This is a genomic window from Azotobacter bryophylli, assembly GCF_042643485.1.
Classification (GTDB): Bacteria; Pseudomonadota; Gammaproteobacteria; order Pseudomonadales; family Pseudomonadaceae; genus Azotobacter; species Azotobacter bryophylli.
The window spans coordinates 398148-479029 of sequence record NZ_JBHRSJ010000001.1; the positions used below are offsets into that span (position 1 = coordinate 398148).

The 80882-nt window shown below is 64.1% G+C and carries 80 protein-coding genes and 1 tRNA gene; 58 read left to right on the forward strand and 23 right to left on the reverse strand.

The features are described from left to right. From ACFOJE_RS01940 to ACFOJE_RS02095, 32 genes are all read left to right on the forward strand, one after another. The coding region (locus ACFOJE_RS01940; protein ID WP_377812549.1) for an IclR family transcriptional regulator domain-containing protein at positions 1–272 on the forward strand (272 nt) is incomplete at its 5' end. A gap of 181 nt (positions 273–453) precedes the next feature. Next, complete coding sequence (locus tag ACFOJE_RS01945) at positions 454–1413, forward strand: AraC family transcriptional regulator (RefSeq protein ID WP_377812640.1); 960 nt, start codon at positions 454–456, stop codon at positions 1411–1413. 181 nt (positions 1414–1594) lie between these two features. Then, positions 1595–2959, forward strand: coding sequence for a benzoate 1,2-dioxygenase large subunit (gene benA, locus ACFOJE_RS01950; protein ID WP_377812550.1), 1365 nt, complete (start codon positions 1595–1597; stop codon positions 2957–2959). Next, positions 2956–3444, forward strand: a complete 489-nt coding sequence (benB, locus tag ACFOJE_RS01955; protein WP_377812551.1) for a benzoate 1,2-dioxygenase small subunit — start codon at positions 2956–2958, stop codon at positions 3442–3444. Before benA ends, benB begins: the two co-directional genes overlap by 4 nt. Before the next feature lie 12 nt (positions 3445–3456). Further along, positions 3457–4467, forward strand: coding sequence for a benzoate 1,2-dioxygenase electron transfer component BenC (gene benC, locus ACFOJE_RS01960; RefSeq protein ID WP_377812552.1), 1011 nt, complete (start codon positions 3457–3459; stop codon positions 4465–4467). Positions 4468–4516: 49 nt separating this feature from the next. Next, complete coding sequence (locus ACFOJE_RS01965) at positions 4517–5293, forward strand: 1,6-dihydroxycyclohexa-2,4-diene-1-carboxylate dehydrogenase (RefSeq protein ID WP_377812553.1); 777 nt, start codon at positions 4517–4519, stop codon at positions 5291–5293. Between the two features lie 166 nt (positions 5294–5459). After that, positions 5460–6794 carry an MFS transporter gene (locus tag ACFOJE_RS01970; protein WP_377812554.1) on the forward strand — a complete coding sequence of 445 codons (1335 nt, stop codon included), beginning with the start codon at positions 5460–5462 and terminating at the stop codon, positions 6792–6794. A gap of 90 nt (positions 6795–6884) precedes the next feature. Continuing rightward, positions 6885–7751, forward strand: a complete 867-nt coding sequence (locus tag ACFOJE_RS01975; protein WP_377812555.1) for a dioxygenase family protein — start codon at positions 6885–6887, stop codon at positions 7749–7751. Between the two features lie 135 nt (positions 7752–7886). After that, positions 7887–9164 carry an OprD family porin gene (locus ACFOJE_RS01980; RefSeq protein ID WP_377812556.1) on the forward strand — a complete coding sequence of 426 codons (1278 nt, stop codon included), beginning with the start codon at positions 7887–7889 and terminating at the stop codon, positions 9162–9164. A 157-nt stretch (positions 9165–9321) separates the two neighbouring features. Continuing rightward, positions 9322–10182 (forward strand): CoA transferase subunit A, encoded by an 861-nt coding sequence (locus tag ACFOJE_RS01985; RefSeq protein ID WP_377812557.1) that lies wholly within the window; start codon positions 9322–9324, stop codon positions 10180–10182. After that, positions 10179–10961: a CoA-transferase subunit beta gene (locus ACFOJE_RS01990; protein ID WP_377812558.1), complete on the forward strand. Its 783-nt coding sequence runs from the start codon at positions 10179–10181 to the stop codon at positions 10959–10961. The genes ACFOJE_RS01985 and ACFOJE_RS01990 overlap by 4 nt, the downstream gene beginning before the upstream one ends. Further along, a complete protein-coding gene (gene pcaF / locus ACFOJE_RS01995; protein ID WP_377812559.1) occupies positions 10958–12163 on the forward strand; it encodes a 3-oxoadipyl-CoA thiolase in 1206 nt (401 codons plus the stop codon). The genes ACFOJE_RS01990 and pcaF overlap by 4 nt, the downstream gene beginning before the upstream one ends. 245 nt (positions 12164–12408) lie before the next feature. After that, positions 12409–13782: a 3-carboxy-cis,cis-muconate cycloisomerase gene (locus ACFOJE_RS02000; protein ID WP_377812560.1), complete on the forward strand. Its 1374-nt coding sequence runs from the start codon at positions 12409–12411 to the stop codon at positions 13780–13782. Further along, positions 13770–14558: a 3-oxoadipate enol-lactonase gene (gene pcaD, locus ACFOJE_RS02005; protein ID WP_377812561.1), complete on the forward strand. Its 789-nt coding sequence runs from the start codon at positions 13770–13772 to the stop codon at positions 14556–14558. Before ACFOJE_RS02000 ends, pcaD begins: the two co-directional genes overlap by 13 nt. A gap of 69 nt (positions 14559–14627) precedes the next feature. Next, positions 14628–15020 (forward strand): 4-carboxymuconolactone decarboxylase, encoded by a 393-nt coding sequence (gene pcaC / locus ACFOJE_RS02010; RefSeq protein ID WP_377812562.1) that lies wholly within the window; start codon positions 14628–14630, stop codon positions 15018–15020. A 261-nt stretch (positions 15021–15281) separates the two neighbouring features. Continuing rightward, positions 15282–16238, forward strand: a complete 957-nt coding sequence (locus ACFOJE_RS02015) for a Gfo/Idh/MocA family oxidoreductase (RefSeq protein ID WP_377812563.1) — start codon at positions 15282–15284, stop codon at positions 16236–16238. Positions 16239–16406: 168 nt separating this feature from the next. Further along, entirely contained in the window at positions 16407–17183 is a 777-nt protein-coding gene (locus tag ACFOJE_RS02020; RefSeq protein WP_377812564.1) for an IclR family transcriptional regulator, read from the forward strand. Positions 17184–17299: 116 nt separating this feature from the next. Further along, a tRNA-Gly gene (locus ACFOJE_RS02025) sits at positions 17300–17373 on the forward strand. 160 nt (positions 17374–17533) lie between these two features. Further along, complete coding sequence (locus ACFOJE_RS02030; RefSeq protein WP_377812565.1) at positions 17534–18823, forward strand: tyrosine-type recombinase/integrase; 1290 nt, start codon at positions 17534–17536, stop codon at positions 18821–18823. A gap of 199 nt (positions 18824–19022) precedes the next feature. After that, positions 19023–19598 (forward strand): hypothetical protein, encoded by a 576-nt coding sequence (locus ACFOJE_RS02035; protein ID WP_377812566.1) that lies wholly within the window; start codon positions 19023–19025, stop codon positions 19596–19598. A 120-nt stretch (positions 19599–19718) separates the two neighbouring features. Continuing rightward, positions 19719–19970 (forward strand): transcriptional regulator, encoded by a 252-nt coding sequence (locus ACFOJE_RS02040; protein WP_377812567.1) that lies wholly within the window; start codon positions 19719–19721, stop codon positions 19968–19970. A gap of 1 nt (position 19971) precedes the next feature. Next, entirely contained in the window at positions 19972–20349 is a 378-nt protein-coding gene (locus tag ACFOJE_RS02045; protein ID WP_377812568.1) for a hypothetical protein, read from the forward strand. Further along, complete coding sequence (locus tag ACFOJE_RS02050) at positions 20346–21011, forward strand: Rha family transcriptional regulator (RefSeq protein WP_377812569.1); 666 nt, start codon at positions 20346–20348, stop codon at positions 21009–21011. Before ACFOJE_RS02045 ends, ACFOJE_RS02050 begins: the two co-directional genes overlap by 4 nt. A gap of 356 nt (positions 21012–21367) precedes the next feature. Next, the gene (locus tag ACFOJE_RS02055; RefSeq protein ID WP_377812570.1) at positions 21368–21685 is read left to right on the forward strand and encodes a hypothetical protein; all 318 of its coding nucleotides are present in this window, start codon (positions 21368–21370) and stop codon (positions 21683–21685) included. Beyond that, a complete protein-coding gene (locus ACFOJE_RS02060) occupies positions 21682–21960 on the forward strand; it encodes a hypothetical protein (protein ID WP_377812571.1) in 279 nt (92 codons plus the stop codon). The genes ACFOJE_RS02055 and ACFOJE_RS02060 overlap by 4 nt, the downstream gene beginning before the upstream one ends. After that, positions 21957–22331, forward strand: coding sequence for a hypothetical protein (locus ACFOJE_RS02065; protein WP_377812572.1), 375 nt, complete (start codon positions 21957–21959; stop codon positions 22329–22331). The genes ACFOJE_RS02060 and ACFOJE_RS02065 overlap by 4 nt, the downstream gene beginning before the upstream one ends. Positions 22332–22417: 86 nt before the next feature. Further along, positions 22418–22642 (forward strand): hypothetical protein, encoded by a 225-nt coding sequence (locus ACFOJE_RS02070; RefSeq protein ID WP_377812573.1) that lies wholly within the window; start codon positions 22418–22420, stop codon positions 22640–22642. After that, positions 22639–23532 (forward strand): toprim domain-containing protein, encoded by an 894-nt coding sequence (locus ACFOJE_RS02075; protein ID WP_377812574.1) that lies wholly within the window; start codon positions 22639–22641, stop codon positions 23530–23532. Before ACFOJE_RS02070 ends, ACFOJE_RS02075 begins: the two co-directional genes overlap by 4 nt. Further along, positions 23519–25366 (forward strand): DUF927 domain-containing protein, encoded by a 1848-nt coding sequence (locus ACFOJE_RS02080; RefSeq protein WP_377812575.1) that lies wholly within the window; start codon positions 23519–23521, stop codon positions 25364–25366. Before ACFOJE_RS02075 ends, ACFOJE_RS02080 begins: the two co-directional genes overlap by 14 nt. 307 nt (positions 25367–25673) lie before the next feature. Beyond that, on the forward strand, positions 25674–26066 hold the full coding sequence (locus ACFOJE_RS02085; protein WP_377812576.1) for a hypothetical protein: 393 nt from the start codon (positions 25674–25676) through the stop codon (positions 26064–26066). Positions 26067–26347: 281 nt separating this feature from the next. Next, a complete protein-coding gene (locus tag ACFOJE_RS02090; RefSeq protein WP_377812577.1) occupies positions 26348–27433 on the forward strand; it encodes a type IV toxin-antitoxin system AbiEi family antitoxin in 1086 nt (361 codons plus the stop codon). A 70-nt stretch (positions 27434–27503) separates the two neighbouring features. After that, entirely contained in the window at positions 27504–28352 is an 849-nt protein-coding gene (locus ACFOJE_RS02095; protein ID WP_377812578.1) for a hypothetical protein, read from the forward strand. Between the two features lie 43 nt (positions 28353–28395). On the opposite strand, the gene ACFOJE_RS02100 is transcribed toward ACFOJE_RS02095, so the two are convergent. Next, the gene (locus ACFOJE_RS02100) at positions 28396–28857 is read right to left on the reverse strand and encodes a restriction endonuclease (RefSeq protein ID WP_377812641.1); all 462 of its coding nucleotides are present in this window, start codon (positions 28855–28857) and stop codon (positions 28396–28398) included. Between the two features lie 377 nt (positions 28858–29234). Here ACFOJE_RS02100 and ACFOJE_RS02105 point away from each other — a divergent pair, with 377 nt between their 5' ends. After that, positions 29235–29459: a hypothetical protein gene (locus tag ACFOJE_RS02105; protein WP_377812579.1), complete on the forward strand. Its 225-nt coding sequence runs from the start codon at positions 29235–29237 to the stop codon at positions 29457–29459. Positions 29460–30407: 948 nt separating this feature from the next. Here the strand turns inward: ACFOJE_RS02105 and ACFOJE_RS02110 are convergent. Continuing rightward, positions 30408–30878 (reverse strand): HAD family hydrolase, encoded by a 471-nt coding sequence (locus tag ACFOJE_RS02110; RefSeq protein ID WP_377812580.1) that lies wholly within the window; start codon positions 30876–30878, stop codon positions 30408–30410. A 761-nt stretch (positions 30879–31639) separates the two neighbouring features. Between ACFOJE_RS02110 and ACFOJE_RS02115 the strand changes: the two genes are divergently transcribed. Then, complete coding sequence (locus ACFOJE_RS02115) at positions 31640–32008, forward strand: hypothetical protein (protein WP_377812581.1); 369 nt, start codon at positions 31640–31642, stop codon at positions 32006–32008. Positions 32009–32124: 116 nt separating this feature from the next. On the opposite strand, the gene ACFOJE_RS02120 is transcribed toward ACFOJE_RS02115, so the two are convergent. From ACFOJE_RS02120 to ACFOJE_RS02150, 7 genes are all read right to left on the reverse strand, one after another. Further along, positions 32125–32793: a polysaccharide lyase family 7 protein gene (locus ACFOJE_RS02120; protein ID WP_377812582.1), complete on the reverse strand. Its 669-nt coding sequence runs from the start codon at positions 32791–32793 to the stop codon at positions 32125–32127. Between the two features lie 211 nt (positions 32794–33004). Continuing rightward, positions 33005–33673: a polysaccharide lyase family 7 protein gene (locus ACFOJE_RS02125; protein ID WP_377812583.1), complete on the reverse strand. Its 669-nt coding sequence runs from the start codon at positions 33671–33673 to the stop codon at positions 33005–33007. Between the two features lie 434 nt (positions 33674–34107). Further along, complete coding sequence (locus ACFOJE_RS02130) at positions 34108–34803, reverse strand: pseudouridine synthase (RefSeq protein WP_377812584.1); 696 nt, start codon at positions 34801–34803, stop codon at positions 34108–34110. Further along, positions 34803–35027, reverse strand: coding sequence for a cysteine-rich CWC family protein (locus ACFOJE_RS02135; RefSeq protein ID WP_377812585.1), 225 nt, complete (start codon positions 35025–35027; stop codon positions 34803–34805). Before ACFOJE_RS02135 ends, ACFOJE_RS02130 begins: the two co-directional genes overlap by 1 nt. A gap of 210 nt (positions 35028–35237) precedes the next feature. Further along, a complete protein-coding gene (locus ACFOJE_RS02140; RefSeq protein ID WP_377812586.1) occupies positions 35238–35744 on the reverse strand; it encodes a hypothetical protein in 507 nt (168 codons plus the stop codon). A 36-nt stretch (positions 35745–35780) separates the two neighbouring features. Then, positions 35781–36884: an enoyl-CoA hydratase/isomerase family protein gene (locus tag ACFOJE_RS02145; protein WP_377812587.1), complete on the reverse strand. Its 1104-nt coding sequence runs from the start codon at positions 36882–36884 to the stop codon at positions 35781–35783. A gap of 47 nt (positions 36885–36931) precedes the next feature. Next, positions 36932–37750 carry an enoyl-CoA hydratase gene (locus tag ACFOJE_RS02150; protein WP_377812589.1) on the reverse strand — a complete coding sequence of 273 codons (819 nt, stop codon included), beginning with the start codon at positions 37748–37750 and terminating at the stop codon, positions 36932–36934. A gap of 264 nt (positions 37751–38014) precedes the next feature. Between ACFOJE_RS02150 and ung the strand changes: the two genes are divergently transcribed. Next, the gene (gene ung / locus ACFOJE_RS02155; protein ID WP_377812591.1) at positions 38015–38722 is read left to right on the forward strand and encodes a uracil-DNA glycosylase; all 708 of its coding nucleotides are present in this window, start codon (positions 38015–38017) and stop codon (positions 38720–38722) included. Positions 38723–38725: 3 nt separating this feature from the next. Here ung and ygfZ read toward each other — a convergent pair whose 3' ends face one another. Then, positions 38726–39667, reverse strand: coding sequence for a CAF17-like 4Fe-4S cluster assembly/insertion protein YgfZ (gene ygfZ / locus ACFOJE_RS02160; RefSeq protein WP_377812593.1), 942 nt, complete (start codon positions 39665–39667; stop codon positions 38726–38728). Positions 39668–39792: 125 nt separating this feature from the next. Between ygfZ and ACFOJE_RS02165 the strand changes: the two genes are divergently transcribed. Further along, positions 39793–40047: an FAD assembly factor SdhE gene (locus ACFOJE_RS02165; RefSeq protein ID WP_377812594.1), complete on the forward strand. Its 255-nt coding sequence runs from the start codon at positions 39793–39795 to the stop codon at positions 40045–40047. Then, on the forward strand, positions 40031–40483 hold the full coding sequence (locus ACFOJE_RS02170; protein ID WP_377812595.1) for a protein YgfX: 453 nt from the start codon (positions 40031–40033) through the stop codon (positions 40481–40483). The genes ACFOJE_RS02165 and ACFOJE_RS02170 overlap by 17 nt, the downstream gene beginning before the upstream one ends. Here the strand turns inward: ACFOJE_RS02170 and nadB are convergent. Beyond that, entirely contained in the window at positions 40452–42068 is a 1617-nt protein-coding gene (nadB, locus tag ACFOJE_RS02175) for an L-aspartate oxidase (RefSeq protein ID WP_377812596.1), read from the reverse strand. The two genes, ACFOJE_RS02170 and nadB, sit on opposite strands and share 32 nt — an antisense overlap. 353 nt (positions 42069–42421) lie before the next feature. Here nadB and rpoE point away from each other — a divergent pair, with 353 nt between their 5' ends. The 12 genes from rpoE to pdxJ all read left to right on the forward strand — a co-directional run bounded on the left by rpoE (position 42422) and on the right by pdxJ (position 52907). Next, entirely contained in the window at positions 42422–43003 is a 582-nt protein-coding gene (rpoE, locus tag ACFOJE_RS02180; RefSeq protein WP_377812597.1) for an RNA polymerase sigma factor RpoE, read from the forward strand. A gap of 31 nt (positions 43004–43034) precedes the next feature. Then, the gene (locus ACFOJE_RS02185) at positions 43035–43652 is read left to right on the forward strand and encodes a sigma-E factor negative regulatory protein (protein WP_377812598.1); all 618 of its coding nucleotides are present in this window, start codon (positions 43035–43037) and stop codon (positions 43650–43652) included. Positions 43653–43660: 8 nt separating this feature from the next. Further along, entirely contained in the window at positions 43661–44605 is a 945-nt protein-coding gene (locus tag ACFOJE_RS02190; RefSeq protein ID WP_377812599.1) for a MucB/RseB C-terminal domain-containing protein, read from the forward strand. After that, positions 44602–45057, forward strand: coding sequence for a SoxR reducing system RseC family protein (locus tag ACFOJE_RS02195; RefSeq protein WP_377812600.1), 456 nt, complete (start codon positions 44602–44604; stop codon positions 45055–45057). The genes ACFOJE_RS02190 and ACFOJE_RS02195 overlap by 4 nt, the downstream gene beginning before the upstream one ends. Before the next feature lie 28 nt (positions 45058–45085). Beyond that, positions 45086–46510 (forward strand): DegQ family serine endoprotease, encoded by a 1425-nt coding sequence (locus tag ACFOJE_RS02200; protein ID WP_377812601.1) that lies wholly within the window; start codon positions 45086–45088, stop codon positions 46508–46510. A 143-nt stretch (positions 46511–46653) separates the two neighbouring features. Then, positions 46654–48453, forward strand: a complete 1800-nt coding sequence (gene lepA / locus ACFOJE_RS02205; RefSeq protein ID WP_377812602.1) for a translation elongation factor 4 — start codon at positions 46654–46656, stop codon at positions 48451–48453. 4 nt (positions 48454–48457) lie between these two features. Then, on the forward strand, positions 48458–49312 hold the full coding sequence (gene lepB / locus ACFOJE_RS02210; protein ID WP_377812603.1) for a signal peptidase I: 855 nt from the start codon (positions 48458–48460) through the stop codon (positions 49310–49312). Positions 49313–49414: 102 nt separating this feature from the next. Continuing rightward, complete coding sequence (locus tag ACFOJE_RS02215) at positions 49415–49792, forward strand: DUF4845 domain-containing protein (RefSeq protein ID WP_377812604.1); 378 nt, start codon at positions 49415–49417, stop codon at positions 49790–49792. Further along, positions 49789–50478 carry a ribonuclease III gene (gene rnc, locus ACFOJE_RS02220; protein WP_377812605.1) on the forward strand — a complete coding sequence of 230 codons (690 nt, stop codon included), beginning with the start codon at positions 49789–49791 and terminating at the stop codon, positions 50476–50478. The genes ACFOJE_RS02215 and rnc overlap by 4 nt, the downstream gene beginning before the upstream one ends. After that, positions 50471–51373, forward strand: a complete 903-nt coding sequence (gene era, locus ACFOJE_RS02225) for a GTPase Era (protein WP_377812606.1) — start codon at positions 50471–50473, stop codon at positions 51371–51373. Before rnc ends, era begins: the two co-directional genes overlap by 8 nt. Positions 51374–51478: 105 nt before the next feature. Further along, positions 51479–52168 carry a DNA repair protein RecO gene (gene recO, locus ACFOJE_RS02230; protein ID WP_377812607.1) on the forward strand — a complete coding sequence of 230 codons (690 nt, stop codon included), beginning with the start codon at positions 51479–51481 and terminating at the stop codon, positions 52166–52168. Continuing rightward, entirely contained in the window at positions 52161–52907 is a 747-nt protein-coding gene (pdxJ, locus tag ACFOJE_RS02235; protein WP_377812608.1) for a pyridoxine 5'-phosphate synthase, read from the forward strand. Before recO ends, pdxJ begins: the two co-directional genes overlap by 8 nt. 7 nt (positions 52908–52914) lie before the next feature. Here pdxJ and ACFOJE_RS02240 read toward each other — a convergent pair whose 3' ends face one another. The 4 genes from ACFOJE_RS02240 to lon form a co-directional block, all read right to left on the reverse strand. Continuing rightward, entirely contained in the window at positions 52915–53121 is a 207-nt protein-coding gene (locus ACFOJE_RS02240) for a DUF2905 domain-containing protein (protein WP_377812609.1), read from the reverse strand. 50 nt (positions 53122–53171) lie between these two features. Next, positions 53172–54131, reverse strand: a complete 960-nt coding sequence (gene cmoB / locus ACFOJE_RS02245; RefSeq protein WP_377812610.1) for a tRNA 5-methoxyuridine(34)/uridine 5-oxyacetic acid(34) synthase CmoB — start codon at positions 54129–54131, stop codon at positions 53172–53174. Continuing rightward, positions 54128–54871 (reverse strand): carboxy-S-adenosyl-L-methionine synthase CmoA, encoded by a 744-nt coding sequence (gene cmoA / locus ACFOJE_RS02250; protein WP_377812611.1) that lies wholly within the window; start codon positions 54869–54871, stop codon positions 54128–54130. Before cmoA ends, cmoB begins: the two co-directional genes overlap by 4 nt. 162 nt (positions 54872–55033) lie before the next feature. After that, complete coding sequence (gene lon / locus ACFOJE_RS02255) at positions 55034–57421, reverse strand: endopeptidase La (protein WP_377812612.1); 2388 nt, start codon at positions 57419–57421, stop codon at positions 55034–55036. Positions 57422–57677: 256 nt separating this feature from the next. Here lon and ACFOJE_RS02260 point away from each other — a divergent pair, with 256 nt between their 5' ends. The 4 genes from ACFOJE_RS02260 to putP all read left to right on the forward strand — a co-directional run bounded on the left by ACFOJE_RS02260 (position 57678) and on the right by putP (position 65661). Beyond that, positions 57678–59618 (forward strand): TonB-dependent receptor, encoded by a 1941-nt coding sequence (locus ACFOJE_RS02260; protein ID WP_377812613.1) that lies wholly within the window; start codon positions 57678–57680, stop codon positions 59616–59618. 222 nt (positions 59619–59840) lie between these two features. Continuing rightward, positions 59841–60626 carry an AraC family transcriptional regulator gene (locus ACFOJE_RS02265; RefSeq protein ID WP_377812614.1) on the forward strand — a complete coding sequence of 262 codons (786 nt, stop codon included), beginning with the start codon at positions 59841–59843 and terminating at the stop codon, positions 60624–60626. 141 nt (positions 60627–60767) lie between these two features. After that, positions 60768–63935, forward strand: a complete 3168-nt coding sequence (gene putA / locus ACFOJE_RS02270; protein WP_377812615.1) for a bifunctional proline dehydrogenase/L-glutamate gamma-semialdehyde dehydrogenase PutA — start codon at positions 60768–60770, stop codon at positions 63933–63935. A 187-nt stretch (positions 63936–64122) separates the two neighbouring features. Continuing rightward, complete coding sequence (gene putP / locus ACFOJE_RS02275; protein WP_377812616.1) at positions 64123–65661, forward strand: sodium/proline symporter PutP; 1539 nt, start codon at positions 64123–64125, stop codon at positions 65659–65661. Position 65662: 1 nt separating this feature from the next. Here the strand turns inward: putP and ACFOJE_RS02280 are convergent, their stop codons facing one another. Both ACFOJE_RS02280 and metR read right to left on the reverse strand, forming a co-directional pair. Further along, positions 65663–68764: a transglycosylase domain-containing protein gene (locus tag ACFOJE_RS02280; RefSeq protein WP_377812617.1), complete on the reverse strand. Its 3102-nt coding sequence runs from the start codon at positions 68762–68764 to the stop codon at positions 65663–65665. A gap of 169 nt (positions 68765–68933) precedes the next feature. Beyond that, entirely contained in the window at positions 68934–69860 is a 927-nt protein-coding gene (gene metR, locus ACFOJE_RS02285) for a transcriptional regulator MetR (protein WP_377812618.1), read from the reverse strand. Between the two features lie 272 nt (positions 69861–70132). Between metR and ACFOJE_RS02290 the strand changes: the two genes are divergently transcribed. Then, positions 70133–71122, forward strand: a complete 990-nt coding sequence (locus tag ACFOJE_RS02290) for an alpha/beta fold hydrolase (protein ID WP_377812619.1) — start codon at positions 70133–70135, stop codon at positions 71120–71122. On the opposite strand, the gene glpD is transcribed toward ACFOJE_RS02290, so the two are convergent. After that, complete coding sequence (gene glpD, locus ACFOJE_RS02295) at positions 71046–72671, reverse strand: glycerol-3-phosphate dehydrogenase (RefSeq protein ID WP_377812620.1); 1626 nt, start codon at positions 72669–72671, stop codon at positions 71046–71048. The two genes, ACFOJE_RS02290 and glpD, sit on opposite strands and share 77 nt — an antisense overlap. Positions 72672–72729: 58 nt before the next feature. Here glpD and ybaK point away from each other — a divergent pair, with 58 nt between their 5' ends. Both ybaK and glpK read left to right on the forward strand, forming a co-directional pair. Next, complete coding sequence (ybaK, locus tag ACFOJE_RS02300; RefSeq protein ID WP_377812621.1) at positions 72730–73206, forward strand: Cys-tRNA(Pro) deacylase; 477 nt, start codon at positions 72730–72732, stop codon at positions 73204–73206. Between the two features lie 96 nt (positions 73207–73302). Continuing rightward, a complete protein-coding gene (gene glpK / locus ACFOJE_RS02305; protein WP_377812622.1) occupies positions 73303–74796 on the forward strand; it encodes a glycerol kinase GlpK in 1494 nt (497 codons plus the stop codon). A 59-nt stretch (positions 74797–74855) separates the two neighbouring features. Here the strand turns inward: glpK and argF are convergent, their stop codons facing one another. Then, a complete protein-coding gene (gene argF, locus ACFOJE_RS02310) occupies positions 74856–75779 on the reverse strand; it encodes an ornithine carbamoyltransferase (RefSeq protein WP_377812623.1) in 924 nt (307 codons plus the stop codon). 295 nt (positions 75780–76074) lie between these two features. Between argF and grxD the strand changes: the two genes are divergently transcribed. Beyond that, entirely contained in the window at positions 76075–76401 is a 327-nt protein-coding gene (gene grxD / locus ACFOJE_RS02315; protein ID WP_377812624.1) for a Grx4 family monothiol glutaredoxin, read from the forward strand. A 69-nt stretch (positions 76402–76470) separates the two neighbouring features. Here the strand turns inward: grxD and bfr are convergent, their stop codons facing one another. The 4 genes from bfr to pyrC form a co-directional block, all read right to left on the reverse strand. Further along, the gene (bfr, locus tag ACFOJE_RS02320; protein WP_377812625.1) at positions 76471–76941 is read right to left on the reverse strand and encodes a bacterioferritin; all 471 of its coding nucleotides are present in this window, start codon (positions 76939–76941) and stop codon (positions 76471–76473) included. 102 nt (positions 76942–77043) lie between these two features. Further along, positions 77044–77262 carry a bacterioferritin-associated ferredoxin gene (locus tag ACFOJE_RS02325; protein WP_377812626.1) on the reverse strand — a complete coding sequence of 73 codons (219 nt, stop codon included), beginning with the start codon at positions 77260–77262 and terminating at the stop codon, positions 77044–77046. A 164-nt stretch (positions 77263–77426) separates the two neighbouring features. Next, positions 77427–78101 (reverse strand): ribonuclease T, encoded by a 675-nt coding sequence (rnt, locus tag ACFOJE_RS02330; protein WP_377812627.1) that lies wholly within the window; start codon positions 78099–78101, stop codon positions 77427–77429. Then, the gene (pyrC, locus tag ACFOJE_RS02335; protein ID WP_377812628.1) at positions 78098–79144 is read right to left on the reverse strand and encodes a dihydroorotase; all 1047 of its coding nucleotides are present in this window, start codon (positions 79142–79144) and stop codon (positions 78098–78100) included. The genes rnt and pyrC overlap by 4 nt, the downstream gene beginning before the upstream one ends. 271 nt (positions 79145–79415) lie before the next feature. Between pyrC and ACFOJE_RS02340 the strand changes: the two genes are divergently transcribed. Then, entirely contained in the window at positions 79416–80633 is a 1218-nt protein-coding gene (locus tag ACFOJE_RS02340) for an argininosuccinate synthase (protein WP_377812629.1), read from the forward strand. Positions 80634–80882: the final 249 nt, after the last annotated feature.

Below are 80882 nucleotides of genomic sequence, written 5' to 3' on the forward strand. Positions count from 1 at the left end.
AGGCGAAGACCAGCCGCACCCTGCACACCCCGGAAGCCTTGTGGGAGTGTCTGATGCAGGTGCGCCAGCAGGGCTGGTGCATCGTCGACCAGGAGCTGGAGCAGGGGCTGCGCTCGCTGGCGGTGCCGGTCCGGGATTCGTCAGGGCGGGTGCTCGCGGCGATGAACGTCAGCACCCATGCCGGCCGGGCCACGATCGCCGACCTGGAAAAGCGTTTCCTGCCGCTCATGCTCGGCGCCAGCCGCGAGCTGAGCCAGCAGCTGTTCGCCTGACCGCCGGGGCGTTGCCGCGCTTGGCGGGCGTCAAACCGGTTTGCTAGTCTCTGCGCTCCATCCGCGGTGCGGCGAAACGCCGCACTGCGGATGGGGCCGCGATGCCTTGCAGTGCAACGAGCCACCTCAGCGGAACGAGGTGATGCCGTCCCATAAGAACAATATCGGGGGCCCCGAGATGATGGATCTACCCTTGCTCAAAGAGGGCAGCAGTCTGGTCTTCGACCGTGCCGACCCGTACGCCGTCTCCGGCTACGTCAATCAGCACGTCGGCCCGCACGGGATTCGTCTGGCCAGGCACGGCGCGCCCGCCGCCAGCCTCAGCCATCGCAAGTTCGGCACCCTGGACCTGTGCCGGATCAGCTACGGCGGCAGCGTGCGGGTCACCTCGCCGGCCCTGGAAACCCTCTACCACCTGCAGGTGCTGCTCAAGGGACACTGCCTCTGGCGCGGTCGCGGCCGCGAACACCACTTCGCCCCCGGCGAGCTGCTGCTGATCAACCCGGACGACCCGGTGGATCTGACCTATTCGGAAGATTGCGAGAAGTTCATCGTCAAGCTGCCCGAGTCGCTGCTCGACACAGCCTGCACGGAGAACCGCTGGCAGCGCCCCAGCGAGGGCATCCGCTTCAGCGCCGACCGCTACAGCCTGCGGGAGGCCGGCGGCTTGCTCAGCCTGCTCGGGCTGATCTGCGAGGAGGCCGAGGCGGAAGGGGGGCCGCCCCTGGCGCACGAGCACTACAGCCGCATCGTCGCCGGCAAGCTGCTCGCCCTGCTGCAGAACAACGTGCGGCGCGAACTGCCGAACGGTCCGGCGGGGACATTCGAGCGGATCGCCCAGTTCATCGAGGAGAACCTCAAGCAGGACATCGCCCCGGAAACCCTCGCCGAACTGGTGCGGGTCAGCCCGCGCAGCCTCTATGCGCTGTTCGAGCGGCACGCCGGAACCACCCCGAAGCACTACATCCGCCAGAAGAAGCTGGAGCGCATCCGCACCTGTCTGAGCGACCCCGCCGTGCCGGTGAGGAACGTCACCGAGGTCGCCCTGGACTACGGCTTCCTCCATCTCGGGCGCTTCTCCGAGAGCTACAAGAGCGCCTTCGGCGAACTGCCTTCCGACACCCTCAAGCGTCGCGGCTGAGCACCTGATCCCGCCTTCGTACCAGGCCGGGCGGCCTATCCGTCCGGCCCGGCCGCGCACGTTCGTCGGACGGGTCGCGCCCTGCAGGGAACGGATAAAGGTCCTGCAGAAAACGGATATTCCCGCCGCAATTCCCTACCTAGCATGCAGCTTCGCAAACAATAACAACGGAGCCGCGGCAATGACCTTGGGACTCGACTACATCGACGCCTTGCTGGAAGAAGACCGGGAAAAGGGGATTTATCGCTGCAAGCGGGACATGTTCACCGATCCCCGGCTGTTCGAGCTGGAGATGAGGCACATCTTCGAGGGCAACTGGATCTACCTCGCTCACGAGAGCCAGATCCCCGACGTCAACGACTACTACACCACCCAGATGGGGCGCCAGCCGATCTTCATCGCGCGCAACAAGGACGGCGAGCTGAACGCCTTCATCAACGCCTGCAGCCATCGCGGCGCGATGCTCTGCCGCTACAAGAGCGGCAACAAGGCCACCTACACCTGCCCGTTCCACGGCTGGACCTTCAACAATTCCGGCAAGCTGCTGAAGGTGAAGGACCCGAAGGACGCCGGCTACCCGGAGAGCTTCGACTGCGACGGTTCCCACGACCTGAAGAAGGTCGCCCGCTTCGAGTCCTACCGCGGCTTCCTGTTCGGCAGCCTCAACCCCGACGTGAAGCCCCTGGTCGAGTTCCTCGGCGAGTCGGCCAAGGTCATCGACATGATCGTCGACCAGTCCCCCGAGGGCCTGGAAGTGCTGCGCGGCTCCTCTACCTACATCTACGAAGGCAACTGGAAGCTGCAGGCCGAGAACGGCGCTGACGGCTACCACGTGACCGCCGTGCACTGGAACTACGCCGCCACCCAGAACCACCGCAAGGAGAAGGAAGCCGGCAACGAGATCCGCACCATGAGCGCCGGTGGCTGGGGCAAGCAGGGCGGCGGCTTCTACTCCTTCGAGAACGGCCACATGCTGCTCTGGACCCGCTGGGCCAACCCGGAGGACCGTCCCCTGTACGAGCGCCGCGACGAGCTGGCCCGGGAATTCGGCGCGGCCAGGGCCGACTGGATGATCGGGCACTCGCGCAACCTCTGCCTGTATCCCAACGTGTATCTGATGGACCAGTTCAGCTCGCAGATCCGCGTGGCCAAGCCGCTGTCCGTGGACAAGACCGAAGTCACCATCTACTGCATCGCGCCCAAGGGCGAGAGCGCCGAGGCGCGCGCCAGCCGCATCCGCCAGTACGAAGACTTCTTCAACGTCAGCGGCATGGCCACGCCGGACGACCTGGAAGAGTTCCGCGCCTGCCAGCAGGGCTTCCAGGGCCGCTCCATGCCGTGGAACGACATGTCCCGCGGTGCCAGGCACTGGGTCCAGGGCCCCGACGAAGCGGCCCGGCAAATCGACCTGCAGCCGGTGCTGAGCGGCGTGCGCTCGGAGGACGAGGGCCTGTACGTGATCCAGCACCGCTACTGGCAGGAAACCATGCGGCAGGCCGTCGAAGCCGAACAACGGGAACTGATCCACGTGGAGGCTGCGCAATGAGCATTTCCTACGACGCCGCACGCGACTTTCTCTACCGCGAAGCCCGTTACCTGGACGACAAGGACTGGGACAGCTGGCTGGAGATGTACGCCCCGGACGCCACCTTCTGGATGCCGTCCTGGGACGATCAGGACCGGCTGACCGAAGACCCGCAGAAGGAAATCTCGCTGATCTGGTACGGCAGCCGCAGCGGCCTGGAGGACCGCGTCTTCCGCATCCGCACCGAGCGTTCGAGCGCCACCGTCCCGGACACCCGCACCTCGCACAACGTCAACAACCTCGAGATCCTCGAACAGAGCGACGGCCTGTGCCGGCTGCGCTTCAACTGGCACACCCTGAGCTTCCGCTACAAGTCCGTGGACCACTTCTACGGCACCAGCTTCTACACCCTGGACGTGCGCGGCGAGAGCCCGCTGATCAAGGAGAAGAAGGTCGTGCTGAAGAACGACTACGTCCGTCAAGTGATCGACATCTACCAGATCTGAGGTGGCCGCAGCATGAGTTACAAGATCGCACTGAACTTCGAGGACGGGGTCACCCGCTTCATCGAGACCAAGGCCGACGAGACGGTGGCCGATGCGGCCTACCGCCAGGGCATCAACATCCCGCTGGACTGCCGCGACGGCGCCTGCGGCGCCTGCAAGTGCTTCGCCGAAGCCGGCAGGTACGACCTGGGCGAGGAGTACATCGAGGACGCGCTGAGCGAGGACGAAGCCGCCATGGGCTACGTGCTGACCTGCCAGATGCGCCCGCAGAGCGACTGCGTGATCCGCGTGCCGGCTTCCTCCGAGGTCTGCAAGACTGAACAGGCCAGCTACGAGGCGGCCATCAGCGCGGTGCGCCCGCTTTCCGACAGCACCATCGCCCTGTCGATCAAGGGCGAATCGCTGAGCCGGCTGGCGTTCCTGCCGGGGCAGTACGTGAACCTCGGGGTTCCGGGCACCGACCAGACCCGTGCCTACTCCTTCAGCTCCCTGCCGCGCGACGGCGAGGTCAGTTTCCTGATCCGCAACGTGCCGGGCGGCCTGATGAGCAGCTTCCTGTCGAACCTGGCCAAGGCCGGCGACCGCATGACCCTGACCGGTCCGCTGGGCAGCTTCTACCTGCGCGACATCAGGCGCCCGCTGCTGCTGCTGGCCGGCGGCACCGGCCTGGCGCCCTTCACCGCGATGCTGGAGAGGATCGCCGAGCAGGGCAGCGCCTACCCGGTGCACCTGGTCTACGGCGTCACCAACGACTTCGACCTGGTGGAGATGGACCGGCTCGAGGCCTTCGCTGCGCGCATTCCGGGCTTCACCTTCAGCGCCTGCGTGGCCAACCCGGAAAGCCGCTACCCGCAGAAGGGCTACGTGACCCAGCACATCGAACCCAAGCACCTGAACGAGGGCGAGGTGGACATCTACCTGTGCGGTCCGCCGCCCATGGTCGAGGCGGTCAGCCAGTTCATTCGCGAGCGCGGCATCCAGCCCGCCAACTTCTATTACGAGAAGTTCGCCGCCAGCGCCTGATCTCCCTGTCGCGAGCCCGCCCCGGCGGGCTCTTACCGGATAATTCGCCATGCACAAACGTTTTCAAGACAAGGTCGCGGTGATCACCGGCGCGGCCCAGGGCATCGGCCGGCGCGTCGCCGAGCGAATCGCGGCCGAAGGCGCTCGGCTAGTCGCCGTGGACCGCTCCGAGCTGGTCCACGAGCTGCAGGACGAGCTGGGTCAGAGCGTGGAAATCCTCACCCTGACCGCCGACCTCGAACGGTTCGCCGACTGCCAGCGGGTGATGGACGCGGCGGTCGAGCGCTTCGGCCGCCTCGACATCCTGATCAACAACGTCGGCGGGACCATCTGGGCCAAGCCGTTCGAGCATTACCAGAAGCAGGAGATCGAGGCCGAGGTGCGCCGCTCGCTGTTCCCCACGCTCTGGTGCTGCCGCGCCGCGCTGCCGCAGATGCTGGAGCAGGGCGGCGGCGCCATCGTCAACGTCTCCTCCATCGCCACCCGCAGCATCAACCGCGTGCCCTACGGCGCGGCCAAGGGTGGCGTCAACGCGCTGACCGCTTGCCTGGCGTTCGAGAACGCCCAGCGCGGTATCCGTGTCAACGCCACTGCCCCCGGCGGCACCGAGGCGCCGCCGCGGCGGATTCCGCGCAACGCGGCCGAGCAGAGCGCCGAGGAGCAGGTCTGGTACCGGCAGATCGTCGACCAGACCCTCGACAGCAGTCTGATGAAGCGCTACGGCAGTATCGACGAGCAGGTCGGCGCCATCCTCTTCCTGGCCTCGGACGAGGCCTCCTACATCACCGGGGTGACCCTGCCGGTCGGCGGAGGCGACCTGGGCTGATCCCGCGCCGCGCTACGCGGCCCTCACCTGTTCGCCGCCGATCCCCCGATCGGCGCCGGGGCCCGCTCGTCGGAGCGGCGGCGGTCCCGGCAACCGTCCGCGCGCAAGGCGGACGGGCCCAGCGATGGTTCTGCATTTCCATAACAACAACAAAGGAACTGATGCCATGCGGAAAATCGATGTCCACGATCTGATCGACCACGCGCGCTTCGGCCGCTTCCACTGGATGGTGATGGCCTGGTGCGCGCTCCTGCTGATCTTCGACGGCTACGACCTGTTCATCTACGGCGTGGTGCTGCCGGTGCTGATGAAGGACTGGGGCCTGACGCCACTGCAGGCCGGTGCCCTGGGCAGCTACGCGCTGTTCGGCATGATGTTCGGCGCACTGATCTTCGGCACCCTGGCCGACCGCTTCGGGCGCAAGAAGGGCATCGCCATCTGCTTCGTGCTGTTCAGCGGCTCGACCGTCCTCAACGGCTTCGCCGGCTCGCCGACCGAGTTCGGCATCTGCCGCTTCCTCGCCGGCCTCGGCTGCGGCGGCCTGATGCCCAACGTGGTGGCGCTGATGAACGAGTACGCGCCGAAGAAGCTGCGCAACACCCTGGTAGCCATCATGTTCAGCGGTTACTCGGTGGGCGGCATGCTCTCCGCCGGGCTCGGCATCTACCTGCTGCCGCGCTTCGGCTGGCAAACCATGTTCTTCGCCGCCCTCGTGCCGTTGCTGCTGCTGCCGCTCATCCTCTGGTTCCTGCCCGAGTCGGTCGGCTTCCTGCTGCGCCAGGAGCGGACCGGGCAGGCCCGCGCCATCCTCCGGCGCGTTGCGCCCGAGCACGACCTGCAGCCCGACGACCGGCTGGAAATGGCCGAAACCAAGGGCGCCGGCGCCTCGGTACTGGAGCTGTTCCGCGGCGGACGCGCGCTGCGCACCCTGATGCTGTGGACCGCCTTCTTCTGCTGTCTGCTGATGGTCTACGCGCTCAGCTCCTGGCTGCCGAAGCTGATGGCCAACGCCGGCTACAGCCTGGGCTCCAGCCTGTCCTTCCTGCTCGCCCTGAACGTCGGCGCGGTCGTCGGCGCCATCGCCGGCGGCTGGCTGGGGGACCGCATGAACCTGCCGCGGGTGCTGGCGACCTTCTTCCTCCTCGCCGCCGTCTCCATCGGTCTGCTCGGCATCAAGAGCCCGATGCCGGTGCTGTACCTGCTGATCGGCGTGGCCGGCGCCACCACCATCGGCTCGCAGATCCTGCTGTACGCCTGCGGCGCGCAGTTCTACGGCCTGTCGATCCGCTCCACCGGCCTCGGTTGGGCCTCGGGCATCGGCCGCAACGGTGCCATCGTCGGCCCGCTGCTGGGCGGCGCGCTGCTGGGCATCAACCTGCCGCTGCAGATGAACTTCCTCGCCTTCGCCGTTCCCGGCGTGATCGCCGCGCTGGCCATGACCCTCTTCAGCCTGCGCCGGCCGGACGCCGCGACCCCGGCGGTGGCACCGGAGCCGGCCTGAGGCGGACGCCGACGTTCCGGGCGGGATGAAGGCGCCGGCCGGATTCCCGCCCCGCCAACCGCCACCCATAACAACAAGAGGAGTTAGCCAATGGCAGAGTTTTCCCAGGCCGAGCTGCTGCACAAGGTGCTGAACACCGCCCAGCGCGAGGGCGACGAGCGGGTCAGGGCCATCGTCGGGCGCATCGTCGGCGATCTGTTCAGGGCCATCGACGATCTGGACATCCGCCCCGAGGAGTTCTGGGCGGCGGTGGGCTGGGCCAACAAGGCCGGCGCGGGCAACGAGTTCGGGCTGATCACCGCCGGCCTCGGGCTCGACCGTCTGCTCGACATCCGCCAGGACGAGGCCGAGCGCGCCCGGGGGATGGGGGGCGGTACCGAGCGCGCCATCGAGGGGCCGCTGTACGTCGCCGGCGCGCCGCTGAGCCAGGGCGAGGCGCGCCTGGATGGCGATCCGGAGCAGGGCCGGGTGCTGTTCATGGAGGGGCGGGTGACGGACGTAGGCGGCAGGCCGCTGGCCGGTGCCGTGGTCGACGTCTGGCACGCCAACACCCGGGGCGAGTATTCGCACTTCGACGGCGGCCGGCAGCGGCCGTACAACCTGCGCCGGCGCATCGTCACCGACGCGGACGGCGCCTACCGCTACCGCACCCTGATCCCCTCGGGCTACGGCGTGCCCGAGGGCTCCGCCACCGGCGACCTGCTCGGGCGGCTCGGCCGCCACGGCCGGCGTCCGGCGCACATCCACTACTTCGTCTCGGCCGAGGGTTTCCGGACGCTGACCACCCAGCTGAACATCCCCGGCGACACCTACCTCGACGACGACTACGCCTTCGCCACCCGCGACGGGCTGGTGATCGGGCTGGAGCAGCACAGCGATCCGGCGCAGATCGCCGCGCGGGGGCTGAGCGAGCCGTTCTTCACCTCGCGTTTCGACTTCGCGCTGCCCGGGGCCTGAGTCCGGCCCGCTCCGTAAGCCGGCCCGCCGCCGCGGAGCCGGAGCCCGGAAAAACCTTGCGTGCCCGCCGCCGCGGCCGGAACGACCGGCTGCGACGGCGGAAAATCTATCCATAACAATAAAAAGAGCGACTCCATGAAGCGGAATCTGCGCGTTTTGCCTCTCGTCGTATCCATTGCCGCGGCCTGCACCCTGCCGCCGGTTTCCGCCGCCGGCGGCGGCTTCATCAAGGACTCCAGCGCGACCCTGCAATTTCGCAACTACTACTTCAGCCGCGACTTCTCCGACATCGTCGGGCCGAACAAGCAATCGAAGGCGGAGGAGTGGGCGCAGGGTTTCATCCTCAACTTCGCCTCCGGCTACACCCCCGGACCGATCGGCTTCGGGCTCGATGTCGTCGGCCTGCTGGGCGTCAAGCTCGATAGCGATCGCCGGCACACCAACACCGGGCTGCTGCCCGTGCACGGCGACGGCGAGGCCGCCGACGAATACAGCCGGATCGGCCCCGCCCTGAAGGCCCGGGTGTCGAAGACCGAGCTGAAGGTCGGCGAACTGCAGCCGAACCTGCCGGTGCTGATCTTCAGCGACAACCGTCTGCTGCCGCCGACCTACCAGGGCGCCTCGCTGGTCTCCGGCGAGATCCCGGGGCTGACCCTGCAGGCCGGCCAGTTCCGCTCCACCAGCCTGCGCAACTCCACCAACGATCAGGAGATGTACGCGCTGATCAACGACCCGATCAACCCGCGGCGCATCGCCGGCGTCACCTCCGACCGCTTCAACTACGTGGGGGCCGACTACCGCTTCAACCGCGACCGCACCAGCGTGGGCGTCTGGCAGGCGCAGCTGAAGGACATCTACCGGCAGCGCTTCTACGGCCTCAAGCACTTCCAGACGCTGGGCAGCTGGGGGCTCGGCGCCAACCTCGGCTATTTCACCGCCGAGGACGACGGCAAGTCCCTGGGCGGCGACCTGGACAACCAGGCGCTGTTCGCCCTGCTCTCGGCCCGGCACGGCGGGCACACCTTCTACGTCGGCTACCAGGCGATGTACGGCAGGAACGGCTTCCTGCGCGTGGGCGACAACATCTCGCCGCTGGGCAACGAGGTGCCGACCTTCGAGTTCGCCGCGCCCCACGAGCGTTCCTGGCAGCTGCGCCACGACTTCGACTTCGCCGTCCTCGGCCTGCCCGGCCTGACCAGCACCCTGCGTTACATCCGCGGCGACAACGTGGAGAGCGGGCGCAGTTTCGAGGGCCGGGACTGGGAGCGCGACCTGGATCTGGCCTACACGGTGCAGAGCGGGCCGCTGAGGAACCTCAGCCTGCGCCTGCGCAACGTCACCGCCCGCTCCAACTACCGCACCGACATCGACGAGAACCGCCTGATCCTCAGCTACACCCTGAAGCTGCTCTAGGCAGCGGGGCGCCCAAGCTGGCCTCATGGCGTCAAAGTGTTCGATAAACGAACGAGTATTCGATTATCGAATTGTTCCGGCCCCGGCCAGCACGTAACGTAGCCGGGAAGCGCACCATCGCGGCGCGCGCAACCTCAACACAAGAGCAAACAAGAAGATGGCTGAGATCCTTTCCCTGAGCGAAGCAATCCGTCGCTTCGTCAACGACGGCGACACCGTCGCCCTCGAAGGCTTCACCCACCTGATTCCCACGGCCGCCGCCCACGAGATCATCCGCCAGGGCCGGAAGGACCTGACCCTGGTGCGCATGACCCCTGATCTGGTCTACGACCTGCTGATCGGCGCCGGCTGCGCCCGCAAGCTGATCTTCTCCTGGGGCGGCAACCCCGGGGTCGGCTCCCTGCATCGTCTGCGCGACGCGGTGGAGAAGGGCTGGCCGCACGCCCTGGAGATCGAGGAGCACAGCCACGCCGATCTGGCCAACGCCTACGTCGCCGGCGCCTCTGGCCTGCCGTTCGCGGTGCTGCGCGCCTATGCCGGCTCCGACCTGCCGAAGGTCAACCCGCTGATCAGGACCGTCAAATGTCCGTTCACCGGCGAGCAGCTCGCCGCCGTGCCCTCGGTGCGCCCGGACGTCACCGTGATCCACGCGCAGAAGGCCGACCGCAAGGGCAACGTGCTGATCCAGGGCATCCTCGGCGTGCAGAAGGAGGCCGCCCTGGCGGCCAGGCGCGCCATCGTCACGGTGGAGGAGGTCGTCGACAACCTGAACGCGCCGATGAACGCCTGCGTCCTGCCGTCCTGGGCGCTCGGCGCCGTCTGCCTGGTGCCGGGCGGCGCCCATCCGTCCTACGCCCACGGCTACTACGAGCGCGACAACCGCTTCTACCAGGACTGGGACCCGATCGCCCGCGACCGCGAGCGCTTCCTCGCCTGGGTCGACACCCACATCCGCGGCACCCGGGATTTCGCCGAGTTCAAAGCCAAGCTGGCCGCGCAGCAGGAGGCCGAACAATGACCGCTTACACCACCAGTGAAATGATGACCGTCGCCGCGGCCCGCCGGCTGGGCAATTCCGACGTGACCTTCGTCGGCATCGGCCTGCCGTCCAAGGCGGCCAACCTGGCCCGGCTGACCCACGCCCCCGACGTCACCCTGATCTACGAATCCGGCCCCATCGGCGCCAAGCCGAGCGTGCTGCCGCTGTCCATCGGCGACGGCGAGCTGGCCGAGACCGCCGACACCGTGGTGCCCACCGCCGAGATCTTCCGCTACTGGCTGCAGGGCGGGCGCATCGACGTGGGCTTCCTCGGCGCCGCCCAGGTCGACAAGTACGGCAACATCAACACCACCGTGATCGGCGACTACCGCCAGCCGAAGGTGCGCCTGCCCGGCGCCGGCGGCGCGCCGGAGATCGCCGGCTCGGCCAAGAAGGTGCTGATCATCCTCAAGCAGAGCCACCGCACCTTCGTCGACAGGCTGGCCTTCGTCACCTCCGTCGGCCACGGCGAAGGCGGCGACCACCGCCAGCGGCTGGGGCTGCCCGGTGCGGGTCCGGTGGCAATCATCACCGATCTGTGCATCATGGAGCCGGAAGCAGGCACCCACGAGTTCGTCGTCACCGCGCTGCACCCGGGCATCGCCCGCGAGCAGGTAATCGAGAACACCGGTTGGCCGATCCGTTTCGCCGATCAGGTCGACGTGACCAAGGAACCGAGCGAGGCCGAGCTGGTCGCCCTGCGCGACCTGGAAGCCCGCACTGCGGCTGCCCACGGGCAGCAGGGAGGAGAGGAATGAGCCGCGAAGTGTTCATCTGCGATGCCGTGCGTACGCCCATCGGCCGCTACGCCGGCGCGCTGGCCGGGGTGCGCGCCGACGATCTGGCCGCCGTGCCGATCCGGGCGCTGATCGAGCGCAACCCGCATGTCGATTGGAGCCAGGTGGACGACGTGTTCCTCGGCTGCGCCAATCAGGCCGGCGAGGACAACCGCAACGTGGCGCGCATGGCGCTGCTGCTGGCCGGTCTGCCGGAGAGCGTGCCGGGCGTGACCCTCAACCGCCTGTGCGCCTCGGGCATGGATGCGGTCGGCACGGCCGCCCGTGCCATCGCCAGCGGCGAGATCGAGCTGGCCATCGCCGGCGGCGTCGAGTCCATGTCCCGCGCGCCCTTCGTCATGGGCAAGTCCGACACCGCCTTTTCCCGCAGCATGAGCATCGAGGACACCACCATCGGCTGGCGCTTCGTCAACCCGCTGATGAAGGCGCAGTACGGCGTCGATTCCATGCCGCAGACCGCGGACAACGTGGCCGACGACTTCGGCATCTCCCGCGCCGATCAGGACGCCTTCGCCCTGCGCAGCCAGCAGCGCACCGCGGCGGCCATGGAAGCCGGCTACTTCGCCGAGGAAATCGTGCCGGTGATCATCAAGACCCGCAAGGGCGAGACCATCGTCCAGCACGACGAGCATCCGCGGCCGGAGACCACCGCCGAGGCCCTGGCCAAGCTGAAGCCGGTCAACGGCGAAGGCAAGACCGTCACCGCCGGCAACGCCTCGGGCGTGAACGACGGCGCGGCGGCGATGATCCTGGCCAGCGCCGAAGCGGTGAGGAAGTTCGGCCTCAGGCCGCGCGGCAAGGTGCTCGGCATGGCCAGCGCCGGCCTGGCGCCGCGCATCATGGGCTACGGCCCGGTGCCGGCGGTGCGCAAGCTGCTGCAGCGCCTGGATCTGCGGATCGGCGACTTCGACGTGATCGAGCTGAACGAAGCCTTCGCCAGCCAGGGCCTGGCCGTGCTGCGCGACCTGGACCTCGCCGACGACGCCCCGCAGGTCAACCCCAACGGTGGCGCCATCGCCCTCGGCCACCCGCTGGGCATGAGCGGCGCGCGTCTGGTCCTCACCGCCCTGCACCAGTTGGAGAAGAGCGGTGGTCGCAAGGGTTTGGCGACCATGTGCATCGGCGTCGGCCAGGGCATGGCGCTGGCCATCGAGCGCGTCTGATCCCGCTCGGGGCCCATCGTAGGGTGGGTAACCGCGTAGCGTTACCCACCAGGAAGCCAGCGGCAGAAAGCGCTGGCGTGGTTCTCCGCCCTGCGAAACGGCACCGGTGCAATGGGGTAGGGTGGACAACGGCGCAGCCTTGCCCACCATGACTGGCGGTGGAAAACGCTGACGCGGTTTTCCACCCTGCGGCTGGACCGCCCCGTGCCGTACTGCCATCGCTTTCTGTTTCGGGACGAATCGACGTGAGCAATCAACTCTTCGATGCCTATTTCACCAGCGCGCCGATGCGCGCGGTGTTTTCCGACCGCGGGCGCCTGCAGGGCATGCTCGACTTCGAGGCCGCGCTGGCGCGGGCCGAAGCCAGGGTCGGAGTGATTCCGCAGGCCGCCGTGGCGCCGATCGCCAGTGCCTGCGTGGCCGAGCGCTTCGATGTCGCCGCCCTGGCCCAGGCCATCGCCAGCGCCGGCAACTCGGCGATCCCGCTGATCAAGGCCCTCGGCCGGCAGATCGCCGCCGCGGATGCCGAGGCCGAACGCTACCTGCACCTGGGCGCCACCAGCCAGGACGCCATGGACAGCGGCCTGGTGCTGCAGCTGCGCGCTGCCGTCGCCCTGTTCGAAACCGGGCTGGCGCAGCTGGCCGAGGCCCTCGCCGAGCAGGCCGAACGCCATGCCGACAGCGTGCTGCCCGGGCGTACCTGGCTGCAGCATGCCACCCCGGTGACCCTCGGCATGAAGCTCGCCGGCCTGCTCGGCGCCGTCACCCGCCAGCGCCAGCGGCTGGCCGAGCTGAAGCCGCGCCTCCTGGTCCTGCAGTTCGGAGGCGCCGCCGGAACCCTGGCGGCGCTGGGCGAGCAGGCCCTACCGGTGGCCGAGGCGCTGGCCGGCGAGCTCGATCTGGCCCTGCCCGAGCAACCCTGGCATACCCAGCGCGACCGTCTGGCCGAGTTCGCTAGCTGGCTGGGCCTGCTCGCCGGCACCCTCGGCAAGCTCGGCCGCGACCTGTCCCTGCTGATGCAGACCGACGTGGGCGAGGCGTTCGAGCCCGCGGCGCCGGGCAAGGGCGGCTCCTCGACCATGCCGCACAAACGCAACCCGGTCGGCGCCGCCGTGCTGATCGGCGCCGCCACCCGCGCGCCGGGGCTGGTCGCCACCATGCTCGCCGCCATGCCCCAGGAGCACGAGCGCAGCCTCGGCCTCTGGCATGCCGAGTGGGAAACCCTGCCGGAGCTCTGCTGTCTGGTTTCCGGTGCGCTACAGCAGGCGTTGATCGTCGTGTCCGGTCTGGAGGTGGACGCCGCCCGGATGCGCGAGAACCTGGAGCTGACCCGCGGCCTGGTGCTGGCCGAGGCGGTGAGCATCGCCCTGGCCAAACGCATCGGCCGCGACGCCGCGCATCGGCTGGTCGAGCAGTGCTGTCACCGGGCGATCGCCGAACGGCGGCATCTGCGCGACGTGCTCGGCGACACCGCCGAGATCGTCGGCCAATTCTCCTGTGCCGAGCTGGACGAGCTGCTCGATCCGGCCGCTTATCTGGGCCAGGCGCGTTGCTGGATCGAGCGCGCCGTGGCCGAACATCGTGCCCTTTGCCGAGGAGTGATCCCGTGCCCGTACTGAAACTCGCCGATGGCGACCTGAACTACCGATTCGACGGCCCGGCCGACAAGCCGGTGCTGGTGCTGTCCAACTCCCTGGGCACCGACCTGGGCATGTGGGACGCGCAGATCCCGGCCTTCGCCGAGCACTTCCGCGTGCTGCGCTACGACACCCGCGGCCACGGCCAGTCTCTGGTCAGCCCGGGCCCCTACAGCATCGAACAGCTCGGCCGCGACGTGCTGGCGCTGCTCGATGGCCTGGGCATCCGCAAGGCTTCCTTCTGCGGCCTGTCCATGGGCGGCCTGATCGGCCAGTGGCTCGGCATCCATGCCGGCGAGCGCCTGGACAAGCTGGTGCTGTGCAACACCGCGGCGAAGATCGGCAGTGACGAGGTATGGAACTCGCGCATCGCCATCGTGCAGGAGGGGGGAAGCCAGGCCATGCGCGAGTTGCGCGACGCCTCCATCGTCCGCTGGTTCACGCCGGCCTTCGTCGAAGCCCAGCCGGCGCAGGTCCAGCGCATCACCGAGATGCTCGCCGCCACTTCGCCGGAGGGCTACGCGGCCAACTGCGCCGCGGTCCGCGACGCCGACTTCCGCGAGGAGATCGGGCGCATCGCGACGCCGACCCTGATCGTCGTCGGCAGCGAGGACCCGGTGACCACGCCGGAGCACGGGCGCTCCCTGCAGGAACGCATCCCGGGGGCCGAGCTGGCCGAGTTCCATGCCTCGCACCTGTCCAACGTCGAAGCCGGCGATCTCTTCACCAAGCGCGTCCTGGCTTTCCTGAGCAAGTAGGCGCAAAGAAGTCTGGCGGTATGCGTCGGGGCGAATGAGTTCGCCCCACCAGCACAAGGAAATCGAAGGATGGATGAGAAAGAACGCTACGAAGCCGGTCTGCAGGTGCGCCGCGCGGTGCTCGGGGACGAACACGTCGACCGCAGCCTGCGCAACCGGACCCCGTTCAACGAGGAGTTCCAGGAAATGATCACCCGCCACGCCTGGGGTGACATCTGGACCCGCCCGGGGCTCTCGCGCCACACCCGCAGCCTGATCACCATCGCCATGCTGATCGGCATGAACCGCGAGGGCGAGCTCAGACTGCACCTGCGCGCCGCCCGCAACAACGGCGTGACCCGCGACGAGATCAAGGAAGTGCTGATGCACAGCGCGATCTACTGCGGCATCCCCGCTGCCAACGCCACCTTCCACCTAGCCCAGGATGTCTGGGACGAGCTGGGCGCGGAATCCCTGGGCTGAGGCCTTCTCCCCGTTCCCCCGCGGGCCGGCGATTCCCCGGCATCCGGCCCGTTTCGCCGAACGCCACCGGTCCAGATGCCTTGCCGAGTGTCTGGCACTGGACTAATACCTAGGGCCTGGCATTCTGATGGGGTATGCGGTCATCCGCGACAGTTTCCCGAAGTTCAAACGGTACCCGATCGGTCTGCTGGGAAGGATTGTTTGCGCTCATTCCCACAATCACGGGTGGTTCGAATTTGCCCGACGAACATGGAGAGGGACATGTCTTCTGACAAGCCGATCAGAATCCTCCTGGCTGGGGAGGGCGCCATCGCCTCGATTCACATGCAGGCGTTGCAGGAACAGGCCGAGGCCCGGGTGGTCGCCCTGGCCGGCGGGGTAGCGGAGGATTGCGCCGCCTTCGCCCGACAGTGGGGGATCGCCGAGTATTCCCTGGATTTCGCCAGTTGCGTGCAGCGGGTGGACATCGACGCGGTTATCCTGGCCTCGCCGAGCCACCTGCATGCCGAGCAGGCCGCCCTGGCCATCGCCGCCGGCAAGCACGTGCTGGCGGAAATCCCCATGGCGCTCAGCCTGGCCGACGCCGAGACCCTCTGCGCGCGCGCCTCGGTGGCCGATCTGGTGTGCATGGTCGCCCACACGCGTCGCTTCAGTCCCGCCCATCACGAGCTGAAGCGACAGATCCGCAGCGGCGAATTCCATCTGCAGCACCTGGTCTGCGAAACCTATTTCTTCCGTCGCGACAACCGCAACCTGCTCGGCCGGTCGCGCGGCTGGAGCGACCATCTGCTCTGGCACCATGCCTGTCACAGCGTCGACCTGTTCGCCTGGCTGCTCGACGAGGAGGACTTCGATCTCTGGGGCTGCGCCGGACCGCTCCATCCCGAGCTGGGCAGCGCCATGGACATGAGCATCGGCATGCGCTCGGCCAGCGGGGCGATGGCGACCCTGCTGCTCTCGTTCAACCATCGCGGCCCCTTCGGCGGCTTCTACCGCTACATCGGCGAGGAGGCGACCTTCCAGGTGTGCCGCGACGAGCTGAAGAGCCACGAGGGCGAGGTGCGGGCGCTGCACGGGTGCGCCTATGCCCGGCAGGATCGGGAGTTCCTCGCCGCCATCCGCGAGGGGCGCGAGCCGGAGTCCTCGTTCGCCGACTGCCTGCGGTCCATGCGCTTGCTCGACCGGTTGGAAGGTCTGATGGCCTCGGGATGCCGTTGATCGGGGCGTCCCTTCAGGGGGCGGCTCCTCGGTTTTCTGCCGGATTTGCCGCAATCACGGTAACGCTCTGGCGCTTCGCGGCAACCGAAAGGCATGATGTCACATTGCCTCCAGACCGTCGGTTCGGTTGATAATACGCACACCATTCAACCGCCAACGGATGTAATCATGGCCGGTAGCCTCATCGAGCGCACCTTCAACATTCTCGAGGCCCTTGCCCGCGAGCCGGGCGGGGTCAACCTGCAAGCCCTGGCGGAGTCCCTGCGGATCCCGAAGAGCGGCACGCACCGCATGTTGTCCGAGATGATCCGCCTGGGCTACGTACGACAGGATGGCACCAGCAGTCGTTATCAGTTGACCAGCAGGCTGATCGCCCAGGGCTTTCGCTACCTTTCGGCCAGCGGGGCGGACATCGTCCAGCCGATTCTCGATCGTCTGGCCCGGACCACCGGCGAGCTGGTGCGCCTGGGCGTGGTCGAGGACGGCAACCAGACCTGGATCGCCAAGGCCCAGGGGACTAGCAGCGGTCTGCGCTACGAGCCGGAGATGGGCGTCGATGTCCCGCTGTTCTGTACCGCATCGGGGCATGCCATGCTCGCTTGTCTGAGCGACGCCCAAGCCCTCGAACTGGTCGAGCGACAGGGGCTGATGGACTTTTCCCAATACGGTCCGAAGGCGCCGCGCAGCAGTACCGAGCTGCTCGAACGGCTGCAGCTGGTCCGCCAGCGCGGCTATGCCTGGGTGGTGGAGAGCTCAGTGCCGGGTACATCGGCGCTGGCCGCTCCGGTGCGGCACTTCCGGGACGGCCGCGTGCTGGGGGTCGTCAGCATCACCGGGCCGAGCGTCAGGCTGCCCGAGGAGCGTCTGCACGAGATGGCCCCTCTGCTGCTGGGCACGGTGGCCGAAATCGCCGAAGCCAGCCCGGCATCGGAGCTCTTCGGTTAACCTTGGCCCATAGGTTGGAAAGTCGCATGGCCTTGGCTCATCCGCAGAAAAAATGCGGCGCTTGCGACTTGGGGCTTCACCTCACGGGCCACTTCTGGTAAAAAGAGCACCCCCAAGCGGGCGTCGTATAATGGCATTACCTGAGCTTCCCAAGCTCATGACGAGGGTTCGATTCCCTTCGCCCGCTCCAATATCGTGTTTCCGAGTTCTCCCAAGTTCCCCCGGAAACGCCGCAAACCCAGAGAAACCGGCCCCTGTAGCCGGTTTTTTTGTGTCTGGGTTCTCCCGGCTTCTCCCGTGTATGCCTCCTTGTATGCTTCCGTGTACCTCGAACTTAGGCATACAAGGGAATGAAGCGAAGCGAGATCAAGCGCCGTCCCCTGGCCGATACCACCTTGGCCAGTCTGGAACCGGAAGCCACTGCGTACAGGGAGCTGGACGGCGACGGCCTGTACTTCCGGGTGAAGCCAAACGGCACCAAGTCCTGGGAGCTGCGTTACAAGAAGCCGGACGGAAAATGGAGCTGGCACGGGCTGGGAGGCTATCCCGATATGTCCGGCGCCATGGCCCGTGAAAAGGCACGGGAAGCAAAGCGCCTGGTTTCCAGTGGCACCGATCCGGTACAGCACAAGATCGCCCAACGAGAGGCCAAGGAGGCGGCCAGTGCCAACACCTTTGCCGCCGCTGCCGAGTATTGGTTTCAGCGAAAGGCGCAGGATGGACGCGCTGCAAGCACCCTGCGCCTGATGCGCGGATATCTGGATAACGACGTGCTGCCCGCCCTGGGCGACAAGCTGCTGACCGAAATCACCCGCCGCGACTGCGCCGACCTACAGGAGCGCATCGAGGCCCGAGGCGCGCTAAACACCCGCGACAAGATTCGCGTGGCTCTGCGCCAGATATTCAGCCAGGCCATTGCCCGTGGCCTGTGCGAGAACAACCCGGCCAGTGAGCTGGGAGCCATCGCCGCGCCTACCCCGAAGGCCAAGCAATACCCGCATCTGCTGGAGCCTGAGCTGCCGGCTTTCCTGCAGGCCCTGCGCCGCAGCACCAGCCGCACCCCGGCCCGTGTCGCTACCTGGCTGGTGCTGTGGACGGCCAGCCGGCCCGGCGTGGTGCGCTATGCCGAGTGGACTGAAATCGACTTCGAGCGCGCCCTGTGGAGCATTCCCGCCGACAAGATGAAGGCGCGCCGGGATCACGTCACCCCGCTGTGCCGGCAAGCCCTGGAGGCCCTGCGCGAACTTCACCGCATGACCGGGCGCGGGCGTTACCTGTTCCCTGGCATCGGCGCCAAGAAGCCCGTCATCAGCGAAAACACGATCAACCTGACGCTGAACAAGGTCGGGTACAAGGGTCGGCTGGTAGGTCACGGCAGCCGCCACACGGCCAGCACCCTGCTACGGGAGCACGGCTGGGAAAAAGACTTCGTGGAGGCCCAACTGGCGCACAAGGAGCAAGGCGTGGCGGGCGTCTACAACCAAGCCGCCTACCTGGAGCAGCGCCGCGCCATGCTCCAGTGGTACGCCGACTATCTTGACGCACTGGAGGCCGGCATGACCCAGGCACAACGCGCCGACTTTGACGCCATGGTGAACACCACTAACTCCAACGTGGTGGCACTTAAGCGCAAGGTTTGACCCGGTAGAACTGGCAGATTCCCAACCTATCCCAACACGGCGCAGCCCATGCGAAAAAATGGGTATAATGCGCCGTTACTGTTGATTTATACAGGAAACGAGTTTCGGCCAGCCTAGCCCGACGGGGTGAAGAGCGGACCTCCCACCCGCCAGGCTGGCCGATCTATTCAGGTAGTGGGAGCGCCTGGGAGGGCATCGGATGCGATATAACGACACCCCAGAAGGAAAGCGGAGAGCTAAAATCCTTGCGTCACTGGGGTTTGCAGACTGTGCGATCGAGGAGCTTGAGGCAAATGAGCTTCTGCATTTGCTTGCCAAGATTGAAGCTGTTTCGCGCTGCCCTGATGCTGCGGCATTCGTCGATGAGGGGTTCAAACTATTCCAAGCCGCCCGCAATGCCGAAACTTCCGAGGGAGCAGTCAGTTATCTTTCTATGGCGTTTGGACAGCTGGCCTCAGCCATCGTGTGTATGAGAGTAAGCGACTTCCGAGCCATCGCCGAGCAACAGGCATCGCGCATGAGACCGCTGGCTAAAATTCATGAAGCCAAGTCCGCCACTATTGAGCGTGCGCAAGCTGTCGCCACCGAACTGTGGCAAGCAGACACCGCGCAGGAAATACGCCTTGGCGACATGGCCGACCGCGTTTACCGGGCCCTGGCCGCCGATGACTTCGCAGAGTCGCTGCCAGGCAGCGCCGAACGTATCAAGGAGTGGATCAAGCCTGCCGCCCCGGAGTACGCCCGCAAGGGTGGCCGCCGTCGCAAAACCCCCTAAGCGTATCGGATAACCACTTACCTGTAACGGATACCACCTTTTCCGTTACGGGCGTGGAGTTTTTCCGCGCCAGCCCGCCGCCTACCGTGCTCCCCACGGATCAACCGAGGAGAACACGGCATGAATCAGCCGAACACCGCCGCAACCCCATACAACACCCAAGCTGCCAGCCTGCCCGAGCTGTGGACCATGGCCGAAGTGGCGCAAGTGATGCGCCGCACCCGCTCCGGCGTGGACAAGCTGCGCGCTCGTGACCCGCAGTTTCCGAAGCCGCTCAAGGACGGCGACGACCGCCGCAGCCGTATCTACTTCGTGCGGCAGGAAATCGAGGCGTACCTGTCCGCCCGCCTGCAAGCCCGCGAGGCAGCCTGACATGAAAAAGGCGACCCGTCCCGAAGAACAAAGCCGCCTGCTGCAAGGCCAGTCTACCACCACCAGCCCTGACGAGCTGTTGGAGCAGGCCCCGTCCAAGATCGCCCGCGTGCTGGCTTACCTGCTGCCGGCCTGCAACTCGCTGAACCGCTTCGAGGCCGAACGCCTGGGCGACCACTGCCTGCCGAGCACCATTGCCAAACTGGCGAACGGCTACGGCCTAGAGTTCCAGCGTCAGCCGGAGAAGGTGCCGAACCACTGGGGCACGCCCTGCGACGTGACCCGCTACAGCCTGCCGGATAGCCAGCACCAGCGCGCCCGTGCTGTGCTGGCGCTGCTGAACAAGCCGGCCAATGGCCGCAAGGAGGCTGCCGCGTGAATATCACCCTGACCACCCACAAGGGCGAGGCGCGCGTCGATAGCCGGCTGATCGCCGAGCAGTTGGGCAACCAGCACAAGGCATCGATGTCGCTCGTGGATCGCTACGCCGCCAAGTTCAGGCGCTTTGGGGTTCTTCCATTTCAAATGGAGAAACCCGCCGCCGGCTCGGCAGGTGGTAGACCTGAGCGCTACGCCCTGTTGAACGAGGACCAGTGTTACTACCTGCTGTCGCTATCTCGGAACACCGAAACCGTGGTTGACCTGAAGGCGGACCTTATTGCCGCCTTCCGCGAGGCCCGCGACCGCGCCAGCGTCACCGATGCCCAGTACCTGCCGCTCTATCACGCTATGCACGCCGAGGTGGCCACCTTGGCCCAGCGCGCCAAGGAGTGCGGCAGCAGCACGCCGGAACAGATCTTCCACATCAACGCAAACAAGGCGCTGAACGTGGCCATGGGGATCGCCAGCGGCGAACGGGGGATGCTGACCATTGAGCAGCGCCTGCTGCTGACCAGCCTACAGGCGGTCTATCGCCGCCACCTGCATGACAGCCTGGAACGCGGCGACGATCACCGCGAGGCCGGGCGCCAGGCCAAGAACGCGGTACTGGCCTACGTGGCCACCGCTGGCGGTCTGCTGCTGGGAGGGAAGGCCGCATGAGCAGCACCACCAGCAAGGCCGACGCAATTCTCCGATTTGAAATCGGGAAACCCTACCGCCCGATCCGTACCCGCCCGAGTGTTGCCAAGCCTTCCCGCTGGCGCCATGGTACGTCCGTCCCGGCAAAATCCGGGGCCGGGTGTGCAAGCCCGATCAAGCAAAAGGCGCACAAGCGCCCCAAGACCGTTGCAGGCGCTCTTTTTATGCCTGTAATGTCGCTCTATGGTGGCCGTGCGTGGGAGGGCTTCGGCCCTGCCGGGTTCCTTTTGCCCCGGTCTTGCACACCCACGCACGGCTGCCACCCATCATGTGCAAGTGATGGCGGCAGCTCCTACCAAGCAAAAGGAGCTGTACCCATGAAGCAAGACCCCGCCCGCAATCCGTCCGCACTCCGCGAACGCGTATCTGCTCACCGCGCCCTGGCCCTGGCCGCCCTGCGCAGTGACTCCAGCCTGTCCGTCCGTCTGCGCCGCTACAACCATCACATGTCCAGCGCCCGCGCCCTGGAGGCCATCGCCGAGCGTCTGGAGGCAACCACCACCCGCGATCCGCGTACCGCCCTGTCCTGGCTCCAGTCTGGTCAGTCCGTGCACATCGACGCGGTGAACCTGGCCGACCAGCTGCGCCACATCCGCGCCCTCGCCACCCTGGAAGCCGTAGGGGGTGAAGCATGAGCAAGGCATCTACTCGCACCCATGAAGCCATCGCAGACGACGCTCTCGAGTTCGTCGAGTACGGGAAGAACTACTCCTGCTGGCTGGCTGCGCTGATGACCGCCATCGGTAACGAGCTGGACGGCTGCGCTGGGAAGGACAAGGCCGCGGCCCGGCTTAGCACGGCGAAAGACCTGGCCTCCCTTGGCGCCTTCCTCGCCCAGGACTGCGAGAACTACCTGGAGCACCATGCCGGGAACCTGCGCCGCGAGCTGAATAGGGGGAGCGCGCAATGAGTAGCCTTGCCCATGCCGTCCGCACCATCACTTGCCGCGACGACCTGAGCTTTACCTGCCGCACCGCCGATGAGCGACAGATCCTCATCAACTGGATGCCTGTCCGCGTATCGCCGCAGCCCAGCCAGTGGAACCTCGAATACCGACTCGGTGAAGCAATGGCCGATGAGGTGCGCACCCTGCACGCTGCCGACGAGGAGGCCGCCTTCGAGGCTATCCAGTTCGCCATCACGTCGCAGACCTGGAGCACGAGAGGATACGGCGCAGAGTCTGGCTTTGCCGCCGCCGTGGCCGCCCTGGCTGTGATCGGCATGCGTGCCCTGCAAGCGGGCGCCGCGCCCTTCGTCTCCGAAGGCATCATCGAGGACTGACCCATGACGCATTTTCAACGCTGCCAGCAGGCGGCGACGGGATCGGCTTGCCCGAAGAAAGTCACTCGCCCACCGGAGGCAGCCCGATGAACGTGGTTCCCCTGAAGCGCAAAGGCGGCGGCGAGCCGCCCCGCGAGACTCCGCATATCGACCACGACAGCCTGTGCCAGCTGATGGGCGTGTTCTTCAAGTTGTCCGGCTATATCGAGCGCGAGGACGACCCGCACAAGCGGCTGGCGCTGTACGGCATGGCCAACCAGTTGGGCGACGTGCTGACCCAGTTCACCCGCACGCCGAAGGGGGCCGCATGACCGATCCCATGACCCTGTTCCGCGACGAGCTGGTCGCCACCTTCGGCCCGCTGAACTGGCTGCCGGAGCCGGACGGCCAGATCCACCGCTTCCACGTCCCCGGCGACCGCACCGGCTCCCGCAATGGCTGGTACGTCCTGTACCTGGACGGCATCGCCTCGGGGGCCTTCGGCAGTTGGAAGGCCGGCAGCTCCCGCACCTGGAGCAGCCGGGAGCCTGCCGACTACCGCGAGGCCGAGCAGTTGCGCCAGCGTATCGAGCAGGCCCGCCAGCAGCGCGAGGCCGAGCGCCAGCGCCAGCAGCAGGCCGCCGCCGAGCGTGCCGGGCGCCTGTGGCGCGCTGCCGGCAGTGCCGACCCCGCTCACCCGTACCTGATCGCCAAGGGCGTGAAGGCCCACGGCCTGCGCCAGCGCGGTGACGAACTGCTGGTGCCGCTGATCCATGTCGGGCGGGTGGTGAACCTGCAACGCATCGCCCAGGACGGCGCCAAGCGCTTCCTGTTCGGCGGGCGGGTGGCCGGGTGCTACTCACCGATAGGAACCATCGAGCCGGGCGGCCTGCTGTACGTCTGCGAGGGCTGGGCGACCGGGGCGACGATCCGCGAGCACACGGGCGCCGCCGTGGCCTGCGCCATGAACGCCGGCAACCTGCTGGACGCTGGGCGACAGCTCCGGCGCCTATACCCGGATCCGCAACTGGTGTTCGCCGGAGACGACGACCGCCAGACCGCCGCCGAGGGCAAGGGCAATCCGGGCCGCACCGCCGCCAATGCCGCCGCCGTTGCGGCGGGCGGGCAGGTGGTATTCCCCGTCTGGCCTGCCGACGCGCCCCTCTCCCTGTCCGACTTCAATGATTTAGCCGCCTGGAGGGCCTCCCATGAGCCAGCCTGAAACCTCCCCCCTGGCGCTTGTCGTCAAGCCCGAGCCGCCCACGGTGACTCCGGAGCGTCCCGGCTGGGGCGTCTATGACCGCTGGATGCAGAACGAGAAAGGCGCCCGGCTCAAGCCGGGGGTGTACTGGCACAGCTATCGGCGCACGAAAGAGGACGACGAGGACGAGCCGAGCGGAGACGGCGAGCGTCCCCTGCTCGACGACTGGATCGCCTCGCCGGTGTTCGTCGAGGCCCGCACCCTCAACAGCGACGACGGCAGCGAGGGCCGTCTGCTGCGCCTGGTGACGCAGGGCGGCGACAAGGAATGGGTGCTGCCCATGGAGGTGTTCGGCGGCAGCGGCGAGGACGCCCGGCGCAGCCTGTTCGCCCTGGGGGTGGTGATCGCCCTGAAAAAGCGCGGTCGCTTCATGGAGTACCTGCTCGACCAGCAACCCCGCCAGACCCTCGCCACCACCAGCCGGCCGGGCTGGCATGCGTCGGGCGTGTTCGTCCTGCCCAAGCGCACGATCGGCGGCGACGGGGTGCGCTACCAGTCCTCCGGCCGCTCGCCCGACCTGTTTCGGGTGCGGGGCGAGCTGGCGCAGTGGCAGAGCCAGGTCGCCGCCCGCTGCCGGGGCAATCCGGTGCTGACCCTGGCCGTCGGCTGCGCGCTGGCCGGCCCGCTGCTCAACCTGGTCAAGGTGAACGGCGGCGGCGTCCACCTGGTCGGCGACAGCTCCAAGGGCAAGTCGCTGGCGCAGTTGATCGGCGCGTCGGTGTGGGGCGATCCGGGGCCGGCCGGCTTCGGCGCCTCCTGGTGCATGACCAAGAACGGCCTGGAGATCGAGGCCGCCTCGCGCAACGACACCCTGCTGTCGCTGGACGAGATCAAGCGCGTCAACCCGAAGGACATTCAGGAGATGGCCTATTCGCTGGCCAACGGCTGCGGCAAGGGCACCATGACCCGCGAGCGGGAAGGACGGCAGAAACTTGCCTGGCGCCTGCTGACCCTCTCCAGCGGCGAGCGCTCGCTCTCCGAGCACGCCGCGCTGTCCGGCGATCCGGCCCACGCCGGCGCCGAGCTGCGCATGGTGGACGTGAACGCCGGCACCCGGCCGCATGGCGCCTTCGACGACTGTCACGGGATGGACGGGGCGAGCTTTCACCGCGCCATGACCGGCGCCGTGGGGGAGCACTACGGCCACCTGGGCCCGGCCTTCGTCGAGCGGCTGGTGCAGGGCGACGACCGCGACCGGCTGCTGGAGGCCTTCGCCAAGGTGCGCGCCCAGTTCCAGGCCGACAGCGCGCAAGCCGGCCGGGTGGCCGACCGCTTCGCCGTCATCGCCCTGGCCGGCGAGATGGCCATCGCCTATGGCCTGCTGCCCTGGCCAGTCGGCACCAGTCTGGCCGACAGCCTGCTGCTGTACCGCGAGTGGCTGGAGCGGGTGGGCAGCGGCAGCGCCGAGGACCGGCAGATCCTGGCCAGCCTCGCCCGCTTCATTGAGCGCCATGGCGACAGCCGTTTCTCCGACGTGCATGCCCCCGAGACCGACAGCCGCATCCGCGACCGGGCCGGCTACTGGGAGGACGAACCGAGCCGCCGGCTGTTCCTGTTCAACACCTCCGGCTTGCAGGAGGCCGCCCACGGCTTCGGGCTGGCGCGCATCGTCACGGCCCTGGACACCGCGGGCGCCATCGCTAAGCGCGACATCGAGAAGGGCCAGAAGCGCAACACCAAGAAGTACACGTTGCCCGGCGGCAATGGCAAAGGCCGGCGCCCCGGCCTGTACGTAATCGACCCCGAGCGGCTGGAAATGGCCAGCACCAACGACAACCCCCACACAGGAACCTAGAAACCGAGGGACAGCAGGGACAAAGGGACAGAGCCAGCCAGGACGCGGCTTCCCGCCATGTTTGGGGCTGTCCCTTAGAGAGAGAGAAGAGGGACAAAGGGACACACACCACCTTGTGAATATAGGCGCCTTACCCCCGGTTCAATACGGGTTTGCCTGTCCCTGAAAACGGGCCAAGGACCGCCGTCCCTAGGGGATAGGGACGGCCGAAACCGGCAGGGCACTAAGGCTGTAGCGATTTTGTCCCTTCGTCCCTCGGTTTTTCGCTTTCTAGAGAAACCTGTGATGAGTCACGCGAGAGAGGCCCATGACCCTACTGGCGGAACTGTTCGACCTGCTGGAAAACGAGCCGGCACCCTCAGGCAATGGCCGCGAACAGGCAGGAATACCCACCCCCTCGGCGAATGTGGCGAAGGTTGCCACGCTGGCGCCCGCCAGCAACGGCTACCGGCCCGCCACGGGATCACGACAAGCGACGGCAGCCGCACCAGCACCAGCAGCGACAAGCGCACCCGTGGCGCCACGAAACGCGCCTGCGCAAAACGTGGCGCAGACCGAAGGCGCACCGGCAGCCCGCCGCAACGCCTGGACGATCACCCGGGGCGGCCGGCCGATCTGCACGATCTGCGGCGCCCCCATGACCCGCGACGAAGCCCTGGCCGAAGCCCGCTGGCGCTGGCCGGATGCTGAGATCGAATGAACACCACCACTTTATTTTGCTGTTTTTCTTTCCAGAAAAAATAGGCAAAAAACAAAATCCATACGTATTTTTGCTTGATTTTCTGACTAGAAAAATAAGGGAAAACACAAAACCAAGGCCTTTTTTAGCTTGATTTTCTGTTCAGAAAAAATAGCCTAAATACAAAATCCAGGATCATTTTTGCTTGATTTTCTGGCCAACTAAATTAGCTTAGAGCCATAGGCAAGTTAAGATTTTGCGAGTTTTTCTGAGTTGAGGCGGTGATGAATCACGAAATACACATGCATGAGCCCCTGATAAGTGCGTTTGCTCAGGCTGTCAAAGATGCGACCGGGTCAACGCTTACAGAGATTCGAACAAACCCGATGGGTGGGCTATCGGAGCCGGACGCCATAGGGCTTTTAGACACCCCAGACGGAGCCTGGCCGCTGGTCTTCTCAATCAAAAAAGATGTCTATCCGCGAGATGTTAGAGATGCCATGTGGGATCTGCAAAGCCAGCAGAGTCGGATGAAGAACCCCTCTGAGGTGGTGCTGATTATGCTTGCCGACCATCTAAGTAAGGGCGCTCGTGAGGAGCTCAAGAGTCGCGGCATGAGCTTCTTTGACTCCAGCGGAACGCTATTTTTGAAGCACAGGAACTGGCTCATCAACATTGAGAAGGCCAAGTCGTCGACTAAGGGCATATCCCGCGAATTAGATGTGTTCAAAGGCTCACGTGAGATGGTTGTCCACGCACTGCTTCACATGGGGCGGGACTGGTTTCATGGCCAGGAGGTCGTGGATATGTCGAAAACCTCTGGCTACACCGTCTCGACTGTACTCCAAGAGCTCGAAAAATTTGGGTGGGTTGAATCGCAAGGAGAGGGCCGTCATCGGACGCGCCGGCTGGTAAAGCCCACGGAATTATTGGATGCGTGGGCAAAAGTTTGGGTACAACGCAAGCAGGCTACGACACGGTGGTACTTCTTCTGCCAGAACCCCAAGCGGTTAGTGGAGGAGCTGGCCTCGAATATAGACATGTACAGGCACATGGATTGGGATAGGGACCGGACAACCTGCGCATTTACCGGGGCAGTCGCCGCAAACCGCCTCTCTCCACTGCTGACTCACGTCGACATAGCAGAGCTGATCGTATCTTCGAACTCAGACGAACTTGCTAGGAGGATCGGCCTGAAGCCGGCAGAGAAAGGTGCGAACGTTGTTTTGATCGAGCGATCAGGAGCCAGTGAGCTGTTTCAGCAGTATTCGCAAGAAGACGACGCATGGTTTGCGAGCCCCTTTATCCAGTATCTTGATTTGCTGAATGGCCGTGGGCGAAACGCAGAGCTAGCGGCGCAACTACGAAACGATATTTTGAGGGTGTGATGTGGGAGTAGAGGCTAAACCGCAGTCGGCTGCCGGATACAGCACCGACCATACGGATACCTGCGAGCAAGTGCTGGTTACCCTCCTTAGCGCGTTCGGTACGTTGAAGGACACCTTGCGCCTCGTTGGCGGGTTGGTGCCGCGATATTTGACCCCAGAGCAGCACCCAAATGTACCGGCTCATTTCGGTACTTCGGATGTCGACATTGCGCTGAATCTGACGGTTTTGGCGTCTGAAAACTACGCATCACTATCTGATCAACTGAAAGAACGTGGATTCAGCCGATGGGTTAACGAAAGGACTGGTTGGGATACGGCCTGGCGATGGGAGTATCGGATTTCGCCCAAACAAGTCGTTCTAGTGGAGTTTCTCAGGGGCGCAACGGAAGACTGCCCGGCTGGTGAGAAAACACCCCTCGACGGCGAAAACATTGCCGCACTCGCAGTCCAGCACATGGAGATTGTGCATGACTGGTTCGAGTCGAAGAAAATCGAAGCAGAAATGCTTGGTGGTCGCGGCGTGACCATTGAGACGGTCCACTATGCTGATGTCCCTGCCTTCATCATCCTTAAGGCCTTGGCTTTCCACAGCCGAGCGGAGAGAAAGGATGCAGGCGACCTGATTCATGTGATGCGGTACGCAGGCGAGCTCGAGGAGGTCGTTCGTCGATTTGTGGAGCGCGCGCAGTCAGGCCTCCACCCAGTGGCCATCAAGGCTTGTCGGCAAGCCTTGAAGGAGAGGTTCTGCGATACGGATAAGACACCTGGCTTTGAGCTCATAGGGCCCAAATCGTATGCTCAATTCATGCTTGGTGAAGGAGCTGATGAGAATGAACTCGTATCCGAGGCTCGCTACGCCTCGGGCCTGATCGAACGCTTCCTAATACTTCTGGAACAAGATTTAGGGCCTGTCGAGTAACCGAGTTTCGAGTGGCAAGGGAGCCGGCCAAATGAGGCTCCCTTTAGACTAGACGGATAGTCCCTGACTGTTTTCTGAACAGATCATCCAGCAGCACGAATGCTGCCCCTGTTTCTGCTGCCGCGCCCACCTTGAGGTCGATCACTTCAGCGATGGGCATCCGCTGTCCCAATGCCTTGTAGATATCCTCCCCGGACATGCAGATCACTTTTCGGCTCCTTCCAAACGCCTGCAGGTCATCCTGGGTGAACCCGCCGTGGCTGATGAATAGTCCACGGGCCCAGGCAGACTTCTGATCGAGCTTGCCGTAAAACGTGTGGAGCTCAGCTGCGCCGATGGAATCCCTCACCCATTTGGCCTCGACCAAATAGGTTTTGTGGCCGAGCTGAAAGCTTCCATTGATCTGCTCTCCAATCAGAAAGAAAGGCGAACGTGCCTGCAGCTTGGATGAGTCGCATAGGTCTTTGAGAAATCTTTCGTACTCGTGTGGTGGTAGATCACGCAGGTCCTATAGCCGCTGCCTCAAAGCGTCACAGAATTGGCCCTGGTCGACGACTGTCGCCGCAGCGAAAGGATTTTGTACAACTGAGGCATGCTGGCCAGGCGACCGTGAATCGCCTGGCATTTCTTAGACATTTGATGACCGCTTTTGGCTGCTTTCTGCCCGCCGACTTCTTGGTTCGCATCGGCACAGTTGCATGTAAATGGGTGCCGAGAGGCGTGAGACTCCCAACCAAGAGGGCAACACTGGGCACCACAGCACGCCCCCGCCACCACCGCCCCGGGCATCATCGCCAAGCGATCTAACCAGCCAACCCCACTATTGCTCTTGCGCCAGTCACATAACGTCGCCCACTCCAGAACACGGAGCGAGGTGACGACATGCGAGACACGATCTGCGCGGCAGAGATGCCGGTGACCCTGGGCGGGAAAACCCTGTCGGCCAGCCAGTGGGCCGCCGAACGCGGCTTGAAGTGGCAGACGGTGAAGATGCGTCGTTACCGGGGCGCCAGTTGGCGGGAGGCGCTACGCCCCGAGCTACGCGTTCGTCGCTGGATGGACGGCTGGCTCTGCGGCTCGCAAGTTGCTGGCGCCACGCTGGCCTAGGGATGGGAGGGAGAGGCCTCGGCAGCATCTCCGCGGGATACCCCCCGAGTAAGTCGGGGGAACGCGCCACATCGGCCAATACCGAGGCCTCAGGTGCTTTCTACGCAAGCGCCGATTTCCATGTCAATTGCCGGTATCCAGTGGTGGTATCCAGCACGGTATCCACGGAGACCGGCATGCGAGCCCACGTGCAACACTTCAACGCACTCGCAAGCCAGGTCCGTTCGGCATCACTACGGGAGGCGGCAGGTGCGCACGCAAGAAACGGTCTGAGGAGTGTGCAGAGATGCGCTTGGAACGAGAGCATGGTCAAGCGGTTCCCAGCCAAATGCCCCTGTTATTGCGTGACGCCGATCTGGGGGGAGGGAGAGATGAGGCCAGATGTGAGCACGGTCGGTAACGGTACGCATACCCCTACGCATGAATCCCCTACACCTGCCCAAGGAAACATGGGTGCTGACCTCACGCACAACAATGACACAGAAGAAGGTCGAGTCAATGATAGCGGCACTACCCCCTCAGCTTGGCCGACGTCGCCCCCGACTGGCTTGCCCCTAATGCCCCGTTCGAGCCGAACCTACCAGCCCAAGCCGCGCATCGTCGGCAAGTAATCTGGGATGCGGTTGAGCATGCCACCGCGGGCGGCTAATCTTAGCGTCGATGATTGGCTGCCTCCTTGGGCAATTGGAGCCCTCTGGACTGCGGCCGATCACCGCCCGCTCCCACATCGTCGCGGGTACGCGAAGCGGCGATATGCGTAGGCTTGTTAGTAGCTCTCCCTGCCAGCCAGCCACTGGGATTTATTCTCCTCCCAGCAGGGCCAGTACGCAGGAAGTACGCACGGTACGCAGACGCGCCTCCGTCAGCACATTCGATGCTGCTGGCCGGCCGGTCGGCTTGCGAAAACGCCGATGCACTGGAGCCCTGGGAAACCAGCATCAGTAGCGATCAAGAGCGCAGAGTGGCAATCAGCCGCTTAGGATGACGCAGCAGATCCAGTGCATCCACAATGCTGGTCGAGACCACATCAGCGCAGGCCAATGTCGATGCTGCGGCCCCCTCGCGCTGAATCAGAGCGATACCAACTGCAGCAGCACTCAGCATCCGCCGGTCATTCAGACCATTGCCGATCGCGACAACGCCATCGCCCCCGAGCTTGGATACGAAGTCCAGCTTCGCCTCGGCCTGGGAGCTCATAGGGATAATCGTCAACTCCACTGGCAATCCCGATAACTGACTTGCCGCCACGCCGAAAGTGTCAGCCGTGATCACGTGAACCTGAATCTTGGACGCAAGCTCGCGGATCAATTCGGAGACACCGGGAAGCAGCGTGCCATCTACTGCGAGAGTGCCGTTGTAGTCGCAAACGACATGCTCGATCTGAAGCTTGCGAAACCCTGGGATGGTTACTTCTATCATCGAAAACCTGAACACCGTCAAAAACAGAAAGGCTCCGGATTATCTATCTGCTTCATTGCAGTTTGCGCTCAGCACTTCGCCAGGAACCGGAGGAGTAGTGGCCGGCCGTCCTTCAATGTCCGGCAAGCTCCCGTCAAGGATTCAGGGAGCGGTCTTCCTAAGCTTCAAGCTCGGTTCTCCTTGGCGGGGACTTGATGAGGTTTGGGCTGACGGCAGGCAGAAACGAGGGCTCGTATCGCACTCGGTTTTTACTCAGGTGCAGAAGGGGCAGACCGAAGCGAATTACTCATAGCTGGGGATCTGTTCGGCCTGGAATCGCGCCAGCATGGCGTCAATCAGGCGGTATTAGCGCTAGTCAAAAAGCAGCCGCAAACAGGCCAGCAGCCGGCACCTTGTATGCCTGTGTGTATGCCTGAACTTTAAAAGTGGCTGTGGGCCTTGCTATTGCTTGTCGCTTCGGTTCCCTTCGCCTCGTGATCCAGGGGCTTTTTTGTTTTCGCTCCATTTTCCGCCTCGCTCACCGGTCGAAACACGATAGCGAGCGGTCTCAAGGCAGCGTCGCCAGCGACTAACCTGTCCAGCTACCCGGCGGGGAGCATTCCTCGAGCCTTGGACGAGGTAGAATGAGGCAGGCATGCAGTGCCTCGATCCGAATCAACCCAGTGTCCTACCCGTGCAAAGCAATGATCAGCGCTTCCGAGTCAGATAAGGCGTCAGACGAACAAAGGCTTCATCGAAGATCGTTGATGAATCGAAAGGCGATGGCCTTCATCCTCGCCTTCCTGCTGACAGGGGCCGGGGGCGGCAGCCTCCTGCATGATTTCCTCGAGCAGCGGCACATGGAGCGTGCCGTGGTGAGGGTGATGCGGCAAATCGCTCATCAGCCCGAGCGAGAACTCATGAAGGAACAGAAGCATGAGGAAATCGAGGAGATCAGGCAGGAGGAGCTGGCCAAGGCGGTCGATGTTATGGGAAGAGTCGGTTGCCGGTTCTGGGGGGAGCAGTATCAGTCGGCACCCACCATGCGAAGTGCGGTCATGAGGGTCCGATATTGCGTTCTGAGCAATGCCGAGAAAATCTCGAAAACCTCCCGGCGAATAGCGCCGAAGTGGCATCTTGCTAGCTGCTGATCCTTGTGGGGGAAGGCTGTCGCTCGATGCCCTCCGCTAGAGCTAAGGCAGCGGGGAATGAAAAAACGGCCGTTACGGCCGTTTTTTTCATTCCCCCGAATGCCACCTATCCGGCGTCACTGGGTACGGTGCTCGACCTCCAGCCGGTAGAAGGTGGCCGCTCCCGCCTCGGTTTCGTAGCCGCTGTTGTCCTGTGGATAGACGCCCGCCTTGAAATACAGGGGATGGGCTTTCCAGGTCGAATCCACGCTGTTGCTCCAGGTCTTGCCGTAGGTGGTGACGCTGAGCATGCCGCCGGGCGAGAGGTGGATGCTGTAGGTGAAGCGCTCGTTCAGCTTGATGCCGCTGGCGATGGTGATGACCTGGGGAGTGCTGTCCGGGTTCTTACGATACTTGGCGACGATATTGCCGGTCTGACTGGTGGTCTTGTACTGGTACTCCAGTTTGAGCATGGGGCTGGTGCTCTTGTAGGCGTGGATCTGGCCGATCACCACCTTGCCCGTCGAGGGCACCTGATCCATCTCCAAGGCCGCACGCAGGAAGTTGTCGGCGCTGGGGTAGGTCCAGTTGTGCAGCGAGCCATCGCCGTAGGTTTCGCGGAGTTCGCTGCGCGGGTAGATGGCATCCTCCGTGGTTGTGCCGTTCACCGGCGCCCAAAAGCGGATCATCTCGTCGGAAGATTTGAAGTAGTCGCTCTGATAGCCACCGACGAGTTCGGGCGTATCGATGACGGTGGCGGGTACGCCCACGGGAATGGTCAGATTCCAGACGGCAAGCTCGATCATAGGGTCCTTCTCCATGCAGGTAGATTTTTCGTACAGAAACACGAAAGGCCGGCATCTCTGCCGGCCTTTCTGGCCATAACTTGGGCGTGTGGATTGCAGCCGAGGCGAGTCCGGCAGATTCCAGCCGGCCGAAGGGAGAGGCAGCCTGGGTGCCCAGGCTGCCTGCACGCTGTCAGGCCGGGGAGTCGGCGAACTCATCCTGAAGGCCGGCTCAGAGGGGACGGTGTTCGGCCTTCAGGTCGTAGAAGGTGGTCGCACCGGCTTCGGTCTCATAGCCGCTGTTGTCCTGGACGTAGACGCCTGCCTTGAAATACAGGGACTTGGACTGCCAGCCCGAATTGAGCGGAGTGCTCCATTTCTTGCCGTTGGCCTCGACGCTGAGCGTGCCGGACGGATCGAGATGGATGGTGTAGTTGATGCGCTGGTTCAGCGCCACTCCTTGGGCAATGGTGACCGGCTGGTCGTCGGTACCCGGAGCCGGCCGGTACTTGGCGACGATGTTGCCGGTCTTGGTGGCCTCCTGATAGAGGTACTCCACCTTGAGCAGCGGCTTCGGTTGTTGGTAGGCGTGAATCTGGCCGATGATGAGTCGGCCCGTCGACGGCACCTGATTCACCTCCATGGACGCAGTCAGGTAGTTGTCGGCAGCCGAGTATTGCCAGTTGCGCAGCTTGCCGTCGGCGGAGGTTTCCCGCAGCTCGCTGCGCGGATACTCGGAGCCCTTGGTCGAGGTGCCGTTGACCGGCGCCCAGAAATGGACTTTGCCATCAGCTGACTTGAAGTAGTCGCTCTGATATCCGCCGCTGAGTTCCTGGGTGCTGATGACAGTTGCGGGTACGCCAACGGGAATGGTCAGGTTCCAGAGTGCGAGTTCGATCAAGACTGAATCTCCTAAGAGAAAAGCTCAGTCGGACAGATCTATCCATGAGTCAGTAACGACGTACTTGGCCTTCCGGGCTGTGACAAACGAGCATGTATGGATTAAGGCGCAGTGTCGGCGTCTGGATGACTGCCGCGGCGCTGTGTGTACGGCGAGGACTTTAGGGAGAAGGGGCACGGCTTGAACATGCTGGCGACGTAATATTGGTACTGAATTCCAGAAATTCGATTTTGTCTGAAACTATCCTTTCTGACCAATAAACTCTCCGATAAAGCATGAATATGCGCCTATCTTTCGAAAGTGAGAGGTCAATATTCATGGCTTTGCAAAGTGTGTTTTCCCGACGAAAGGCGGTAAAGGCATGAGGCAAAACTATCGGCCCTACCGCTTTTTGATGGCAAAAGAATGCTACGGAGCGCTCGCCGAAGGGCGCTCTACTCGGTCAGGTTGATCTCCGCTGGCGTGAGCGGGCGATACTGGCCGGGCGCCAATTCATGCTCCAAGTGCAGGGGCCCCACGCTTTCGCGGTGCAGACGTAGCACGCGGTTGCGAAAGTGGCCGAACATGCGTTTGACCTGGTGGTAGCGTCCCTCGTGGAGGGTCAGCCGGGCGCTGTGGCTGCCGATGATCTGCAGATGGGCGGGGAGGGTGGTGAGTTCTTCGTAGGCGAAGTAGATGCCGCGGGCGAACGTCTCGATGTATTCCTCGCCGATCGGCTCGGCGGTTTCCACGTAGTAGACCTTGGGCTGCTTGAGCCCGGGTTGGGTGATGCGGCGCGACCAGAGCCCGTCGTTGGTGATCAGCAGCAAGCCGGTGGTGGTGAGGTCGAGGCGTCCGGCCAGATGCAGTTCGTGCCTGTCCGGCTCGTCCAGCAGGTCGAGCGCGGTCGGGTGCTGGTCGTGGCACGTGGCGCTGACTACCCCAGCGGGCTTGTGCAGCATGAAGTAGCGTGCCGGCTTGCCTGCCTGTAACAGCTCCCCGTCCAGTTCGATGCGGCTGAACTCGCGCACTTCGAAAACGCCATCGCGGACGATCCGTCCATCGACCCGCACGCGGCCGGCAGCTATCAGCAGTCGGGCATCCTGTCGGTTGAGGCTCGGCTGATTACTGAGGAAACGATCCAGACGCATCAGGGGGCCTGCTCTTCCTGGAGCCGCTGCTGGCAGGAGGAACAGAGGCAGGCCCGGCCTCGCACCTCTTTCGGGATGCGCTCGAGCGTCCCGCTCGCTATCTGCGCGGAAAAGCACCAGCAGGTGCGGACCGGGGCAGTCGGATCGGCAAGGCCGCAGGCATTGCCACGGCCGCACAGCGGGCAGCGGCCAGGGTCTTGTTCGGTGGGCATGAGGCAGTTCATCGTCAGGCGGAGCGCCAGGGTGCAACTTCCGGGAGGTGCGCACAAGGCGTTTTCGGTTTCAGGGCGAAAGATAGCCGGTCGAGTGCGGAGCCGAGGCGAAAGCGGACTTGGAAACCACCCCTCGCCGCGGGACAGGCATTCCGCCTCCTGGGGAACCGAGGGTTGAACGGCAGTTCCTGTCGGAGGTCCAACTGCTTGATTCGAAAGAGGTTAGCACTGTCGACCTCTCTCGTTCGGGAGGCCTCCATGCTTCGTCTTTTCCTGCGGGCTATCGTGTTGGGACTCGTACTGGCCGGCTGCTCGACCTACGGCTACGAGCATTATGGCCGCTATGGTTATGTCTACGACTACGGAAGTGATTACCGCTATCCCTATGGAGGTGGGCCTTATCGTTACCATGAAGGCTATCGGCAGCGCGACCGTTACTTCGAGTCGTATCCCCCGCGCCATTATTACCGGTGGCAGCCGCCTCGACCGGGGTTCCGGTATTTCGATGATCGACCCCGGGCGTTCCCTCACGAATTCCGTGACGAGCGATACGAGTCCTACCCTTGGGACATTCGTCGTCGCTACGGGCCCGGGTATCGTGGCCCCTCTTCGAACATCTGGCGCTATCGGGGCGATCCCCGCTGGGAGTTCCACGGAGCCCCGGAGCCTCTCCAGCGGCAGATCCAGCTTCAACGCCAGCTCCCACATCAGCAATAGCAGTATCGGCATGATCGATACCGAGGGCGTTGAGCCTCCGGGTGGCCTTTAAAGGTCTGCCAGCGGGTGCGGGCCGCTCCAGACCGGCTCGAAATGAGCCTCGACCACTGCTTCGGGAATCGCCCGTAGTTCCGGCCAATGCCAGTGGGGGCTGTTGTCACGGTCGATCAGTCGGGCCCGTACGCCCTCGGGGAATTCGGGGTGCCGACAGCAGTTCAGACTGAGGGTGTACTCCATGCGGAAGACGTCGGCGAGCGACAGGTGACGGGCTCTGGCGAGCTGTTCCCAGACCAGGCGTGCGCTCAGCGGGCAGCCGGCGGCGAGGGTTCTGGCCGCGTGCGCCAGCAGGGGATCCTCGTCCTCCCGCAAAGCCGTCAGCGTGCGCCAGGCGCTGCCCAGGTCGGCGACATCCAGCAACTGATCGAGGCGGAGTCGGCGCGGTAGCCACTGGGCGGCCGGCAACTGAGCGTGGGGCTCGTGCTCCAGCGCCTTGAGCAGGCTATTCAGCTGCAAGGCCGGCTGCTCCCGCCAATTGAGCTGGAGCAGTCCTTCGATCAGTGCGGGTTGCTGATCTTCCAGCAGGAATCGGTCGGCCAAACCCAGTTGCAGCGCATCGCGGGCGTTGAGCGCGCTGCCGGTCAGGCCGAGGAACAGGCCGAGCCGTCCCGGCAGGCGGGAGAGGAACCAGCTGCCGCCGACGTCGGGATAGAGCCCGATGCCGATCTCAGGCATGGCCAGCCGGCTGGAGGGGGTGACGATGCGAATGGCCGAGCCCTGCAGCAGCCCCATGCCGCCGCCGAGGACATGGCCATGACCCCAGCAGATCAGGGGCTTGGGATAGGTATGGAGGCGGTGGTCGAGTCGGTACTCGTCGGCGAAGAAGCGAGCGGCCAGCGGTGGCACCTCTCCCGGATGTTCGCGGCAGGCCTCGGCCAGACGGCGTATGTCGCCGCCCGCGCAGAAGGCCTTCGGGCCCTTGCCGCGCAGCAGCACGCAGACGATGTCCGGCTCTTCCGCCCAGGCCCGGAGGCGATCGTCCAGCGCTTCGATCATCGGCAGGCTGAGGGCGTTCAGGGTCTTTTCCGCATCCAGGGTGGCGATGCCGAGGCGGGCCCCGTGGCGGCCGGCTTTCTCTTCGAAAGTTACATTCATTTCTGTTCCTTCAGTGGACAGGTTCGGGCATGGCACCGGCTGGCGTGCTAGCGGTTGCGCCAGTTCGGTTCGCGTTTTTCGAGAAAGGCGCTGATGCCTTCCCGGGTATCCTCGGCATCGAAGAGGTCGACGAAGCGTTCCCGCTCCGCGGCCAGCCAGGCGTTCGGCCCGCGTTCGCGGGCGCCCTGGATCAGCGGCTTGAGGGCGCGTACCGCCACCGGACTCTGGCGCGCCACCTTGGCCGCCAGTAGCAGGGCGTGACCGCGGGACTCGCCGCTGTCGACCACCTGTTCGACCAAGCCGATGCGCAGGGCAGTCTCGGCATCGATTCGCTCGCCGCAGAGGAGCATGCGCTTGGCCCAGCCTTCGCCGACCAGCCAGGGCAGTAGCTGGGTCGCGCCAGCGCAGGGCAGCAGGCCGACCCTGGCTTCCGGCATGGCGAGGAGCGCCTGGCGTTCGGCGATGCGCAGGTCGCAGGCCAGCGCACATTCCAATCCGCTGCCCATGGCGTAACCGTTGATCGCGGCGATCGACACTCCGCGGAAGTCGCGCAGGGCCTCGAAGGCTGCGCCGAAGTGTCGGGCCATCTCCCGGGCTCGGGCCTTGTCTCCGTCGGCGAACAGCTCCAAATCGGCACCGGCGCTGAAGAACTTCTCGCCCTGGCCTGTCACCACTAGGGCATAGATGTCGTCGTCGCGGTTGAGATGTTCCAGCAGTTGCTTGAGTCCTATCAGGGCATCGCGCTCCCAGGTGTTGGCGGGAGGATGGTTGATGGTGATCAGCGCCGTGTGTCCGTGCTTTTCCACCGTCAGTTTGTGGGTCAGGTCGAACAGGCCCGGATGGTAGGTTTCTACTGCTTTGCTCATCGGCTTATTCCTTGATCTCGAATCCCTGTTCCCGAGGTCGTGCTGCAGCCTCCGTTCCGACGGGGGGAGGTTATTTGTCTGCATGGGATTTGGGCGAACAGTCATTCAGATAACTAAGGCGGTCACGAAGTTGCAGGACCTCGAGTCGGCACGTTTCCGCTCAATAAGGAAATCCCTGCTTTCCTTTTATAGCATCGGCTCATGCCTTGACTTGGCATCTGGGCTTATCTAGCGTGCCGCGTCATCGCCAAGAGCGGAAAACCTATGAGCAACGCCGAAGACAAAATCAAACTGGAAGCCGGCTGGAAAGCGGCGCTCCGTGACGAGTTCGACAAGCCCTACATGCGCGAGCTGAGTGAGTTCCTGCGCAGGGAGAAGGCGGCCGGCAAGGAGATCTACCCGCCGGGTCCCTTGATCTTCAATGCGCTGAATTCCACGCCGCTGGACAAGGTGAAGGTGGTGATCATCGGCCAGGACCCCTACCACGGCCCGGGGCAGGCCCATGGGCTGTGCTTCTCGGTACAGCCGGGAGTGCCGGTACCGCCGTCGCTACAGAACATCTTCAAGGAGCTGAAACGCGACCTGAACATTGATCCGCCCAATCACGGCTATCTGCAGCATTGGGCGGAGCAGGGCGTGCTGCTGCTCAACACCTCGCTGACGGTCGAGCGCGGCAATGCCGGCTCGCATGCCGGCAAGGGCTGGCAGGCTTTCACCGATCGGGTGATTCAGGTGGTGAGCGAGCACCAGGAGCATCTGGTGTTCATGCTCTGGGGCAGCCATGCGCAGAGCAAGCGACGGCTGATCGACGGGACCAAACACCTGATCCTGTGTTCCGCGCATCCCTCGCCGCTATCGGCCCATCGCGGTTTCATCGGCAACGGCCATTTCAGTCGTGCCAACAAATTCCTTGAGCAGCACGGGCAGACGCCTATCGACTGGCGCCTGCCGGAGATCGCTTCCGCTGCCTGAGGGTCAGCGCTGGATTTCCAGGTCGTGATTCAGCTCGTAGGGCAGGTCGAGCAGGCTCAGGGACGGGCCGTCGGCCGAGCCCAGATGGATGCGGCCATCCTGGGTTGCATCATCCTGCAGCACGGCGAGCAGCTCGATTCCCCCCTCCGCCGCGGCTGCCAGGACCACTTCGCCGACGCTGGTGCCGTGCACGGGCGAGAACAGCTCGGTTCCTACTTGCGGGATCTGAGAGCCATCGAGCGCCAGTCGGTACAGGTGGCGCTTGAGTTTGCCGAGGTACTGCATGCGCGCGACGATTTCCTGGCCGCTGTAGCAGCCCTTGCGGAAACTGACGCCGCCGACCGCCTGCAGATTGATCATCTGCGGGATGAATAGATCGCGGGTCGCGCCGAATACCTGACCGATGCCGGCGCGGATCTGCGCCAGCAACCAGCTGTTCAGTGGAGCTTCGGTCAGTTGGGCGGAGAGATGGGACTTCAGCGTCTCGGCCTGCTCGTGCGGTGTCCAGAGCTCGGCTCGGCCGCTCTCTAGGCGAATAGCGATGCGACCGTCGTTACGCACGACCTGTCCGGCCGCCTGGGGCAGATCCAGTCCGAGGCCGGCCAGGACATCATCGCCACCGACCAGACCGTAGCGAACCCAGTTGCCGCTCTCGTCGGAGAGCTGGGACTTGGAGAACGCCGCGTACTTCTTCAGTTCGGTTAGTTGCGGTTCGACCAGCTCGCCGGCCACGGCCAGCAGGTAGCCGTCCGCATCCGGCAGGATGCGGAAGCTCGACAGCATGCGCCCTTTGGGCGTGCAGCGGGCGCCGAGGCTGGCGCTGCCGTCTTTCAGGTAGTCGATGTTGCAGGTCAGCTGCCCCTGGAGGAATTTGCCGGCGTCCGGACCGCGAACGGCGAGTACTCCCTCGTGGGTCAGCGTACAGAAATAAGCGGAATCGGCCATGATCGTCACTGCTCAGGAAAAGACTGCCTGCCATGATAGAGATCGGTCCGGGCATTGTCAGCGCCGGCTGAACCTTGAGTCGGGATGCCGCTATAATGCGGCCTTCTTTCAAGGAACCTTCCCTTATGGCCGACGATATCGAACTCAAGCGACTTTTCTGGCATAGCCGGCGCGGCATGCTGGAGCTGGATGTGCTGCTGGTCCCCTTCGTTCAGGAGGTCTATCCGCATCTGGATGCCGAGAATCAGGCCCGTTACCGCAAGCTGTTGCAGTGCGAGGATCAGGATATGTTCGGCTGGTTCATGCAGCGCGATGAGCCGGAAGACGAGGATCTTCGCCTCATCGTCCGCATGATCCTGGATCGTGTCCAGCCCAAGTGAGATCTTCGAGTGCCGCTGGCAGGCCTCTCGGCTGTTGCTGGCGGCCTATCTGACCATTCAGGCGCTTGCCCTGGCCTCGCTGTTTCTTTCTGCTATTCCGCTCTGGGGTAGCCTGCTGAGCGCTGCATTGTGCGCATCGCATGCCTTCTGGGTGCTGCCGAGACAGATCGTGCTGAGCCATCCGGCAGCTTTTCGCGGGTTGCGCACCACTTCTGACGGATTTCAGTTATGGAATGCCCGGGATGGCTGGCAGCCAGTTCAGCTGCGACCTGACAGCCTGGCGTTACCGGTGGTCGTCATTCTCCGTTTTCGTCTGGATGGCGAGCGGCGGGTGAGGGGAGCGTGCATCCCGCGCGATGCATTGGCGCGGGATATCCATCGGCGTTTACGCGTGCGGCTGAAGTTCAGCCGGCGTAGGTGGGCGGCTGCAGGATAGTGTCGCGGGCCTCGGGCAGCATGTCCGGATAATCGAGCGTGTAATGCAGACCGCGGCTTTCCTTGCGCTCCATGGCCGATTTGATGATCAGGGCGGCCACCAGGGCGAGATTCCTGAGTTCGATCAGGTCGCGGCTGACCCTGTAATTGCTGTAGAACTCGTCGATCTCGCTGAGCAGCAGATTGACCCGGTGCTGGGCGCGCTGCAGGCGTTTGTTGGTGCGCACGATACCCACGTAGTCCCACATGAAGCGCCGCAGTTCATCCCAGTTGTGCGCAATGATCACGTCCTCGTCTGAGTCGGTGACCTGGCTGGCATCCCAGCTCGGTAGGTCTTTGGGGGCCGGCACGTCATTCAGCTTGCCGACGATGTCGGCCGCCGCGGAGCGGGCGTAGACGAAGCACTCCAGCAGGGAGTTACTGGCCATGCGGTTGGCTCCGTGCAGGCCGGTGAAGCTGGTTTCGCCCATCGCATAGAGTCCGGGAATATCGGTATGACCATGCTGATCGACCACGACTCCGCCGCAGGTGTAATGGGCCGCCGGAACCACCGGAATTGCTTGTCGGGTGATGTCGATACCGAAATCCAGGCAGCGTTCATAGATGGTCGGGAAGTGGGATTTGATGAAGTTCGCCGGCTTGTGGCTGATGTCCAAGTAGACGCAGTCGATGCCGAGACGCTTCATCTCGTGGTCGATGGCACGCGCGACGATGTCCCGGGGCGCCAGTTCGGCGCGGGAGTCGAAACGCGGCATGAAGCGTTCCCCGCTGGGCAGTTTGAGCAGCGCGCCTTCGCCCCTCAGGGCTTCGGTGATCAGGAAGCTCTTGGCCTGGGGATGGTACAGGCAGGTCGGATGGAACTGATTGAATTCCAGGTTGCCTACCCGGCAGCCTGCCCGCCAGGCCATGGCGATGCCATCACCGCAGGCGCTGTCCGGGTTGCTGGTGTACAGATAGACCTTGGCTGCGCCGCCGCAGGCAAGCGCGGTGAAGCGAGCGCTATAAGTATCGACCTCTCCGCTGTAGCGATTGAGTACGTAGGCACCCAGGCAACGATTGCCGGGAAGGCCCAGTTTGCGCTCGGTGATCAGATCGACGGCGACTCTCTGATCCAGTAGTTCGATGTTGGGGCGTTGCTGGGCTTTTGCCAGCAGAGTGGTGAAGATGGCCGCTCCGGTAGCATCTGCAGCATGGATGATGCGCCGATGGCTGTGACCGCCTTCGCGGGTCAGGTGAAACTCGAAGCTGCCATCTTCATGCGGTGTATCGTCGTCACGGGTGAAGGGAACGCCCTGCTCGATCAGCCACTGGATGGCCTCTCGACTGTGCTCGACGGTGAAGCGTACGGCGTCCTCCCTGCAGAGTCCGGCGCCGGCAATCAGGGTGTCTTCGACATGGGACTCGACGGTGTCGGTATCGTCCAGCACGGCCGCGACACCACCCTGTGCCCAATAGGTGGAGCCATTGGCGAGATCTCCCTTGCTCAGGACTGCTATACGCAGATGGGCCGGCAGTGTCAGGGCGAGAGTCAGCCCTGCAGCACCGCTGCCAATGATCAATACGTCATGCTGAAAGTGTTGGCTCATGTCGAGTAAATCCGCAAAAAAGCAACTCTAGTCGAAAAAAGGGGGCAAAGGCACAATGGCTGAGCGGCCATACATGGCAATAATGCGGCGGAACTTCTTTGGTATTTTGGGAATCAATAGCCGGCTGCAACAGGATGGCATACCGACTGCTGGCAGTGAAAGCATCGATGGTGGTATGTCCAAGACAGCCCGTGGGTGTGGTTGGATCGCCATGCTGCTTGATAAGTTCAGAGTGGTCCGCTTGCTCCAGAGGCCTCGTTTGAGGGGGAACTTTTGCATAACGCCCATGTCTATTTGAACAGCATGAGCCAGTATCTGATACCACGCCCTGTAGGGTTTAACGAGGAGTTCCCATGTTAAACCAGGAGCAGGATCAGCAATTGGTCGAGCGGGTGCAGCGTGGTGACAGGCGAGCCTTTGATTTATTGGTATTGAAATACCAGCACAAGATTCTTGGTTTGATCGTGCGTTTCGTGCATGACTCCCATGAGGCTCAAGATGTTGCCCAAGAGGCTTTTATCAAGGCCTATCGTGCACTCGGCAATTTTCGCGGTGACAGCGCTTTTTATACATGGCTTTACCGCATCGCTATTAATACAGCAAAAAATCATCTGGTGGCCCGAGGAAGGCGTCCTCCGGACAGTGATGTAAATGCCGGTGATGCCGAGTTCTATGAGGGAGATCATGCCCTCAAAGATATCGAGTCGCCGGAACGCTCCCTCCTGCGGGATGAGATCGAGGCCACTGTGCATCGCAGCATCCAGCAATTGCCCGAGGATCTGCGCACGGCATTGACGCTACGCGAGTTCGACGGTTTGAGTTATGAGGATATCGCCAGCGTCATGCAATGTCCGGTAGGGACTGTGCGTTCGCGCATTTTCCGGGCGCGTGAGGCGATCGATAAAGCTCTGCAGCCGTTGCTGCAGGAAACCTGAGACAGCGGCGTCAGCCAAGAGAGGAAACGTCATGAGTCGTGAAGCCCTGCATGAATCGCTGTCCGCGGTAATGGATAACGAAGCGGACGAGTTGGAATTACATCGAGTGCTCGCCGCCAGCGATGATGCCGAGCTGCGTGCAACTTGGTCCCGTTATCAAATTGCCCGGGCGGCCATGTATAAAGAGTTGCTGGAGCCGCGTCTGGATATTGCTGCGGGTGTTTCGGCAGCTCTGGCCTCCGAGGCGTCTCCCAAGGCTTCGCGTGCGCTTTGGCATACCCTGGGGCGTCTGGCGGTTGCTGCTTCAGTGACGGTGGCAGTGCTCGCCGGTGTGCGTTTCTATAACCAGGACGAGGTAGCAGGGGGGCAGGGCGAAGTGGCCCAGCAGGTACAGCAGCCTTCGATGTCTACGCCTCCGATGCATGGCACTCCGGTTCTTGCAGGCTACAACGAAAGAGTCGTTCAGCCCCAGTCGCAAGGCGATGCGGGCATCGATGCCGGTCAGGCCACAGGTTGGCATGAGCAAAGACTCCCGGTTTATCTTCGCCAGCATGCTCAGCAGTCGGCTCTGAATGGCGCGAATGGCGCGAATGGCGCGGAGGCTGTCCTGCCTTATGCTCGTGCAGCCAGTATGGATAACAACCGCTGAGGAGGATCATGCGCGTATTTCCCTTGCTGTTGCTGGGTGGCTTCCTGGCTGTTCCGGTTCATGCCGCTGACGCACAGGATTGGCTGAGTCGCTTGGCCAAGGCGGATAGGCAGAATCTCCAGGGTGTTTTTGTTTACGAGCGCAATGGTAGTTTTTCCACCCACAGCATCTGGCGCCGAGTAGAAGCGGATGGAAAGGTGGAGGAGCGTCTTCTTCAGATGGACGGCCCAGCCCAAGAGGTCGTTCGAATCGATGGGGAAACCCAGTGCATCAGTAACGGTCTCGCCGATCAGCTGGAGGGAGAGGCTTGGCCGGCTCGTCCTCTCGATCCGGAAAAGTTGTCCGAGTGGTATGACATACGTGTCATCGGCGAGTCTCGCATAGCTGGTCGACAAGCAATCAAGCTGGTCATTCTTCCGCGCGATCAACACCGCTACGGTTTCGAACTGTATCTGGATCGCGAAACGTCCCTCCCGCTTAAATCCCTTCTGCTGAACGAGAAAGGGCAGTTGCTGGAGCGTTTCCAATTCACTCAGCTGGATACCAGCTCTCAGCCTGATAGCAAGCTCCTGGAGCCAGGGCCGGGATGCCGATCCGTCCATGTTCCGGAACCCAAGGAGCAGGCTCGGGCCGGTTGGCATTTAGAATGGCTGCCTCCGGGCTTTACCCTGAATGGCGTACGCAAGCGCCGCAGTCCGGCTTCCGGGGAAACGGTCACCTATCTGATGTACGGAGATGGCTTGGCCCGTTTCTCGGTTTTTCTCGAGCCGCTCCGGGGGGCAATGGTCGAAGATGCTAGAAGCCAGCTTGGCCCAACCGCTGCGGTATCCAAGCGTGTGGCCACGGCCGATGGCGATATGATGGTCACTGTAATCGGCGAGATCCCACTGGGCACGGCTGAGCGAATTGCTCTCTCCATGCGTGCTGGCGACGAGGCGCATCTAGCTCAATGATCGAAGAGCGCGCGCGCGTGGTCGCCGTCGAGAAAGGGGCTGTATGGGTCGAAACCCTGCGTAAAGGTACCTGTTCGAGCTGTTCTGGTAATGCAGGTTGTGGGCAGGCCCTGATGGATCGGATGGGTGTGGATCGGCGACGCGGTTACATCCGGGCTCTATCCGATTTGCAGCTCCGTGTCGGCGATGGTGTCGTAATCGGGGTGCGAGAGGAATTTCTGGTGCGTGGTTCCCTTCTGGTATACCTACTTCCCTTGCTTGGCATCTTCACCTGTGGGCTGCTGGCGCAGGAGGCTGGTCTGGGTGAATCGCTGGTCATTCTTGCCGGGGGACTGGGGTTCGCTCTCGCTTGTAGTATGGCGCGCTGGTCGAGTCGGCGTACCGGGGATCATCCTGCGATGCAGCCGATAGTGCTGCGTGCCTTGCTCAATGATTCGGTCGGATCGTGTTGAAGATGCTGGTTTGAGTGGGGGAAGCTGTATGCTGAAAAGTAGTATGAAATCTTTCACTTCGCTCCTGGCTGGGGCGTTGCTGATGGGGCAGGCCTTGTTGGCTCAGGCCCAGTTGCCGGAGTTCACCGAACTGGTGAAGGAGGCCTCGCCAGCGGTCGTCAATATCAGTACTCGACAGAAAATCGCTGAGCGTGCCCTTTCTCCCGGTATGCCTGATATCGAGGGGCTTCCCCCCATTTTCAGGGATTTCTTCGAGCGCAATATCCCTCAGATGCCACAAGTGCCTGATGGCCGCCAGCGCGAAGCCCATTCCCTGGGCTCCGGTTTCATCATTTCCAATGATGGCTATGTTCTGACCAACAATCATGTGGTGGCCGACGCAGATGAAATCGTTGTGCGGCTTTCCGATCGTAGTGAGCTTCAAGCCAAACTGATTGGGGCCGATCCGCGCACGGATGTGGCCCTGCTGAAGGTCGATCCTGCTGGTGAAAAGCTTCCCACGGTCAAGTTGGGTAATTCCAATGACCTCAAAGTGGGGGAGTGGGTGCTTGCCATCGGTTCCCCGTTTGGTTTCGACCATTCGGTGACCGCCGGTATCGTCAGCGCTACTGGGCGTAGCCTGCCAAGCGAAAGCTATGTTCCGTTCATCCAGACCGATGTGGCGATCAATCCTGGTAACTCAGGGGGGCCCCTGTTCAATCTGCAGGGACAGGTAGTCGGCATCAACTCGCAGATTTTCACCCGATCAGGCGGCTTCATGGGCCTGTCCTTCGCCATTCCGATCGATGTCGCCATGGATGTGGCCAACCAGCTCAAATCTTCGGGCAAGGTCACGCGCGGCTGGCTCGGTGTGGTCATCCAGGAAGTCAATAAGGATCTGGCGGAGTCCTTTGGCCTGGACAAGCCTGCCGGGGCCCTCGTCGCTCAGATCGTAGAGGGTGGGCCGGCAGACAAGGGCGGCTTGCGGGTGGGGGATGTCATTCTCAGCATGAATGGCCAGCCGATCGTCATGTCGGCCGACCTACCGCACCTGGTCGGGGGCCTCAAGCCGGGAAGTGTCGCCAAGCTCGAAGTAGCCCGTGAAGGGGGACGGAAGAACCTCGCCATAACCATCGGTTCGCTGCCGGATGAGACGGAGGGGGTTCAACCCAGCGTTGCAGGGGCGGAGCAAAGCAGCAATCGCCTCGGGGTAGCGGTCGCTGAGGTGACCGAGGAGCAGAAGAGTGCGCTCGATATCAAGGGTGGCGTCGTCATCAGTGATGTTTTGGATGGTCCCGCCGCCATGATCGGTCTGCGGCCGGGTGATGTGATCACTCACCTCAACAATCAGGCTATCGACTCGGTGAAGACTTTCACCAAGGTAGCGGCTGCACTGCCGAAAAATCGTTCGGTTTCAATGCGCGTGCTGCGTCAAGGGCGAGCCAGTTTCATCACCTTCAAGCTGGCGGAGTGAGACTGACGATAGACAAGGGCGGCATTGCCGCCCTTGTTCGTTTTGGCGGGCTGGCCTGCGCGTGGCATGGCAGCAGAGGATCAGTTAAACTCCCCGGCTATTTTATACGGGCGACCTGCCCGAGCCTTATTGAGTGCTGAACTGTGAGTGACCTGAGTCATATCCGAAATTTCTCCATTATTGCCCATATCGACCATGGCAAATCGACCTTGGCCGACCGCTTCATTCAGATGTGCGGCGGTCTTTCGGATCGAGAAATGGAGGCCCAGGTTCTGGATTCCATGGATCTGGAGCGTGAGCGCGGGATCACCATCAAGGCCCACAGTGTGACCCTGCACTACAAGGCCCAAGATGGCAAAACCTACCAGTTGAACTTCATCGATACCCCTGGCCACGTCGACTTCACATACGAGGTCAGCCGTTCGCTGGCGGCCTGCGAAGGTGCGCTACTGGTAGTAGATGCGGGGCAGGGCGTGGAAGCTCAGTCCGTTGCCAACTGCTATACCGCCATCGAGCAGGGGTTAGAAGTCATGCCCGTGCTGAATAAGATGGATTTACCCCAGGCCGAGCCAGAGCGGGTCAAGGACGAAATCGAGCACATCATCGGTATCGATGCCACTGATGCGGTGCCTTGCAGCGCTAAGAGCGGCATGGGGGTAAACGATGTGCTGGAGCGTTTGGTTCAGGTCATCCCGCCACCTGAAGGGGAGATCGACGCCCCCCTGCAGGCACTTATCATCGACTCCTGGTTCGATAATTATCTAGGCGTCGTCTCGCTAGTGCGGGTCAAGCACGGCCGGGTGAAGAAAGGCGATAAGATTCTGGTGAAATCGACCGGTAAGGTTTATCAGGTCGACAGCGTGGGCGTGTTCACGCCAAAGCATACCGAGATGCCGGACCTGAAGGCGGGCGAAGTTGGCTTTATCATCGCCGGCATCAAGGACATCCATGGCGCCCCGGTGGGCGATACGCTGACGCTTTCCGGCACTCCGGATGTCGACATGTTGCCGGGTTTCCAGCGCATCAAGCCGCAGGTATATGCGGGTCTATTCCCCGTCAACTCGGATGATTTCGAGGACTTCCGCGAGGCGTTGCAAAAGCTCACCCTGAACGATGCCGCATTGCAATACGAGCCGGAAAGTTCCGATGCGCTCGGTTTCGGTTTCCGCATCGGTTTCCTCGGCATGCTGCACATGGAGATCATCCAGGAGCGTCTCGAGCGTGAGTACGATCTGGATCTGATTACCACCGCGCCGACGGTGGTCTTCGAGGTATTGCTGAAAAACGGCGAGACCATTTATGTCGACAACCCCTCCAAGCTTCCCGATCTGGCATCCATTGCGGAGATGCGCGAGCCTATAGTCCGCGCCAATATCCTAGTGCCTCAGGAGCACCTGGGTAACGTCATCACCCTGTGCATCGAGAAGCGTGGCGTCCAGCGCGACATGCAGTTCCTCAGCAGCCAGGTGCAGGTCAGTTACGATTTGCCGATGAACGAGGTGGTGTTGGACTTCTTCGATCGGTTGAAGTCGGTCAGTCGTGGCTATGCATCGCTCGATTACAGTTTCGATCGTTTCGAGGCCGCGAACTTGGTCAAGCTGGATGTGTTGATCAATGGCGATAAGGTGGACGCCTTGGCGCTGATCGTGCATCGTGACAAGTCCCACCAGAAAGGACGGGCGCTCACCGAGAAAATGAAAGAGCTGATTCCGCGTCAGATGTTCGATGTGGCGATTCAGGCTGCGATCGGCGGACAGGTCGTGGCGCGGACCACGGTCAAGGCGCTCCGGAAGAATGTACTGGCCAAGTGTTACGGTGGCGACGTGACCCGTAAGCGCAAGTTGCTGGAAAAACAAAAGGCCGGCAAGAAGCGTATGAAGCAGGTCGGCAGTGTCGAGATTCCCCAGGAAGCCTTCCTCGCGGTGCTCAAGGTAGATAGTTAGCGCTATGTCGATCAATTTCCCCTTGCTGTTGGTGCTTGCCGTTGCGGTCAGTGGCGCTTTGGCGTTGTTCGATCTGGCATTCCTCGCTCCGCGCAGGCGTGCTGCTATCGCCGAATACGAGGGCAGTGTCAGCGAGCCCGAGCAGAGTGTCGTCGATCGCTTGAACCGGGAACCATTGCTTGTCGAATACGGCAAATCCTTCTTCCCGGTCCTGGCCATTGTCCTGGTGTTGCGCTCTTTCCTCGTCGAGCCGTTTCAGATCCCCTCGGGCTCCATGAAGCCTACGCTGGAAGTGGGCGACTTCATTCTGGTGAACAAGTTCGCCTACGGCATCCGGCTACCGGTGTTGGACACCAAGGTAATCGAGGTCGAAGATCCGCAGCGTGGCGATGTAATGGTGTTTCGCTACCCGAGCGATCCGAACATCAATTACATCAAGCGGGTTATTGGTTTGCCCGGCGACCATATTCGCTATACCAGTGACAAGCGGTTGTTCATCAACGACAAACCGGTTGCCGAGCAGCTGCTCGGCGACGTCCCTGGTTCGTTGGGTAGTGCAGTGCTCTACAAAGAGCAGCTGGGGGACGTCGAGCATTTGATCCGCAAGGAAATGACCCGTTATCGGATCGAGCCGAGTCACGAATGGATCGTTCCGCAAGGCTATTACTTCATGATGGGCGATAACCGCGATAATTCCAATGACAGTCGTTATTGGGATGATCCGCAGATTCCCGCCAATCTGCAGGGAATGGTTCCGGACAAGAATATCGTCGGCAAGGCTTTCGCAGTCTGGATGAGTTGGCCGGAGCCGAAACTGCAGAATCTTCCCACCTTCTCCAGGGTCGGGCTCATTCACTGATCCCTTCATAATGTGCGGCGCTCAGCAACAGGGTGCCGCCGACTCTATATAGGCTTTACCTCTTGCCACCCACGGCATGGAAGAAAAGGATAGAGGTCCCAAATGAGTTTTCCCCGCTCACAAAAAGGCTTGTCGGTACTGAGCTGGCTGATGGTACTGGCTGTGGTGGCGTTTTTTGCGAGTAGCGCATTCAAGATGTTGCCGCATTATTTCGACTACATGTCCATGGAGAAGATCATCACTTCCGTGGAGCAGGAGCATGCCGGAGATATCCGTTCGGTCGCCGATTTTTATGGCCATGTCATGAAAGGCATGCAGGTCAACAATATTCGTGACCTGAATCTGGATGACGTCCTGAAAGTGAATCTCGAAAACAACGAGTTTCATGCCCATCTAAAATACGAAAAGCGCGAGCCGCTGATCGAGAACCTCGATCTGGTGGTGCATTTCGACAAAGAATTCCGTGTGCCAATGCCGTGAGCCCATCCCTAGATCGCCTCGAGCGTAAGCTCGGTTACACCTTCAAGAACCAAGAGCTCATGCTCGTGGCCTTGACCCATCGCAGCCATGCCGGACGCAATAACGAGCGTCTCGAATTCCTTGGCGATGCCATCCTCAACTTCATTGCTGGCGAAGCGCTGTTCAAGCATTTTCCCCAGGCGCGGGAAGGGCAACTCTCCCGCTTGCGTGCTCGTCTGGTCAAGGGCGAGACCCTGGCGGTGCTGGCTCGTGGGTTCGAGCTCGGGGATTACCTGCGGCTCGGTTCGGGTGAGCTGAAGAGCGGCGGTTTCCGTCGGGAATCCATCCTTGCCGATGCCCTCGAGGCGTTGATCGGGGCGATTTATCTGGACTCCGGCATGGAGGCGGCACGCGACCGCGTACTCGCCTGGCTGGCCAACGAACTGGATGGCCTGACCCTGGTCGACACCAACAAGGATCCCAAGACCCGCCTGCAGGAGTTTCTCCAGTCCCGGGGATGCGAGCTGCCGCGTTACGAAGTGGTGGATATCCAGGGCGAGCCGCACTGCCGGACATTCTTCGTCGAGTGCCAGGTCGCCCTGTTGAACGACAAAACCCATGGCCAGGGCGTGAGCCGTCGCATCGCCGAACAGGTGGCGGCGGCTGCGGCTCTGGTCGCTCTCGGTGTGGAGAACGCCAATGACTGATACAGGCGAATTCCGCTGTGGCTACGTGGCCATAGTCGGGCGCCCCAATGTGGGCAAGTCCACGCTGCTCAACCATATTCTCGGCCAGAAGCTGGCGATCACCTCGCGCAAGCCGCAAACCACTCGCCACAACATGCTGGGAATCAAGACCGAAGGCAATGTGCAGGCGATCTATGTCGATACTCCCGGCTTGCACAAGCAGAACGACAAAGCCCTCAATCGCTATATGAACAAGAACGCGGCGGCGGCGTTGAAGGACGTCGACGTGGTGATCTTCGTAGTTGACCGTACCCGCTGGACCGAAGAGGACCAGATGGTGCTGGAGCGCGTCCAGTTCGTGCGGGGCCCGGTGCTGGTGGCGGTGAACAAGGCCGACCGTCTGGACGACAAGACAGAGATGCTGCCGCATCTGGAGTGGCTGGCCCAGCAGCTGCCCAATGCCGAGATCGTGCCCATCTCAGCCCTGCAGGGAAAGAACCTCGACCTGCTGGAAAAGCTGGTCGCCGAGCGGCTGCCGGAAGGCGAGCATTTCTTCCCGGAAGACCAGATCACCGACCGCTCCAGCCGCTTCCTCGCCGCCGAACTGGTACGCGAGAAGATCATGCGTCAGCTGGGGGCCGAGCTGCCCTATCAGATCACGGTGGAGATCGAGGAGTTCAAGCAGGAGGGACGCATCCTGCATATCCACGCCCTGATCCTGGTCGAGCGCGAGGGGCAGAAGAAGATCATCATCGGCGAGAAGGGTGAGCGGATCAAACGCATCGGTCAGGAGGCGCGCAAGGACATGGAAGTGCTGTTCGACTCCAAGGTCATGCTCAATCTGTGGGTCAAGGTGAAGGGCGGCTGGTCCGACGACGAGCGCGCCCTCCATTCCCTGGGCTATCGGGAGAGCTGAGAGGGCTCCTGCGACCGCTCTCCAGCAGGTTCGTGGCTGTCCTGGGCTTTGTGCTCAAGCAGCCGGACTTCTGTCGTCGTGAAGCAGAGCGGGTTCCTTCGTCCTATGTCCCCATCCGCTTTCGTCCTGCATAGCCGGCCCTACAAGGAGAGCAGCGCGCTGGTGGATTTCCTCACCCCGCAAGGTCGGTTGCGCGCCGTTCTCCGGGGCGCGCGCGGCAAGGCGGGGAGTCTCGCACGTCCCTTCGTCCCGCTGGATGTGGAGTTCCGCGGGCGCAACGAGTTGAAAACCGTCGCCCGGCTCGAGGGGGCGGGTACGCCGCTCTGGCTGAGCGGGGAAACCCTGTTCAGCGCGCTCTATCTCAACGAATTGCTGATCCGTCTACTGCCGGTCGAGGATGCTCACCCGGCATTGTTCGACTTCTACGCCCTGACGCTCGCCGCCCTGGCCTCCGGTCGTCCTCTGCAGCCATTGCTGCGCGCCTTCGAATGGCGCCTGCTGGACGAGCTGGGCTATGGTTTCGCCCTGGATCGTGACCGGCAAGGACAGCCCGTCGAGGCTGGAAAACTCTATCGGCTGTTGCCAGACGCCGGCCTGGAAGCTGTGACGCAGCTGCAGCCCGGCGTATTTCAGGGGGGCGAGCTGCTCGCCATGGCCGAGGCCGACTGGCAGGCCCCCGGCGCCCTGGCCGCAGCCAAGCGCCTGATGCGCCAAGCCCTGGCGCCCCATCTCGGCGGCCGTCCGCTGGTCAGCCGCGAACTGTTCATGAATCTCAAGGAGTCTTCCCGTGACTGAAGCCAACCGCATTCTGCTGGGCGTGAACATCGACCATATCGCGACGCTGCGCCAGGCCCGCGGTACCCGCTATCCAGACCCGGTGAAAGCCGCGCTGGATGCCGAGGAGGCCGGCGCCGACGGCATCACGGTGCACTTGCGCGAGGATCGCCGGCACATCCAGGACCGTGACGTGCGCGTGCTGCGCGAGGTGCTGCAGACCCGGATGAATTTCGAGATGGGCGTGACCGAGGCGATGCTCGCCTTTGCCGAGGAGATCCGTCCGGCGCATGCCTGCTTCGTGCCGGAAACCCGTCAGGAATTGACCACCGAGGGGGGGCTGGACGTCGCCGGTCAGGAGGACCGCATCCGTGCCGCGGTGGAACGTCTGACGTGCATCGGCTGCGAGGTCTCCCTGTTCATCGATGCCGAAGAGCGGCAGATCGAAGCGGCCAAACGTATCGGTGCGCCGGCCATCGAACTGCACACCGGCCGCTACGCCGATGCGCAGACCCCGGCGGAGGCCGCCCGCGAGCTGGCACGCATCCGCGATGGCGTGGCCTGCGGGCTTGGGCACGGGCTGATCGTCAATGCCGGCCATGGCCTGCATTACCACAATGCCGAGCCGATCGCGGCGATCGAGGGAGTGCACGAACTGAACATCGGTCATGCCATCGTCGCCCATGCCTTGTTCGTCGGCTTCAAGCAGGCCGTGGCGGAGATGAAGGAACTGATCGTCGCGGCGGCCGCCCGCCGCTGAACGGGAGTCAGCGGCGGAACAGGTTCAGTAGCAGGGTCACCACCAGGCTGATCAGCAGCATGGTGGTGATGGGAATGAAGACCCTGCTGCGGCCCGACTCGATGCGGACGTCCCCGGGCAGCCGGCCAAACCAGCCGAGCAGCCAGGGTGCGTAACGCAGCGCGATGCCGAGAAGCAGCAGTGTCGCGCCCAGAATCATCAGCCAGCGAGCCATGGTCTTCCCTCCGTGCCGCAGGCAAGTCTAGCCGCGCAGGCCCTGTCGGTTCAGGGCTTGCGCGCGAGGATCACGGCGCGCATCGGCGCCGGCAGGCTTTCGACGGTGCGGCTGCGGTCGTCCGGGGCGAGGAAGTCCGGCAGCGACTGGAACTTCATCCACTCGGTGGAGCGCTGCTCGTCGGTGCCGGTCACGCTGACATCCACGCAGCGCACCTCGACGAAACCGGCACGCCGCAACCAGAGCTCCAGAGCCGGCACCGAGGGCAGGAACCAGACGTTGCGCATCTGCGCGTAGCGGTCTTCCGGCACCAGCACGGTGGTCGCGTCGCCTTCCACCACCAGGGTCTCCAGCACCAGTTCACCTCCCTTCACCAGGCAGTCCTTGAGAGCCAGCAGATGGTCGATGGGCGAGCGGCGGTGGTAGAGCACCCCCATGGAGAACACCGTGTCGAAGCCTTCCAGCTTTTCCGGCAGGTCTTCCAGGGAGAAGGGTAGGTGCCAGGCCGGGAACTCCGACAGGTAGCGCTTGAGGGCGAGGAACTGGCAGAGGAATAGCCAGTTGGGATCGACGCCGATCACGCAATCGGCACCGGCGCCGAGCATCCGCCACATGTAGTAGCCGTTGCCGCAGCCGACGTCGAGGATGCGCTTGCCGAGCAGATCCAGATGAGGGGCGACTCGTTGCCACTTCCAGTCCGAGCGCCATTCGGTGTCGACGTGCACGCCGAACAGCTCGAACGGTCCCTTGCGCCAGGGAGACAGGCCGAGCAGGGCCTGGCGCAGGGCAAGGCGGGTAGGCTCGTCGCAGCCGCCATCGAGGCGGACGCACTCGCGCAACTCGACCCGCTCGGCGCCCAGGGGCGGCAGGGCATCCACGGCGGCCTGCCAGCGCTCCAGGTCGCCGTGGCTGCGGGACAGCTTCTCGTCCAGCTGCGCCTGCAGGCCGTTCGACCAGGGGGCCAGCGGCGTGCTGGCCAGGCGGCGGATCAACGGGTTCAGATCGATCATGGCAGGGCGATCAGCGAGCAGAAGTTGAGGCACTGGAACCAGGGCACTACCTTGCGGAAGCCGGCGGCTGCCAGGCGTTCGCGGTGTTCTTCGAGGCTGTCCGGTTTCATCACGTTCTCGATGGCGCTGCGTTTCTGGGCGATCTCCAGCTCGCTGTAGCCGTTGGCGCGCTTGAAGTCGAGGTGCAGATCGTTGAGCAGGGCCTGTTCCTCGGTATCCTCGAAGCGCAGTTTTTCCGACAGGATCAGCGCTCCGCCCGGGACCAGCGCCCGACGGATGCGGCCGAGCAGATCCAGGCGGTGCTCCCGGGGGATGAACTGCAGGGTGAAGTTCATCGCCACCAGCGACGTCGGCCGGAGATCGAGGGCGAGGATGTCCGCCTCGATGGTCTCCACCGGCAGCAGCTCCTGAAACATCGAGTCCTGGACATGCAGGTATTCCCGGCAGCGCTCGAGCATGGCGCTGGAGTTGTCCACCGCGATCACCCGGCAGCCATCGGTTCTCACGTGCCGACGCAGCGCCTGGGTCACTGCGCCGAGGGAGCAGCCGAGGTCGTAGAGGGGCGTTCCCGCCTGGGCGAAGCGGGTGGCGAGCACGCCGATGTTCTCGATGATGGTCGGGTAGCCCGGCACCGAGCGCTTGATCATGTCCGGGAAGACCCGGGCCACGTCCTCGTTGAAGATGAAATCCGGCACTTCGGCGAGGGGACGGGCGAAGAGGCGGTCGGGGGACTGTTTCACGTGGGTTCCGCTGCTGTTGCCAAGGCGCGGCATTTTAGCCAAGAGCGGGCCGGGCTGACAGCATCGGCGGGCGGAAGGCTCAGCTCCGGGGCATTCGGCGCCGCCGGAGCCGGAAAACGCTTTCCGGCCCGGGGCGTCGGGGTCAACGAGGCACGCCGAAGATCAGAACAGCACCTTGGCCACGTCGGCGAAGCGCTGGGCGAAGTGTACGGTCAGGCCTTCCCTGAGGTAGTCCGGCAGTTCCTCGAAGTCGCCGCGGTTGGCTTCCGGCAGGATCAGCTCGAAGATCTTCTGCCGCCGCGCGGCGATTACCTTCTCGCGCACCCCGCCGATGGCCAGCACCTGGCCGGTCAGGGTCAGCTCGCCGGTCATCGCCACGTTCTTCTTCGGCGCCTGGTTGCGCGCCAGCGACAGCAGGGCGCTGGCCATGCTGATGCCGGCGCTGGGGCCGTCCTTGGGCGTGGCGCCCTCCGGCACGTGCAGGTGGACGAAGGCCTGGTCGAAGAAGGTCGGGTCGCCCTTGAACTGCTTCAGGTGCGAGCTGACGTAGCTGTAGGCGATCTCCGCCGATTCTTTCATCACCTCGCCGAGCTTGCCGGTGAGCTTGAAACCGCGGTTCAGCGTATGGATGCGCGTCGCCTCGATCGGCAGGGTGGCGCCGCCCATGCTGGTCCAGGCCAGCCCGGTGATGACGCCGACGCCCTCCAGGTGCTGCTCCTTGCGGAACAGCGGCATGCCGAGCTGCTCCTCCAGATCCTTCGGCCCGATCTTCACCTTCAGCGCCGGATCCTCCAGCAGTTTCACCACCGACTTGCGCACCAGCTTGCCGAGCTGCTTTTCCAGCTGGCGCACCCCGGCCTCGCGGGCGTAGCCCTCGATAACCGCCTTCAGGGCGCTGTCGGAGATGGACAGGCGCTCCTTCGGCACCCCGGTCTTCTTCAGCAGTTTCGGCCACAGGTGGCGCTTGGCGATGGCCAGCTTCTCCTCGGTGATGTAGCCGGACAGGCGGATCACCTCCATGCGGTCGAGCAAGGGGCCGGGGATCGAATCCAAGGTGTTCGCCGTGCAGACGAACAGCACCTTGGACAGGTCCAGGCGCAGGTCCAGATAGTGGTCGAGGAACTCCACGTTCTGCTCCGGATCGAGGGTCTCCAGCAGCGCCGAGGCCGGGTCGCCCTGGTGGCTGGCGCCGAGCTTGTCGATCTCGTCGAGCATGATCACCGGGTTCATCACCTCGACTTCCTTCAGCGCCTGCACCAGCTTGCCGGGCAGGGCGCCGATGTAGGTGCGGCGGTGGCCCTTGATCTCCGCCTCGTCGCGCATTCCGCCGACGGAGAAGCGATAGAACGGCCGGCCGAGGGTCTCGGCGATGGATTTGCCGATGCTGGTCTTGCCCACCCCGGGCGGGCCGACCAGGAGCACGATGGAGCCGGCGATCTCGCCCTTGAGGGCGCCCACGGCGAGGAACTCGAGGATCCGCTCCTTGATGTCCTCCATCCCGGCGTGGTGCTTGTCGAGCACCTTGCGGGCATGGGCCAGGTCGAGCTTGTCCTCGCCGTAGACGCCCCAGGGCACGCTGGTCGCCCAGTCCAGATAGTTGCGGGTGACGGCGTATTCCGGCGAGCCGGTCTCGAGGATCGACAGCTTGTTGAGCTCCTCGTCGATGCGCTTGCGCGCCTGTGCCGGCACCGTCTTGCCTTCCAGGCGCGCGCGGAACTCGTCGGCGTCGGCGCTCTTGTCGTCCTTGGTCATGCCCAGCTCGCGCTGGATGATCTTCAGCTGCTCCTTGAGGAAGAACTCGCGCTGGTGCTCGCCGATCTTGCGGTTGACCTCGGCGGACAGCTCCTTCTGCAGGCGCGCGACCTCCACTTCCTTGCGCAGCAGCGGCAGGACCTTCTCCATGCGCTTGAGCACGGGCACGGTGTCCAGCACTTCCTGCAGCTCGTTGCCCGGCGCGCTGGTCAGGGCGGCGGCGAAATCGGTCAGCGGCGACGGGTCGTTGGGGCTGAAGCGGTTCAGGTAGTTCTTCAGCTCCTCGCTGTACAGCGGGTTGAGCGGCAGGAGCTCCTTGATCGCGTTGATCAGCGCCATGCCGTAGGCCTTGACCTCGTCGCGCGGATCCTGGGCGTTTTTCGGATAGTCCACCTCGGCTAGGTAGGGCGGCTTGCGGCTCAGCCAGCCGCGGATGCGGACCCGGGTCAGGCCCTGGGCGATGAACTGCAGCTTGCCGCCCTCGTGGCTGGCATGGTGCACGCGCACCAGGGTGCCGTGTTCGGGCAACTGTTCGGGGGCGAAAGCGCTGGGGTCTTCCGTCGGCGAGTCCATGTAGAACAGGGCCAGGCTTTGATGGGGGGTCTTGGCCACGCGCGCCAGGGTTTCCGCCCAGGGCTCGGGCTCGACGACCACCGGCATCACCTGGGCGGGGAAGAACGGACGATTGTGGATCGGAATGACGTAGAGCCGCTCCGGCAACGTCTGGTCGGGCAGGGCGAGGCTGTTGGTCGTGCGTTCTTTTTCGACGATCTCGGGCGTGATGTCCTGGTCTGTCATGGGGCACCTGGTATGGAAGCGTTGAAAACTACATGGGGCGCGGTGCCAGTTTTTTCAATCGAGAACCCCTGGCCGCACGGTTTTCGAGGCGCGGGCGACTGGAGGAGGGAGCGAGTGTCGGCTACAGTGAAAAAAACTATTATTTGTTACGATATAACATGTTAGATTGCCGCCCTTCGCGAGCCGGCGGTTTCGCCAAGGGTTTTCCATCGTCGTCTGAACGATGCCTCGGAGCGGGCATTTGGAGTGTCTCTGCATGTGTGTGCGTCATCCTCTGGCCTGGGCCGTCGGACTGGCCTTCGTACCCTCCGCCTGGGCGGCCGAGCCGCTCGAGTTCGAGTCCGTCGAGGTCAGTGCCAGCGCCATCAGCGAACGGCCGCCCGAAGAAGCGACCAGCCCGACCCAGGTGCTGGAGGGCGAGGAACTGGTCATGCGGCGCGAGGCGACCCTCGGCGAGACCCTGGAAAAGCTGCCGGGCGTGCGTTCCAGCAGCTTCGGCGCCGGCGCCGGACGGCCGATCATCCGCGGCCTGGACGGGGCGCGGGTGAAGCTGCTGAGCGATGGCGTGGACATGCTCGACGCCTCCAGCACCAGTCCCGACCATGCGGTGACCAGCGAACCGCTGCTGACCCAGCGCATCGAGGTGCTGAAGGGACCGTCGACCCTGCTCTATGGCGGCGGCATGGGCGGCGTGGTCAACGTGATCGACAGCAAGGTGCCCACCTATGTCCCGGAAAAGGGCTACGAGGGCGAGGCGGAGGTGCGCGGCAACACGGTCGCCGACGGATGGGCGGGGGCCTTCGGCATCACTGCCGGCAAGGGGCCCCTCGCCGTTCGCGCCGAGGGCAGCCGGCGCCGGGACGACGACTACGAGATCCCCGGCTCGCCCAGCAAGCAGCAGAGTTCCTTCAACGATACCGATTCCTTCAGTCTGGGCAGCAGCGTGGTCGGCGAGCGCGGCTATCTCGGCCTGGCCTACGGCGAGCAGAACAACCGCTACGGGCTGGTCGGCGAGGAGGTGCAAGGGGGCGAGCCGGTCCCATACATCGACATGAAGCAGAAGCGCTGGGATCTGCGCGGCGAGCTCAGCGAGCCGCTGCGCGGCTTCGAGCTGGCCAAGCTGCGCGCCGCCCACAGCAACTACCGGCACAACGAAGTCGAGGACGGCGCGGTCGCCACCCGCTTCGACAACGACGCCAGCGACGCCCGCCTGGAGCTGACCCACGCCCCTCTGCTGGGCTGGCATGGGGTGCTGGGCGGACAGACCCTGCACCGCGATTTCAAGGCCAGCGGCGAGGAGGCCTATCTGCCGCCGACCGTGACCCACAGCCACGGCCTGTTCCTGACCGAGGAATACACCGCCGGCGCCTGGCGCTACGAGCTGGGGCTGCGCCACGACTGGCAGAATGTCCAGGCCAACGGCGCCAAGGACACCAGCCACCAGGGAACCTCGCTCTCCGCCGGCGTGGTCTGGACCTTCACCACCGATTATTCCCTCGGCCTCTCGCTGACCCGCGCCCAGCGTCTGCCGAGCATCGAGGAGCTGTACGCCAACGGGGCGCACGCAGCGACCCAGACCATCGAGCATGGCAATCCGGATCTCAAGAAGGAGACTTCCCACAACGCCGAGCTGACCCTGCGCAAGTTCGCCGGACGCACCACCTTCGACCTCACCCTCTATCGCAACCAGGTGGACGACTTCATCTACGCCGCCGATACCGGGCGCGATACCGGCGGCGGCTATCGCGACATCGCCTACCGCCAGCACGACGCGCTGCTGACCGGCGCCGAGGGGCAGATCCGCTTCCAGGCCACCGATGCCACCGCCCTGACCCTGTTCGGCGACCATGTCCGCGGCCGGTTGCGCAGCGGCGGCGGCGATCTGCCGCGGATGCCCGCCGACCGACTCGGCGTGCGCGTCGATCACAACTTCAGCACGGCCCTCGCCGGCCAGTTGGAGTACTACCGGGTGCGCCGCCAGGACCGGCTGGCCGACTACGAGACCAAAACCGGCGGCTACAACATGCTCGGCGCCAACCTCCGCTACTCGGGTACGCTGGGGCCGACCGACTACCAGATCTACCTCAAGGGCAACAACCTGCTGGACGAGAAGGCGCGCAACCACAGCTCCTTCGTCAAGGACCAAGTGCTGCTGCCGGGACGCAACCTGATCCTGGGCATGCGCCTGTCGTTCTGACCGGGAGTGCCGGTGCGGGGGATCGCCGCGCAGGGTGGGGCATGCTAATTGCTTCGTCCTGACGGGTTTCCTGGTGCGACCGATTCCGATGTTGTTCTCCGCCATCTTCTTTCCGCCCGCTCCGCGCCGGCGCCGTATCCCCTGCGACCGATTTGGCGTCCTTCCTACCGCGGCGCCGGGCCCGGGTTGCGGTGCCCCCGTGACGGGCACGGGGGCGCCGTAGTGCACGCCGGTTGCCCACCCACGCTCGGCGTCCGCCTGCTGTGCCTGTCCGATCAGTCGCACACCCATACCCACGGCCACCACCAGATGGTGCTGTCGCTGGCCGGCCGCGCCGAGTTCGAGGTGGCCGGGCAGGGCGGCGAGGTCAGCAGGATGCGCGCCTGCCTGGTGCCCGGCGATGCCGCCCACGCCTTCGCGGGGCTCGGCGACAACAGCATGCTGATCCTCGACCTGGCCGACGAGGCCGCCTTCGATCGGGCCCCGGCGCCGGAGCGGGCACAGCTCGGCCGGTTGTTCGACGGCCCGCGCTATCCGCTGCTGGATGCCGATTTCCAGCACCTGCTGGCCTACGCCGGGGTCGAGCTGACGCGCTATGGCCACGAGCCGGGGCTGTCGCATGCCCTTGGCGGCCTGCTGTTACAGGCTCTGCACCTGCGCCTGTGCGGCCCGGCTCCCGCCATCGTGCGCCGGCCGCTCGATCGCGAGCGCATCGAGACCTACATCGAGCGCCACCTGGGGCGCACTGTCAGCGTGGCCGAACTGGCCCGAGTCGCCTGTCTCAGCCCGAGTCACTTCCACCAGCAGTTCAAGGACTGCTTCGGTCTGACCCCGCACCAGTACCTGCTCAAGGCCCGCCTCGACCGTGCCGTGCGCCTCTTGCGCGAAAGTCCGCTGCCGCTGGTGCGCATCGCCGAGGAGTGCGGCTTTTCCAGCCAGAGCGCCCTGACCACCGCCATGCGCCGGCATCTCGGTCTGACGCCGCGCAGTCTGCGTCGCGCGGCTTAGCCGCCTTTCCGGAGTTTTTTGCAAAAACTCCGGAGTCTCGCGCAAGAAGCCGTCCCGTCTCCGCCGCTAGAGTCTGCCCATGCCCGCCCCGGCGTGGGTCAAGCCGATTCATTAACAGACTCTTTGCGAAGGAGTGGCGTGATGTTCAAAGCCAGTCACGTCTTGGATGGCGACGTGCTCGAGGGCACGGCCGCCGAATTCTTCCCCGCCATTTCGGCCAGCTACGCGGTGGACGAAGAAGCCTATCTGGGCGAGCTGATCCAGCTCGCCGACCCCGGCAGCGCCGGCATCGAGGCGATCCGCCAAGACGCCCGCCGCCTGATCGAGACGGTGCGGAGTCGCGACAACGCGGTCGACACCCTCGACGCCCTGCTGCGCCAGTACAGCCTGGACACCCAGGAAGGCCTGATGCTGATGTGCCTGGCCGAAGCGTTGCTGCGCGTGCCGGACGCCGCCACCGCCGATGCCCTGATCCGCGACAAGCTGAGTGCCGCGCAGTGGGAGCAGCACCTGGGCCGAAGCGACAACGTGCTGGTCAACTTCGCCGCCTGGGGGCTGGCGATGACCGGCAAGGTGGTCAACCCGCAGTCCGCCGACGGCAGGCCGAAGAGCGTGATCGGTCGGCTGGTGCGGCGCTCCGGCGAGCCGGTGATCCGCGCCGCGATGAATCAGGCGATGAAGCTGATGGGCGGCCAGTTCGTGCTCGGCCGCAGCATCGCCGAGGCGCTGAAGAACGGCCGCGACTGCCGCGAGCGTGGTTACACCTATTCCTTCGACATGCTCGGCGAGGCGGCGCTGACTGCCGCGGATGCCGAGAAGTATCTGCTGGACTACCGCCAGGCCATCGAGACCGTCGGCCGCGAGCCGCAGGTCGGCAAGGGGCCGCAACCGTCGGTCTCGATCAAGCTGTCGGCCCTGCACCCGCGTTACGAGGTGGCCCAGCGCGAGCGCGTGCTCGCCGAGCTGTTCGCCAGCGTGCGCGAGCTGGCTCGTCTGGCCCGCTCGCTGGACGTCGGCATCACCATCGACGCCGAGGAGGCCGACCGTCTGGAGCTGTCGCTGGAGCTGTTCGAGAAGCTGTTGCGCGACCCGGCGATCGCCGGCTGGGGCGAGTTCGGTCTGGTGGTGCAGGCCTATTCCAAGCGCTGCCTGCCGGTGCTGGTCTGGCTGACGCTGCTCGGCAAGGAGCTGGGAGCGCGCATCCCGCTGCGCCTGGTCAAGGGTGCCTACTGGGACAGCGAGATCAAGCAGTGCCAGGTCCAGGGGCTGTCCGGATATCCGGTCTACACCCGCAAGGAAGGCACCGATATCTCCTACCTGGCCTGCGCGCGCTTCCTGCTCAGCGAGCACACCCGCGGCGTGATCTACCCGCAGTTCGCCAGCCACAACGCCCACACCGTCACCTGCATCCTGGCCCTGGCCAGGGCCTGCCGCGCGCCGCGCGCGTTCGAGTTCCAGCGCCTGCACGGCATGGGCGATGCCCTGTACGACACCCTCATCGCCGAGGGCGGGTACAACGTGCGCATCTACGCCCCGGTGGGAGCCCACCGGGATCTGCTGCCGTATCTGGTGCGGCGTCTGCTGGAGAACGGCGCCAACTCGTCCTTCGTCCACCAGTTGGTCGACCCGCGCGTGCCGGTGGATTCGCTGATCGACCACCCGCTCGAGAAGCTGCGCCGGCACGCGCGTTTCGGCAACCCGCGCATCGTCCCGCCGGCGGCACTGTTCGGCGCTTCTCGCCAGAATTCCCGAGGTATCAACATGAATATCCAGCAAGAATGGCTGCAACTGGAGCAGGCCATCCGGCCGCACCTCTCCCGCCAGTGGCGGGCCGCGCCGCTGATCGGCGGCCAGCGCCAGGCCGGCAGCGCTCACGAGGTGCGCTGTCCCTACGAGCTGAGCCAGGTGGTCGGTCAGGTGCAGTGGGCCGAACCGGCCGAGGCCGCCCAGGCCATGGAGGCATTGACGAGGGCTTTTCCGCGCTGGAGCTCGACGCCGGTGGAAGAGCGCGCCGCGATTCTCGAGCGCCTAGCCGACCTGATGGAAGCCAACCGCGCCGAGCTGATGGCGCTGTGCACACTGGAGGCCGGCAAGACCCTGCAGGACGGCATCGACGAGGTGCGCGAGGCGGTCGACTTCTGCCGCTACTACGCCCGGCAGGCCCGCGAGCGCCTGCAGCGCAGCGAGCTGAAGGGCCCCACCGGCGAGCGCAACGAACTGTTCTACGAAGGGCGCGGGGTGTTCGCCTGCATCAGCCCGTGGAACTTCCCGCTGGCCATCTTCCTCGGCCAGATCGCTGCCGCGCTGGTCGCCGGCAATACCGTGCTGGCCAAGCCGGCCGAGCAGACCAGCCTGATCGCCATGCGAGCCACCGAGCTGCTGCTGGAAGCCGGCCTGCCCGCCGACGTGCTCGCGCTGTTGCCGGGCTCCGGCGCCGAGCTGGGGAGCGTGTTCTGCCGGGATGCGCGCCTGGCCGGCGTGTGCTTCACCGGCTCCACCGAGACCGCGCGGCTGATCAACCGTCAACTGGCGGAAAAGGACGGTTCGATCGCCGCGTTGATCGCCGAGACGGGCGGGCAGAACGCGATGATCGTCGACTCCACCGCGCTGCCCGAGCAGGTGGTCAAGGATGCGCTGCTGTCCGCCTTCGCCAGTGCCGGGCAGCGCTGCTCGGCGCTGCGCGTGCTCTACGTGCAGGCCGACATCGCCGAACGGGTGATCGAGCTGCTCAGGGGCGCCATGGCCGAACTGCGGGTCGGCCCGAGCGACCGCCGGGTCAGCGACCTCGGCCCGGTGATCGACGCCGAGGCCCGTGCGGGCCTGCTGGCGCACATCGGGCGGCTCAAGGGGGAGGGCCGGCTGATCGCCGAAGCCCGGCTGCCGGCCGGCCTGAACGGCCACTTCGTCGCTCCGGTGGCCTTCGAGATCGACGGCATCCACGAACTCGAGAAGGAAAACTTCGGCCCGGTGCTGCACGTGGTGCGCTACGAGGCGCGGGACCTGGAGCAGGTGGTCGCGGCGATCAATGCCACCGGCTATGGCCTGACCATGGGCGTGCACAGCCGCAACGAGGAGACCGCCCGGCGCATCGAGCAGCTGGCGCGGGTCGGCAACCTGTACGTCAACCGCAACCAGATCGGTGCCGTGGTCGGCGTGCAGCCGTTCGGCGGCCATGGTCTGTCCGGTACCGGGCCCAAGGCCGGCGGTCCGAACTATCTGCTGCGCTTCGTCAGCGAGCGCACCACGTCGGTGAACACCACCGCGGTGGGCGGCAACGCCTCCCTGCTGTCGCTGGGAGGAAACGAGTGATCGGGCTCGAAACTTGCTTCTGGCAGCTTACCCTATGGTACGGCGGGTGATCGCCTGTTTCGCCGAACGCGGCGTCTCCGGGCCGCGAGCCGATGACAACGGGTGCCGGCTCGCGGGTATCGGCTGCCTCTGTGGGCGCGATCAGCCGTCGTCGCCCGGATAACAACCCCGCACGGGATCTCCACTCATGAGCATGACCAATCCAACCCTGATCACCTTCGTGATCTACATCGCGGCCATGGTGCTGATCGGCCTCGCCGCCTATCGCTCGACCAACGACCTGTCCGACTACATCCTGGGCGGGCGCAGCCTCGGCAGCTTCGTCACCGCGCTGTCGGCGGGCGCCTCGGACATGAGCGGCTGGCTGCTGATGGGGCTGCCGGGGGCCGTGTACCTGTCGGGCCTGTCCGAGAGCTGGATCGCCATCGGTTTGATCGTCGGGGCCTATCTGAACTGGCTGTTCGTCGCCGGGCGCCTGCGGGTGCATACCGAGCACAACGGCAACGCCCTGACCCTGCCTGACTACTTCACCAACCGCTTCGAGGACGCCAGCCGCATCCTGCGCGTCCTCTCGGCCGCGGTGATCCTCGTGTTCTTCACCATCTACTGCGCCTCCGGCATCGTCGCCGGGGCGCGCCTGTTCGAGAGCACCTTCGGCATTCCCTATTCGACCGCGCTCTGGGCCGGCGCCGCGGCGACCATCTGCTACACCTTCATCGGCGGCTTCCTGGCGGTGAGCTGGACCGACACCGTGCAGGCCAGCCTGATGATCTTCGCCCTGATCCTCACCCCGGTCATCGCGATGGTCGCCAGCGGCGGCCTGGAGCCGACCTTCGCCGCCATCGAGCTGAAGGACGCTGCCCATTTCGACATGCTCAAGGGCGCCAGCTTCGTCGGCGTGATCTCGCTGCTGGCCTGGGGCCTGGGCTACTTCGGCCAGCCGCACATCCTCGCCCGCTTCATGGCCGCCGATTCGGTCAGATCCATTCCGGCCGCCCGGCGGATCGGCATGACCTGGATGACCCTGTGCCTGGCCGGTGCGGTCGCCGTGGGGTTCTTCGGCATCGCCTACTTCTCCGCCCATCCGGAGCTGGGCGTGGCGGTCGACGACAACCCCGAGCGCGTGTTCATCGAGCTGGCCCGGCTGCTGTTCAATCCCTGGATCGCCGGTGTCCTGCTCTCGGCCATCCTCGCCGCGGTGATGAGCACCCTGAGCTGCCAGCTGCTGGTCTGCTCCAGTGCCCTGACCGAGGATTTCTACAAGGCCTTCCTGCGCAAGAAGGCTTCGCAGAAGGAACTGGTCTGGGTCGGACGGGGCATGGTGCTGCTGGTGGCCCTGGTCGCCATCGGCATCGCCGCCAATCCGCAGAGCCAGGTGCTCGGTCTGGTGTCCTACGCCTGGGCCGGCTTCGGCGCCGCCTTCGGTCCGGTGGTGCTGATCTCGCTGCTGTGGAAGCGCATGACCCGCAACGGCGCCCTGGCCGGCATGCTGGTCGGTACCCTGACCGTGGTGCTGTGGAAGGAGTTCGTCGGCCTCGGCCTGTACGAGATCGTCCCCGGCTTCGTCCTCGCCAGCCTGGCCATCGTCACGGTCAGCCTGCTGGACCGGGCGCCCTCCGCCACGGTTCGGCAACGCTTCGAGCGCGCCGACCGGGTCTATCGCGAGGCGCAGTCCGAGGCCGGGGAGGCGGCCGGCCGGGACTGCGCATCGAGCCCGGCGGGCTGACTCAGTACCGGCCGCTGCGCGCCTGCAGGGTCGCCGGCGCCGGAGCGCACCGGTTGTCCGGCCCGGCGAGATACGGCTGGAGGATCGGCGCCATGCCCTTGAGCACCTGCACCGGCAGGGCCGAGGTGAAGTGGAAGCCCTCCGCCGCGCGTCCCGGGACGTAGGCGGTGAGGGTGCCGAAGTGGTCCGGGCCCAGGTAGAAGACGAAGGTGGCGGTACGGTTCATCGCCTGCGAGCTGACCACGTAGCCGCCGCGGGCGACCCGCTCGATGCGGTTGTCGCCGGTGCCGGTCTTGCCGCCCACCCGCAGCGGCTGGCCGTCCGGCTGTCGGAACACGCCGTACAGGCGCCGCGCCGTGCCGTTCTCCACTACCAGGGCGAGGGCCCCGCGCAGGGCCGAGGCGACTTCCGGGGCCAGCACGCGCCGGGCCCGGTTCGGGTCGAGCCCCAGCCGGGTTTCGTAGGGGGTGCCGGCGGCGAAGTGCATGCCGTCGATGCGCACGGTCGGCAGGCGCACGCCGTCGTTGAGAATGATGCCGATCAGCTCGGCCAGCGCCGCCGGCCGGTCCCCCGAGCTGCCCAGGGCGGAGGCCAGCGAGGGCACCAGTTGCGGGAAGGGGTAGCCCAGGCGTTGCCAGCGCCGATGGATCTCGGTGAAGGCCTCGATCTCCAGCATGGTGCGGAGGCGGTTGTCGCGGGCGCTGCGGTAACGGCTCTTGAACAGCCAGCCGTAGACCTCCTGGCGCTCGTCGCGGCTGGCTTCCAGGACTTCCTTGAAATCCGCCTCGGGGTGCTTGAGCAAGTAGCCGAGCAGCCACAGGTCGAGTGGGTGGACGCGGGCGATGTAGCCCTGGTCCGGCAGGTTGAAGGCGCCGGGGCCGTAGCGGCGATACAGGCTGGCGAGCCGCTCCTCGGTGAGGGTGCGGTCGTTCGGCAGCTGCTCGCGCATGAAGGCGTCGAAGGCGGCGCGGTCGCTGCCCGGCCGCAGGTAGCGATGCACGGCGGCCAGGCGTACCGGCGTGGCGCGCAGGCCCTCGAGGAAGGTCGCCAGACGGTCCTCGCCGTTCTTGCCGGCGTACTTGTTCCAGAAGCGGCGCAGGAACACCTTGCCTTCCCGGTCGGCGAAGCGGACCAGGTATTCCTGGCGACGCGGATCGCGGTCGTCCTTGAGCAGGGCGGTGCCGTTGGGCGACTGATAGGTGCTGTAGCGGACGATGTCGCGCATCAGGCGCACGAAGGGCAGGTTGATCGACTCGCGCAGGGATTCGCGCACGGTCGGCAGGCGGCCGTTGTCCTCCTTGCGGAAGTTGGCGAAGGTGTGCAGGCCGCCGCCGGTGAAGAAGCTCTCGCCCGGGCTGGCCGAGTACTTGCGGTCAAGGGCGGCGTCGAGCATTTCTGGCAGGCTGCCCCGCGGATGCTCGATCAGCCAGTCCCGAGCCCAGCGGGTGAGCAGGTCGAGCGGCTCCAGTTCGAGCGCGCGCAACTGGGCCCTGTCCATGCCGGCGAAGCGCTTGTGCAGTTCGGCGACGATTTCCAGGTAGGTGGTCAGCACCCGCAGCTTGGCGGTGGAGCCCAGCTCCAGCTTGCTGCCTTCGTTGATGTCGAAGGGCAGGTTGGTGTTGTCGGTCTGCACCCGCACGCGGAAGCCGTCGTCGCTGCGCTCGAACAGGGTGAAGCTGTAGCGCACCTCGGCGGTGGTCTCCGGGGTCAGCAGGCGCTCGCCGAAGAGGCCGACGCCGGCGGCGAAGGTCGGGTCGGCCAGTTGTCCCAGGTAGCGGGTCACGGCGGTCTGCAGCTCGCCCTGCAGCGGCGTGCTGGCCGACAGGTCGAGACGGTCGAGATCGTAGAGCGAGGTCTGCAGCAGCTCCGCCATGCGGCTGCGGGCGACGCGGATGCCCTTGCTGGTCTCGATGGGCTGGACGGCCGGTTCCTTCAGCCAGTCGCGGTACGCTACCTTCTGCCCCAGGGCGGCCTGGGCCAGCCGGGCATCCAGCAGTCCGCCGCGATACAGCAGGCGGATGTGGCTGTCGGTCAGGGTGGCCAGTTCGCCGCGCCCCTGGTTGAGGTAGTAGGAGGGCCGGCGCTGGGAGATCAGCAGCGAGAGCACCTGGCGCAGGGCCAGGCCGCGTTCGGCGGGGCTGGCGTCGGCCGTCGAGAGCAGCCGGTTGACCTCGGCGAAATCGGCGCCGAACCACACCCGCAGGCCGTCGGCCAGGCCGTGTACCTCGCCGTAGCCCGGTGCCGCGGCGAGCGGCACGCTGTTCAGGTAGTCGCGGACGATGTTCTGCCGCGCGGCGATCGTGCGCGGGCCGCCCCGATAGGCCCGGACGCTGGCGGAGATCATCTGGCGCAGTTTTTCCGGGGCCGAGTCGGTCAGCCCGTCCGGCGAGTGGCGGTATTTCTCGATCTGCGTCGCCAGGGTGCTGCCGCCCGCCGATTGCCCGCCGAGACCGAGCATCTCGCGGACCTGCGTGACCGCCGCCATGCCGAAGCGCGCCCAGTTCACGGCGGGGTTGGCCAGCGGCTGCCGCGGGTCGAGCAGATCGCGATCCTCGATGAAGAGCAGGCTCTGGGCGATCAGCGGCGGGATGCTGGCGAAGCTCGGATACAGCTGCCGCGGCTGGCGGTAGAGATACAGCGACTCGCCGCGGCAGTCGCTGATGGTCAGGCCGACCTGCGATTTCTCCTGGTACGGCGGAAACAGGCCGTGCCGGCTGTACGCGAGCAGCGACGGGGAGAAGCGGGCCTGCTGGGTGATCTGGAAGCCGCGCTGCTCCAGCCTGGGCAACCAGTCGGGCAGGGAGATGTAGCCGAGGCGGCGGTCGAAGGGCCCGCGTCTGGGATAGTCGATCGACAGGCTGGGGCCGGCGCCCAGCGAGTAGGTGAGGGTGGCCGCATAGTGGCTGAGCTCCCGGGACTGCAGCCGGGACGTGCGCATTTCGTTGAACGCCAGCACGCCGAGCACGGCGACGGCCACGACGACCAGCAGCCAGACCAGCAGCCGCCAGGAACTGCGCCGCGGTGGTGGCGGGTTTTCGGCTTTCTGCAGGTCGTGCTGGGGAACTGCAGCCCCTTGTTCCTTTGTCTGCCAGATAACGCCCATATCGACCTGTGCCCGGCGGTTTCGCCTGTGTCCATTCTATCCCTAGATTAGCCACTGGCGGAGGTTCGGGAATCTCCTTGCCATCCCTTTTTGCTGGCGATTGTGCATGCTTTGCCTGGCTATAAGAAGTAGGCGATCCGGCGAAAGCGTCAGGGCTGCGAGTCAGGTCTCAGCGCGCTTTCGCCGCTGCGCTGACGCCTTCCAGGGTGGCGAAGGAAGTGTCCTTGGCCGTCAGTAGGAAGTCGCGCATGAAGGGGGCGTCCAGCATGTCGGCCCGGATCGCTGCGTACAGGGTGGCATACAGGCCCTTCTCGCCCAGCCGCTTGGCGGTGACGTAGCCGCGCGAGCTGTACTCGTGCAACGCCCAGTTCGGCAGGCAACAGACGCCGCGTCCGGAGGCCACCAGCTGCAGCATCATCACCGTCAGTTCGGCGGTGCGCACCCCGGCCGGCTCGACGTCGGCCGGGTCGAGGAAGCGGGTGAAGATGTCCAGGCGATCGCGTTCCACGGGGTAGTGGATCAGCGTCTCGTCGGCCAGGTCCTCGGGCAGGATATAGGGCCTGCCGGCCAGCGGGTGCTGGTTGGCCACGGCGAGCAGCGCCTCGTAGGTGAACAGGGGCACGTAGGTGATGCCGGTCAGCTCCAGCGGGTCGGAGGTGACCACCAGATCGAGGTCGCCCCGGGCCAGGGCCGGCAACGGGGCGAAGGAGAAGCCGGAGGCCAGGTCCAGCTCGACCTCCGGCCAGGCGTCGCGGAACTGGTCGATGGTCGGCATGAGCCACTGGAAACAGCTGTGGCACTCGATGGCCATGTGCAGGCGCCCGGCCGTTCCCCCGGCCAGCCGTGCCAGGTCGCGCTCGGCGCTGCGCAGTTGCGGTAGCAGGGCATCGGCGAGCTGGAGCAGACGCAGCCCGGCGCTGGTGAAGCGCAGTGGTTTGGTCTTGCGCACGAAGAGCTGCAGCCCCAGGCGCTCTTCCAGCTCCTTGAACTGGTGGGACAGCGCCGACTGGGTCAGGTGCAGGCGTTCGGCCGCTTCGACCAGGCTGTCGGCCTCGCGCAGGGCATGCAGGGTTTTCAGATGGCGCAGTTCGAGCATGATCGACTCTTGAGGGTTTCTAATGTTTACGTCCGATTTTTTGAGTTTCTCTCATGTTTGAGTGGCTGTCGACCGGAACAGCCATGCCTGATGGCAAGCGGCTGCCGATCCCGTAGCAAGAGACAGGGGGGCGACCGCTCGTCCCCTCTCGCCCCGTTTCGCGACGACCGTTTGCCTGCTTTCATCAAATTGTCATTTCTTTGTGCAGGCGAACTCTGCCCAAGGTGCACACAATTCCTCGGGATGGATTTTCTTGTTCTCCGGTATTCGCGATGCGTGTTCTCTTCTTCGTACTCGCCCTCCTTGGCGGCCTGCCAACGTGGGCGGCGTCTCGCTGCGATGTGCACGAGCCGGTGCAGATGGCCGATCTGCCCGAGGTGCGTCTGGCCTACCAGAGCATCGGCCGCGCCTCCGATCCCGTCCTGCTGCTGGTCATGGGGCTCGGCGGGCAGCTGATCGACTGGCCCGACGACGTGCTGGTCAGTCTCTGTCGCCAGGGCTTCCGGGTGATCCGTTTCGATAACCGTGATTCCGGACTGACCACCTGGTACAAGCGGGAGCCGGAGGTCAGCCTGGGCTACGAGCTGCTGCGCCGTCGGATCGGCCTGCCGGTTTCCGCGCCCTACGGACTGCGCGATATGGCCGGCGATGCGCTGGGATTGATGGATGCCCTGGAGGTACCGGTTTTTCATGTGCTCGGCGTCAGCATGGGGGGAATGATCGCCCAGCACATGGCCGATCTGGCGCCCGAGCGGGTAGAGAGCCTGACCTTGGTGATGACCAGCTCCAGCGCGCTGGGCCTGCCGGCGCCTAGTGCCGAGCTGGCCGCACTGCTGGCCAGGCGCGAGGTGGGCGGCCGCGAGGCGGCGATCCGGCAGCAGGTGGATCTCCTGGCCGCGCTCGGCAGTCCGCGAGCCAGCGAAGATCGCGACCAGCTCGCGCGGCAGGCGGCTCGGGCCTACGACAGGGCCTTCAGGCCGGAAGGGGCGGTGCGCCAGATCGTCGCCGTGCTCGCCGAGCCCAGCCGCGTTGCGTTGCTCGACCGTCTCCGCTTGCCGACGCTGGTGGTGCACGGTACGGCCGATCCTCTGCTGCCGGTGATGCATGGCGTGCACGTCGCCGCGCATATCAAGGGCAGCCAACTGAGGCTGATTCCCGGCCTCGCCCATCGCTTCCAGACGGAATTCAAGGAGCCGCTGCTGGCGGTGGTGCTGCCGTATCTGCGGGCGCAGCGCAGGAACCCGGCGCTGGCGCATCTGTAGCCCGCCGCAAGGCGATGACCGGGGGCGCCGGGCACTCATCGAGGTAGGCGGCGAGCCGTTTCTGCTCCCCCGGGGTGAGCGTCAGTCCGAGCTTGGTCCGCCGCCAGAGGATGTCTTCCGCCTGCTCGGCCCACTCATGGGTGCGCAGGTAATCCACTTCCCGCCCGTACAGCATGCCGCCCAGAGGCTCGCCGAGATCGGCCAGGCCGGAGGCGCCGGCGAGCAGGCAACGGGTGCGGCTGCCATAGGTGGTGGCCCAGCGCAGGGCGAGGGCGGGGGGTAGCCAGGCGAACTCCCGTTGCAGCTCGGTGGCCAGCGCCAGCGGGTCGCTCAGCCCCTCGCCGCCGGGCAGGGGAGCGCTGGCCGTCCAGCTGGGCCCCATGGATGGCAGGAAAGGAGCCAACTGATCCAGCGCCGTCTCGGCGAGCTTGCGGTAGGTGGTGAGCTTGCCGCCGAACACCGTGAGCAGCGCCGCCTGCCCAGGGGCGGCATCGAGGGCGAGGTTGTAGTCGCGACTGAGGGCGCTGGGGGCCTGGGACTCGTCGTCCAGCAGTGGACGCACGCCGGCGAAGCTGTGGCGGATATCCGTGCGCTGCAGGGGATGCGAGAAGTGGGCATTGACCACCCGCAGCAGATAATCGATGTCCTTTTCGTCGATGTCGACCTTCGCCGGATCGCCGGCGAATTCCCGGTCGGTGGTGCCGATCAGGCTGAAACGCTGCAGGTAGGGGATGACGAAGACGACGCGGCGGTCCTCGTTCTGCAGGACATAGGCCTCGTCTCCTTCGTAGAGGCGCGGGACTATCAGGTGGCTGCCCAGGACCAGGCGGATGTGGTGGGCGGGCCGTTGGTGCAGGACATCCTCGCTGACCCGTGCCACCCAGGGGCCGGTGGCATTGACCAGGGCGCGAGCTCGGATCTCCTGACGGGCGCCTGCTGCCCGTTGCAGTTCGAGCCGCCAGAGGCCCTCGTCGCGCCGTGCGCCCAGGCAGCGGGTACGGGGGAGGATGTCCGCGCCGCTTTCCCGGGCGGCCATGGCGTTGAGCACCACCAGGCGGGCGTCATCCATCTGGCAGTCGAAGTAGGCGAAGCCGCGGCGGATCTCCGGCTTCAGCGGACCTGCCTGGGGCAGACGCAGGCTGCAGGAGGCGGGCAGGGCATAGCGCTTGCCCAGGTGGTCGTAGAGAAACAGACCGGCGCGGATCAGCCAGGCCGGGCGCAGCTGGGGGCGATGGGGCAGGATGAAGCGCAGGGGCCTGATGATGTGGGGAGCCTTGAACAACAGCACCTCGCGCTCGGCGAGGGCTTCCCGTACCAGGCGAAACTCCCCGTGCTCCAGATAGCGTAGGCCGCCATGGACCAGTTTGCTGCTGGCCGAGGAGGTGTGCCGGGCTAGATCGTCCTGTTCGCAGAGCAGAACGCTTAGACCCCGTCCGGCCGCGTCGGCGGCGATGCCGACGCCATTGATGCCGCCACCGATGATGGCCAGGTCGTAGATCTTGGCGGATCGGGCGGTGGGGAGGCTGGAGGTCTGATCGGATGAAGGCATGTTGTCCATTTCAGGCTAAGGTAACCGCTCCGGAGTCACGTTTTTCATTCTTACCTATATGACACCTGCAATCGATCTGCTGAAGAAATTACGCACCCAATATCAGGTTCACAGCTACAGCCACGATCCGAAATCGGCCTCCTATGGGCTGGAGGCCGCGGAGAAGCTGGATCTTCCCCCCGAGCGGGTGTTCAAGACCCTGCTGGCGGCGACCGAGAAGGGTGAGCTGCTGGTAGCTGTCGTCCCGGTCGCCGGCAGCCTGGATCTGAAAGCCCTGGCCGAGGCGGCCGCCGCGAAGAAGGTGGAAATGGCCGATCCGGCCGCTGCCCAGCGAGCCACCGGCTATCTGGTCGGCGGAATCAGCCCGCTGGGGCAGAAAAAGCGCCTGCGTACTTTCATCGACGAGTCGGCCGGGCAGTTCCCGAGCATCTTCGTCAGCGCCGGTCGCCGCGGTCTGGAGGTCGAGCTGGCGCCCCAGCTGCTGGCTGAACTGACCGCAGCGACGTTCGCCCCCATCGGAAGGGCGGGGCGTTAAGGGCTCGGCTTCTCGGGCTTGTGCCGTCTGAGGCGTTTCCGGCTCGATATCCCCTAAACTGGTGCCTATACAGTCGCGTCGAACGGGAAGACGCCTATGCCCCAGTATCTGCTCGCCATCGACCAGGGGACCACCAGCACCCGCGCCATCGTCTTCGATGCTGAGGGCGTGCCGGTCGCCAGCGCCCAGCGGGAACTGCATCAGTATTTCCCGCGTTCCGGCTGGGTCGAGCACGATCCCGAGGAAATCTGGCAGGGCACACTGGCGGTATGCAGGGAAGCGCTGTGGAAAAGCGGACTGCGCGCCGGGCAGATTGCCGGCATCGGCATTGCCAACCAGCGCGAAACCACTCTGGTCTGGGAAGCCGACAGCGGCATGGCGATCCATCCGGCCATCGTCTGGCAGGACCGCCGGACCGCCCAGCGCTGCGCCGAACTGCAGTCAGCCGGACACGAGCAGCGGATCACGGCTGCGACGGGGCTGCTGCTCGATCCCTATTTTTCCGCCAGCAAGCTCGCCTGGATTCTCGACAACGTGCCTGGCGCACGCGCCCGGGCCAGGCGCGGCGAGTTGCGCTTCGGCACCGTCGACAGCTTCCTGCTCTGGCGCCTGACCGGCGGCAGAAGTCACCGGACCGATGCCGCCAACGCCTCCCGCACGCTGCTGTTCGATATCCATGCCCAGCAGTGGGATGAGGAGCTGCTCAGGTTGTTCGACCTTCCCGCCAGCCTGCTGCCCCCAGTTCAGGACTGCACGGCGGAATTCGGTGCCACCCCGGCGAAGCTGTTCGGCGCGCCGATTCCCATCCTGGCCATGGCCGGCGATCAACAGGCCGCGCTGTTCGGTCAGGCCTGCTTTCGTCCCGGAATGGTCAAAAGCACCTATGGCACCGGCTGCTTCATGATCCGGAACACCGGCGATATCCCGGTCGTTTCGCGCAATCGCCTGCTCACCACGGTGGCGTACCGGCTACAGGGGCGGGTGACCTATGCCGTCGAGGGCAGCATCTTCGTCGCCGGCGCCGCGCTGCAGTGGCTGCGCGACGGAGTTCAACTGATCCGCCATGCCCAGGAGAGCGAGTCCTTGGCCGAGCAGGCCGGGGATTCCTGCGGCGTTTATCTGGTGCCGGCCTTCACCGGCCTGGGCGCACCCTATTGGGACCCGCAGGCGCGCGGAGCCATCTTCGGACTTACCCGCGACACTGGCATCAAGGAAATCGTCACCGCCGGCCTGCAGTCGGTCTGCTACCAGAGCCGCGATCTGCTCGAAGCCATGCAGATGGATGCCGCCACTCCGTCGGACAAGACGGTTCTGCGCGTGGACGGCGGCATGGTGGTGAACAACTGGCTGGTGCAGTTTCTCGCCGACATCCTCGGCGTGGCGGTGGAGCGTCCCCGGGTTATCGAGACCACCGCCCTGGGTGTGGCCTATCTGGCGGCGCTACAGGCAGGCATCTACAGCGACGTGCAGCAGATCGCCAGGCTCTGGAGGAACCAGCAGCGCTTCGAGCCGCGTATGGAAAGCGAGCGGCGCACCCGCCTGTATGCCGGCTGGTTGAATGCCGTACAGCGGGTGCGTAGTCAGCGGTAATGGGGCGCTGCCGGTTCCCGGCGCGACCGTACCTCTCGAAAGCGGCGCTCGGTCGGGGCTCAGTTCGCGTGGGGCTGGCTTGGCGCGATCAGCATCTCGAGCAAGGCCTTCTGCGCATGCAGGCGGTTCTCCGCCTGATCCCAGGCGGCGGAGCGCGGGTCGTCGAGCAGGTCTTCGCTGATTTCTTCGCCGCGATGAGCCGGCAGGCAGTGCATGAAGAGCACGTCCTTGGCGGCAAGGTCGAGCATCTCGCGGGTCACCTGATAGGGCTTGAAGAGGCTCAGGCGCGTTGCCGTCTCATGCTCCTGGCCCATCGAAGTCCAGACGTCGGTGCTCACGAGATGGGCGCCGGCCACCGCCTCGCGCGGATCCCGCATTATCTCGACCCGATCTCCGCCGAGGGCGACGAATTTCGGATTGGGCTCGAAGCCTTCCGGGCAGGCGACCTTGAGTCGGAAGTCGAACTGCAGGGCAGCTTCGATATAGCTGTTGCACATGTTGTTGCCATCGCCCACCCAGGCAACGGTCTTACCCTGGATCGAGCCGCGGTGTTCGTGGAAGGTCTGCATATCGGCCAGTAGCTGGCACGGATGCAGGTCATCCGACAGGCCGTTGATCACCGGAACCCGTGAGTTGGCTGCGAACTCGGTCAGGGTGCTGTGAGCGAAGGTTCTGATCATCACCGCATCGAGCATGCGGGACATGACTATGGCGGTATCGCTGATCGGCTCGCCCCGCCCCAGTTGCGTGTCGCGCGGGGACAGGAAGATCGCTTGGCCGCCGAGCTGGATCATGCCGGCCTCGAAAGACAGGCGGGTGCGGGTCGAGGCCTTTTCGAAGATCATGCCGAGGACGCGGCTCTTGAGTGGCTCGAAGGGTACGCCGCGGTTGCGCAGGTCCTTCAGTTCGATGCCGCGACGAATCAGGGCAAACAGCTCCTGGGGCGTGCAGTCCATCAATGAGAGAAAGTGCCTAGCGCTCATTTTCAGTTCCTTGCTTATCGATACGGACCGCAGAGCGGATGCGACTCCTCGGGGAGCGACAGTGTCTGCGGTCGCCACCCTTTGGCGGGGGCGCGAAATGGGAAAACGGCGATCTTATAAGGAAAATGCGAAGCCACGCAAACTGCCAGTTTCCTGAGCATAAGCAAGCTCCATGCCTGTGCATCAGGGTTAGCCTATGGTCACGAACAGGGCCCAAGTCTGAGCGTGGGGCTCGGTTTTCCTTTACAATGGCGCCAATGCCGACTGATCGGAAAACTTCACTCGAGGTGGTTCAATGGATATTTTCGACACTATCAAAGACCAGATCGCCAGCAACACCATTCTGCTGTACATGAAAGGTTCGCCCAATGCTCCGCAGTGCGGTTTTTCGGCCCGCGCCTCACAGGCCGTGATGGCTTGCGGTGAGCGGTTCGCCTATGTGGATATTCTGCAAAACCCCGAGATCCGCGCGAATCTGCCGAAATACGCCAACTGGCCGACTTTCCCGCAACTGTGGGTCAATGGCGAGCTGATCGGCGGCAGCGATATCATCATCGAGCTGTTCGACAAGGGCGAGCTGCAGAAAATCATCAAGGACGCAGCGGGCAAGACTGACGCCTGAGAGCCTTGTGATACGAAAAAAGCCCCGATGCGAGTCGGGGCTTTTTTGTTTTCGGTGGAGGGGATTTATTCACTCATCCATCTGCGACTGCAGATAATTCTCCAGACCGACCTTGCCGATCAGGTCCAGTTGCGTCTCCAGCCAATCGATGTGTTCTTCTTCCGACTCGAGGATTTCCTCCAGCAAGTCGCGGCTGCCATAGTCGCCGACGCTTTCACAGTAGGCGATGGCGGCTTTCAGATCGGGAAGGCCCAGTTGCTCCAGCTTGAGATCGCATTCGAGCATTTCCTTGGTGTTTTCCCCGATCAGGAGCTTGCCCAGATCCTGCAGGTTCGGAACTCCTTCCAGAAACAGGATGCGTTTGATCAGGCGATCCGCATGCTTCATCTCGTCAATGGATTCTTTGTATTCGCGCTTGCCGATCTTCTCGAGACCCCAATCCTCGTACATGCGGGCATGCAGGAAGTATTGGTTTATCGCTATCAGCTCGTTACCAAGAATCTTGTTCAGATGCTGGATGACCGTAATATCGCCTTTCATTGCCGCTCCTGCCTGTAAAGGGTTAAGAGAGTCTGGTCAGCCCCCTACTTGCTGTCAACCATCGGATGGCAACTGTGGCAAACGTCTTGGCAGACTCGTCGATCAAGCGCTGGCAAGGGCGGCCGAGTAGAAGGTGGGATTCTGATTGCTCTGGAGTTTGGCCAGAGTTTCACGGGTGACCTGTTTGGCCTGGCTGGCGCATTTTCCGCATTGAGTACCAACCCCGAGTGCCTGGCGGACATCACGATAGCTGCAGCAGCCTTCGTAAATCGCCTCACGGATTTGTCCGTCGGTAACGCCTTGGCAAAGACATACGTACATAGGATGGTCTCGATGAGAAATATGTGGGTGTAAGAAACATAATCTCAATGAGAATTATTGTCAAACGCTTGGGTTTCTTGGTGATATGCCGGGTAGTGGAAGAGGCATGCTGCTCCAGGTCTTGCGCCCCCGTCACAGAGGCGCGAGCCTGTGCATGGGATGGATCATGAACCGAAGGTTAGCCAGCCGCCCATCTCTTTCCAGCGGTTAACAATGCCGCAGAACAGTTCTGCAGTCTTTTCGGTGTCGTAGCGAGCCGAATGTGCTTCGCGTCCGTCGAAGTCGATTCCGGCGCTTTGGCAAGCTCTGGCTAGCACAGTCTGGCCGTAGGCGAGACCGGCCAGGGTGGCAGTGTCGAAACTGGAGAAGGGGTGAAAAGGATTTCTCTTGATATCGCAACGAGCAACTGCGGCATTCAGGAAGCCTAGGTCGAAGCTGCTGTTGTGCCCGACCAGTATGGCTCGTTTGCATCCGTTGGATTTCAGTGCCTTGCGCACCCCCCGGAAGATTTCCTGAAGGGCCTGCTCTTCCTTGACTGCCATGCGCAGTGGGTGGTCCAGCTTGATGCCGGTGAACTCCAAGGCCGCCGCTTCGATGTTCGCTCCCTCGAAGGGCTCGACTCGAAAGAAATGGGTATGTTCGGGGAAGAGAAAACCCTGCTCGTCCATCCCTATGGTGACGGCAGCAATTTCCAGCAGTGCGTCGGTGGCACAATTGAATCCCCCGCTTTCCACATCAACAACCACCGGAAGATAGCCCCGAAACCGCTGCGCCATGGGGTGGCGGGAGCTGTTGCCGCTGGGTAATTCCAGTTCGTCTCCGAAATACTCTTCGCTCACGCATTTTCCTCCAGAACATGCCAACGCAGCGTTTCTCCAGCACGCAACGGAGTCAGGCTGTGCTCGCCGAAAGGCAGTGTGGTTGGAGCCGTCCATTCTTTCCGGACCAGCGTGATGTGGTCATCGTTTCTTGGCAGACCATAAAAATCGGCGCCATGGTGGCTGGCGAAGGCTTCCAGTTTGTCTAGCGCGTTGCGCTGTTCGAAAGCCTCCGCATAGAGCTCGATGGCCGCATAGGCGGTATAGCAGCCCGCGCAGCCACAGGCGGCCTCCTTGGCATGCTGGGCATGGGGGGCTGAGTCTGTGCCGAGGAAGAACTTTGGATTGGCGCTGGTGGCTGCATCCAGCAATGCTTCCTGATGGACGTTGCGCTTCAGGATCGGCAAGCAGTAGAAGTGCGGACGAATGCCTCCGACCAGCATGTGGTTTCGATTGTAGAGCAGATGATGTGCCGTGATGGTGGCGCCCACGTTGGTGCCGGCAGCTTCGACGAACTGAACCGCATCATGAGTGGTGATGTGCTCGAATACTATTTTAAGATCGGGAAAACGAGTGACCACCCGACTCATATGCTCATCGATAAAGACTTTCTCCCGATCGAAAACGTCGATTTCCGGGCGTGTCACCTCGCCATGTATGAGTAGAGGGACTCCCAGTTCGCTCATCGTCTCAAGTACAGGATATACCTTGTCGATGCTGGTCACTCCCGAGGCGGAGTTGGTCGTCGCGCCCGCAGGATAGAGTTTGGCGGCATAGACAAGGCCGCTCGACTTCGCGGCATGAATGTCTTCCGGGGTTGTGCTGTCAGTCAGATACAGCACCATCAGGGGCTCGAAACGGCTGCCAGCAGGGCGTGCATCAAGGATGCGCTGGCGATAGGCGCTTGCTTCAGCTGCATTACGCACCGGTGGAACCAGATTGGGCATGACTATGGCTCTGCCGAAGGTGCGTGCGACATCGGCGACGGTCTGGGATAAGGCGGCACCGTCTCGCAGATGGATATGCCAATCATCGGGGCGCAACAGAGTCAATCGATCGGTCATGTAATGGTTCCAGGCAGGCAAAACTGAAGGCGCATGCTACCGGAAAAGACATGGCAGGGCACGTCGCTGTTTTCTGGTGCGGATCGCTGGAGGTCAGTTCAGCTGATTTCGAGGGCAATTGCTTATATTGGTGTTAGATGGGGGTTGAGTGGCATCTTGGTAGTTGGCTCGCTCCCCGTCATTTAATCTTCGTTGGTGGCCCTCCCTCTATAAAAATAGAGGCTTCGGCGGTAGAATCGGCCATTTTCGTAAACCCCGTGGAGCTGATGGCATGGCGGACGTGAAGAAGGTTGTCCTGGCGTATTCCGGTGGCCTGGATACTTCGGTGATTCTCAAGTGGCTGCAAGACACCTATAACTGCGAAGTGGTGACTTTCACCGCAGACTTGGGGCAGGGGGAGGAGGTCGAGCCGGCTCGGGCCAAGGCCAAAGCGCTGGGTGTAAAAGAAATCTACATTGACGATCTCCGCGAAGAGTTCGTCCGCGACTTCGTCTTCCCGATGTTTCGCGCCAACACCATCTATGAGGGCGAGTACCTGCTGGGTACATCCATCGCCCGTCCGCTGATCGCCAAGCGCCTGATCGAGATCGCCAACGAGACCGGCGCCGACGCCATCTCCCACGGTGCCACCGGCAAGGGCAACGACCAGGTGCGCTTCGAGTTGGGTGCCTACGCGTTGAAGCCTGGTGTCAAGGTGATCGCCCCTTGGCGCGAGTGGGATCTGCTGTCCCGTGAGAAGCTGATGGACTACGCCGAGAAGCACGCCATCCCGATCGAGCGCCACGGCAAGAAGAAGTCGCCGTACTCCATGGATGCTAACCTGCTGCACATCTCCTATGAGGGCGGCGTGCTGGAGGATACCTGGACCGAGCACGAGGAGGACATGTGGCGTTGGACCACCTCTCCGGAAAAGGCTCCGGATGTGCCCACTTACATCGAGCTGACCTACCGCAAGGGCGATATTGTAGCCATTGACGGCATTGAGCTGACCCCGGCTCAGGTACTGACTCAATTGAACAAGATCGGTGGCGAGAACGGCATCGGTCGCCTTGATATCGTCGAGAATCGCTACGTCGGCATGAAGTCGCGTGGCTGCTACGAGACTCCTGGCGGCACTATCATGCTCAAGGCCCACCGCGCCATCGAGTCGATTACCCTGGATCGCGAAGTGGCCCACCTGAAAGACGAGCTGATGCCGAAGTACGCCAGCCTGATCTACAACGGCTACTGGTGGAGTCCGGAGCGTCGCATGTTGCAGCAAATGATCGATGATTCTCAGGCTAACGTGAATGGTGTTGTGCGCCTGAAGCTGTACAAAGGCAACGTTGTCGTGGTCGGTCGCAAGTCTGACGACTCCTTGTTTGATGCCAATATAGCTACGTTCGAGGATGATGCAGGCGCTTACAATCAGGCCGATGCGGGAGGCTTTATCAAGCTGAATGCGCTGCGTCTGCGCATTGCTGCCAACAAGGGGCGTTCTCTGTTCTGATATCGGCAGAGCAATTGCTTGCCTTTACGTCTAATCAAGCCCCGACCGTATGCCTATGGTCGGGGCTTTTTTGTGGGGCCTCTGTTGGAGAAAGGTGTTTGTCTCTCGTTATCCAGTCATGCTGATTGGTTGGTGGTAAAAAATCGGTTGACGCCAGATTTGAGGTCCCTATAATGCGCACCACTTCCGGCGCGGTCCTCACGGAAAACCTCTTTCGAATCAAGGGGTTGGCTAAGAGGGTGGGGTCGG

What these genes read in the sequence shown, in the direction of transcription:
- ACFOJE_RS02215 (WP_377812604.1), top strand. Translation starts at nt 49,415, where the DNA reads ATGAGTTTTCCCCGCTCACAAAAAGGCTTGTCGGTACTGAGCTGGCTG.
- ACFOJE_RS02015 (WP_377812563.1), top strand. Translation starts at nt 15,282, where the DNA reads ATGTCTTCTGACAAGCCGATCAGAATCCTCCTGGCTGGGGAGGGCGCC.
- ACFOJE_RS02020 (WP_377812564.1), top strand. Translation starts at nt 16,407, where the DNA reads ATGGCCGGTAGCCTCATCGAGCGCACCTTCAACATTCTCGAGGCCCTT.
- ygfZ (WP_377812593.1), bottom strand. Translation starts at nt 39,667, where the DNA reads ATGGCCGATTCCGCTTATTTCTGTACGCTGACCCACGAGGGAGTACTC.
- ACFOJE_RS02045 (WP_377812568.1), top strand. Translation starts at nt 19,972, where the DNA reads ATGAAAAAGGCGACCCGTCCCGAAGAACAAAGCCGCCTGCTGCAAGGC.
- grxD (WP_377812624.1), top strand. Translation starts at nt 76,075, where the DNA reads ATGGATATTTTCGACACTATCAAAGACCAGATCGCCAGCAACACCATT.
- ACFOJE_RS02260 (WP_377812613.1), top strand. Translation starts at nt 57,678, where the DNA reads ATGTGTGTGCGTCATCCTCTGGCCTGGGCCGTCGGACTGGCCTTCGTA.
- lon (WP_377812612.1), bottom strand. Translation starts at nt 57,421, where the DNA reads ATGACAGACCAGGACATCACGCCCGAGATCGTCGAAAAAGAACGCACG.
- glpK (WP_377812622.1), top strand. Translation starts at nt 73,303, where the DNA reads ATGCCCCAGTATCTGCTCGCCATCGACCAGGGGACCACCAGCACCCGC.
- ACFOJE_RS02035 (WP_377812566.1), top strand. Translation starts at nt 19,023, where the DNA reads ATGCGATATAACGACACCCCAGAAGGAAAGCGGAGAGCTAAAATCCTT.
- ACFOJE_RS02150 (WP_377812589.1), bottom strand. Translation starts at nt 37,750, where the DNA reads ATGAGCAAAGCAGTAGAAACCTACCATCCGGGCCTGTTCGACCTGACC.
- putA (WP_377812615.1), top strand. Translation starts at nt 60,768, where the DNA reads ATGTTCAAAGCCAGTCACGTCTTGGATGGCGACGTGCTCGAGGGCACG.
- ACFOJE_RS02290 (WP_377812619.1), top strand. Translation starts at nt 70,133, where the DNA reads ATGCGTGTTCTCTTCTTCGTACTCGCCCTCCTTGGCGGCCTGCCAACG.
- ACFOJE_RS02135 (WP_377812585.1), bottom strand. Translation starts at nt 35,027, where the DNA reads ATGAACTGCCTCATGCCCACCGAACAAGACCCTGGCCGCTGCCCGCTG.
- putP (WP_377812616.1), top strand. Translation starts at nt 64,123, where the DNA reads ATGAGCATGACCAATCCAACCCTGATCACCTTCGTGATCTACATCGCG.
- rpoE (WP_377812597.1), top strand. Translation starts at nt 42,422, where the DNA reads ATGTTAAACCAGGAGCAGGATCAGCAATTGGTCGAGCGGGTGCAGCGT.
- ACFOJE_RS01980 (WP_377812556.1), top strand. Translation starts at nt 7,887, where the DNA reads ATGAAGCGGAATCTGCGCGTTTTGCCTCTCGTCGTATCCATTGCCGCG.
- ACFOJE_RS02145 (WP_377812587.1), bottom strand. Translation starts at nt 36,884, where the DNA reads ATGAATGTAACTTTCGAAGAGAAAGCCGGCCGCCACGGGGCCCGCCTC.
- ACFOJE_RS02140 (WP_377812586.1), bottom strand. Translation starts at nt 35,744, where the DNA reads ATGCCGATACTGCTATTGCTGATGTGGGAGCTGGCGTTGAAGCTGGAT.
- benB (WP_377812551.1), top strand. Translation starts at nt 2,956, where the DNA reads ATGAGCATTTCCTACGACGCCGCACGCGACTTTCTCTACCGCGAAGCC.
- ACFOJE_RS02090 (WP_377812577.1), top strand. Translation starts at nt 26,348, where the DNA reads ATGCATGAGCCCCTGATAAGTGCGTTTGCTCAGGCTGTCAAAGATGCG.
- ACFOJE_RS02185 (WP_377812598.1), top strand. Translation starts at nt 43,035, where the DNA reads ATGAGTCGTGAAGCCCTGCATGAATCGCTGTCCGCGGTAATGGATAAC.
- ACFOJE_RS02195 (WP_377812600.1), top strand. Translation starts at nt 44,602, where the DNA reads ATGATCGAAGAGCGCGCGCGCGTGGTCGCCGTCGAGAAAGGGGCTGTA.
- bfr (WP_377812625.1), bottom strand. Translation starts at nt 76,941, where the DNA reads ATGAAAGGCGATATTACGGTCATCCAGCATCTGAACAAGATTCTTGGT.
- ACFOJE_RS01965 (WP_377812553.1), top strand. Translation starts at nt 4,517, where the DNA reads ATGCACAAACGTTTTCAAGACAAGGTCGCGGTGATCACCGGCGCGGCC.
- ACFOJE_RS02340 (WP_377812629.1), top strand. Translation starts at nt 79,416, where the DNA reads ATGGCGGACGTGAAGAAGGTTGTCCTGGCGTATTCCGGTGGCCTGGAT.
- benC (WP_377812552.1), top strand. Translation starts at nt 3,457, where the DNA reads ATGAGTTACAAGATCGCACTGAACTTCGAGGACGGGGTCACCCGCTTC.
- ung (WP_377812591.1), top strand. Translation starts at nt 38,015, where the DNA reads ATGAGCAACGCCGAAGACAAAATCAAACTGGAAGCCGGCTGGAAAGCG.
- ACFOJE_RS02085 (WP_377812576.1), top strand. Translation starts at nt 25,674, where the DNA reads ATGACCCTACTGGCGGAACTGTTCGACCTGCTGGAAAACGAGCCGGCA.
- metR (WP_377812618.1), bottom strand. Translation starts at nt 69,860, where the DNA reads ATGCTCGAACTGCGCCATCTGAAAACCCTGCATGCCCTGCGCGAGGCC.
- ybaK (WP_377812621.1), top strand. Translation starts at nt 72,730, where the DNA reads ATGACACCTGCAATCGATCTGCTGAAGAAATTACGCACCCAATATCAG.
- ACFOJE_RS02110 (WP_377812580.1), bottom strand. Translation starts at nt 30,878, where the DNA reads ATGATAGAAGTAACCATCCCAGGGTTTCGCAAGCTTCAGATCGAGCAT.
- era (WP_377812606.1), top strand. Translation starts at nt 50,471, where the DNA reads ATGACTGATACAGGCGAATTCCGCTGTGGCTACGTGGCCATAGTCGGG.
- cmoB (WP_377812610.1), bottom strand. Translation starts at nt 54,131, where the DNA reads ATGATCGATCTGAACCCGTTGATCCGCCGCCTGGCCAGCACGCCGCTG.
- ACFOJE_RS02190 (WP_377812599.1), top strand. Translation starts at nt 43,661, where the DNA reads ATGCGCGTATTTCCCTTGCTGTTGCTGGGTGGCTTCCTGGCTGTTCCG.
- ACFOJE_RS01990 (WP_377812558.1), top strand. Translation starts at nt 10,179, where the DNA reads ATGACCGCTTACACCACCAGTGAAATGATGACCGTCGCCGCGGCCCGC.
- ACFOJE_RS01975 (WP_377812555.1), top strand. Translation starts at nt 6,885, where the DNA reads ATGGCAGAGTTTTCCCAGGCCGAGCTGCTGCACAAGGTGCTGAACACC.
- ACFOJE_RS02280 (WP_377812617.1), bottom strand. Translation starts at nt 68,764, where the DNA reads ATGGGCGTTATCTGGCAGACAAAGGAACAAGGGGCTGCAGTTCCCCAG.
- ACFOJE_RS02130 (WP_377812584.1), bottom strand. Translation starts at nt 34,803, where the DNA reads ATGCGTCTGGATCGTTTCCTCAGTAATCAGCCGAGCCTCAACCGACAG.
- benA (WP_377812550.1), top strand. Translation starts at nt 1,595, where the DNA reads ATGACCTTGGGACTCGACTACATCGACGCCTTGCTGGAAGAAGACCGG.
- nadB (WP_377812596.1), bottom strand. Translation starts at nt 42,068, where the DNA reads ATGAGCCAACACTTTCAGCATGACGTATTGATCATTGGCAGCGGTGCT.
- ACFOJE_RS02120 (WP_377812582.1), bottom strand. Translation starts at nt 32,793, where the DNA reads ATGATCGAGCTTGCCGTCTGGAATCTGACCATTCCCGTGGGCGTACCC.
- ACFOJE_RS01945 (WP_377812640.1), top strand. Translation starts at nt 454, where the DNA reads ATGGATCTACCCTTGCTCAAAGAGGGCAGCAGTCTGGTCTTCGACCGT.
- ACFOJE_RS01985 (WP_377812557.1), top strand. Translation starts at nt 9,322, where the DNA reads ATGGCTGAGATCCTTTCCCTGAGCGAAGCAATCCGTCGCTTCGTCAAC.
- ACFOJE_RS02240 (WP_377812609.1), bottom strand. Translation starts at nt 53,121, where the DNA reads ATGGCTCGCTGGCTGATGATTCTGGGCGCGACACTGCTGCTTCTCGGC.
- ACFOJE_RS02105 (WP_377812579.1), top strand. Translation starts at nt 29,235, where the DNA reads ATGCGAGACACGATCTGCGCGGCAGAGATGCCGGTGACCCTGGGCGGG.
- pcaF (WP_377812559.1), top strand. Translation starts at nt 10,958, where the DNA reads ATGAGCCGCGAAGTGTTCATCTGCGATGCCGTGCGTACGCCCATCGGC.
- ACFOJE_RS02075 (WP_377812574.1), top strand. Translation starts at nt 22,639, where the DNA reads ATGACCGATCCCATGACCCTGTTCCGCGACGAGCTGGTCGCCACCTTC.
- glpD (WP_377812620.1), bottom strand. Translation starts at nt 72,671, where the DNA reads ATGCCTTCATCCGATCAGACCTCCAGCCTCCCCACCGCCCGATCCGCC.
- ACFOJE_RS02055 (WP_377812570.1), top strand. Translation starts at nt 21,368, where the DNA reads ATGAAGCAAGACCCCGCCCGCAATCCGTCCGCACTCCGCGAACGCGTA.
- ACFOJE_RS02070 (WP_377812573.1), top strand. Translation starts at nt 22,418, where the DNA reads ATGAACGTGGTTCCCCTGAAGCGCAAAGGCGGCGGCGAGCCGCCCCGC.
- ACFOJE_RS02080 (WP_377812575.1), top strand. Translation starts at nt 23,519, where the DNA reads ATGAGCCAGCCTGAAACCTCCCCCCTGGCGCTTGTCGTCAAGCCCGAG.
- ACFOJE_RS02060 (WP_377812571.1), top strand. Translation starts at nt 21,682, where the DNA reads ATGAGCAAGGCATCTACTCGCACCCATGAAGCCATCGCAGACGACGCT.
- ACFOJE_RS02030 (WP_377812565.1), top strand. Translation starts at nt 17,534, where the DNA reads ATGAAGCGAAGCGAGATCAAGCGCCGTCCCCTGGCCGATACCACCTTG.
- ACFOJE_RS02200 (WP_377812601.1), top strand. Translation starts at nt 45,086, where the DNA reads ATGCTGAAAAGTAGTATGAAATCTTTCACTTCGCTCCTGGCTGGGGCG.
- ACFOJE_RS02325 (WP_377812626.1), bottom strand. Translation starts at nt 77,262, where the DNA reads ATGTACGTATGTCTTTGCCAAGGCGTTACCGACGGACAAATCCGTGAG.
- ACFOJE_RS02065 (WP_377812572.1), top strand. Translation starts at nt 21,957, where the DNA reads ATGAGTAGCCTTGCCCATGCCGTCCGCACCATCACTTGCCGCGACGAC.
- ACFOJE_RS01970 (WP_377812554.1), top strand. Translation starts at nt 5,460, where the DNA reads ATGCGGAAAATCGATGTCCACGATCTGATCGACCACGCGCGCTTCGGC.
- recO (WP_377812607.1), top strand. Translation starts at nt 51,479, where the DNA reads ATGTCCCCATCCGCTTTCGTCCTGCATAGCCGGCCCTACAAGGAGAGC.
- ACFOJE_RS02115 (WP_377812581.1), top strand. Translation starts at nt 31,640, where the DNA reads ATGGCCTTCATCCTCGCCTTCCTGCTGACAGGGGCCGGGGGCGGCAGC.
- pyrC (WP_377812628.1), bottom strand. Translation starts at nt 79,144, where the DNA reads ATGACCGATCGATTGACTCTGTTGCGCCCCGATGATTGGCATATCCAT.
- ACFOJE_RS02165 (WP_377812594.1), top strand. Translation starts at nt 39,793, where the DNA reads ATGGCCGACGATATCGAACTCAAGCGACTTTTCTGGCATAGCCGGCGC.
- ACFOJE_RS02040 (WP_377812567.1), top strand. Translation starts at nt 19,719, where the DNA reads ATGAATCAGCCGAACACCGCCGCAACCCCATACAACACCCAAGCTGCC.
- argF (WP_377812623.1), bottom strand. Translation starts at nt 75,779, where the DNA reads ATGAGCGCTAGGCACTTTCTCTCATTGATGGACTGCACGCCCCAGGAG.
- pcaC (WP_377812562.1), top strand. Translation starts at nt 14,628, where the DNA reads ATGGATGAGAAAGAACGCTACGAAGCCGGTCTGCAGGTGCGCCGCGCG.
- lepB (WP_377812603.1), top strand. Translation starts at nt 48,458, where the DNA reads ATGTCGATCAATTTCCCCTTGCTGTTGGTGCTTGCCGTTGCGGTCAGT.